This window comes from Bacillus sp. AF23 (assembly GCF_020861455.1).
Classification (GTDB): Bacteria; Bacillota; Bacilli; order Bacillales; family Bacillaceae; genus Bacillus; species Bacillus halotolerans.
On sequence record NZ_JAJHVY010000002.1, the window covers coordinates 1 to 115,343 of the forward strand.

Genomic DNA, 115,343 nt, shown 5'->3' on the forward strand with positions numbered 1-115,343 from the left:
TTAAGACACCGCCCTTTCACGGCGGTAACACGGGTTCGAATCCCGTACGGGTCATCCTGAAACCTTGCATATCCTGCAAGGTTTTTTTGTTTTCTAAAACTATATGATATGCATCTGATTTTGTTTTTTATTCTATATTAAATTTATAACAAAAAACGCCATATCTTTTGTTTTTCTTCAGAAAATGAAGTTTTATGTCAATAAATATAAGCGCTTTCTAGAAAGGGCTTTTTTTTATTTCTACGAATAAATAATATAAATGAAAACTATGATGTCAGAAAGGATGATTACATGGCCGCTGCCAGCCCAACAGCACATGACGTTTATCTTTTTCACGAAGGCAGTCTGTTTAAAAGCTATCAGCTGTTTGGCTCGCATTATCGCGAGCTGAATGGCCAAAGCGGGTATGAATTTTGTGTGTGGGCGCCTCATGCGTCAGAAGTTCGAGTGGTTGGAGATTTTAACAGCTGGTCAGGTGAGCTTCATGTTATGCAGAAAGTTAATGCTCATGGCATTTACACGTTATTTGTTCCAGGTTTGAAAGACAAGGAACGATATAAGTATGAAATCGTGACAAATAGCGGAGAGACCATGCTGAAGGCAGACCCGTATGCTTTTTATTCAGAAGTAAGACCGAATACGGCGTCTCTTACTTACGATCTTGCAGGGTACAGCTGGCATGATCAAAAGTGGCAGAAGAAGCAGAAAGCTAAAGCGATATATGAAAAGCCGGTTTTTATTTATGAGCTTCATCTTGGTTCATGGAAGAAGCATCCCGATGGCACGCTTTACTCCTATGAAGAATTAGGCCAGTCTCTTGTTCCTTATATCAAAGAGCAGGGATTTACCCATATCGAGCTGCTGCCCCTATATGAACATCCTTATGATCGCTCTTGGGGTTATCAAGCAACGGGGTATTACAGCCCGACAAGCCGATTTGGCACGCCACATGATTTGATGAGATTTGTTGATGAATGCCATCAGGCAAACATCGGCGTCATACTTGATTGGGTCCCCGGACATTTTTGTAAAGATTCGCATGGGCTTTATATGTTTGATGGAGCGCCGCTTTACGAATATCAAGAAGAGCGTGACAGGGAGAACTGGCTGTGGGGCACCGCTAACTTTGATTTAGGAAAACCGGAAGTTCATAGTTTTTTAATTTCTAATGCGTTGTACTGGGCGGAATTCTATCATATAGATGGCTTTAGGGTCGATGCCGTGGCTAATATGCTGCATTGGCCAAATCAGGATGAACGCCATACGAATCTCTATGCAGTTGAATTTTTAAAAAAGCTTAATCAAACAATGCGGGAGGCATATCCGCATGTCATGATGATAGCGGAAGATTCCACCGAATGGCCTCAAGTAACAGGTTCTGTTGAGGAAGGAGGACTCGGCTTTCATTTTAAATGGAATATGGGCTGGATGAATGATGTGCTGAAATACATGGAGACGCCTGCTGAACAAAGGCGGCACTGCCATCAGCTTGTGTCTTTTTCCTTGCTTTATGCGTTTAGTGAACATTTTGTATTGCCATTTTCTCATGATGAAGTCGTCTATGGAAAAAAATCACTTCTTCATAAAATGCCTGGCGACTATTGGCAGAAGTTTGCCCAATATCGGCTTTTACTGGGTTATATGACGGCTCATCCCGGAAAAAAACTCATTTTTATGGGATCGGAATTTGCCCAATTCGATGAATGGAAAGATACAGAACAGCTTGATTGGTTTTTGAACTCCTTCCCCATGCATCAAAAAGCAAGTGTTTTTACTCAAGATCTTCTCCGCTTTTATCAAAAAAGCAAAATCCTTTATGAAAATGACCATCGTAGTCAGTCATTTGAATGGATTGATGTCCACAATGAGGAGCAATCCATCTTTTCTTTTATTCGGTATGGCAGACGGCACGGTGAGGCGCTTATCATCTTATGTAATTTTACACCCTCTGTCTATCATCAATACGATGTTGGCGTTCCCTTTCTTACCCAATATATCGAAGTGTTGAACAGTGACAATGAAAAATATGGGGGCTCAGGTCAATTGAATAAAAAGCCGTTGGCAGCCAAACCTGGAGCTGTTCATCACAAACCGTACTATATCACAATGACAATCCCCCCTTATGGCATTTCGATTATGCGGGCGGTGAAAAAAAGAGGAGAGATAAATGAATGAAAAAACAATGTGTGGCTATGCTCCTTGCCGGCGGGAAGGGCAGCCGTCTCAGCGGATTAACAAAACATATGGCAAAACCGGCCGTATCTTTTGGGGGAAAATACAGGATTATTGATTTTACGCTCAGCAACTGCTCGAATTCAGGCATAGACACAGTAGGCATCTTAACGCAATATCAGCCGCTGGAGCTGAATTCCTATATTGGCATCGGGAGTGCATGGGACCTTGACAGGCACAATGGCGGCGTTACGGTATTGCCTCCTTATGCCGAGTCATCCGAAGTGAAATGGTATAAAGGGACGGCTAGCGCAATTTATGAAAATCTCAATTACCTGAACCAGTACGATCCTGAGTATGTGCTGATCTTATCAGGCGATCACATTTATAAAATGGACTACGGCAAAATGCTTGATTTTCATATTGAAAAGAAAGCGGATGTGACCATCTCCGTGATTGAAGTGGGATGGGAAGAAGCGAGCCGGTTCGGCATCATGAAGACAAATGAAGACGGGATCATCACACATTTTGATGAAAAGCCTAAATTTCCAAAGAGCAATTTGGCATCCATGGGTATTTATATTTTCAATTGGCCGCTCTTGAAGCAATACCTTGAAATGGATGACAGGAATCCGTATTCGAGCCATGACTTCGGCAAAGATATCATTCCTTTGCTTTTGGAGGAGAAAAAGAAGCTTTCCGCTTATCCGTTTAAAGGATATTGGAAGGATGTCGGCACGGTGCAGAGCTTATGGGAAGCCAATATGGATTTGCTGAAAGACCAGTCTGAGCTGAAGCTGTTTGAACGCAATTGGAAGATTTACTCTGTCAATCCAAATCAGCCTCCGCAATTTATTTCGCCTGAGGCGCAGGTTCTTGACTCACTTGTGAATGAGGGGTGTGTTGTTTATGGGAATGTGTCTCACTCCGTTCTTTTTCAAGGTGTCACCGTCGGTAAGCACGCAACGGTCAAGCGTTCAGTGATTATGCCGGATGTGACAATCGGTGAGCATGTCGTGATTGAGAATGCTATCGTGCCCAAGGGCTTAGTGCTTCCGGATGGCGCAGTGATTAAATCTGAAAAAGACATTCAGGAGGTGCTGCTTGTTTCGGAGGAATTTGTAGAGAAAGAATTGATTTAATTACTGAAGAGGAGGCAGAATCAGTTGATCAATAATCAAATGTTAGGTGTTATAGATGAAACCACATATAAGCATTCTCTTCAGGATTTAACCGCACAGCGGTCGCTTGGTGCGATTCCTTTTGCTGGCAGATACCGTTTGATAGATTTTATGCTGTCCAATATGGTGAATGCGGACATTAGGAGTGTGGCGATTTTTCCGAAATATCGCTACCGGTCTCTTATGGATCATCTTGGAGCAGGGAAGGAATGGGATTTGCACCGAAAAAAGGACGGCCTCTTTTTTTTTCCGTCACCGCATTTGCATGATGAGTATAATGAATTCGGTTCATTTCGCCAGTTTTCTGATCATCTTGATTACTTTCACAGAAGCACACAGCAATATGCCGTCATCACCAACAGCCATACTGTATGCAACATTCAATTTCAATACGTGCTGAAAAGACATCAGGAGGCGGGCTGTGACATTACCGAGGTCTTTCAGGACGGTCAGTCGCTGCAAATCTATATCATGTCTTCTAAACTCTTGAAGGATCTGATCTACGGACATATTGAAAAAGGATACAGAACCATTCAGGAGGTTGTTGAAAAGGAAGCCTCCGCATTGACCATTTGCCCATATGAATATTCGGGGTATGCAGCTGTTATTGATTCTGTAGAAAAGTATTATACCCACAGTATGGAGCTTATTCAGCCGCGTTTTTGGCAGCAGGTGTTTTTGCCTCAGCAGCCGGTTTATACAAAAGTGAAGGATGAGCCCCCAACGAAATACGGGAAGAACAGCACTGTTAGAAATTCTTTAGTGGCAAACGGCTGTGTGCTTGAGGGGGAGGTCGAAAACTGCATCTTATTCAGGGCGGTGTATGTTGGGAAAGGCACGAAGCTGAAAAACTGCATTATTATGCAAAAAACACAGATTGGTGAGGATTGTTTGCTGGAGCAGGTGATTGCTGATAAAGATGTCAAAATCGGCAATACGACTGAAGCTGCGGGAACGAAGGAGCAGCCGCTCGTGTTAAAAAAAGGTTTGGTGCAAGGAGAGCTGATGAATTCTTGAAGGTGTTATTTGCTGTCTCAGAATGTACCCCGTTTGCAAAATCAGGGGGCCTGGCCGATGTGGCCGGCGCGCTGCCTAAAATGCTTTCTCGTCTTGGGAACGACGTAGCGGTGATCATGCCGAAATACAGTCAAATTCCTGATCCCTGGAAAAAGCGTATGAAGAAAACAGCTGAATGTACGGTTGCTGTTGGCTGGCGTCAGCAATATTGCGGGATTGAACATTTGGCTGAAGATGGTGTGAATTATTATTTTATCGACAATAAATATTATTTTTCAAGGGATTCGCTGTACGGGCATTTTGATGATGGGGAGCGGTTTGCTTATTTTTCAAGAGCTGTGCTGGAAGCGGCAGAAGCAGTGAGTTTTCAAGCCGATATCATTCATACTCATGACTGGCATACAGCGATGGTCAATTACTTGTTGAAAGAGGAATACAGCAAGCGCCCTTTTTATAAACAGATGAAAAGTGTGCTCACGATCCATAACTTGCAGTTTCAAGGTATATTCCCGCCTGAGGTGACACATGACTTGCTCGGTCTGGACATGAGTCATTTTCATTATGAAAGATTAGAATGCAATGGATTTGTTAATTTTATGAAAGCAGGGATTCTCGCTGCTGATCATGTAACAACGGTGAGCCCGACTTATAGAAATGAAATTTTAACGCCGTATTACGGCGAGCAGCTTGAGCCAGTTTTGCAGCATAGGGAAAAAGATTTAACAGGGATCTTAAACGGTATTGATGACTCTTTCTATCAGACAGAGAGCGATCCGTATATTGAGATGCATTACGACCCTGAACGTCTTGATTTAAAGGAAGAAAATAAAACGAAGCTCCAGCGGCGGATGGGCCTTCCGGAACGAAAAGATATTCCGCTGATCAGTATGGTAACAAGGCTGACCAAACAGAAGGGGCTTGATCTTGTTAAGAGAATGATGCACGAGCTGCTGGAGGAGAGAGACATACAGCTGATTGTGCTCGGTACGGGTGAGCGGGAATTTGAGGACTACTTCCGTTACATTGAATTTGCATTTCACGATAAATGCAGGGCGTATATTGGGTTTGATGAGCCGCTTGCCCATCAGATTTATGCGGGCTCGGATTTGTTTCTGATGCCGTCGAAATTTGAGCCGTGCGGTCTGGGGCAGATGATCGCGCTTCAATATGGCGCTATTCCGATTGTCAGAGAAACAGGCGGGCTCTATGACACTGTCCGTTCCTACCGGGAGGAAGAGGGCACAGGCAACGGTTTTACGTTCTCAGCCTTTAATGCTCACGATCTGAAATTTACGATCGAGAGGGCGCTGTCGTTTTATCGCCAAAAGGATGTATGGAAGAGCATCATGAAGACCGCAATGAATGCAGATTACAGCTGGAAACAATCAGCCAAACAATATCAGCGCATTTTCGAGCATGTGACAAGGAGTGGACGGGATGTTCTCGAGTAAAGAACGCTTTGCAGCCTTATTTTTAAAGCGTCTGGAAATGACGTGCGGGAAAAGCTTTAAGGACTCTTCCAGGCTTGATCAATATAAAACCTTAGGCAATATGATCAGAGAGTACATCAGCGCTGATTGGATCCAGACAAATGAAAGAAGCAGGTCCAATTCCGGAAAGCAGACATATTATTTGTCGATTGAATTTCTTCACGGACAGCTCCTTGAACAAAATTTAATGAATCTCGGTATTCGGGATGTAGTGGAAGCGGGTCTGAAAGAGATCGGCATCAGTTTAGACGAGATCCTTTATATGGAGAGCGATGCAGGGCTAGGGAATGGCGGTCTGGGGCGATTGGCAGCTTGCTTCTTAGATTCCTTGGCTTCGTTAAACTTGCCTGGGCATGGGATGGGAATTCGCTATAAGCATGGCTTATTTGAACAAAAAATTGTTGAGGGGCATCAGGTTGAGCTGCCTGAGCAATGGCTGAAAAACGGGAATGTGTGGGAAGTAAGAAATGCTGATCAAGCGGTTGACGTGCCGTTTTGGGGCGAGGTGCATGTGACTGAAAAAAACGGCCGTCTGCATTTTCGTCATGAGCAAGCAACAATCATTACCGCCGTTCCTTATGATATCCCGATCATCGGATACGATACGGGCACAGTCAACACATTAAGACTTTGGAACGCCGAGCCTTATGCGCATTATCACGGCGGCAATATTTTGTCTTATAAACGGGAAACAGAAGCTGTATCTGAATTTTTATACCCTGATGACACGCATGACGAGGGTAAGATATTACGGCTGAAGCAGCAGTATTTTTTAGTATGTGCAAGTTTAAAAAGCATTGTGAACAATTACCGCAAAACGAATCAATCATTATATGGCCTGCATAAAAAAGTAAGCATTCATATTAATGACACCCACCCTGCACTTGCTGTGCCTGAACTGATGCGGATTTTGCTTGATGAAGAAAACATGAGCTGGGAAGATGCCTGGCATATCACGGTACATACAATTTCCTATACGAATCATACGACACTGTCAGAAGCGCTTGAAAAATGGCCGATTCATTTAATTAAGCCGTTGCTCCCGCGAATGTATATGATTATTGAAGAGATTAATGAGAGGTTTTGCAGGGCGGTTTGGGAGAAGTATCCCGGTGACTGGAAAAGGATAGAGGATATGGCGATTACGGCGCACGGTGTTGTCAAAATGGCTCATCTCGCAATAGTGGGAAGCTACAGTGTAAACGGAGTTGCCAAAATTCATTCCGACATTTTAAAGGAACGGGAGATGCGTCATTTTCATTTGATGTTTCCGAATCGGTTTAACAATAAAACAAATGGGATTGCCCATAGGCGCTGGCTGTTAAAAGCCAATCCCGGCTTGTCCGCGATGATAACGGATGCGATAGGCGATGAATGGATAAAACAGCCGGAATCCTTGATTCGGCTGGAACCGTACGCTGCTGATCCCGCTTTTATTGAGCAGTTCCAAAACAACAAAAGCAGAAAAAAGCAAGAGCTTGCTGATCTGATTTTTTGCACGGCCGGAGTGGCTGTAAATCCGGACAGCATATTTGATGTACAGGTGAAACGGCTTCATGCGTATAAACGGCAGCTGCTGAATGTTCTTCATATTATGTATTTGTATAACCGCCTGAAGGAGGATTCGGGATTTTCTATTTATCCGCATACCTTTATTTTCGGAGCAAAGGCTTCACCAAGCTATCATTACGCGAAGAAAATCATTAAACTGATTCATTCCGTTGCGGAGAAAGTAAATTATGACCCGGCGGTGAGGCAGCTGCTCAAGGTCGTTTTTTTAGAAAATTACAGGGTCTCTATGGCAGAGCAGATTTTTCCGGCATCAGATGTAAGTGAACAAATTTCGACTGCAAGCAAGGAAGCGTCCGGTACAGGAAATATGAAGTTTATGATGAATGGCGCGCTGACAATCGGCACGCATGACGGGGCGAATATTGAAATTCTGCAACGGGTCGGAGCTGATTGTGTTTACACATTTGGTTTGAAAGCGGATGACGTTCTTTCCTACCAGGAAAACGGAGGCTACAGATCAAGGGAGTATTATCAGCATGACCGCAGAATCAGGCAGGTAGCGGATCAGCTGATCAACGGTTTCTTTGAAGGTGAAGCCGATGAATTTGAATCCATCTATGATTCGCTGCTGCCGCATAATGACGAGTATTTTGTATTGAAGGATTTCAGTTCATACGCGGATGCCCAGGAGCGTATTCAAGCCGATTATCAAGATCGGCGTAAATGGTCAGAGCGTTCGATTTTAAACATTGCCCATTCAGGTTATTTTTCAAGCGACCGGACGATTCAAGAATATGCGAAACACATCTGGAGAATTAAGCCGATGATGTAAAAAAGCCGCTGTTTGAGCGGCTTTTTTTGTTCAAAGATTCATTGAATAGATCGTAAAGGATAAGACAGTTGCAAAGGCACTCCATAAAAAATAAGGCACTAGAAGCCAGCTTGAGGCCCTGCTGTATACTTTTGCAATGATGATTACAATCAGCGCTGTTATGGTGACAAGCAGGCAGTCAATGGATGCGGCAAGGAGATTCTTTTGCGTAAACTGAAAATAACTGAATGCCTGATTAAGCACATAATTGATCAAAAACGCCAGCCAAAAGCTTTTGGCTTTTTTAAATGAACATTTGGCAAAAACAATGGCAGCTGAAAGAGAAATCAGTGCAAACAGGACGGCCCAGATGATGCCGATCGTTGACCCGCTTGGCGTCCAGTCTGGCTTTTTCAGTGAATGATACCAATTTTGGTCGATCGGAAATAGATAGTCTGCGGCTGAAAACAGTGCGTATATAATGATAAAAACTACGATTGCGCCGAACATCTTTTTCATTATTTCCCTCCGGTATGTATTTATTTTACATGTAGCTTTACCCTTTAATTTGGATAGATCAAACTCCTGATATGCGGGGGAGATGATGTAGAGAGCTGCTGTAATACGGTCATTTATGAAAACACAAAAGAGAACCCCCTTTGCTTGGGGGTTCAATCTGCATGGAGATCGCCAAACGTCGTCATGATGCCTTCTTCATCCAGCTCTTCCTCATAACGTTCATGCGCCCTGCTTGGATACACTGTAATTTCTTTGCCGGTAATATCTGTGGCAATGAAATTCTCATATGATTCTGTATTGCCGATATTTTCTTCGGCATTCATCGTCATATCATCATAGCTGAGCGGCGGATTTTCCATGTCCTGCGGTGTTTCCGAGTTTCCGTATTTTTCAACGTCCTGGTAGGAATCTTCACTGTCGTAAGGCGCTCTGATTTCTTCATCATCGTCAAATTCAAATTGCCCGAAAGGTGTTTCTTCTTCGATCGGACGGTCTTTGGAAACAACATCCTGTGATGAATATTCCGCAAGCGTTGTAGCAGTCGGAAGCGCTTCTAGGCGTTCATAAGGAATTTCCTTTCCGCTGACCTCACAAATCCCGTACGTGCCGTTTTCTATCGCCTTCAATGAATGCTCAATGTCCCGGAGATGCTCCCGTTCATGCAAATCAAGAGCAATGTCTTTTTCGCGTTCATAAAGCTCTGTCGCCTGATCGCCTGGGTGATTGTCATAAGCAGAAAGCTCACCCCACGAATCATATGGAAAAGCGGAATTGAGCTGAAAATGGTCATTGTCTTTGAAGCGGTTCAATATATCTTCTTTCGTTTGTTCAAGTTCCTTTTTTAAATGCTGAAGCTGTTCGTTTGTAAGCAATATGATCGCCTCGTTTCTCTGTAATGCATACCTTTAGTATGGACAGATCGCCTGAGAACTTTCATAAATCCCTTGTGGAGGAATATAGGAGATTTTCCTTATATGGTAAGCGGATACAAGCTTTGCTATCAGTGGAGAAAGAAATTTAAGGTTTGTTTCTTTTTCATTTCTGCAATTAGGTTTATAATAGGTAAGGCAGGCCATTTGGACTGCATGATCTGTGTATTTGACACAATGTAGACACAGGTGTATGGTATTAAAAGCATTTTAAGAATTATGGAGGAATGTCTCATGGTGACAACGGTGCAGCGTACGTTCCGAAAGGAAGTTCTACATGCATTATATAAAGCCAAAGAAGTCAACCATGCTGTCTTAATAAGCTATTCGAGACAAATTGAGTCTCTTGACCCTCTATCATTTTTCAATTACGGAGCAAAAAAATATACAGGCAATCGATTTTTTTGGTCAGAACCTGAAAGTGAATTGACAATAGTCGGTCTTGGCAAAGAAGCTGTTTTCCAGACGAATCAAAAAAACGACGAACGGTATCGCGAGGTTTTTGAACAATGGGAGCGCTTTAAAAAGACGGCTTTTCATATTTATGAAGAAGAAAAGCTGCAGCATTCTGCAGTGGGACCTGTCTTATTCGGAGGCTTTTCCTTTGACCCTTACGAAGAAAGAGGTACTCAATGGGACCATTTCTCGGAAGGGGATTTCTTTGTGCCTTCGCTTATGCTGACAATGTCTGCTGACAGTTCGGTTTTAACAGTCAACAGATGGGTCAGCGGAGAAGATGATGCAGAAGCTGTGTTGGAAGGCTTAAAAGCTTTTGCAGCGGAATTTATGGTCCCCGATGTAAATCAAGAAGATCAGGCTGTGATGACAGCATCTCAGGAGCTGGATAAGTCTGATTGGCTGAAAGCAATCGAAACGGCAACAAGCCAGATTAAAGAGAATCAATATGATAAAGTGGTTCTTGCCAGAGAGCTGCTGCTCACGTTTGACGGCCCGGTCAAAATGGAACCGGTGCTTAAAACGCTTTTGACCGATCAGCAGACAAGCTATGTTTTTGCAATCGAACAAGAAGGCAAAACCTTTGTCGGCGCATCCCCGGAAAGACTGATCAAAAGAGACGGCAACACTGTCATGTCTACTTGTCTGGCAGGTTCCATAAAGCGCGGCTCCGATGAAGAAGAAGACTGCCGCATCGGCCTTGAATTATTAAACGATGAGAAAAATCTGCTGGAGCATGATATTGTTGTAGGCATGATTTATAACGCTTTTGTATCAAGCTGTTCTGACGTTGAAAAGCCTGACGAACCTGTATTGTACAAAACGAAAAGCGTCCAACACTTATTTACGCCGATTGTCGGACAGCTTCACGCGTCTGCTTCGCTTTTTGACTTAATTGAGAAACTGCATCCCACACCGGCGCTTGGGGGAGCACCTCAGAAAAAAGCTGTAGAAGTGATCAGAGAGATCGAACCGATGTCCCGCGGCTGGTATGCGGCTCCTGTCGGCTGGATTGACAGTCAGGATAACGGGGAATTTGCTGTTGCCATCCGTTCAGGGCTGATTGAAGGCAGCACAGCACGCCTGTTTGCCGGGTGCGGCATTGTGGAAGACTCTGAACCGCAATCGGAATACGAAGAAACAAAGATTAAGTTAAAGCCGATGATCTCTGCACTGGGAGGTGAGAGACGTTGACAGTGAACCCGATTACTCATTACATCGGAAGCTTTATTGATGAATTCGCCCTTTCCGGGATTACGGATGCTGTCGTTTGTCCGGGCTCAAGATCTACACCGCTGGCAATTCTTGCTGCCGCGCATCCGGATATCAACGTCCATATCCAAATTGATGAAAGATCTGCCGGATTTTTTGCATTAGGGCTGGCAAAAGCACAGCAGCGTCCCGTGCTTCTGATTTGCACATCAGGAACAGCCGCGGCCAACTTTTATCCGGCTGTGATTGAAGCCCATTATTCAAGAGTACCGATTATAGTGTTAACTGCTGATCGGCCGCACGAGCTGCGTGAAGTAGGCGCACCTCAGGCCATTAATCAGCACTTCTTATTCGGTAACTTTGTTAAGTTTTTCACAGACTCTGCTCTTCCCGAAGAGTCGCCGCATATGCTGAGATATATCCGAACGCTGGCAGGCCGTGCTGCCGGGGAAGCGCAAAAGCGTCCAATGGGACCTGTGCACGTGAATGTACCTCTTCGTGAGCCGCTGATGCCCGACCTTTCTGATCAGCCGTTTGAAAGAATGAGAACTGGGCGTCACGTGTCAGTGAAAACGGGTACGCAATCCGTGGACCGGGACTCTCTGTCTGACGTGGCTATGATGTTGAAAGAGGCCGAAAAAGGCATGATCGTCTGCGGGGAACTCCACAGTGATGCTGATCAGCAAAAAATTGTGGAGCTGTCAAAAGCGCTGCATTATCCAATTTTAGCTGACCCGCTGTCTAACCTGCGGAACGGCGTCCATGATAAAACCACCGTTATAGATGCGTATGACTCATTTTTAAAAGATGATGAGCTGAAGTCAGCACTGCGGCCTGATGTCGTGATCCGTTTCGGACCGATGCCTGTTTCAAAGCCGGTTTTTTTGTGGCTGAAGGATGACCCGGCCATTCAGCAGATTGTGATTGATGAGGATGGCGGCTGGAGAGACCCGACACAGGCAAGCACACTTATGATTCACTGCAGCCCGTCTAGTTTTGCCGAGGCGATCATGGCTGAACATACTGGAGTGGACCGAACTTTGGAATGGCTGGAAAAATGGCAGATTGTGAACCAGCGTTTCCGTGAGCATTTGCAAACGATCAGCAAAGAAGAGGTTTCATTTGAGGGCAACCTCTACCGAATCCTCCAGCATCTTGTGCCCGAAAATAGCTCGCTGTTTGTCGGAAACAGCATGCCAATCAGGGATGTTGATACGTTTTTCGAAAATCAGGACCGCAATTTCCGTATCTATTCAAACCGTGGCGCAAATGGGATTGATGGTGTCGTCTCTTCTGCCATGGGTGTTTGTGAAGGAACAAAAGCGCCTGTGACACTCGTGATCGGGGATTTGTCTTTTTATCATGATTTAAACGGGCTGCTGGCGGCTAAAAAATTGGACATTCCGCTTACTGTGATCCTCGTGAACAATGACGGCGGAGGGATTTTTTCATTTTTACCGCAAGCATCTGAAAAGACACACTTTGAAGATTTGTTCGGCACGCCGACCGGGCTCGATTTCAAGCATGCGGCTGAGCTTTACGGGGGCACGTATTCATGCCCGGCTTCGTGGGATGAATTTAAAGCATCATACGCACCGCAGGCTGATAAGCCCGGCCTTCACATTATAGAAATCAAAACTGATCGCCAATCAAGAGTTCAGCTTCATCGTGATATGCTGAATGAGGCTGTGCGGGAAGTGAAAAAACAATGGGAACTGTAAGCATAACTGTTGCAGACGGCGTCCGCTATGCTGTGACAGATGATCGGCCGAATGCTTCTGATGCCATAGTCTGTCTGCACGGGTTTACCGGCAGCAAACAATCCTGGGCCTTTCTGGACCAGTTGCTGCCTGATTCTCGTGTCATCAAAATTGATTGCTTAGGGCACGGAGAAAGTGATGCCCCGTTGAATGGAAAAAGATATAGCACGAGCCGGCAAGTTTCAGACCTTGCCGAAATATTTGATCATTTAAAACTTCACAAAGTGAAACTTATTGGTTATTCTATGGGGGGAAGGCTTGCATATTCCTTTGCCATGACATACCCTGAACGGATATCAGCGCTTGTGCTCGAAAGCACGACGCCCGGTCTTAAAACCCTCGGGGAACGGAAAGAACGAATCTTGCGGGATCGGAAGCTTGCCGATTTTATTTTGCGTGACGGGATCAAAGCCTTTGTCGACTATTGGGAAGGCATCCCTTTGTTTTCGACGCAGCAGCGGCTTGCTGAAGACGTTCGGCAAAGGATACGGTCGGGCCGTCTGAGAAACAATAACATTGGACTGGCCAACAGTTTAATCGGTATGGGCACCGGTTCACAGCCTTCCTGGTGGAGCCGGTTAAAAGATATTGCGGCGCCTGTGCTTCTCATCTGCGGAGAATGGGACGGGAAGTTTTGCGCCATTAATCAAGAGGTGCATAAGAAGCTTCCATCTAGTAGAATAGAGATTGTTCCTGAAGCAGGCCATACAGTGCATGTGGAACAGCCGCGTTTTTTTGGTAAAATAGTGAGTGAGTATTTAACAAACTTATAACTCGTTCATATGGAAAAATAGAGGAGGTCATATCATGGCTGTAGAATGGAAAACTGAACGTACATACGATGAAATACTGTATGAAACGTATAATGGTATTGCAAAAATAACTATCAACCGCCCTGAGGTACATAATGCGTTTACCCCTAAGACGGTTGCTGAAATGATTGATGCATTTGCTCGCGCGAGAGATGATCAAAACATCGGCGTTATCGTGCTTGCCGGTGCCGGAGACAAAGCGTTTTGTTCTGGAGGAGACCAAAAAGTGCGCGGGCACGGCGGTTATGTAGGCGACGATCAAATTCCGCGTTTAAACGTCCTGGATCTTCAGCGTTTAATTCGCGTCATTCCGAAACCTGTTGTTGCGATGGTATCCGGATATGCGATCGGCGGAGGACACGTGCTTCACATCGTATGTGACTTGACAATCGCTGCCGACAATGCGATTTTCGGACAAACCGGCCCTAAAGTGGGAAGCTTTGACGCAGGTTACGGTTCAGGCTACCTGGCTCGAATCGTAGGACATAAAAAAGCTCGTGAAATCTGGTACCTGTGCCGTCAGTACAACGCGCAGGAAGCGCTGGATATGGGACTTGTCAACACAGTTGTTCCTTTGGAACAGCTTGAAGAAGAAACGATTAAATGGTGTGAAGAAATGCTTGAGAAAAGCCCGACCGCACTTCGTTTTCTTAAAGCTGCGTTTAACGCGGACACAGACGGACTTGCTGGAATTCAGCAGTTTGCAGGGGATGCAACCCTTCTTTACTACACAACTGATGAAGCAAAAGAAGGCCGTGATTCCTTTAAGGAAAAACGCAAACCGGATTTCGGTCAATTCCCGCGTTTTCCGTGATCAGCAGATACGTATGAAACGAACAGCTTGAGCCATTGCGGTCCAAGCTGTTTTCTTTTCAATAAAGTAATTTTACCTCGGAGATGATGACATGCTGACAGAACAGCCCAACTGGCTCCTGCAACGGGCACAGCTAACACCTGAGAGAATCGCTCTCATTTATGGAGATCACACCGTGACATTTGCTGAATTATTTGCCGCATCCAAACGAATGGCGTCCCAGCTTTCCGCTCATTCTTTTCGAAAAGGGGACACCGCGGCTCTTCTGCTCGGAAACCGGGCGGAGATGGTATATGCCGTACACGCGTGCTTTTTGCTCGGCGTAAAAGCGGTGCTGCTGAATACAAAGCTGTCTAAACATGAAAGGCTGTTCCAGCTGGAGGATTCCGGCGCCCGCTTTTTATTGACGGATGAAAGTTTTGACATGCAGGATTATGAGCATATGATTGAAACCATTAATGTGGATGAACTGGTAAAAGAAGATGCACAGGATATTGAAATTGAGCCATACATGCAAATGGATGCAACGGCGACTCTTATGTATACCTCCGGGACAACCGGCAAGCCCAAGGGAGTTCAGCAAACGTTTGGAAATCATTATTTCAGTGCGGTGTCTTCTGCTCTTAATTTGGGTATAACAGAACAAGACCGCTGGCTTATCACGCTGCCGCTCTTTCATATCAGCGGACTCTCCGCATTATTTAAATCTGTGATTTACGGAATGACGGTCGTGCTTCACCAGCGTTTTTCCGTAAGTGATGTATTGGATTCTATCGACAGGCATCAAGTTACGATTATTTCTGCGGTGCAGACAATGCTGGCAAGTCTTTTGGCAGAAATAAGCTACTGCCCGTCATCCCTCAGATGCATCCTGCTCGGCGGAGGTCCTGCGCCGCTTCCTTTGCTGGAAGAATGCCGAGAGAAAGGCTTCCCCGTCTTTCAATCATACGGAATGACGGAGACATGCTCACAAATCGTTACTCTCTCGCCGGAATTCAGTATGGAAAAGCTCGGATCAGCAGGAAAACCGCTGTTTTCATGCGAAATCAAAATTGAGCGGGACGGAAAAGCGTGTGAGCCGTTTGAACACGGTGAAATTATGGTGAAAGGCCCGAATGTGATGAAAAGCTATTTCAACCGGGAAAGCGCAAATAAAGCATCCTTTCAAAATGGCTGGCTGAAAACAGGCGATCTCGGTTATTTGGACAGTGAAGGGTTTTTATATGTATTAGACAGGCGATCAGATCTTATCATTTCAGGCGGAGAAAATATTTATCCCGCTGAAGTGGAGTCTGTGCTGCTTTCTCATCCGGCTGTTGCAGAAGCCGGCGTTTCAGGCGCGGAGGACATAAAATGGGGAAAAGTGCCCCATGCTTATCTTGTGCTCCATCAGCCTGTCAGCGCTGAAGAACTGACCGTTTTTTGCAAAGAACGATTGGCGAAATATAAAGTTCCGGCAAAATTCTTTGTATTAGACCGCCTGCCGCGCAATGCGTCGAATAAGCTATTGCGAAATCAGCTGAAGGATGCGCGTAAAGGAGAACTGTTATGATCGAAATAGAAAAAATTACGCTTTATCATTTGAGCATGAATCTAAAAAAACCGTTCAAAAACAGTATTGAGACGCTTCAGGAGCGCAAATTTTTGATCGTGGAAGCCATCGATATATCCGGAGTTACAGGATGGGGAGAAGTGTCTGCATTCTCCTCACCGTGGTACACCGAGGAAACGATTGGCACTTGTCTGCATATGCTGAAGGATTTTTTTATTCCTAATGTCGTCGGACGTGAATTCAGCCACCCTTCCGAAGTGCCGGACAGCTTGGCGCGCTATAAAGGTAACAGGATGGCAAAAGCGGGGCTTGAATCGGCTGTTTGGGATATTTATGCAAAAAAGAAGGGGATTTCTCTTGCGGAGGCATTAGGAGGGACAAGAGACAAAGTCCCTGCCGGAGTCGTTGTCAGCCTAGCGCCTCTTGAGGATATGCTGAAAGAAATTGAGGCTTATCAAAAAGAAGGCTATCAAAGAATAAAAATTAAAATTCAGCCAGGACAAGATGTGGAATTGGTAAAAGCTATCCGCACCCGATTCCCTGGCATCCCGCTTATGGCTGATGCGAATTCCTCTTATGAACTCAAGGATATCAGCCGCTTAAAGGAGCTTGACGAATATCATTTAATGATGATTGAACAGCCGCTCCAAGCTGATGATATTGTTGATCACCGCCACTTGCAGAAGCATATGAAAACGGCGATTTGCCTTGACGAAAGCATTTGCTCAGCTGATGACGCGAGACGGGCGATTGAGCTGGGAAGCTGCAAAGTAATTAATATCAAGCCTTCTCGTGTCGGCGGATTGACGGAAGCTCTGAAAATCCATGATCTGTGCAAGGAGCACAATATGCCGGTTTGGTGCGGAGGAATGCTGGAGACTGGCATTTCAAGAGCGCAAAACGTGGCGCTGGCTTCCTTGCCCCAATTTACGATACCGGGCGATATTTCGTCATCTTCAAGGTATTGGGATGAGGATATCGTGACCCCTGATATCCGTATCGATAACGGATTTATTTCTGTGTCGAAACAGCCTGGTTTAGGGGTTGAAGTAAATCAGGAAATCATGCGAAAATATGTGACCAAAATGGATGTTTTCACACAGCATGGATGAGAAAAAGTCATTTTATCAATTTGAGAGAATGTGAGTGTGCTGTTAGAGTAAAAGCGTTGAATACATCCCTTCTCGTTTGACCGGCTGCTGAATCAGCCGGTTTTTTTATGCGAAAAATATCTTGACAGAAATGGACAAACGCGATAATTTTGCACTAAGGAAACTTTTTGTCCTATATAAACAAAACATGCTTTTGTCTAATTAAATGTCACATGTCTAAGAAAACACAACATAAGATAAAACAACAGGACATCGATGACAAAGAGGAGGGAACAAATGAAAAAAAGAGGACTGATAGCGGCATTGGTCCTTGCATGCCTTGCTTTAACGGGCTGTGGATCAGAGTCTTCCGGTAAAAGCTCTGATCAGCGGCTGCAAGTGACGGCAACGACATCCCAAATTGCGGACGCGGCTGAAAAAATCGGCGGAAAGCATGTGAAGGTCACTTCTTTAATGGGACCGGGAGTAGACCCGCACCTTTACAAAGCGTCACAAGGTGATACGAGAAAATTGACATCAGCAGACGTTGTGCTGTACAGCGGCTTGCATCTCGAAGGGAAGATGGAAGACATTCTCCGTAAAATCGGTGAACAAAAACAAGCGGCGGCGGTTGCCGAAGCGATTCCGAAAAGCAAGCTTATTTCTGCGGGAAAAGGGAAGATGTATGATCCTCACGTCTGGTTCAGCATCCCATTATGGATTTACGCAATTGATGAAATCGAAGAGCAATTCAGCAAAGCGATGCCTGAGCATGCGGATGACTTTAAGAAAAACGCACAAGAGTACAAAGATAATTTGCAATACTTAGATAAATGGGCTCGTCAGGAGGTTGCGAACATTCCGGAGAAAAGCCGTGTGCTTGTAACCGCTCATGATGCGTTTGCGTATTTTGGGAAAGAGTATGGATTTAAAGTAGAAGGCCTGCAGGGTCTCAGCACAGATTCAGATTATGGTTTAAAGGATGTACAGGACCTGGTTGAGCTTTTGGCAGAAAAACAAATTAAGGCTGTTTTTGTAGAAAGCAGCGTGTCTGAAAAATCAATTAATGCCGTGGTGGAAGGGGCTAAAGAAAAAGGCCATTCGGTGTCAATCGGCGGTCAGCTCTATTCGGATGCAATGGGTGAAAAGGGGACAAAAGAAGGCACATACGAAGGCATGTTCCGCCATAATATCAACACGATTACCGAAGCGCTTAAATAAGGAATAGAGGTGAAAGAAATGTTTCCTGTTGAGCTGGAAAATGTAACAGTCGCTTATGATAAAAAGCCCGTTCTGCAAGAGATTTCGCTGCAGGTGCCGGAGGGGAAATTAATCGGTATTATCGGCCCGAACGGCGCTGGAAAGTCCACTTTGATCAAAACGATTCTCGGTCTTGTGCCCCGTGCCTCAGGAGACATCTCCATTTACGGCGAAACTTATAAACAACAGCGGACAAGAATCGGATATGTGCCGCAGCGAGGTTCGGTTGATTGGGATTTTCCTACCAGCGCTCTGGATGTCGTGCTGATGGGAAGGTACGGCCGAATCGGCTTGCTGAAAAGACCGAAAAAGGCAGACGCGGAAATGGCTGAAGCGGCTTTGGAAAAAGTCGGCATGCTCGATTATGCGAACAGGCAGATCAGCCAGCTGTCAGGGGGCCAGCAGCAGCGGGTATTCCTTGCCCGGGCACTCTGTCAGGACGCCGACATTTACTTTATGGATGAACCGTTTGCCGGCGTGGATGCAGCAACGGAGCGGGCAATCATGACTCTTTTGGCGGAGCTTAAGGAGAAGGGCAAAACCGTACTTGTCGTCCACCATGACCTGCAAACCGCCGAAGACTATTTCGATTGGATATTGCTGCTTCATTTAAGGAAAATCGCCTTCGGACCGGCGGAGAAAGTATTTACGATTGAAAACCTTCAAAAAACGTATGGAGGAAGGCTGACATTTCTGAAAGATAAAGTGCTGGCAGAAGGTAATAAGGGGTGAGCGCATTGATAGAAAGTTTGTGGCTGCAGCTCCAGCATCCGAATACACAGTGGGTGTTGGCAGGGACGCTTTTGCTCGGTGCAGCAAGCGGCGTGTTAGGGAGCTTTGTGCTGCTTAGAAAACAAAGTTTAATCGGAGATGCGATGGCCCATTCTGCCCTGCCGGGTGTGTGTCTCGCTTTTCTGTTCACCGGAGAAAAATCACTCCCTTTCTTTTTGCTCGGCGCAGCGCTTGCAGGGCTTCTCGGAACATGGCTGATTCAGCTGATACCGCGGCTGTCAAAAACAAAAGAGGACTCGGCAATCGGGATCGTTCTCTCTGTGTTCTTTGGCGTCGGTATTATACTGCTGACATATATTCAGCAGCTGGGGTCGGGAAGCCAAAGCGGACTTGATTCCTTTCTGTTCGGCCAGGCTGCTTCATTAGTCAGACAGGATATCATTCTTATTGCGGGAGTATCCGCCGTTTTATTGCTGCTTTGTACTGTCTTTTTTAAGGAATTTAAAATCATCACCTTTGATATCGCATTTGCAAAGGGATTGGGATTGCCGATACATTTTTTAAACGGACTTTTGGCCTGTCTTATTGTCTGCGCTGTTGTGATAGGGCTTCAAACTGTAGGTGTCATCTTAATGGCAGCTATGCTCATTACACCCGCGATTGCCGCAAGATATTGGACCGAGCGTTTAACGGGCATGATCGTGATTGCCGGGATGACAGGCGGGATCAGCGGCGTGTCCGGAACATTGCTGAGTACAACAATGGAGGGCATGGCGACGGGGCCTTTAATGATTTTATCGGCAACGATCATTTTTCTTTTTTCGATGATTTGTGCACCTAAGCGGGGACTGGCTGCTAAAGGGATAAGATTAATAAGGCTGCGCAGAAAAACAAACCGGGAGCAGGTGCTTCTGACGATTTTTGAGCAGTATGAACATAAGGAAATATATGTAACGGAGGAAAGTATACGAAAGAAAAGGCGGCTTTCACCTTCATCATGTCATAAAGTTTTGAATGATTTGGAAAAAGAGAGGTACGTTGTACGGATTGAAAACGGAGTTTGGAAAGTGACACAGGCTGGGATAGAAAAAGGTTATCTTACGGCTTTAAAATATCGGATGTATGAAATGTACCTCATGCATGAAATGGATATAGAAAAAGCAGGTGCGGATCAGGATGATTTTGTGCCGGACCGATTGCCGGAGGCTACAAGAGATAGGCTTCTTTCACTTTTGAAGCTGCATGGCAGGATGCCTGAGCTCCGCCAGCCATACCCTGAAATCAAGAAGGGGAAGATTGCCAATGAGCTTTGAAGCGTGGATTATAGTGACGGGCATACTAGTCGGTGTCAGCTGTGCGTTGATCGGAACATTTCTTGTATTAAGGAGAATGGCAATGCTGGCCGATGCCATCAGCCATACTGTTTTGCTTGGAATTGTGGGTGCTTTTCTTGTGACAAAAAGCCTTGACGGGATTCCTATGTTCATCGGTGCAGCCGTGTCGGGACTGTTAACGGCATTTTTGGTACAGCTTCTTCACAGCAAAGGGGTTCAATCAGATGCCGCCATAGGCGTTGTTTTTACCTCCTTATTTGCAGTTGGTGTCATTTTGTTATCAGTATATGGAGCGAATGTCCATCTCGATATTGAACATTCATTAATGGGAGAAATCGCTTTTGTGCCATGGAATACGATCACGGTATTCGGAGTGGACATCGGGCCAAAAGCGTTTTGGATGCTGGTTGTTGTGCTGCTTTTCAATATAACGATGGTCAGTGTGTGTTATAAGGAGTTCAAAATTTCTTCGTTTGATCCGCAAATGGCTTTGGCCCTCGGAATACCGGTCATGCTGATTCATTACCTCCAGATGGGGATGCTGTCGCTTACGACCGTTGCCTCCTTTGATTCGGTCGGCGCCATATTGGTTGTGGCGATGCTGATTGTTCCGCCTGCTGCCGCCCATCTATTAACGGACCGGCTGCTTTATATGCTGATTATCAGCGCGGTGATCGGAGGGCTGTCAGCTCTATTGGGCTATATCTGCGCAACATGGCTCAATGTTTCCATCTCCGGAGCGATGGCGGCAATGACAGGAGTTTTTTATGCAGGTGCCTTTTTATTTTCGCCGTCAAACGGAGTGATGACGAAAAAGATAAGAATGCTCAAAACAGAAAAAGAAAGAGCTGTCTGATGCCAGCTCTTTCTTTTGATTTTTACAAATCTTGCGGTTTAAACGTTTTGCAGTCTGTTTCCCGGCTGTTTTCGGCAGTCTCGCCAGTATGGCTGACAACATAAATGGCATCGGCTGTGCATCTGTTGCCTTTGTCCCAATAAGAACAGTTGTTGACCTCGCATAGGATTTTCTGGTCCATGCCATCCCCTCCTTATAAAGGTTCAAGCTTAGTATAGCCGGAGGGCTTGGGCCCTATTCTTCCTGCTGGCGGATATACCGTTTATCCTTCATAAACAGCTTCCAGAAGAAGTAGAAGCCTGGGAACAGGATAATGAATGCAACGATATATGTCATAAACAGCGCTCTGAACGTGGCGGGCTCGGTGAAACCGGACATGATCGTCACGTCAGGATAAATCATATAAGGGAGGTGGGCGCGGCCGTACGCGTAGCTTGCCAGGAAATACTGTATCGCAATCGCGACAAGCGCCAGTCTGGGTTTCCCAATCTTTTTGCCGAAGCTTTTGTTAGGCAGAAAAAGAGCTATGCCTGCGATGATGAATGTAATAAACGACGCAATAATCCAGGAAAAATCATTCATCATTCCAGTATAAAGCCAGTTTGCTTCATTCCGCATCGTCAGCATAATGCATACGGCAAATAGGAGCGAAATCGGGCCGGTGATTAAGGCGCTTTTTCTGTACGCCGTGTAGGCGTCCTGTTCCTCAGCCACATTCGAAACATCCGCCAGCAGCAGGGAGGATAAAAATAAAGTGCTTAAAATCGCAAACCCTATAAATGAATAGGCGTTTGGGCTTGTCAAAATGGTAGACATATTCAAGCTGTATACGCCGTCTGTGTTTTCGATAAATCCACCGTGTGTCACCGGGAGAACCAATATCAGAACAGCGGGAATAATAAAACCGGAGATGCCGGAAATATATCTGAGCAATTTCCTTTCCTTCGCTGTGTTTGAAAAAACGAGAAAACCGCTTCGGATTGCTAAAAGCAATAAAATAATGCTGCCGGGAATTAATAAAACAGTTCCGAGCACAAACGTTGCACCTGGAAAAAAGCTGAAAAGCGCAACGACGATGGCCACGATAAAGACGTTAGTGACCTCCCAAGTCGGCGACAGAAAGCGATTTGCGATATCAGTCGCCTTCATATGCTCCTTGTTTAAGTAGATCATAGACCAAAATCCCGCTCCGAAATCCATTGTGGCCATGACGGCGTAAATAAACACAAAACCCCAAATAATTGAGATGGCGATCAGAGCGTCCGTTGAAATGTCCATTTGTCGATCTTCCTTCCATTTAGTTTCCTGCTTGCGAAGCTATTAAGACTCCGCCGTATTTAAATCCTCATCCACAGGGTGCTTTTTGAAATAGTAAAGCAGTACATAAACGACAGCTGCGCCCAACACGGCGTAAACGAAGGTGAAAAACAGGAAAAGCACTCCGATCGAGCCTGTCGTCGTGACAACATCTGATGTCTTCAGCAGATGATAGATGACCCACGGCTGTCTCCCTGTACAAGCGAAAATCCAGCCGAATTCAATACCAATCATGCTGAGAGGACCGGCTGTCATGAAAATCACCAGCAGCCAGGTTGGAAAACGATCTTTCTTTAATACTTTTCTCCAGACGACACCGATAATGGAATAAAGAATAAGCAGCATTCCGACACCGACCATCGCATTAAATAACGTGTGAATAAAAAGCGGCGGCCATTCGTCTCTCGGAAACGCATTTAATCCTTTTACAACAGTGTCAAAACTGTTGGCTGCCAAAAAGCTTAATGCCCACGGAATCTCGATTGCCCATTTCACTTTTTCCTCCTCCGGATCGGTAAATCCTCCGATTGCAAGCGGGGCATGGGATCTTGTTTCAAAAAGGCCCTCTGCTCCGGCGAGCTTTTCCGGCTGATATTCATGCAGCATTTGTGCTGATTCGTGCCCGTTTAAGGCTGTTATCAATGAAAAGATACCGCCGACCGTCAGCGCGAGCAGCAGGGCTTTACGGTGAAAGCGATAGACGTTTTCTTTTTTTCTGGACCGGATCATTTTGTATGCGGCAACAGAAGCAACGATAAAGGCTCCTGTCATGAACGCAGACAGAACGACATGGCCGGCGGTTACAAAAAAGCTTGGGTTAAAAAACGCGGCCCACGGATCAACATCAGTTATCTTTCCGTTTATAATTTTAAATCCGGCCGGGGTTCCTTCAAAGGCATGGACATTCGTGATCAGAATGGCAGACGCCGCGGCCCCGATCAGCACAAAGACAACAGCGATAATCCTCATGACCGGCGATAAGCGGTCTGCGGCATATACATAAATCGACATAAACAGGGCTTCGATAAAAAAAGCGTAGATTTCAATTTGGAATGGCAGGGACATGACCCGGCCGATGACTTCCATAAAACCCGGCCATAAAAGCGCGAGCTGAGTACCGGCAATGGTTCCGGTCGGAATGGCGACCCCCAGCAAAACAGCCTGTGCTTTTGTCCATCTCTTCGCCATGATGGCATAATGGTCATCCTTCGTTTTTTGATAGATCAATTCAGCTATTAAAATCATGAGCGGCAGACCGACTCCCAAGGTTGCGAAAATGATATGAAAGCCCATTGTCGTACCAAAAAGACTCCTAGCCAAAACTAAATCATCCACAATAATAAACCACCTTTCTCAAAACGATCTGTATGTAATATGGGTTTATTATTTGCTTCCTCGGTTAGATTATTCTTCCTGTTCTTAAAAGCATGAGGTTTATGAAGCGAAAGATCGGGAAACCTGTAAGAAGATTGACAAAATGTTTGTTAGGATATAAAATAAAACGTAATTATTACGATTTAATAAGGAGAGATAGACATGAAGGAAGGAATTCATCCGAAGAATCACAAAGTAATATTTCAGGATGTAAACAGCGGATACCGCTTTTTGAGCAGGTCTACCAAAACATCGGAAGAAACAGCGGAGTGGGAAGATGGAAACACATATCCGGTTATTAAAGTAGAGGTAAGCTCAGATACTCATCCGTTTTATACAGGCCGCCAGAAATTCAATGAAAAAGGCGGAAGAGTCGAGCAGTTCAACAAAAGATATAACATGGGAAAATGAGGCAGCCGCGGGGCTTGCCTTTTTTTCTGGCCTCAACATCTTGCCGATAGGATGACGAAAGGCAGAGGCTGTGATATATTGAAGAAAAAAGACCGGAAAGGAATACCGCTATGAGTCTTCTAAATGATATTCTTGACTTTAATAAAACTTTTATTGAACAAAAAGATTATGAAAAATATCAGACATCAAAATTCCCGGATAAAAAAATGGCGATTCTTTCTTGCATGGACACTCGTTTGGTTGAATTGCTGCCGCATGCGATGAATATGCGAAACGGTGACATCAAAATTATAAAGAGTGCCGGTGCGCTTGTTACACACCCGTTCGGAAGCATTATGAGAAGTTTACTGGTTGCAGTGTACGAGCTGAACGCAGATGAAGTCTGTGTAATCGGACACCACGATTGCGGTATGAGCAAAATCAGCAGTGAAAGTATGCTTAATAGAATAAAGGAAAGAGGAATTCCGGAAGAACGCATCGAAACATTGAAGTACTCCGGAGTTGACTTTGACCAATGGTTTAAAAGCTTCGATTCAGTGGAAGCGAGCGTAAAAGACAGCGTGGACGTCATTAAACATCATCCGCTGTTCCCGGAAACTGTGCCTGTCCATGGTTTAGTCATTGATCCTGAGACAGGAAAACTGGATGTTGTCGTAAACGGCTATAACGCTTAATCTTTGCGCTTTTTTTCAGGGACGGGGTCGACTCCGCCCGGATGAAATGGATGGCATTTCAAAATCCGTATGAGAGTCAGCCATCCGCCTTTAAGGGCGCCGTGCGTTTTAATGGCTTCGATTCCATATTGTGAACAAGTCGGATAAAAGCGGCATGTTGGCGGCGTCAGCGGCGAGATGAATTTTTGGTACCCTCTGATCAGAGCAATAAATATGGTTTTCATGTGTCTTCAGCAACCTTTCTGATGCAAGTATAAAAAAAATAACGCGGTTTGAAAAGTTATTCGATAATTCTTATCGGAAAGGTATGTTATAATAAAAATACATTTTTAAAAAAGGGAGAGTGCCATTATGCCTTCAGTAGAAAGTTTTGAACTTGACCATAATGCGGTTGTTGCCCCATACGTAAGACATTGCGGTGTGCATAAAGTAGGAACAGACGGTGTTGTAAATAAATTTGATATTCGTTTTTGCCAGCCGAATAAACAGGCGATGAAGCCTGATACGATCCATACACTTGAGCATTTGCTCGCATTTACGATTCGCACTCATGCTGAGAAATATGATCATTTTGATATTATTGATATTTCGCCAATGGGCTGCCAAACCGGCTACTATCTTGTTGTCAGCGGAGAGCCGACTCCTGCGGAAATCGTTGACTTGCTTGAAGACACAATGAAGGAAGCTGTAGAAATTACCGAAATTCCGGCTGCCAATGAAAAGCAGTGCGGCCAGGCGAAGCTTCATGACCTGGAAGGCGCAAAACGTTTGATGCGTTTCTGGCTGTCACAGGATAAAGAAGAATTGCTAAAAGTATTTGGCTAAATAGAAAAAAGACCTTTTTGCCCGAAAGCAAAAAGGTCTTTTTTGTGACGTTACAGATTTTGTATACCATTTGCTGTAAGCGTTTGCTACTATTGAGGTAAACGACGAAAAGGGTGATGGAATGAAAAAGATGGTCGCTGCAGTACTTTTTTCTGCTGTTTTTTTACTGAACGGGTGCGGATCTGAGGCGAATAAAGCACATACAGCAGCTGAGACGCCTGAGGTATTAGATGTAAAACTCACCGGACCGGAAAAAGTGAAGCCGGGAGAGAATGCTGCTTATGAAGCGGCGGTTTCTTACGGAGATGAAGCGGTGACAGATGCTGATGAAGTGGAGTTTGAGATATGGAAAGACGGAGAAAAAAACGACAGCAAGATGTTTAAAGCCAAACAGGAAGATGGCGTATATCGATTTGAGACAGAGTTTAAGGAAGATGGCGTATACACTGTCCAATCTCATGTAACTGCAAAAAAACAGCACAGCATGCCGACCTTAAAAGTCCAAGTCGGAGATGCCGATGCTGCCACCAAGCAACCTGAAGAAGAGCAATCACACCATCATTGACCTTTTGGGTCTGAACCGGGAGCATTTCCTTCTTGAGGAGGGTCAATCGTGTGTTTTACATTATAGGCTTTTACAGTCGTCCAAACACTTACGAGCAAAACAGCCAGCACAATCAAAATACTTATCGTGATGAGAAGCGTCATGATTCCACCTCCCGTTTTCAATAATTGTAACATAGTGGAAGACATTGTGACAGACGGGTAAAATAAAGGTTTTAGCGTACGATATGAAGGGTATACACCTAATATAAACAAGGAGGAAGATAATATGTCAGAACAATTGATTCAAGCCGTGAATAAACAAGTAGCCAACTGGACAGTCATGTATGTGAAACTACATAATTATCACTGGTATGTAAAAGGGAAAGATTTCTTTACACTGCATGAAAAATTTGAAGAGCTTTATAACGAGACAGCAACTTATATTGATGATTTGGCAGAGCGTCTTTTGGCTTTGAACGGAAAACCGATCGCGACAATGAAAGAATCTTTGGAAACAGCTTCTGTAAAAGAAGCGAACGGAAACGAAACAGCAGAACAAATGGTTCAGAGTGTGTATGATGATTTTACAGTTATCGCGGAAGAACTGAAAAGCGGCATGGACTTAGCTGATGAAGTCGGAGACGAAACAACAGGGGACATGCTTCTTGCCATTCACCAAAATATTGAAAAACATAACTGGATGCTGAAAGCTTACCTTGGATAATAGAAAAGAAAGACCGGATATCTTTGAAGATGTCCGGTTTTTATTTTGCCTCGCAAAAATAGGCGACAACTAGTCCATTTTTCTGAAAAATCCAATCCGTTCGGCGTGCTTTCCATAGAATATGGTAAGGCCGTTTCTGTGAAAGGATGTTGGGATAAATGGATAGAGACTTTGGCATCTTTTCGTTTTTTGCAGTCAGCGTTTCAGCAGCGGGGTTTTTCTTCGGAGGTTTTCAGTACTCACTCCTCATTCTGCTGTCTCTTATGGCAATTGAATTTATCAGTACGACCTTGAAGGAAACGATTATTCACAAACTGGCGTTCAAGAAGGTTTTTGCCCGTTTCGTCAAAAAATTAGTTACGTTGGCTCTGATCTCTGTCTGCCACTTTTTTGACCAGCTGCTGAATACACAGGGATCAATACGTGACTTGGCCATTATGTTTTATATTCTTTATGAATCTGTGCAAATTGTCGTGACAGCCAGCTCTCTCGGTATACCTGTTCCGGAAATGCTTGTGGATCTATTAGAAACGTTAAAAAATAAATTCAGGCGCAAACCGTAACTTTTATCTGTTCGCGGGTCATAATAAAGCCCAGAGCGTCAGTCATTTACATTTTGACAAGAGCTGCGGCCAAAAGCTGTACGAGCTGGTCTATCGTTTCAGATCCGGATGGCGTGCTGGGTTTCCCTTATTTTTTGATAAAAAGCTTCCGAAGAAACGTAACTGTGGTATGATGTATGGAAGATAGCTAGGAACGGATTTGAGGGATAAACATGTACGAGTTTAAAGATTATTATCAGAATACTGTTCAGCTCTCCTTTGACAATCAGCCCTTTTCGGACAGCCCGAAGCATGTCTGGGTCATCTGCCGTTTTGGTGACAAATGGCTTTTGACAGAACATGAGGACAGAGGCTTTGAGTTTCCGGGCGGGAAAGTGGAACCGATGGAGTGCGCGGAAGAGGCGGCGCTTCGAGAAGTAAAGGAAGAAACAGGGGCGAGAGTGAAAAGCCTCAAGTATCTCGGACAGTATAAAGTTCTCGGAAAAGAAAAGGTTATTGTGAAGAATATATATTTTGCAGATATAGAGAAACTTGAAAAGCAAAGCGATTACTTTGAAACGAAAGGGCCGGTTCTGTTTCATGAACTTCCGGAAAACTTGCCCCGTAATAAAAAATTCAGCTTTATTATGAAGGATTCTGTGCTTCCCATCAGTTTGAAAAAACTGAAAGAAGCGGGATGGATCAACTAAAAACCCGGCTATCCGCCGGGTTTTTATGTTCTGCCCTTCGTCCATTTCTTTTCTAACAGTTCTACGCCCTGATACATCAGGGTGGCAAATACAGCAATGATCAACAGGCTTAAGAAGACGAGTGTAAAATTGAAGACTTGGAATCCGTAAATAATCATGTATCCTAATCCGACCTTTGAAACAAGAAACTCGCCTACGATGACACCGACCCACGATAAACCGACGTTTACCTTCAGGGTTGAAATAATAGCGGGCGAAGATGCGGGAAGAATCGCTTCTTTAAAAATAACCCACTTGTTTGCGCCGAATGTTTTCATTACTTTAATATAGTTTTCATCCACCTCTTGAAAGGCGGTATAAACGACGATGGTTGTGATGATGACACTGATGACCGCTCCCATCGCGATGATGCTGACAAAGCCGGGACCGAGCGCAACAATCAGAATAGGTCCGAGCGCCACTTTCGGCATCGCATTTAAAATGACCAGATACGGATCTAATATCCTGGCAAGCCGATTGGACCACCATAACAACGCGGCAAGACACGTGCCAAGGAAAGTCCCCAGCAAAAAGCCAAGCACCGTCTCAAATAAAGTAACCCCGATATGCGACAGCAATGAGCCGTCAGCAACCTTTTCAATCAGTAAACGCCATACGGCTGACGGCGAGCTGAAGATCAGAGGATCAATCCAGCTCTGTCTGCTTGCGATTTCCCATCCGGAGAAAAAGAGGATAAATATCGCAAGCTGAAAAGAATGCACATTCCATTTCTCTTTTTTCTGTTTGAATTGAAATTGCTCATGAAGCAGATCAATTGTTTCTTTGCTGTTTCTCAAGAGAATTCAGCTCCTTCCATATCGTTTGAAACAGCGTCTGGAAGGATGGCTCCTGACGGGCGTCAAAAGGCATCATCGCAGCCAATTCTCTAGGGATGGTAAAAATTTGATGAATGGTGCCCGGCTGATTAGAAAATAAAAAGATGGTATCACTCATCGCAATCGCTTCCCCTATATCATGAGTGACAAGCACCGCTGTTTTTTGATACTCCTTTAATGTGCGGAAAACGAGGTTTTCCAAAGACAGCTTCGTTTGAAAATCAAGCGCGGAAAATGGCTCATCCAGCAAAAGCAGACTTGGGTTTGGGGCAAGAGTTCTTGCAAGCGCGGCCCGCTGCCTCATCCCGCCTGACAGCTCCTTAGGATATTTCTTTTCAACATCAACGAGACCCAGATCCGGCAAAAGACCAAGTGCTGCGGCCTTGTTTTCTTCAGTAAGCGTGTCGGCAATTTTTAAACCGAGGAGCACATTTTCCTCAATGGATTTCCAGGGAAATAAGTAATCCTGCTGAAGCATGTAGCCAATGTTATGTTCTTTTTGATTCGGCTCGCGGCCTTCAATCAGAACTCTGCCTTCCGAAGGTTCAATTAAGCCTGCAATTATGGAAAGCAGTGTTGTTTTTCCGCAGCCGCTCGGACCGAGAAATGAGATGAAATCGCCTTTTTCGGCATCGAAATGAATGTCCTGTACGGCGGTTGTTTTTTCTTTAATAGAAAAATAAGTATGAGTTACATGGTCGACATGTAAAAAAGACATAGATGGCGCCTCCTATTTTTCCGAGGTGACTTTTTCGGCGATGTGTTTGTTCACAAGCTGACTGTATGGTATATGCTTTGGCAGTTCACCCGACTGATCCATAATCGTTTGGAGCAGTTCCCATTCTTTTTCGTTGAGGAGCGGGTCTGGAGAATACGAATTTTGTTTTTTGTAGCGTTCAATGGACGTTTCGATGACATCGGGATCTGTATCGTCAAATTCATTTTTAATCGCTTCTGTGATGTCCTTCGCTGAGTGGTTTTCCACCCACTGCTGCGCTTTATAAATAGCTCTCGTGAATTTGACGGCTGTATCCTCGTTTTTCTTTAAATAGCTTTGTTTTGCCATAAATGTTGTATAAGGAACCTGGCCTGATTCTTCTCCGAACGAAGCAACGATGTGGCCGATGCCTTCTTTCTCAAAGAGTGAAGCAGTCGGTTCAAAAAGCTGGACATACTCACCGGTTCCAGAAGCAAAGGCATTGGATATATTGGCGAAGTCTATGTTTTGGATGAGTTCAATATCCTTATGCGGATCAATGTGATGTTGGTTCAGCACATACTCGCCGACCATTTGCGGCATACCGCCTTTTCTCTGGCCGAGAAAAGTCTTTCCTTTCAGCTGATCCCAGCTGAAATTTTCGGCATCTTCTCTTGCGACAAGGAACGTTCCGTCTGTCTGAGTCAGCTGTGCGAAGTTAATGACAGGGTCTTTAGCCCCTTGCGATTCGACATAAATGGATGTTTCTGAACCGACAAGAGCAATGTCCGAGCCGTTTGAAAGAAGCGAAGTCATCGTTTTATCGCCGCCCCAGGTCGTATTGACGTCGACATCAAGGCCTTCATCCTTGAAAAAGCCTTTAGATTCTGCAACATATAAAGGTGCATAAAAAATGGAATGGGTCACTTCGGCTACTTTTACTTTCGTGAGTGTTGCTTCCTGCTTGCAAGCGCTCAGGGCAATGATAAGAAACACACTGCAAACGCAGAAACAGCCCAGCCTTAACCATTTGTTCACATGACAACCTCCTTATTTAGCATCAAGTTAATATCCTTTTTTGCTTTACATATCGTATGATGGGTATAAAAATGTGTGAATGCCTAATCCGGGTTACAGGATTTATTTTTAAAGGCAGGAAAGAATAAAGAAAAAAGGAGGCGGGAGCATTGATTGTTGAGAAAAGAAGATTTCCGTCGCCGAGCCGGCATGTGCGTTTGTTTACCATCTGCTACCTTTCAAATGGCTTAAAAGTGAAAGGGCTGCTGGCGGAGCCGGCGGCACCTGGGCAATATGACGGATTTTTATATTTGCGCGGCGGTATTAAGAGTGTTGGAATGGTCAGACCGGGCCGAATTATCCAGTTTGCGTCTCAAGGATTTGTTGTATTTGCCCCCTTTTACAGAGGGAATCAGGGAGGGGAGGGCAACGAGGATTTTGCAGGAGAAGACAGAGAGGATGCTTTTTCCGCTTTTCGCCTGCTCCAGCAGCATCCGCAAGTGAAAAAGAACAGAATTCATATTTTCGGTTTCTCCAGAGGCGGCATAATGGGAATGCTTACTGCGATTGAAATGGGACGGCATGCGGCTTCATTCGTTTCGTGGGGAGGCGTCAGTGATATGATTCTTACATATGAAGAGCGGCAGGATTTACGAAGAATGATGAAAAGAGTGATTGGGGGAACGCCGAAAAAGGTGCCTGACGAATACAAATGGCGAACGCCTTTTGACGAAGTGAACAAAATTGAGGCACCCGTTTTATTAATTCACGGAGAAAAAGATCAAAACGTTTCCATTCAGCATTCGTATTTATTTGAGGAGAAATTAAAACAGCTGCACAAGCCTGTAGAGACGTGGTACTACAGTACATTCACACATTATTTTCCGCCGAAGGAAAACCGGCGTATTGTGCGGCAGCTCACGCAGTGGATGAAAAACCGCTGACGGTGAAATATGTTATGATATAGAAAAAAGAGAACGAAAGGGGATTTCAATTTGGGAATGCCTGTTGAATTTAATACATTGATTGTGACAAAAGGAAAAGAAGTTCGCATAGATGAAAATATATTCAGATTAGAGAAAGACGGGTATCGCATTTATCCAATGGAGATTCCGATGGATGTCAGCAAAACAAAGTTTGGTGAAAAGTCAGGCACAGCCGAAGTGCAGAAGCTTGAATGGACAGACGGGCGGACAATCATTACGTACAAGCTGACTTCTTTGCATACAGTCAATTAAAACAAGCCAAGAGCTTAATTGCTCTTGGCTTTTGCTTTTTTAAACGAGAGGCCCGCCCGCTTGTGCGATGGCATCTGTATTTGTGAACTTTTTGAAGTTTTCTTTGAATTCGTTTGCCAGATACACAGCCTTTTCTCTGTATTCCTCTTTGTTATTCCACGTGTTTTCCGGCTGAAGGATATGATCGGGAACACCCGGAACATGAACCGGGATGTGCAGGCCGAAAATATCGTCAGTGGTCATTTGCACATTTTCTAATTTGCCTTCAATCGCTGCTTTTACCATCGCCCGTGTGTATGAAAGCTTCATGCGTTCGCCTGTGCCGTAGCCGCCGCCGGTCCAGCCGGTGTTGACCAAGTAAACGTCTGCGCCGTGTTCGTCGATTTTCTTGCCGAGCATTTCCGCATATACATGAGCCGGGAGCGGAAGGAACGGTGAACCGAAGCATGTGGAGAATGTCGTCTCAGGAGACGTGACACCGCGTTCGGTGCCGGCTAGTTTACTCGTATAACCGCTTAAGAAGTGGTACATAGCCTGCTCCTTCGTCAGCTTGCTGATTGGCGGCAGAACACCGAATGCATCAGCCGTCAGAAATACAATTGCTGACGGGTGGCCCGCAATGCTTGGAGACACAATGTTGTCGATCATATGAATCGGGTAAGCGGCACGTGTGTTTTCTGTATAGAAGGAATCATCGTAATTGGCTTCACGCGTATCTTCATCTACAACAACATTTTCGAGAACGGATCCAAACCGAATCGCTTTAAAAATCTGCGGTTCCTTTTCTTCGCTTAAATGAATGCACTTGGCATAGCATCCGCCTTCGATATTGAAGACACCAGTATCCGACCAGCCGTGTTCATCATCACCGATCAGTTTCCGGTCAGCATCCGCCGAAAGGGTGGTCTTTCCTGTTCCCGACAGGCCGAAGAAAAGCGCGACATCGCCTTTTTCACCGACATTGGCGGAGCAATGCATGGATAAAATATCTCGCTCAGGCAGCAGGAAATTCATGATGGAGAAAATCGATTTTTTCATTTCTCCGGCATACTCCGTTCCGCCGATTAAAATCGTGCGCTTTTCGAAAGAAACAATAATAAAGGTTTCTGAATGTGTGCCGTCTGTTTTTGGGTCCGCTTTGAAATGCGGAGCGGAAAGAATGGTAAACGGCTGTTCGACTGTTTTTTTATCATTGTCTTCAGGACGGATAAACAGCTGTCTGGCAAATAAATTGTGCCATGCAAATTCATTAACGACCGTGATCGGCAGTCTGTATTTTTCATCAGCACCGGCAAATCCTTCGAAAACAAACAGCTCATCACGCTGTTTCAGATAGCTGACAACTTTCGTGTACAGCCGGTCAAATGCTTCCTCGGAAATAGGCTGATTCACCGGACCCCAATCAATCTTACTCTTTGTGCTTGCTTCTTCTACAATAAATTTATCCTTCGGCGAACGTCCCGTGTAAGCGCCTGTGGTCGCCCGGACGGCACCCGTGGATGTCAAAATGCCTTCGTTGCGGGAAAGTACTTTTTCTGTAAGCTGAGCTGCAGATAAATTATGCTGCACATTAGGACTTGTTAATAAGGCTTGCAAATCAGCGGTTAAATCAACTGAGTTCATAAGAAACCTTCCTTTATCATTTTATTTGTGTTTTGCTAATTGTGAATTAGTATAACATATATTTTCAAATAGTCTATACTATTTATCGTTTTTTGTGTGTGCATTTCCATTGTTTTCCGCAATAAAGGCGTCTATTTCTCCTGATTCATATTGACATTGCAAACCCTTTTACGATAAGATATTTCATTGAGCGGATACTCTTATCCCGAGCTGGCGGAGGGACAGGCCCTATGAAGCCCAGCAACCGGTTTCTCTATTATTCATTATGTTCAAATTGTGTGAGACAACCAAGGTGCTAACCTGATGCAAGGTTGAATGATTCCTTGAGCGATAAGAGTGAAAGGCACAAAGACCAAACCCTTTCCTCGAACGGAAAAGGTTTTTTTATTTCATAAATATGCCAATTAACATCTCTAATATAAACGTAACATTGTATAAGAGGGAGCGAGTTCCGTATCATATATATAAGGTCTTTCGGGAGGCCTTGTGCAGGAGGAAGCAAATCATGAGTAAAAATCGTCGTTTATTTACATCAGAATCTGTTACGGAGGGGCATCCGGATAAAATCTGTGACCAGATTTCTGACAGCATTTTAGATGAAATTTTAAAGAAAGACCCTAACGCGCGTGTTGCTTGTGAAACGTCTGTGACAACTGGTTTGGTTCTTGTCAGCGGAGAAATCACAACTTCTACGTATGTTGACATTCCAAAAACGGTTCGTGAAACGATTAAAGAAATCGGATACACACGTGCAAAATACGGATTTGATGCGGAAACTTGTGCAGTTTTAACATCAATTGACGAGCAGTCTGCTGATATTGCGATGGGTGTAGACCAAGCGCTTGAAGCCCGTGAAGGCACAATGAGCGACGAAGAAATTGAAGCAATCGGAGCGGGTGACCAAGGTTTAATGTTCGGTTATGCGTGCAACGAAACGAAAGAGCTCATGCCTCTTCCGATTTCACTTGCTCATAAATTAGCCCGCCGCTTGAGTGAAGTGCGTAAAGAAGATGTTCTTCCTTACCTTCGCCCTGACGGCAAAACACAGGTAACGGTTGAGTATGATGAAAATAACAAACCTGTCCGCATTGACGCGATTGTTATTTCAACTCAGCACCACCCTGAAATTACGCTTGAGCAAATTCAGCGCAACATTAAAGAACATGTCATCAATCCGGTTGTTCCTGAAGAATTAATTGATGAAGAAACAAAATACTTCATTAACCCTACAGGCCGTTTCGTCATCGGAGGACCTCAAGGGGATGCGGGGCTCACAGGACGTAAAATCATCGTTGATACGTACGGCGGCTACGCACGTCACGGCGGCGGCGCGTTCTCTGGTAAAGATGCGACGAAAGTAGACCGTTCAGCTGCTTATGCTGCAAGATACGTTGCGAAAAACATCGTTGCGGCTGAGCTTGCAGATTCTTGCGAAGTGCAGCTTGCTTACGCGATCGGTGTTGCACAGCCTGTGTCTATCTCAATCAACACATTCGGTTCCGGAAAAGCTTCGGAGGAAAAACTGATTGAAGTTGTGCGCAATAACTTTGATTTACGACCTGCCGGCATTATCAAAATGCTTGATTTACGCCGTCCGATCTACAAACAGACTGCTGCGTACGGCCACTTTGGACGCCACGATGTTGACCTTCCGTGGGAGCGTACAGACAAAGCGGAACAGCTGCGTAAAGAAGCGTTAGGAGAATAATTTTATAGCCGCTTACTGGTTAAGCGGCTTTCCCTTTTTTATCGATGTATCCATGTTTATTTTTTTACATAACTGTGAAACCAAACACTGTTCACAGCGTCTATAAATAGGGGTTCAATGATGACAATTTTAAATATGGAGGCAATACTATGTGTGGATTTGTCGGGGTTTTTAACAAGCATCCGTTAACTCAAACCGCTGATCAAGAAGAACTAATCAAACAAATGAACCAAATGATCGTTCACCGCGGTCCTGACAGTGATGGATATTACCATGATGAGCACGTTGGATTCGGATTCAGACGGCTCAGCATTATTGATGTGGAAAATGGCGGACAGCCTTTATCATATGAAGATGAAAAATATTGGATTATTTTTAACGGGGAAATCTATAACTATATCGAACTGAGAGAAGAGCTTGAAGCAAAGGGATATACTTTCAACACAGATTCTGACACAGAGGTTCTTCTTGCGACTTACCGTCACTATAAAGAAGAAGCGGCTTCCAAGCTGCGCGGCATGTTTGCCTTTCTGATTTGGAATAAAAACGATCATGTTCTTTATGGAGCAAGAGATCCATTCGGCATTAAGCCGTTGTATTACACAACGATCAATGATCAGGTTTATTTTGCCTCAGAGAGAAAAAGTTTAATGGCAGCCCAAAATGATATTGAAATAGATAAAGAAGCATTACAGCAGTATATGTCTTTCCAATTCGTTCCTGAGCCAAGTACGCTTGATATTGATGTGAAAAAAGTAGAGCCGGGTTCTCAGTTTACAATCCGTCCTGACGGTGATATCACATTCAAAACGTATTTCAAGGCGCGCTTCCAGCCTGTTCAGACGGAAGAAGATAAACTTGTCAAAGAAGTCAGAGACGCTATCTATGACTCTGTAAACGTTCATATGAGAAGTGATGTGCCTGTCGGTTCATTCCTATCAGGCGGAATCGATTCTTCGTTTATTGTATCCGTTGCGAAAGAATTTCATCCAAACCTGAAAACATTTTCTGTCGGATTTGAACAGCAGGGCTTCAGTGAAGTTGATGTAGCGAAAGAAACTGCCGCTGCACTGGGCATTGAAAATATCAGCAAAGTCATTTCACCTGAAGAATACATGAACGAGCTTCCTAAAATCGTATGGCACTTTGATGATCCGCTTGCAGATCCGGCTGCGATTCCATTGTATTTCGTGGCGAAAGAAGCGAAAAAACACGTAACGGTTGCGTTATCTGGCGAAGGTGCGGACGAGCTGTTCGGCGGATACAACATCTACCGTGAACCGCTTTCTCTTAAACCGTTTGAACGCATTCCGTCCGGCTTGAAAAAGATGCTTCTGCACGTAGCGGCCGTTATGCCTGAGGGAATGAGAGGAAAGAGCTTGCTTGAGCGCGGCTGCACTCCGCTTCCGGAGCGTTATATCGGCAACGCGAAGATCTTTGAAGAATCCGTGAAGAAACAGCTGCTGAAGCACTATGATTCGAGCCTTTCGTATCGCGATGTGACGAAGCCTTACTTTACAGAAAGCAGCTCATACAGCGATATTAACAAAATGCAGTATGTCGATATCCACACTTGGATGCGAGGCGACATTTTGCTAAAAGCGGATAAAATGACGATGGCGAATTCTTTGGAATTGCGTGTGCCGTTCCTTGATAAAGTTGTATTTGACGTTGCTTCTAAAATTCCTGATGAATTGAAAACAAAGAACGGTACGACTAAGTATCTCCTTCGCAAAGCTGCTGAAGGCATTGTGCCGGATCATGTATTAAACCGCAAAAAGCTCGGTTTCCCTGTACCGATCCGTCATTGGCTGAAAAACGAAATGAACGAATGGGTGCGCAGCATTATTCAGGAAAGCCAAACGGACGCTTATATCCATAAGGATTACGTTCTTCAGCTTCTTGAAGACCATTGTGCCGACAAGGCTGATAACAGCCGTAAAATTTGGACAGTGCTCATCTTTATGATCTGGCACAGCATCAATATCGAAAAACGGTATATGCCTGAAGAGCTGAGCCATCAGCCTAAAGAAGTCATCTTTGTCTAACAGATAAGGCTTTCGATTCGTCGAAAGCCTTGTTATTATACCAGTATTTCTCCATCATCATTGATTACCCTGCACATTCGTGTGAAATATTCAGAAAAATGATGTAATGATATTTTTTTCTAGGGGAGAAGGGAACATGCAAAAACAAAAACAAGAATTGCATCGCGGTCTGGAAGAAAGGCATATTTCTTTGATGTCTTTAGGGGCTGCCATAGGAGTGGGACTTTTCCTTGGCTCCGCATCAGCTATTCAATTAGCAGGGCCGGGTATTTTGGTGGCATATGCCTGCAGCGGCCTGGTTATGTTTTTTATAATGAGGGCGCTTGGGGAAATGGCGATTCAAAAGCCGGTCGCGGGCTCCTTCAGCAGGTATGCGCGTGACTACTTAGGTCCGCTTGCAGGCTACTTAACCGGGTGGAATTACTGGTTCTTATGGGTTGTAACCTGTATGGCGGAAATCACCGCTGTCGGAATTTATATGGGATACTGGTTTCCGGATGTGCCCAATTGGATTTGGGCATTGTCGGCGCTGGTGATTATGACTGGTGTCAATTTCCTGGCCGTAAAGGCGTACGGAGAGCTGGAGTTTTGGTTCGCATTGATTAAAATTGTCGCGATCCTTTCTATGATTGCTGTCGGTTTATTAATGATCATTACAGGAGTCGGCAATGGAGGCATTGGGACTGGCATCAGCAACTTGTGGAGCAACGGCGGATTTTTTCCTCATGGAATAAAAGGGGTTTTATTGTCACTTCAAATGGTGATGTTCGCGTATTTAGGCATTGAGATGATAGGGGTGACGGCCGGCGAAGTCAAAAATCCGCAAAAATCATTAGCAAAAGCGATTGATACGGTATTTTGGCGTATCCTGATTTTTTACGTCGGTGCTTTATTTGTTATCATGTCCATTTATCCATGGCAGGAAATCGGATCGCAAGGAAGCCCTTTTGTACTCACGTTTGAAAAAGTGGGGATTCCATATGCGGCAGGCATCATTAACTTTGTCGTTCTGACGGCGGCGCTGTCTTCTTGCAACAGCGGCATATTCAGCACCGGACGTATGCTCTTTAACTTAGCGGAGCAGAACGAGGCGCCAAAAGCGTACGGTAAGCTGACCAAAGGCGGCATTCCTGGTAAAGCCGTACTGGCTTCTGCGGGTGCGTTATTAGTCGGTGTGCTGTTAAACTATGTCGTGCCTGCAAAGGTATTTACTTGGGTCACAAGCATTGCGACGTTCGGAGCGATTTGGACGTGGGCGATCATCTTGCTTTCTCAGATCAAATATCGTAAAGGCATGCAGCCAAAGGATCAAAAGCAATTAAAATACAAAATGCCTTTTTACCCGTTCACGTCATATTTATCTTTGGCCTTTTTAGCATTTGTCATTATCCTGATGGCTTATAGCCCGGAAACAAGAGTTGCCGTAATTGTCGGTCCGATTTGGTTTCTGATTTTGATAGCCGTTTATTATGGCAAAGGCTTTCATAAGAAAAACGCAGCTGTGTCAACTGAACAACAGATCAGCTGACAAAAAGAGCTCCCGGAGGGCTCTTTTTTGTTTAAGTAAAGCTGCTCATAGAGAGCAGAGAATAGGAATATGTTTTTTGCAGAGACTGCTTACAGTGGCGTCTTGTTTTTTATGATAAGATAAAAGTCACATGTTCATTTTTACATGTGAACGTTTTATGGAAAATTAAAAACCCGAACTGCATTTGGTTCGGGTCAGCGATGGTTATCGCTTAAATAATATTTTGAAAAATGGTAAAGTAAAACGAAGCTGGTCTTACATTTGCTGAAGTGATTTATAATATTGACCCTTTGCTACATATTCAGACCGTATTCTCTGCATGTCTTTTCGGTCTTCATCCGTCAAAGGACGGATGACTTTTGCCGGGCGGCCGAAGGCTAGATGGCCTGGCGGAATGATTTTTCCCGGCGGAACAAGGCTGCCGGCACCGATAAATGCGCCTTCACCGATTTCGGCTCCGTCTAAAATGATTGAACCCATGCCGATTAAGGCGTTCTTGCGGATCACGGCGCTATGGAGTGTAACCTGGTGGCCTATCGTGGCGTCATCTTCAATGAGAAGCGTCCGATTCGGGCTTTGATGGAGGCAGCTTAAATCCTGGATATTGACTCTGTTACCAATTCTGGTCGGGGCTACATCGCCTCTTATGACAACCGAGAACCAAATGCTGGATTGTTCCCCGATGACCACATCACCGGTAATTGTTGCATTATCGGCTACAAAAGCCGTTGGGTGGATTTCCGGCGTGTATTCCTTATAAGGGTAAATCATATATCTTTCATCCTTCTTTCTCTATTTAATTTTTGTATGAGGTGAACCGCATGTGGACCTGGAAAGCAGACAGACCTGTGGCAGTGATTGTTATGATCCACGGGGCAAGTGAACATCATGGACGTTATAAATGGCTGAGTGAAATGTGGAGATCTTCGGGTTATCACGTTGTAATGGGTGATCTGCCGGGACAAGGGACAACCACCCGGGCCAGAGGTCATATTCGCTCATTTCAAGAATACATTGATGAAGTAGATACTTGGATAGATAAAGCGCGAACCTTTGAGCTGCCTGTTTTTCTTCTCGGCCACAGCATGGGCGGCCTGATTGCGATTGAATGGTTTAAACAGCAGAGAAACCCCCGCATTACGGGAATTATTTTATCATCACCGTGTCTCGGGCTGCAAATTAAAGTCAATAAAGTGCTTGATCTTGCATCAAAGGGGCTGAATGTCATTGCCCCGTCGCTTAAAGTTGATTCAGGATTATCAATTGATATGGCGACACGCAACGAAGATGTCATCGAAGCAGGCCAGAACGATCCCCTTTTTGTGACGAAGGTTTCTGTCAGATGGTACAGAGAGCTGTTAAAAACTCTTGAGTCTGCCATGGTGCCGACAGAGGCTTTTCTGAGGGTGCCGCTTTTGGTCATGCAGGCCGGAGATGACAAGCTGGTCGATAAAACGAAGGTCATCAAGTGGTTTTCAGGGGTTGCTTCCCACAATAAGTCGTATAGGGAATGGGAAGGGCTTTATCATGAAATATTTAATGAACCGGAAAGAGAAGACGTTTTTAAAGCCGCAAGAGCATTTACTGATCAATATATTTGAACTAGGGGGGTGCATGTGTTGACAGTACCGGAACATCCTTTTGGACTGATGGCAAAAGTATATCGTGATATTTTTCCGCTCGTTCATCAAGAGCTGAACATATGGAAGCAAAAATCAGAAGCAATTAAAAACAGTGAATTAAAAGCACAGGCAACCGCAAGTATTCGAGATAAAACGTTTCACTGCGAAGGCGGCGGCATATTGGCTTTATTGTCAGGAAATCATAAGCAGAAATGTGTTGAGTTCATCATCGCATACCAAACGATCAGCGATTACCTGGACAATTTGTGCGACCGCAGCACATCACTTGACCCGGAAGATTTTCGAATGCTTCATACCTCTATGCAGGACGCATTGACAGTGGGAGCTGAACCGCAAAATTATTATCAATTCAGGGACGAGCAGGATGACAGCGGATATTTGCAGGAATTGGTGAAAACGTGCCAGCGAGTTCTCGGATCTATTGAACACTACGACATGATTAAACCTTATTTGCTTGAGTTGTGCGGCTATTATTGCGATTTGCAGGTGCATAAGCACGTTGTTGAGCATGAGCGTGTCCTGCGCCTTGAAAAGTGGTTTACCCAATATGAATCAGAGCTTCCCGAGATGGAATGGTATGAATTCTCAGCTTGTGCAGGCTCCACGCTAGGCATTTTCTGTCTTGTCGCATATTCGTTTCAGCCCGATTTTACTGAAAGCACCGCAAAAAAAATCCGCCACAGTTATTTTCCTTACATACAAGGTCTTCATATTCTGCTTGATTATTTGATTGACCAGGAGGAGGACTTGCTTGAAGGGGACTTGAATTTCTGCTCGTATTATCAGTCACATGAAGAAATGATGAATCGGCTGCAGCACTTTATTCAGAAAGCCGATGAACATCTGCACGGCATTCCGCACGAAAACTTCCACCGCTTAATCAACCGCGGCTTGCTGGGTGTCTATTTGTCTGATGATAAAGTGGCGGGCCAAAAGGAAATGGGCCGGCTCGCGAAAAAGCTGATCAAAGCAAGCGGAAAAACCTCCTTTTTCTTTTATATCAACGGCAGAGCCTACAGAAAGTTTCAAAAAATGGCCTGGATGAAAAACTCAAAGAAAAAAGCTCAAATCATTTGCTGATTTGAGCTTTTTTTTCGATAGCAATAATAAACGGCGGGTCATTTTGCTGATTGATAAATCCGTATGTCAAGACACGGGCTGTTTGCTGATCCAAGTCCCGGCAAAAGTCGAGCACGTCGTTTTTTTCAGCTTTACCTTCCGGATGGCCGTGATAGACGACCAAAACAATCAGGCCTTCATCTTTCATAATGCCGAGAAGCTGTTCAATTGCTTGAATCGTTGAATTGCCGTTTGTCGTAATCGATTTGTCTCCGCCTGGCAGATAGCCGAGGTTAAACACAGCGGCCGCCACTTTCCCGTGTGTTTCCTGCGGAAGTGATTCAGCAATTTTGTCATGGCTTTTATGAAATAAAGTTGTCCGGTTTTGATAGGTGTCACCGAGCCGCTCCTTCGTATTGGCCACTGCTGATTGTTGTATATCAAATGCGTATACATGGCCGTTTTCACCGACAAGCTCAGCTAAAAACAGGGTGTCGTGCCCGTTCCCCATTGTGGCGTCAACAACGATGTCTCCGTCCCCTGCGGCCATTTTCAGCAGCTCTTTACTGTAGGGAAGAATTTTTTTCAGGATCATAAGGCTGATTCCTCCTGAAGACGCTGAAAGAACTTACCTTGGTAGCTGCCGCGGTTTTCAAGTTCTTTATTGATAGCGCCAAGCACTTCCCATTTGTTCACACTCCACATCGGCCCAATCATCAATTCAATCGGCCCGTCACCAGTGATACGGTGTACAATCATTTCTGGCGGGATGATTTCAAGCTGGTCACAGACGAGCTGCACATAATCGTCTTGAGAGAGAAATTCCAGCTTTCCTTTTTCGTATTGCTTCACCATCGGCGTGCCCTTTAGCAGGTGAAGCAAATGGATTTTAATACCCTGGACGTCCAAATCTGCCACTGCTTTTGCCGTTTCCATCATCATATCGCGGTCTTCCAGAGGAAGTCCGTTTATTATATGCGAGCAGACGCGTATGCCGTGTTTTCTTAGCTTATTCACACCTTCAATGTAGCAGTCAAAGTCATGTGCCCGGTTGATCAGAAGAGCTGTGCGTTCGTGAACTGTCTGAAGCCCAAGCTCTACCCAAAGATATGTGCGTTCATTCAGTTCTGCCAAATACTCAACTACATCATCCGGCAGGCAGTCCGGACGTGTGGCGATTGAAAGGCCGACCACATCGTCGAGCGCGAGAACAGACTCAAATTTCTCTCGCAGCACGTCAACAGGAGCATGCGTATTGGTGAAAGCCTGGAAATAAGCGATATATTTCCCGTCCTTCCATTTTTCGTGCATGCGGTTTTTAATGTCGTGGAATTGCGTCATTAAATCATCGGCCCGGTTTCCTGCAAAATCACCGGATCCCGCAGCGCTGCAAAAGGTACAGCCGCCGTGAGCGACAGTGCCGTCCCGGTTCGGGCAGTCGAAGCCGCCGTCAAGCGCTACTTTAAATACCTTATGCCCGAAATGATCTCTGAGATGATAATTTAATGTATGATAGCGTTTTTCCGTATTTGAATAAGGAAAAGGATTGTTCTGAATCACGATTAATGTGCCTCCTTGCGTACAATTGCATCCTAAAATTGTAGCACGCATTTCATATGAGAACAAATGAATATCGACCATAAATTTCTTTATTGAATCGTGTCGGATGAGGCTACACTATGGATGATGGATTGTTTCCATTACCAAGAGGAGGGGTTACTGTGGCAACAAGACAATCAGTAGATGAACATCTCCAACAATGTATGCAGGCGTATGATTATGCCGAAGAACAGCTGAAAATCGCTTCTAAACAAGAGCATTATAACGACCAAGAATACAGTGATGCGCAAATGCAGATTGAAAATGCGGTAAATGCCTTGAATAAACTATGGCTGTCATCAAATGATCAGCAGAGAGAACAGCTGTACAGAATGAGACTTCAGCTTCAAGCTTTGCAAAATAATATGATCTTGCAGCACCCTCTTGATGTGTAAGAAACGGACCCTTTTGATAAGGGTCTGTTTTTTTGTAAAAAAAGGATTGACTTTGCACAGTAAAGTATTTATTGTATTAAGTGTACTAATTGAAGTAATACACTATAGACACTGATGAAAAGTCATTTATATATTGAAATTAAGGGAGGCAGTTATGAAACATAAAAAACAAAACAAACGTAACGTGCCAATGCTGGTCGCGGCATCTGTGATCGCTTGTTCTTTTTTTCTTGTTCTTGTAATGATCGGTTTTGAATGTCAAAAAAGTATAATTGATCAGTTTTATCTATAAAAGGTTCAGATCGTATAGAAAGTAGGGAAGTAAATGATTCAAATCGATCCAAGAAGCTCAACGCCCATTTACGAACAAATTATTCAGCAAATGAAAGAGCTTTGTTTGAAAGGGATCATGAAGCCTGGTGATAAGCTTCCTTCTGTCAGAGAATTGGCGACGATCATTATTGCGAATCCGAATACTGTCAGCAAAGCGTACAAAGAGCTTGAGCGAGAGGGTATTATTGAAACGCTGCGTGGCAGAGGGACCTATATATCGGAAAATGCAAAAACGACACTGGTTGAAGGGAAGATGACGATGATTAAAGAGCAACTCAAACAGCTCATCATCGATGCACATTATGCGGGGGTTGAGCTGGATAAACTGCAAGAATGGATAAAGGAAATCAGCGCTGATGTGAAAGGGGGCAAGAGCGATGATTGAATTAAGACAGCTGTCAAAAACGATTGACGGAAATCAAGTATTAAAAGATGTTTCATTAACAATTGAAAAAGGAGAAATCTTCGGGCTGCTCGGCCGCAATGGGTCAGGCAAAACGACAATGCTTCGCTTAATCCAGCAAATCATTTTCGCCGACAGCGGGACGATTTTATTTGATGGCGTAGAAATCAAAAAGCATCCGAAGGTCAAACAGAATATCATCTACATGTCTGTTCAAAATCCTTTTTATGATAAGTATACATACAAGCAGCTTGTTGACATCCTGAGAAGGATTTATCCGAAATTTGATGTCACGTACGCGAATGAGCTGATGAACAGATATGAAATTCCAGAAACGAAAAAATACCGCGAGCTGTCGACAGGTTTGAAAAAACAGCTGTCGCTCGTTCTGTCGTTTGCAGCGAGACCGGCACTGATTCTCCTTGATGAACCGACGGACGGTATTGACGCGGTAACAAGACATGATGTGCTGCAGCTGATGGTTGATGAAGTGGCTGAGCGTGATACGAGCATCCTGATCACCTCCCATCGCCTTGAGGACATTGAACGGATGTGCAACCGAATTGGTTTTCTCGAAGATAACAGACTGACAAATGTAATGGATCTTGATGAATTAAAAGAAGAATACATCAAAATTCAAATGGCGTTTGATGAAGATGTCAATCTGGCGATCAGAGAGCAAAACATTCCGATGCTTGATCAGGCCGGTGTGTTTTACACTGTACTGATTCCGAAAAGCGATGAGAAGAACAAGAGCTTTTTGAGAGAGCTGAAGCCAAAAGTGTGGAACGAGCTTCCTGTCAACTTGGAAGAAGTATTCATTGCGAAGTTTGGAGGGAAGCGGAGATGGTAGACCGAGGTCTCCTCTATCGAGAGTGGAAGCAGAATCAAGTGGTGATTTTGTTAAGTATTGTGTTTTTGGTGCTGGCAAATCCGCTCTCTATTGTGAATACGTATTTGTCTTATCAAGGGTGTCTTGATCACCAAGACCCGCAATATTGTGATTTCATTGTGAATTATTCCATAAGCAATCTGATAGATATCAACTGGGTGCCGGGTGTCATTTTGGCGGTCTGCTTCCTGGGAATGGAACGTTCGAGAGGCACGATGGATTTTATATTAAGCCTTCCGTATAACAGAAGCCGAATTTTCCAGACGAAATTTTGGTTAGGCGGTTTTGTGATTGTGCTATCTCAATTGATTGGCTTTTTACTTGCATGGCTGCTAATTCTTGTTTATAGCCCTGAACACGTCTACTATTTTGAGCATAGCAGCGTTGGAGTAATCGTGATTAGTTTTATGGCTTTTTCACTGGTGATGGCCTCCGGAGCGTTGACTGGAAATGCTTTTGCCCAACTGTTAACGGCGTTTTCTGCAGCTATATTGCCGTATTTAATGATTGCATTGCCGGTTGGAAACCTTGAAGTTGTTTTTGATGTGAATATATGGGAAATGTTCCCTTCCCCTGAGAGTTATTTCTCTCTGGCAAGCAATTTATCGAACCTAGTACCGATTAGTTACGTTGTAAATGAATGGCTGACTAACAGTAAATATCTTTTATTGATTCCAGCCGTAATGAGCATGCTATTTTACTTGATTGGCTTTATAAGCTTCAAAAAGCTTCCAAGTGAACGGAACGGACACTTTTTCTTATGGAACAAATTAGATCGTCCGGTGCAAATTTTAGTTATGTCTTTCGGCATCCTTGGATTTGGTTTATTTGGATACTATACCGGACATTCCATTATTGGTTATATTTTGGGGATGATCATTGGGGCAGTGGCTGGATTCTTTGTGAGCTACTTCTCTATTTATAAGAAAACAAAAGTGTAAGAAATGCCTTAGGTTTGGAGTGAGTGAGTTGCCGGATTCCGGACTGCTATACAAAGAGTGGCGGCAGAATAAAGTCGCCTTAGTTATCACCATTTTGGTTTTTATATTGGGTAATCCTTTATCAATTTTAAATATGTATCTCATCTATCAAGGCTGTGTCACTGGAAAAGAAAATTGGGTCGGCCCCTGCGTATTCAGCGTTGATTATTTAAACAGTACATTTATCTCAGTATTTTGGATTTGGGGTGTGGTTTTGGCGGTCAGCCAGCTTGGGATTGAACGAAGCAAGGGCTACTTTGACTTTACATTAAGCCTTCCTTATACACGAGGGCAGATATTTAACGCGAAGTTCTTGACTGGCGGAATGGTGATTGTGATACCGCAACTCATAGGTTATGTTTTATCTGTTTTGCAGATTTTGTTTTTGAAGCCTGATCAGGCCGTTTATTTTCACAACTACAGCTTGGGAATGATCATTGTTAGCATGCTGGCTTATTCTTTGGTTATGGCTGGAGGAACTTTGACGGGCAATATTTTCGCACAGCTTTTAGTCTCATTTACCGTGGCCATTTCGCCGTTTTTACTCATCAGCCTGCCTGCGATCAACATCGAGATCCTTTTAGGAGTGTCAATCGATTTTATCCATGGTCCAGTACTCAAATGGGCACAGTATTTGGTCCCGATAATCTATATAGACTCGAAATGGGTTGAGGATTCTCCGTTTTATTTAGTGATTCCGGCCATCATGACGATCATCTTTTACATCATCGGCTACATCAGTTTTGTCAAACTATCTAATGAACGGAACGGATATTTCTTTTTGTGGAAAACGCTTGACCGCCCGGTACAGGTCATTGTCATTATCATTGGAATCATGGGTTTCGGGTATTTTGGATTTGCCGCAACGGAAAGCTTCATCGGCTACATATTTGGCATGGCTGCTGGCGCCGTGATTGGTTTTCTTATCAGCTATTTTGCGATTTATAAAAAAACAAAACATTTATAAGGGAGAGAGAAAAGATGATTGATGTTCAGCATATTAACCATTCTTTCACGATCGGAAAAAAGGGCCGTGAGAATGAAGTGCCTGTCTTAAAAGATGTCTCGTTGACTGTTGCGAAAGGAGAAATCGCCTGTATCGTCGGACGAAGCGGGTCGGGGAAGTCAACGCTTCTGAATTTGATTTCAGGCTACATCTCACCGACAAAAGGGCGTATTGTGATTAACGGAACTGATGTCACGGGCTTTAATGAAAAGGAATGGGCGCAGTTCCGCCTTGAACACTTTGGGTTTATTTTTCAAAGCTTTCAGCTCATCCCGGGCTTAACGACGTATGAGAATGTGGAAATGCCGCTGGCGTTAAAAGGGATCAAGCCGTCAGAGCGCAAGAAAAAGGTACAGGATATGCTGAAACGCGTCGGTCTTGAAAACCATGCTGCTCACTATCCTAACGAACTGTCGGGCGGACAGCAGCAGCGTGTCAGCATTGCGAGAGCGCTGATTTTAAATCCGTCGATTATTTTAGCGGATGAGCCAACGGGAAGCCTTGATTCAGAAACGGAACAGGAAGTGCTGGAATTGATTCAGCAGCTGAACCGTGAGCGGGGCATTACATTTGTGATTATTACCCATGACGATGAAGTAGCTTCAATCGGACACTCAAAATTCCAGCTGCATGACGGTGTGTTAAAAGGAGGTATTACCGTTGAGATTTAAGGATCAGGTTCATTTTATCAGAAGAAATATGAAGAAAAACAGGCTCCGCGTCTTTATGACAATTCTTGCGACAACAATGGCGTGTGCGTTTTTGGTTGTGCTATCGTCTGTAGGATTTGGGATTCAAAAGACAATCACAGATATGACGATGAGCCAGCAAATTGTGACTAAAGTCAGTGTAATGGGCAAGGAAGGGGATAAGCCTATTAAAAAAGCTGATTTAGAGAAGTATGATCATGTAAGGTCAGTTGTAGAAAGAACGCAAGTGTATGAGCCAAACAAAGCAACTTTAGGCAATCGCACAAATGAAAGCTCTAATCTTATCTTTACCAATATGAACGATGAATTAAAGGCCAATATGGAATTAGAAAAAGGAAGAGTCGCAAAGTCGGAAAATGAAATCGTAGTAGGATACGACTTTGCAAAGAGATTATTGACGAAAAAAGAATCTGAAGCATATAACAAAAAAATCGAAGAAGCAAAAGGAAACCCCGAAGATATAGAAGAACCAAAGGGCTACACGAAAGACATCCTGAACAAAACGATTGAATTAAGTGTATCAAAAACAGATCCTAAAACAGGGGATGTTACGAAAACAAAAACATATGACTTTAAAATTGTCGGTATTACAAAAAAACCATCTCAAGATTGGATGGAGGATTCAGACATTTTCATCAGTGATCAATTCAAAAAAGATTTTTCGGAATTCTTAGATTTTAAAGGCGGAAACGTTGAAAATAAAATTGGCGTTTTTGCTGATAAATTTGAGAACGTGGAACAGCTGACAAATGATCTGACAGATGACGGATACTATGTCACATCAGTTACTACCGAGCTTGAAGGAGCCAACACCTTCTTCATGGTCTTCAAAATCGGCCTGATCTTTGTCGGGTGTATTGCGGTTATCATTTCAGCCATTGGGATATTTAACACGATGACGATGGCGGTTACAGAAAGAACGCAGGAGATCGGCATTATGAAAGCGATTGGGGCGAGTCCGTCTATCATTCGCCGAATGTTCTTGATGGAAAGCGCGTATATCGGAATTTTAGGCTGTGTGATTGGAATTATCATTTCTTACGGCGTGAGCTACCTTGTCAACCTGGCCGTTCCGATGATTCTCGCGGCGACAAGCGGAGGCGAAGCGGGCGATCTGAATTATACGTTTTCTTATATTCCGCTCAGCCTTGTCATCATTGCGGTTGTGATTTGCGGCGGTGTCGCTGTGATATCGGGTATGAACCCAGCCCGAAAAGCAACAAAAACCAACGTGCTGACAGCTTTAAGAAGAGAGTTGTAATCAGAAAAAGCCGGCTGAACCAGCCGGCTTTTCTGTATAGCGCATCAACAAGATTTGCTATACACTTGATAAAAAAGGAAAAAGTGCGGTGAGTCCATTGTTTAAACTTTTGCTGATAGAAGATGATAAATCGCTGTTTCATGAAATCAAGGAGCGCTTAACGGGATGGTCCTATGATGTATACGGCATACAGGATTTCAGCCAAGTAATGCAGGAATTTGCGTCAATCAAACCCGATTGCGTCATTATTGATGTTCAGCTCCCTAAATTTGACGGGTTTCATTGGTGCCGGCTGATCCGTTCCCGGTCAAATGTTCCGATTCTCTTTTTATCCTCTCGTGACCACCCTGCTGATATGGTCATGTCGATGCAGCTGGGAGCGGATGACTTTATTCAAAAGCCGTTTCATTTTGATGTGCTGATTGCGAAAATCCAAGCGATTTTCCGGCGCGTGCATCATTATAATACGGAGCCGAGCACGATCAAAACATGGTGCGGGGCTGCCATAGACGCGGAGCAGAACCTCGTCAGCAATGACGAAGGCTCTGTTGAACTGACTAAAAATGAAATGTTTATTCTAAAACAGCTAATAGTACAAAAAAACAAGATCGTCAGCCGGGAAGAGCTGATCAGAAGCTTGTGGAATGACGAGCGTTTTGTCAGCGATAATACGCTGACCGTCAATGTCAACCGCCTGCGGAAAAAACTGGACGAACTGCAGCTTGGAACATATATCGAGACGAAAGTCGGCCAAGGCTACATGGCGAAGGAACAGGATCATTTCTATGATTAAAGCATTCCTCATCGAAAGACGAAGCTGGATTGCCGCATTTTTGCTGCAGCAAATTCTGATTTTGCTGATTGCTTTTGTCGATCCGTCTATTCCATTTAAAAATGTTCTTTATATTGTTTATTTGTGTGTCCTGATCTTTGTTGTGTTTGTTATTATCCGTTTTCGGAAAGAAACCGCATTCTATAAAAGCCTCGAAGAATGGGAAAATAATCTTGATGTCACAGCCATAAGTGAACCGGAGACGCCGTTTGAAGTGATGATTGAAAATAGCCTCACCGGACAAACGGAACAATTGAAGCAATCTGCATTGCAGAATCGCTTGGCATTAGAAAATGAAAAAGATGAACTGATGGCGTGGATACATGAGGTCAAAACGCCATTAACAGCGCTGCATTTAATCATCGATCGGATGGAAGACCCATCATTAAAATCCCAGCTATCGTATGAGTGGCTGCGCATCCATCTGCTTCTTGATCAGCAGCTTCATCAAAAGCGCATGTCCTTTATCGAAAATGATCTGTCTTTAGAGATGATCAAGCTTAAGCCCTTGATTATCAAAGAGATCAGAGACTTGCAATCGTGGTGTATACAGAAAGGAATCGGTTTTGACATTCAGCTGGAGGCAGAGGAAGTCTTAAGCGATGCGAAATGGCTGGCCTTTATCATCAGGCAGCTGCTGACCAACGCCGTAAAATACAGTGAAGCCGCTGATATTGTGATCAACAGCTATGAAAAAGACGAACGGAAGGTTCTTGAGGTGAAAGATTTTGGACGGGGCATTGACAGGAAAGATGTCTCACGAATTTTTGATAAAGGGTTTACATCTACAACCGATCATCATAATCAGTCTTCTACAGGCATGGGGCTGTATCTGGCGAAGAGAGCTGCAGGACCGTTGCTGATCGATATCGATGTGCATTCAGAGCTTGGGGATGGAACAACCTTTACTTTAACCTTTCCGAAACGAAATCAATTCGAACGTGTCATTAGCGTGTGACGAAAATGTCACATGCTTTTCTTTTTTGTTCGCCTAATCGAAGGAAAAGCCCGGCAATCCTTTTTATAATAACAGTATCCAATATAAAGGAGACTACGGAAATGATGATTTTAGAAGCGAATAAAATTCGAAAAAGCTATGGTAACAAGCTAAATAAACAGGAAGTGCTGAAGGGCATCGATATTCACATTGAAAAGGGCGAATTCGTCAGTATTATGGGTGCTTCAGGGTCAGGCAAAACGACTTTGCTTAACGTTCTGTCCTCGATTGATAAGGTCAGCCAAGGAACGATCAATATTAACGGAAACGAAATGACGTCCTTGAAGGAAAAGCAGCTGGCTGAATTTAGAAAACAGCACTTAGGCTTTATCTTTCAAGATTACAATTTGTTAGACACATTAACAGTGAAAGAAAATATTCTTCTGCCGTTATCGATCACGAAAATATCAAAAAAAGAAGCAAACCGCAAGTTTGAGGAAGTGGCCAAGGAATTGGGAATTTATGAATTGCGGGATAAGTATCCGAATGAAATTTCCGGCGGCCAGAAGCAGAGAACATCCGCCGGGAGAGCGTTTATTCATGACCCGAGCATTATATTCGCTGATGAACCGACAGGCGCGCTTGATTCGAAATCAGCCTCTGATCTATTAAACAAGCTGAGCCAGCTCAATCAAAAACGCAGCGCCACCATTATTATGGTTACCCATGATCCCGTTGCAGCGAGCTACTGCGGCAGAGTCATTTTTATTAAGGATGGCCTGATGTATACCCAGCTGAATAAAGGGGGCCAAGACAGGCAGACGTTTTTCCAGGATATCATGAAAACACAAGGCGTGTTAGGCGGGGTGCAGCATGAACATTAATCAGCTCATTCTGCGAAATCTGAAAAAGAATATCAGGAATTATTATCTCTATGTGTTTGCTTTAATCTTTAGTGTGGCGCTTTATTTCGCATTTGTCACACTCCAATATGACCCGGCCATTAATGAAGTAAAAGCTTCCATTAAAGGCGCGGCGGCTATTAAAACCGCTTCAATTTTGCTTGTGGCTGTTGTATCAATCTTTATTTTGTACGCCAATACCATTTTTATTAAAAGGCGGAGTAAAGAGATCGGGCTGTTTCAATTAATCGGAATGACAAAGCACAAAATCTTTCGTATCTTAAGTGCGGAAAATATCATGCTGTATTTCGGCTCGTTAGCCATCGGGGTTTTTGCCGGATTTTCAATCTCAAAGCTTGTGCTCATGATCTTGTTCAAAATCGTCGATGTCAAAGCTGATGCGAAACTGCATTTTTCTGGGCAAGCTTTGGTTCAAACAATCATTGTGTTCTGCGGCATTTACCTTTTGATTATGATCATGAATTATACGTTTATCAAAAAACAAAGCATTTTATCTTTGTTTAAAGTAACATCTTCCACTGAGGATAAAGTGAAGAGAATCTCTTTTTTTCAGATGCTGATCGGGGCGCTGGGCATCGTGTTGATTTTAACGGGATACTACGTGTCTTCCGAGCTGTTTAGCGGAAAATTCAAGACCATAAATGAACTGTTTTTCGCAATGAGTTTGATCTTAGGGTCCGTCATTATCGGGACGTTTCTCTTTTATAAAGGATCGGTTACGTTTATCTCGAACATCATTCGGAAAAGCAAGGGCGGGTACTTGAATATCTCAGAGGTTCTGTCACTGTCATCGATTATGTTCAGGATGAAATCGAACGCTTTGCTGCTGACAATTATCACAACCGTTTCAGCGCTCGCCATCGGGCTGTTATCCCTTGCCTATATTTCGTATTACTCGGCAGAAAAGACTGCTGAACAAAATGTAGCGGCCGATTTTTCATTCATGAATGAGAAAGATGCCAAACAGTTTGAAAGCAGTTTGAGTGAAAATGACATCTCGTACGTCAGAAAAGAAATGCCTGTCCTGCAATCGTCTTTTGATCTCACAAATATCATGGATGGAACTCCGAAAGAGATGCAGGGCGATCCCAGCAATATGCAGCTTGCTGTTGTTAGCGACAAAGATGTAAAAGGAGTCGATGTGGCGGCTGGGGAGGCGGTTTTCTCAGGATACACTGATTTGCTGCAAAAAATAATGGTTTTAAAAGACTCCGGCAGCATTAAAGTCAAAAGCAAGAATGAGACACAATCATTACACTATAAAGGATTAAGAGAAGAGTTTCTTGTATCCTACACGTTTACAGCCGGGGGAATGCCCGCAGTCATAGTGGATGACAACCTGTTTAAACAGCTGAATAAAGATAAAGACCCTCGCATTCAGCTGCCGCAATCTGAATTTATCGGCATCAATATGAAACATGGAGATCAGCTTGAAAAAGCAAATGAGCTTTTTCAAAAGGTCAACAAGAAAGATCTGCATTTATCAAGGCTGGATACAAGTATTGCGCAAAAATCTCTTTTTGGTATGGTCATGTTCATCGTTGGTTTCTTAGGATTAACATTTCTCATCACCTCGGGGTGTATCCTTTACTTTAAACAAATGGGTGAAAGTGAAGAAGAAAAACCGAATTATACCATCCTAAGAAAACTCGGTTTTACACAGGGAGACCTGCTGAAGGGGATACGCATCAAGCAAATGTATAACTTCGGCATTCCATTGGTGATCGGCCTCTTTCACAGTTATTTTGCCGTTCAATCCGGCTGGTTCTTATTCGGATCAGAGGTATGGTCGCCGATGATTATAGTGATGGTGTTATATACTGCACTCTATTCTATTTTCGGTATTCTGTCGGTTCTTTATTATAAAAAGGTGATTAAGTCGGCATTGTAAAATAGTAAAAGCTCCAGAGAAACTGGAGCTTTTTTGTTTATCGTTTCGGCGCCCGATACCCGGCTGCCTCAGCCTCTTTAACTGAACAAAACATTTCAGCAGGGTCTGTCGTCCGGTCATAGTATGTACTGCCCGGCGTATGATAAATGCCGTTTTTGCTGCCTTTGATAAGACAGCCTTCTGCTGTATCAGCTGAGCTGGTTTCGTTGCTTTTATTTGTGCTGGTTGAAGAATGTTCACTGTTTTCTTTTGTGCTGGCTGTTCGGTTTTGTGCCTCTTTTAATTGCTTTTCAAGTTTTGTTTTATCTTGTTGAAGGGTTTCATTTTCAGCCTTTGCTGTTTTGGTATCATCTTTGAGCTGTTTTTGTTTTTCTTGAAGTTCTTTATTTTCTGCTTTTAATGATTTCTGAGTCTTTTTTAGTTCACTATTTTCTTTCTCCAGCTGCTTGAGCTTGTCTTGATCTTTTGTGTCGTCTTTCAGTTTCTTTGCTTCAGAGCTGATGGCTTCATACTCTTTCTCAAGTGCTTCATGCTCTTGTTTAAGACTTTTATATTCAGTGTTTAGTGCTGAATATTTTTTATCGGCATTTGCTGCGGCAGCGTCAGGTTCTGACAAAGCTGCTCCGGTGAAGAGCAGAATGAGACCTCCAATAAAAAGCGGCCAAAAGAGTTTTTTAGAGAATCGTTTTTCTTTTTTCAGCACATATCTGACGAGATGGTACACTCCATAGCCAAGCGAAAAGAGAAATACAAAAAAACCGAGTAATGCGAATGCCATTTCCATGAAAATTACCCCTTTTTCTATTTATTTTACAATTTTCGAACAATATTTGTTAGATTTTTTCACACTCATCTGTTGAAAAATATGAGATAGACAGATAGAATGAATGTGCTATGATTACTGGATTCGTACGGAGCCTGTTGAGGTTTCCGTTTTTTCATGAGCTTTTATAGATAAGAAAGGGGGATCAGTATGCCGCGCGCATTGAAAATTTTAGTGATAGGGATGTTTATTAATGTGACAGGGGCATCCTTTTTATGGCCGCTTAACACGATCTATATTCATAATCATTTAGGAAAGTCGTTAACGGTCGCGGGGATTGTCCTTATGCTGAATTCCGGCGCCAGTGTGGCAGGGAATTTATGCGGCGGGTTTTTGTTTGATAAAATCGGCGGGTTCAAATCCATCATGCTCGGAATTGCGATTACGTTAGCAAGTCTGGTGGGTCTCGTCTTTTTTCATGATTGGCCGTTTTATATAGTGCTGCTTACGATTGTCGGGTTTGGTTCGGGTGTTGTTTTTCCGGCCAGTTACGCAATGGCTGGATCAGTGTGGCCTGAAGGGGGAAGAAGGGCATTTAATGCGATTTATGTCGCGCAAAACGCAGGTGTTGCCGTCGGTTCTGCGCTTGGCGGCGTGGTGGCATCTTTCTCGTTTTCATACGTATTTTTGGCGAACGCCGCGCTGTATGTGGTCTTTTTCTTTATCGTATATTTCGGATTTCGAAACATTCAGACGAAGGATGTGTCTCAAACGTCTGTGCTTGATTATGACGCTGTAAGCAGCAAAGCGAAATTTACGGCTCTGGTCATACTGAGCAGCGGGTATGTGCTCGGATGGCTCGCATATTCTCAATGGTCTACCACCATTGCATCGTACACGCAAAGCATCGGAATGTCTCTTTCTTTATATAGTGTGCTGTGGACAATTAACGGAATTTTAATTGTGGTTGGACAGCCGCTTGTCAGCTTTTTTGTGAAAAAATGGGCTGAGTCGCTGAAAGCGCAAATGATCATTGGTTTTGTCATTTTTATTGTGTCTTACAGCATGCTGCTGACTGCGAAGCAATTTCCAATGTTTCTGGCTGCCATGGTGATCTTGACCATCGGGGAAATGCTTGTTTGGCCTGCCGTGCCGACGATTGCCAATCAGCTTGCGCCTAAAGGGAAAGAAGGGTTTTATCAAGGGTTTGTGAACAGCGCTGCGACAGGTGGCAGAATGATAGGGCCTTTGTTCGGAGGAGTGCTCGTCGATCATTCCGGCATTCACGCTCTTGTTTTATCACTTTTGGTTTTGCTTATGATCAGCATAGCCACGACGATTTTATACGACAAACGGTTAAAATCAGCTGATAAAGCGAATAAGCAAGCTTCAGTTTCTTCATAAGAAAGATCCCGCCGGATGAGCGGGATCTTTTTACATAATCGGAAGCACGTTCACGGCATCCTTTACATTAGAATATGTTTTCAGCGATGAGAAATTGGCATCCAGTTTATTCATCTTCATGGCCAATTCGGGCTTAATGCCGGTAATGACTAATTCGGTACCGGTCAATTTCAGCAAATGGCTCAGCTTGAAAATCTGGTCGGCGGTTTGTTCATTTACTTGTGCCAATCCTGATAAATCAATGATCAAATAATCATCTTTGGATGTTGATAAGATATTCGTCAATGTGCTGACGATGGAATTAAATCGCTCCTCTGTCAGGTTGCCGACTAGCGGAAGAGCCGAAATGCCGTTGCGAATCGGCACAATAGGAGTTGAAAGTGCAGTAATTTCTGTGAGGGAATCCTCGAGAAGCTTTTCATACTCTTTTTGCTTGGTGATGTCTTTTTGAATTCCGACAAAATAGGTTTTGTCTTCTATTTCCAGCGGATCAATATTTAACTCATTCCAGAACATCGTTCCGTCTTTTTTGTAGTTTTGAATCTGAACTGTAACCGGTTCTTTATTTTGTAAACCGGCTCTGATGCTGTCCACTTCACCAGCGTCTGTATCTTTTCCCTGTAAGAAGCGGCAGTTCTTCCCTAAAATTTCCTCGGCCTCATAGCCGGTCATTTGAACAAAGCCTTGGTTTACGTAGACAATCGGATTATCTTCAAGTGAAGGATCTGTAATCACTACGCCGACTCGCGCGTGATCAAGCGCTTTTTTGATGACGTCCAGCTGTCCTTTTATTCCGAATGATTGAAAACTAGCCATATAATTCCCCCTTAGGCCGCCAGCTTGCTATGCGAAAGCCTGATATTCCCCTTTTTTTAATGAATTCTACAGTAACCGTAGCACAACACATGTTCTGATTCAAGCAAGCGCAGTTTGCTGTTTGTCATTAGGGCTTGTCCTCGTATACACTAAAAATAAGAACAGACTTTGAACATATGAACGGAAAGGTTTCTATATGCTAACTAGGTGACTAGGTCAATGTCACTGGGTGAAAAATGAATCTAATGCATCAAGCTTACCGATCATGTGTTCACATATAATGGAAGAAACAAGCTTTTTTCAGATTTGCCAGTATGTAGATATCGAAAATCATCGGAATCGTTTAAGGGGGCTGGATGGCCTGAAGTCGCTTTACGAAATAAGGGCTTTAGGAAGGTGATGATGAAGATGCTGCATCAGGTACTTATTGCTTGTGTAATTGGAGGAATCATGGGGATTCTCGGTCATGTGAAAAAGAGAGGCAGGCTGGAGAAGCCCAGAATGACGAAGCGGTTTATCTACCTTGGATTTTTGGAAGATTGGTTTATCGGCATGACAGCTTCCATTTTACTTGTATTATCCGCTGACCCCGATTCAGGAATTCAACTTGTCATCTTATCCATTATCTCAGGCTACGGCGGTGAAGCTGTTCTCAGAAGCTTTGATTTTGTAAGAGAAATGAACAGCGGCGGCGAACCGGCCGAGTCGAAACGTCAAACCAAAACTCCACCAGAATAATTGTCCTCAATCTTCGCCCGTTCAGGGTACATTCCCATTGTATACAAACCTGCTTGCACTTATGAACAGAATTCTATAAAATACAGTTAAGATTACGGTTGCGATAAGAACAATGAAGAGGAGCAGTAAGAAGCAGATATTGTCTCAGAGAGTTGACGGCTGGTGAAAGTCAATCAAGTTTGTTTCCGAACTCACCTCAGAGTTGCAGCGGTGAAAAGCCGCTGACGCATAACTGCGTTAAAAGTATCAAGTGAGTGCGGCGTCTGCCGCGCTAACGAGGGTGGTACCGCGGGAAAACGAAAGTCTCTCGTCCCTTTTAGGGATGAGGGAGTTTTTTTTAGTTTGGGAATATTCTGAATATAATTGTCCCTTTCCCGTCAATACTTGAACCATAAAACGCCGTATTCAATCAGAAGGAGGTTTTTACTTTGAGTTTTCAGCACAAAGAGATAGAAAAGAAATGGCAAAATTATTGGCTGGAAAACAAAACATTTGCCACTCTTGATCATAATGAGAAACAAAAATTTTACGCGCTGGACATGTTTCCTTATCCGTCTGGAGCGGGTCTGCACGTCGGACACCCTGAAGGCTATACAGCGACGGATATCCTCTCCCGCATGAAGCGCATGCAGGGGTATGACGTTCTTCATCCGATGGGCTGGGACGCATTCGGTCTGCCGGCTGAGCAATACGCTCTCGACACCGGGAATGACCCGGCAGTGTTTACGAAGCAGAATATTGATAATTTCCGCCGCCAAATTCAGGCGCTCGGTTTTTCATATGATTGGGATCGCGAAATCAACACGACAGATCCTGAATACTATAAATGGACACAATGGATTTTCTTAAAGCTTTATGAAAAGGGCCTTGCTTACGTTGATGAGGTGCCGGTAAACTGGTGCCCTGCACTCGGTACGGTTCTTGCCAACGAAGAAGTCATCGACGGAAAGAGTGAACGCGGCGGCCATCCGGTCGAAAGACGCCCGATGAAGCAGTGGATGCTGAAAATCACAGCTTATGCGGACAGGCTTCTTGATGACTTGGAAGAGCTTGATTGGCCGGAGAGCATTAAAGACATGCAGCGCAACTGGATCGGCCGTTCTGAAGGTGCGCACGTTCATTTTGGCATAGACGGACATGATGAATCATTTACGGTGTTTACAACAAGACCTGATACATTGTTTGGCGCTACATACACTGTACTTGCTCCGGAGCATGCATTGGTAGAAAAAATCACAGCTGCTGAGCAAAAAGAAGCTGTTGAAGCTTATATCAAAGAAATTCAATCAAAGAGTGACCTTGAGCGCACGGATCTCGCGAAAACAAAGACAGGCGTCTTCACGGGAGCTTATGCGATCAATCCTGTAAACGGTGAAAAACTGCCGATCTGGATCGCAGATTATGTTCTTGCTTCATACGGAACAGGTGCAGTCATGGCTGTTCCCGGTCACGATGAGCGTGATTTTGAATTCGCCAACACATTTGGCCTTCCAGTCAAGGAAGTCGTGAAAGGCGGAAATGTTGAGGAAGAAGCGTACACAGGCGACGGAGAGCACGTAAACTCTGACTTCCTTAACGGACTTAATAAACAGGAAGCGATTGAAAAAATCATCGCTTGGCTGGAAGAAACGAAAAACGGTGAAAAGAAAGTCACTTACCGTCTGCGCGACTGGCTCTTCAGCCGCCAGCGTTACTGGGGCGAGCCGATTCCGATCATTCATTGGGAGGACGGAACGTCAACAGCAGTGCCGGAGGAAGAACTGCCGCTGATTCTGCCGAAAACAAACGAAATCAAACCGAGCGGCACCGGCGAATCACCGCTTGCGAACATTAAAGAGTGGGTTGAAGTAACAGACCCTGAAACAGGGAAAAAAGGAAGAAGAGAAACGAATACAATGCCGCAATGGGCGGGAAGCTGCTGGTATTTCTTGCGCTACATTGATCCGCACAATTCGGATCAGCTGGCATCACCTGAGAAAATGGAAAAATGGCTTCCGGTTGATATGTATATCGGCGGCGCGGAGCATGCTGTGCTTCACCTTCTGTATGCCCGTTTCTGGCACAAGTTCCTTTATGATATCGGTGTAGTGCCGACGAAAGAACCGTTCCAAAAGCTGTATAACCAAGGAATGATTCTCGGTGAAAACAACGAGAAAATGAGTAAGTCAAAAGGGAACGTTGTCAACCCTGATGAAATCGTTGCATCTCACGGCGCTGATACACTGAGATTGTACGAAATGTTCATGGGACCGCTTGATGCTTCAATTGCCTGGTCTGAATCAGGCTTAGACGGCGCACGCCGCTTCCTTGACCGCGTATGGCGCCTGTTTGTTGAAGACAGCGGTGAGCTTAATGGCAAAATCGTTGAAGGCGCCGGTGAAACATTGGAGCGCGTCTATCATGAAACAGTCATGAAAGTGACAGACCACTATGAGGGCCTGCGTTTTAACACAGGTATTTCTCAGCTGATGGTCTTTATCAACGAAGCCTATAAAGCGTCAGAGCTGCCGAAGGAATATATGGAAGGCTTTGTGAAGCTTCTTTCTCCTATCGCGCCTCACCTCGCGGAAGAGCTGTGGGAGAAATTGGGCCATAGCGGTACAATTGCATATGAGGCTTGGCCTGTATATGATGAAGCAAAACTTGTTGACGACGAAGTTGAAATCGTTGTTCAGCTGAATGGAAAAGTGAAAGCGAAACTACAGGTTCCTGCAGATGCGACGAAGGAACAGCTCGAACAGCTTGCTCAAGCAGATGAAAAGGTCAAAGAGCAGCTTGAAGGCAAAACCATTCGTAAAATCATCGCGGTGCCTGGCAAGCTTGTCAATATTGTGGCAAACTAATCCTGGAAAAATCCCCTTTTTCAAAAAGGGGATTTTTTTCATCAGTCTCTGAATAGCAATCGTCCAGCTGACTTTGATATACTGAACATGATTATTGGTGAATAGGAGTGTTTTCTTTGGAAATAAAAGAAATCAGCACAGCTGCTTTGAAAGAAAAAATCGAGGCGGATGAAGAATTGTATTTGATTGATGTCAGAGAAGATGAAGAGGTTGCGGAAGGCATGATCCCGCAAGCGGTTCATATTCGCATGGGGGATATTCCTGAAAAAATGGACACCCTCGATAAAGACAAAGAGTACACTTTTATCTGCCGATCAGGGATGCGCAGCATGAATGTCTGCAGGTATTTGGATGAGCAAGGCTTTAAAACAGTCAACGTAGAAGGCGGTATGATGGCCTGGGAAGGTGAAACGAAACCGAAAAACTAGGGGAGAGATCACCCCTAGTTTTTTTATTTGTATGCTGGAAGCCAATCGCCGTGCGCTTCAAATAAATCATCACACATAGAAATAATGTCATTGATGGACAGCTCCGCACTTGTATGCGGGTCAAGCATGGCTGCCTGGTAGACAGCTTCTTTTTTTCGTGTAACAGCAGCTTCAATGGTCATCAGCTGTGTGTTGATATTCGTTCTGTTTAATGCTGCGAGCTGCTCAGGCAGTTCTCCGGCAAAGCACGGGGTTATTTTTTTTCTGTCGGCGACGCATGTCACTTCGACTACCGCTTTGGAAGGAAGGTTTGTGATGAGTCCGGTATTTAAGACGTTTCCTCCGAAGGTGAACGGCTGATTCGTTTCCATTGCTTCTATTATTCTTGAGCCATATTCCTTTGAGCGTTTATGGGGGAGGTTTTTATTGTTAACAATGTCATCCCTCATTTTCTCCCAATCTGCTATCTGTTTTACGCATCTTCTTGGATATTCGTCCAGCGGGATCTGCAGCTCGTTGATCAATTCAGGATAATTCCGCTTAATAAAATAAGGATGGTATTCTGCGTTGTGCTCTGATGATTCCGTGACGTAATAACCGAACTTATCCATCAATTCAAATCGCACCATGTCATGATGCTTTGTTTTTTGCTTTTCTCTCGCTCTCTTTTTGATTTCGGGATATAAATCAGCGCCGTCCTTTTTCACTTCCAACAGCCATGCCATATGATTGATGCCTGCGATTCGTTCTTCAATCCCGTCGTGCTCCATACCGAGAGATCTAAATAAATCTCTTGTGCACACTTGGACGCTGTGGCAGAGCCCGATCGTTTTCACATCCGTATAGCGAAGCATAGCGCCAGTCAGGGAGGCCATTGGGTTTGTATAGTTTAAAAACCAGGCGTCGGGACACATTTCCTCAATATCTCTTGCGATATCAAATAACACGGGGATTGTCCTGAGTGATCTGAATATCCCGCCGATGCCCACTGTGTCGGCAATCGTCTGCCGCAATCCGTATCGTTTAGGAATCTCAAAATCGATGACTGTGCTTGGTTTATAGCCTCCGACCTGAATGGCATTAATCACATAGCCCGCTTGCTGCAAAGCCAGTTTTCTGTCGTCATAGCTGTTGATAACCACGCTCGGATTATAGCGGTCTCTCAAATTTTCGAGCATAAGCTGAGATTCCTGCAAGCGTTTTGGGTCAATGTCGTAAAGCGCAAATTCAAATCCATTTAACGCCTCCGTTAACAAGCAGTCTCCTAAAACATTTTTTGCGAAAATTGTGCTCCCTGCACCGATAAATGTGATTTTTTTCATGTCGCTTCCTCCTTTAATTCATTACCCTTTTACCGCTCCTGATGACAGTCCGGCAATAAAGTATTTTTGCAGCGCCAGAAACAGAATGACCATCGGCAGCATCGCCATGATGGCAGCTGCGGCGACCAAATGCAGATTGTTGGCGTTTTCTCCGAAAAACCCGGCCATTGCAACAGTAAGTGTCTGCACCTTCTGATCCTGTAAAAAGAAAATCGCAAATTGATAGTCATTCCATATAAAGACACAGGAAATAATACAGATGGTGGCAGTGATCGGCTTCAGCAAAGGAAACACGATCATAAAAAAGATTTTCAGCATTCCCGCTCCATCCATTCTTGCTGCTTCTTCAAGCTCTTTTGGAATGGTCGAACGGATAAAGCCGGAATACAAAAACACGGTTAATGGCATATACGCCGCTGTATTGATCAAAATGGCGACTGCGTGTGTATTGACCATACCGGCGTCCACGACCATTCTGTATAAAGGCACCATGGACGTTAACGGAGGGATGATCATAATTGAAATCAGCAGCGCGAAAACGGCTTTATTCAGTTTGGTTTCCCGCCGGGCAAGAGGGTAGGCGGCCAGTGAGCCGAATATGATTAATAACAATGCCGAAACACCTGTGATGATGATTGTGTTGATAAACGAGTTGCCAAGTGAAGCACGCTCCCATGCCTCAGAAAAATTTTGAAAGGAAATGTCAGATGGAAACAGCCATTTGGAACTGTAATCTCCTTTTGCTTTCAATGAAGTGGTCAGCAGAATGTAAAAAGGAATGAAATGCGCACAGGCTACAATGGCAGCAAGAAGTGTAATAAACCGCAGTTTGTTTGAGCGGGCGGCTCTCATGACATTTCCGTCTCCTTTCTTTTAAAGTACGCAAGCGCGCAAAAGCTGATGATCAAAATGACAAATGCCATAAATATGCCTTGTGTCGCAGCATAGCCGGCATCCTGCCGTTTAAAATACAGGTCATACATAAACGTTGACATCGATTGCGACGCGTTTCCGGGTCCGCCTGCAGTGAGCGCAATTATCACGTCAAACAGCTTTAAGCCTCCGATGATGTTGATGACCATATTGATCGTGATCGAAGGCATTAACAGCGGCAGGGTGATGCCGAAAAACTGCTGGCCCCGTGTCGCGCCATCCATTTCCGCTGCTTCATAGTAATCTTTCGGAATGCTTTGCAGGCCTGCCAAATAGACAATCATGGCGATGCCGACATATTGGTACGTGTTAATCATGACGATGATCCATGGGTTCGAAGACGGACTGGCGAGCGCGTTGATCGGGGTGATGCCGAAAACGCCAAGCAGGTCATTAAGCGCGCCTCCGTCATAAGAAAAGAAAAAGTACCAAATGTAGCCCATAATGAGCGGACTGATCATAACCGGCAAATACACAATGGTCCTTGTTATCGCTTTCATTTTTATGCTTTGATTTAATAGCAGGGCGTACAGAAGCCCAATGCCGTTTTGAAAAAAGGTGCTGCCGAGTCCGTATAGCAGCGTGTTTTTTAAGATATGCCATGTGTCGGGATCCGCAAACAGCCTTTCATACTGAGCGAAACCGACCCACTGATAAACCTGAGAAAATCCGTTCCAATTTGTGAAGGTGATAAAAGCGCCTTTTACAAACGGATAAATCATGAAGATCAAAACGGAGAGCAGAGCCGGAACATACATCCACCAAAGTGAGGATTGTTTTTTCGGCTTGACCTGTTTCACATGAACATCTCTTGCGATCTCACTCATTGTTTTCAGCTCCCTGTGTTCCAGATTGCTCCCGGAGTCGTTTATATTCTCTTCCCAGCTTTTTAGAAATCTCGTTGGGTGTCAAAATGTCTGCCGCAAGCTCCTGGCCGACCGTTCCCATTACATCCCACATCCCGTTCGGCAGGTACAATCGGTCGAAATAGGGCTCAACTTTCATGTTCTGATAATGCTGATAGTCTTTGGCATAGAAAATATCAGCTTTTACATTGGTCAGCCCTGAAGGAAGCGATGTGGCTTCAGCCATTTCTTTCGCATGGGCGGGACGAGCCATAAATGCGATAAATTGCTTTGCTTCCTTTAAATGAGGCGAGTCTTTCCATGCTGCCAGGGTATAGCGCTCGCCTCCAATCCATATCGGGTCATCACCGGAGTGAATAGCTGGTGTCGGGATAATCCCAATCTTTACATTCGGGTTAATTTGGGCGACGTCTTGACCGAGGGTGCCGCCCTGCATGGTAAAAGCAATTTTGTTTTGAGCCATTAACTCAATGAGCTGTGATTTTTTTGCTGTTACGGCATCGATATTGATGAGTTTTTCTTTCTGCATTTGTTTGAGGGTATCTGAAAGATAAGTAAATTTGCTCCAATTGAAGGTGCCGTCAATGAGCTGTTTCTTTTCATTATGGGCAGGATCTGTGATGAGAAGAGGTGTTGCGAATTGGTCATAATATTGGGCGAAAGAGCTTTTATCATATCCGGCGAACCAGAAAGGAACGATTTCTCCATTGCTTTTTTCTTTAATCGTTCTCAGTGCTTTTATAAAGTCATCCATCGTTTCCGGCGGATCAATGCCGAAACGGTCTAACATATTGCGGTTGTACGCCAGACCGTCCTTTGCCTGGTTGATCGGATATGCGTATACCTTTCCGCTCTTGTTTTTAAGGATGCTGTTTAAATTTGGATCAAGATTCTGAGTCCAGTCCATATCCCGGAGATCGGCTGTATACTCCCCGTACCTGATTTTCCCCCAGCCATGAGTATCAAAGAGATCAGGCAGATCATTGGCGGCCATTCTGACACGCATCATATTTTCATAGTCATTGCCTGGGAAATGAATGCTGACGCGAATGCCGCTTTCCTTTTCGAACGCTGCGGCTAGTTTTCTGAATGTGTTTCTTTCACTGTCCGTTGACATCGTAGAATAAATGGTTAACGTCTTTTTGCCCGTATCTGCAGCGCTTTCTTCAGATGAGCAACCCGGCAGAATCAGCAGAATAAGAGAGAGAAATAAAACAAATATGTGTTTCATCTTTTCCTCCTTATGATCTTGATGAACGTTTGTCTTGCGTCACCTCCTTAGCTGTATATCCGCAGCTTTGCCTGATGATCAGTGTTGTCGGCAGGGTGACTTGATGAGGAATTGTTCGGCCGTTAAAGCGGTCGAGAAGCTGTTTTACGCCTGTTCGGCCCATTTCCTCTGTATGCACTTTCACGGTGGTTAAAGGTGTGCTTGCAAACTCGGCCTCTTCAATGCCGTTAAAGCTGACAATGGCTGTATCCCGCGGCACATGCAGATCGGCTTCCTGAAGTGCTTTCAATGCGCCGATGGCCATAGAATCACTTGCGATAAAAAAGGCTTCAGGCAGCTTGCCTTGAGTGATGGCTTTTTTCATCAGGCGATAGCCCTCGCGCATGCTGTAATCGCCGACCAGGACGTGTTCAGGCTGAGGATGGGCGGACTGCAAAAAGGCAGTCTGGCGTTTGTCCTCAATTGTTCTGCGAATGCTTTGGCCGTCCCTCAGTGTATGCTCCTTCTCCTGCCCGCCGATATAGCCTAATCGTTGGTAACCTAAATCGAAAAGGTGATCAATTGCCTGGCGTGCGGCGGCTTCAAAATCAATCCCAATCGAGTCGTATATCTGCGGATCGGGAGAATGATTGATAAATACGGCATGCTCCAATCGGCCGCTGATATGTTGAACGGCTTCGTCATGGACACGGCCGATAACAATGATACCGTCTAATTCCCGAAAAATATGCTCCTGGAAGGAACCGAGATGGATGGAGTTTGTAATGAAAATTTCCTGTTCAAAGCATTCTTTTTCAATTCCTTTGCGAATAGAAGAAAAATAAGGATCCTGCCGTTCTTCATCGGGAGATAAGCAGCTCAGCACCCCGATAAGCGGCTGGGCGCGCTGTTTTTGTCCGCGGGCTTTTCGGCGTTTAGCGACAGTTTGATAGCCTAGCTCTTCAGCGATACTGATCACTCTTTGTCTCGTTTCACCAGCCACAGAAAGCGAATGATCTTCATTTAAAATTCTCGAAACAGTAGCATTTGAAACGTTCGCTTTTAAGGCGATATCTTTTAGACGAACCATGGTTACTCCCTTTCATTTGAATGAGATTTACTAAAACAAAAGAAATATTTTACTCATACGTTTTTGATAAATTGATACTATCATATGAAAGTAAGCGGTTACAATAATGAATTTCAGAATATTTTGTTGTATTTAGTGAAAGTTTAGTAAACTACGATTTTTGTTTCTATATACTGTGTGAAAAATAAAGGGAATAACAAATCCGTCTCGTACATTGAAGATAAGCGAAGAAGGAAGGGTGATGGGATGAGTAACGAAAAAAGAGAGCTGCTGTTTCGATTGCTTGGTGATTTGCCTGATCGGAAGCATACGGGGGCGGAAACGCTGCGTATTGAGGAAAAAGAGGGATATATAATTGAAACGCTGCTGCTTGATATAAATGGGCTTGAAAAGGTGCCTGCATATTTTGTGAAGCCGAAAGCCGCAATAGGACGGTGCCCGGTTATATTATTTCAGCATTCGCATGGCGGGCAGTATGAACGGGGAAAAAGTGAACTGCTTGAGGGAGCGGATTATTTGAAAGCGCCTTCTTTTGCTCGGGAGCTGACTTCTCTCGGATATGGCATATTGGCAATCGACCATTGGGGATTTGGAGACAGACGGGGAAAATCAGAAAGCGAGATTTTTAAAGAGATGCTTCTGACGGGCAGGGTGATGTGGGGCATGATGATTTACGACAGTATAAGAGCCATTGATTATGTGCAGAGCCGCCCTGATATTCAGCCTGACAGAATCGGAACGATCGGCATGTCTATGGGGGGCTTGATGGCTTGGTGGACAGCGGCGCTTGATGAACGGATAAAGGCATGTGCGGATTTATGCAGTCAGGTTGACCATCATGTACTGATTGAAACACAGAACCTTGACCGGCATGGCTTTTATTATTACGTTCCGTCTCTTGCCAAGCACTTTTCTGCATCAGATATCCAAAGCCTGATCGCACCGCGACCGCATCTTAGTCTTGCCGGCATACATGATCGGCTAACACCCGCTGAGGGAGTGAACAAAATCGAAAAAGAATTAACAGCTTTGTATGCTGAAAAAGGGGCTTCTGATTGTTACCGTATGGTGCGCTCCGCTTCAGGGCATTTTGAAACAGCTATGATGAGGCATGAAGCTCTGCAGTTTTTGAAAAAGTGGCTGTGACATGAAAAAGGGCAGGCTTTACGTGTTTTTCTGAAATGGTTCTAAACAGGTAAGGAGGCGAGCATCTGCCCGTCTCTTCTTTTTCTAGTGGATCAATACAGTTATCAGGAATATACATGATAAATAGATTTTGTTTATGAGGAAATGGCGTTCTGATATTGACAGAATTGTGTATACATAATAGTATTCTAATTGTTAACCTGAATTTATAAATGGTTAACAAATAGAATACTTTCTTCTGTAATCAAAGCTGAAAGGGCGAGAAGGTATGCAAGAAGAAACATTTTACAGTGTCAGAATGAGAGCTTCTATGAATGGGTCTCACGAAGATGGAGGAAAGCATATATCCGGCGGAGAACGGCTCATCACGTTCGATAATATGAAACGTACGGTGAATGCTTTATTAGAAAAAGGGTTATCTCACTCTAGAGGAAAACCGGATTTTATGCAAATTCAATTTGAAGAGGTTCATGAGCCGGTTAAGAAGATTCATCCATTACCAATGAAGACAAATGAAGTAGAATCCCCGGAAGAGGGACAAAGTCTTGCCCGATTCTTATTGGGGAAAGCGGGTGTTCCAAGAAAAGTGATTGAAAAAGCATATCAACAAATGTCTGAATGGTCAGGTATCAGGGGAGCAGTGGTGTTTGATATTCACACTGGCGAACGAATTGATCAAACACACGATAAAGGTGTACGGGTGTCCAGAATGGATTGGCCGGACGCCAATTTTGAAAATTGGGCGTTCCGCAATAACATGTCGTCCAATTCAAGAATAAAAGAGGCCCTTGCACTTGCTTCGAAGGTGAGTGAGCATCCGGCAACCGTTGCAGAATTATGCTGGTCAGATGACCCTGATTACATAACAGGCTACGTCGCGGGTAAAAAATTGGGCTATCAGCGCATTACAGCAATGAAAGAATACGGGACTGAAGAGGGCTGCCGAATCTTTTTTGCTGACGGCTCTGTAAATGTAAACACATACATAAATGATCTCAAGAAGAATCCTATTTTAATAGAGTGGGAGGAAGATGATGACTCAAGATTTGATAGAAAAAAGTAAAAAACATCTTTGGCTGCCTTTTACTCAAATGAAAGACTATGATGAACATCCCTTGATCATCGAAAGCGGCAACGGAATCAAAGTAAAAGACATTAACGGCAAGGAATATTATGACGGCTTTTCTTCCGTTTGGCTTAATGTGCACGGGCACCGCAAAAAGGAATTAGATGAGGCCATCATAAAACAGCTTGGCAAAATTGCTCACTCCACATTATTGGGCATGACCAACGTCCCGGCGACTGAACTTGCCGAGACATTAACCGAGATCAGTCCGGAGAAGCTGACGCGTGTTTTTTATTCGGACAGCGGTGCAGAAGCGATGGAAATTGCTCTAAAAATGGCGTTTCAATATTGGAAGAACATCGGAAAGCCTGAGAAACAAAAATTTATCGCAATGAAAAATGGGTATCACGGCGATACGATCGGTGCCGTCAGTGTCGGTTCAATTGAACTGTTCCACCACGTCTATGGCCCGTTAATGTTTGATAGTTATAAAGCTCCGATCCCTTATGTATACCGCTCTGAAAGCGGCGATCCTGTGCAGAGCCGTGATGAGTGTCTCTATGCGCTTGAACAGCTGCTGAAGGAACACCATCACGAAATTGCAGCACTTTCGATTGAATCAATGGTTCAAGGAGCATCCGGCATGATTGTGATGCCGGCAGGATACTTGGCAGGTGTGCGCGAGCTTTGTACAGCTTACGATGTCTTAATGATTGTTGATGAAGTTGCCACTGGTTTTGGGCGTACGGGGAAAATGTTTGCATGTGAGCACGAAAATGTTCAGCCTGATCTAATGGCTGCCGGCAAAGGCATTACAGGAGGCTATTTGCCGATAGCCGTCACTTTTGCCACCGAAGACATCTACCATGCATTCTACGATGATTACAAAGAACAAAAAACCTTTTTCCACGGTCACTCCTATACAGGAAATCAGCTTGGCTGTGCGGTTGCTCTTGAAAATCTGAGATTATTTGAATCTGAAAACATCGTTGAACAAGTCGCGCAAAAAAGTAAAAAGCTCCATTTACTTCTTCAAGACCTGCATGCACTTCCTCACGTTGGGGATATTCGGCAGCTCGGCTTTATGTGCGGCGCAGAGCTTGTTCAGTCAAAGGAAACCAAACGGCCTTATCCTGCTGATCGGCGAGTGGGGTACAAAGTTTCTTTGAAAATGAGAGAGCTCGGGATGCTGACGAGACCGCTCGGCGATGTAATTGCATTTCTGCCTCCGCTTGCCAGCACAGCTGAAGAGCTCGAAGCAATGGTGTCTATTATGAAAGAAGCGATCCAAGAGGTAACCAGCCTTGAGCATTGACAGCTGGTTAAGCCGCCGGTTAGACAAAGCGAAGGGAGCCGGCGTATACCGTACACTGCGAACAATGAATGGGCTTCCAATTCCGGAGGTGACGATTGATGGCAAAAATCAAACGGTCTGGTCGTCAAACAATTATTTAGGTCTCGCAAACCATAACCGCTTAATCTCTGCAGCTCAAGAAGCACTGCAGCAATTTGGAGCAGGAAGCACCGGCTCGCGTTTAACGACGGGCAATTCGATCTGGCATGAAAAACTCGAAAAAAAGATTGCCGGCTTTAAACGGACAGAAGCGGCTTTACTGTTTTCAAGCGGCTATTTAGCCAATGTCGGTGTCCTTTCTTCGTTACCTGAAAAAGGGGACGTCATTTTAAGTGATCAATTAAATCATGCAAGTATCATCGATGGCTGCCGCCTGTCTAAGGCTGATACGGTCATTTATCGCCATATCGAAATGGCTGATCTTGAAGAAAAACTGAAAGAAACACAGCGGTACCAGCGCCGTTTTATCGTAACAGACGGGGTATTTAGCATGGATGGCACGATTGCCCCTCTTGATCAGATCATCTCTCTTGCTAAAAGCTGCAATGCTTACGTGATCGTTGATGATGCGCATGCAACAGGTGTTTTGGGAGAATCAGGAGGAGGGACGAGTGAACATTTCGGTGTTTGTCCTGACATTGTCATCGGCACGTTAAGCAAAGCTGCCGGAGCGGAAGGGGGATTCGCTGCAGGTTCAGCGGTATTCATCGACTTTCTGCTGAACCATGCCAGAACGTTTATCTTTCAAACCGCTATTCCGCCGGCAAGCTGTGCAGCTGCCCATGAGGCGTTAGACATCATGGAGGCCAGCAAGGAAAAACGACAGCTTTTATATTCTTATATCCAGATGATCAAAACGAATCTGAAGCACATGGGCTATGTGGTGAAGGGGCATCATACACCGATTATTCCGGTGGTCATCGGCGATACCCGAAAAACGGTCACGTTTGCTGAAAAACTGCAGGACAAAGGAATCTATGCCCCTGCCATTCGTCCGCCGACCGTTGCGCCAGGAGAAAGCCGTATCCGATTAACCATCACTGCTGGGCACAGTATGAGGGATATTGATCATTTGCTGGAAGCATTTCGTTCAATCGGAAAGGAGCTGAACATCATTCCATGAGAGGTTTTTTTGTAACCGGAACAGATACAGAAGTGGGGAAAACGGTGATATCCTGCGGTCTTGCAGCCTTATTGCGGGAAAATAAGATGGATGTCGGAGTATTTAAACCATTTCTAAGCGGAATCTCCCCTCATCATCCAGAGAGCGATACAAGCCTGCTGAAAGAGATGTCGCAAACGAGTCTTTCACATGAAGAGATTACGCCTTTTGCATTTAAAGAGCCGCTAGCTCCATATGTTGCAGGAAAGCTGGAGGGAAAGGCTGTCAAAATGGAAGAGGTCTTACGCCATTGGGAGCGGATAAGAGAAAAACATGAATGCTTCATCGTAGAAGGTGCGGGCGGGATTTCTGTGCCATTGGGAGAGGATTTTTTAGTCAGTCATGTTATAAAAGCGTTACAGCTTCCAGTGATTATTGTGGCACGCCCTCATCTTGGAACGATTAATCACACCTTTTTAACTGTTCAATATGCCAAAAGCATGGGCCTTCCAATCGCCGGAATCGTCATCAATGGAATCAGTGATTCTCCAGATCATGATGAAAAAACCAATCCTGAAATGATTGAGAGCCTATGCGGTGTGCCGCTATTAGGAGTGACGCCAAAGCTGATAAACACAACAAAAGAAACGATTCAGAATATGGTGAAGGACCATATAGATTTATCATTACTGATCAATCGAGTGGGGGCATGAAAATGAATCAATGGATGGAACTTGCAGACCGGGTGCTGGGCGGAGCAGAGGTGACCAACGAAGAGGCGCTTTCGATTTTAAACTGTCCAGATGAAGACATCTTGCTTTTGATGCATGGAGCTTTTCACATCAGAAAACGGTTTTATGGAAAAAAAGTAAAGCTCAATATGATTATGAATGCAAAATCAGGGCTCTGTCCGGAAAATTGCGGCTATTGTTCCCAGTCTGCCATTTCAAAAGCGCCGATTGAGAGTTACCGGATGGTGAATAAGGAAACCCTTCTGGAAGGCGCAAAGCGGGCGCATGATTTGAACATAGGTACATATTGTATCGTGGCAAGCGGCAGGGGGCCGTCCAACAGAGAAGTGGATCAGGTCGCAGAAGCGGTACAGGAAATAAAAGATACGTATGGACTGAAAGTTTGTGCGTGTCTCGGATTGCTAAAGCCGGAGCAGGCGAAGCGGCTGAAAGAAGCCGGAGTAGACCGCTATAATCATAATGTCAATACATCACAGAGAAATCATTCAAACATTACCACGTCACATACGTATGAGGACAGGGTCAATACGGTTCAGATTGCAAAAACCTCCGGCATGTCTCCATGTTCAGGCGCCATTATCGGGATGAAGGAAACGAAACAGGATGTCATCGATATCGCACAAAGCTTGAAGGCCCTTGACGCTGATTCCATTCCGGTGAATTTTTTGCATGCGATTGACGGCACACCATTAGAAGGCGTAAATGAATTAAACCCGCTGTATTGCTTAAAAGTGCTGGCGCTGTTCCGTTATATCAATCCGTCAAAAGAAATCCGCATTTCTGGTGGAAGAGAGGTCAATCTCCGTTCATTGCAGCCATTGGGGCTGTACGCCGCCAACTCCATCTTTGTCGGAGATTATTTAACGACTTCCGGACAGGAGGAGACGGAGGATCATAAAATGCTGAGTGATTTAGGATTTGAAGTAGAATCGGTCGAAGAAATGAAAGCCAGTTTAAGTGCAAATAGCTGAAAGCAAGAATAGAAGCAATCGGTGTCATGTTGATTGCTTTTATTTTTATGGAGTCAAAATGATGATGTCAGAATCATGAGAGGGAGCATATGACAAATTCAATTTCACTTACACCTTCTGCATTTTTTAAAAACCCTTATCCTTTTTACGATACATTACGTTCTGCACACCCTTTATATAAAGGGAATGTTTTGAAGTATCCAGGCTGGTATGTCACGGGATATGAGGAAGCGGCAGCAATTCTGAAAGATACCAGATTCAGAACACGTGTCCCGCTGCCTGAGACCTCTATAAAATATAAGGATTTGAATCATGTCCAGAAGCAGATGATGCTGTTTCAGAATCAGCCTGATCACAGGCGCCTGCGTATGCCGGTCAGCGGGGTATTTACTCCGAGAATGACAGAGTGCTATCGCCCATTTATAAATGAAACTGTCCATCATTTGCTTGATCAAGTGCAAGGTGAAAAAAAGATGGAGCTGATTTCTGACTTTGCTTTTCCTTTGGCAAGCTGCATTATAGCTAAGATCATAGGTGTGCCGGCAGAAGAAAGGGATCAATGTAAAGAGTGGGCGTCAAGCCTCGTTCAAACAATTGATTTAACCCGATCAAGAAGGGTGTTAACAGACGGCAATCAGATCACAGTAAAGATGAAGGAGTATTTTAGAGAGCTCATTCAAAAACGGAAACAAAATCCGCAGCATGATGTGATCAGCATGCTGCTGAAGGAAGAGCAGGCTGATAAGCTGACGGAAGAGGAAGTGGCATCAACGTGTATATTGCTGGCAATCGCCGGACATGAAACAACAGTGAATCTCATCAGCAACTCAATTCTTTGTCTGCTGCAGCATCGAGAACAGCTTTTGCAGCTCAAAGAAAACCCAGCTCTGATTCATACCGCAGTTGAGGAATGCTTACGCTATGAAAGCCCCACACAAATGACAGCCCGTGTTGCGTCAGAAGAGATTGAAATGAATGGCGTAACGATTCGTCAAGGGGAGCAAGTCTATGTTCTGCTGGGGGCTGCCAATCGAGATCCAAAAGTATTCGCGCATGCCAATGAGTTCGATATCACCAGAAGCCCTAATCCCCATCTTTCATTCGGGCAGGGCCACCATATTTGTATAGGTTCTTCGCTGGCACGGTTAGAAACACAAATTGCAATCAACACTCTTCTGCAGCGCATGCCAAGCCTGCAGCTCGCTGTTTCTGAAGTGCGATACCGGAAGCTAATTGGTTTTAGAGCGCTTATGGAGCTGCCAGTTACTTTTTAATGAAGGCTAAAGGAAGCCATGTGAATGCTGAAAAAGTGTCATCCCCTGGGAAAATGGGCAATCTATAAAAAAGGGGGAGTGAACATATGAGAAAAGTGCTGATCGCTGGCGGAAATGGTATGATTGGGCGGATATTGGCTGAAGGGCTTAAGTCTGAGTACGAGGTGACGGTGCTGGATAAAGACCGCTACGAAGGCTTAGGACCCGCCATTCAGGCAGACGCGTCAAACTATGAGGATCTATTGAAAAAGATTCCGAGAGATACAGACGTGATCGTGAACTTACTCGCTGTCAAAATCAAATACGATGTCATGGACACAGCTGAATTTGAAAAAATGACGGATATTTTTTATAGAGCAAGCTACTATTTGTGCCGTGCGGCAGCAGAGCTCGGCATCCCAAAGGTTGTTTTCGCCAGCAGCAATCATGTGACAGATGTGTACGAAAAAGACGGACGTTCGCTCTTAGGGCGGGAAATCACAACCGACGATTATCCGCTGTCAAAAAATCTATACGGCGTCCTAAAGCTGACCTCGGAACATATCGGTCACCTGTTTTATCTGGAAAATAAGCTCTCTGTCATCAACCTTCGAATCGGAACGGTCGTCACAGATGAAATGGATACACTGCATGAGAACGACCGGACGAAAAAAACGCTTCTTTCCCATCCGGACTTGCTGTCGATTTTTAAAGCGGCCATTGAAACGAATATCCGTTACGGCACTTATTACGCCGTCTCTGACAATCCCGGCAAGCCGTGGTCGATAGAATCCGCGGTTCAGGAGCTTGGGTTTGCGCCTCAAATGAATACTGCTGAGCTTCTGAAAGAGGAAGAGAACGGCAATAACAGAGCATAATCATTTTCTAAGATTATGCTCTTTTTCTTTTATGATCGGTTTCAAGCCAGTTCCGATGCCGCCGGGCAAGGGACAGTGTTCAAATGATTATAGACATGGCAATCGCACATTTGCTACATTTTAGACACGATATCGTCACAAGCTGCAGCTCGTTTATTAAAAAATGATAACGCTTACAAAAAGGGAGGTGGGAACGATCGCACATTCACTGAAAAATCGCCTGTTTGATATGTTGATTTACGGATTTTTGCTGATGTTCGCTTTAATATGCGTACTTCCGTTTATTCATGTCATTGCGGCATCCTTTGCCACAGTAGAGGAAGTGGTTTCGAAAACATTCATCTTAATACCGACCACTTTTTCGCTCGATGCCTATCGTTACATTTTTTCGACAGATATCATTTATAAAAGCTTGCTCGTTTCTGTGTTTGTGACAGTTGTAGGCACGGCGGTCAGCATGTTTCTTTCTTCATTGATGGCTTACGGTTTATCCCGCCGCGACTTAATTGGGCGGCAGCCGCTCATGTTTCTCGTCGTATTTACGATGCTCTTCAGCGGCGGAATGATTCCGACTTTCCTGGTAGTCAAATCCCTTGGATTGCTCGATTCTTACTGGGCCCTTATTTTGCCGACAGCGATTAATGCCTTTAACTTGATCATTCTGAAAAACTTCTTTCAAAACATCCCGGCGAGCCTGGAAGAGTCCGCAAAAATTGACGGCTGCAATGACTTGGGGATTTTCTTCAAAATTGTGCTGCCTCTGTCTCTTCCAGCGATCGCAACGATTTCACTGTTTTATGCGGTGACGTACTGGAATACGTATATGACGGCGATCTTGTACTTAAATGATTCAGCTAAGTGGCCGATTCAGGTGCTTTTGCGCCAAATCGTGATTGTATCAAGCGGGGTGCAAGGGGATATGTCGGAAATGGGCTCGGGCAGCCCGCCGCCTGAGCAAACGATCAAAATGGCAGTAATAGTCGTAGCAACCATTCCGGTTCTGCTGGTCTATCCATTTATTCAAAAGCATTTTGCAAAAGGGGCTTTGCTGGGGTCTGTCAAAGGATAAAGAATATGAAACGGAGGGATATCATGGGAAACAAATGGAGGGTGCTTCTGATTGTGCTTGTATTTGCTCTCGGAGGAGTGATGGCGGGCTGTAAAGGGGCTGATCAATCATCAGGCAAGGCGGACTCGGATTCAAAGGTAAAGCTGTCTATGATGGCGATTTTGTATCACCAGCAGCCGCCGAAAGACAGGGCGATCAAAGAAATTGAGAAGCTGACAAATACAGAACTGGACATCACGTGGGTTCCTGATGCGGTAAAAGAAGACAGACTGAATGCGGCGCTTGCAGCCGGCAATCTCCCGCAAATCGTGACGATTCAAGACATTAAAAATTCGTCTGTCATGAATGCCTTCAGATCGGGAATGTTCTGGGAAATCGGCGATTATATCAAAGATTATCCGAATTTAAACAAGATGAATAAACTCATTAATAAAAATGTCACAATCGATGGCAAGCTTTACGGGATATACAGAGAGCGTCCCCTCTCGAGACAAGGCATCGTCATTCGGAAGGACTGGCTGGACAATTTGAATTTGAAAACGCCGGAAACGCTGGATGATCTTTATGAGGTTGCCAAAGCGTTTACAGAGAACGACCCGGACAAGGATGGAAAAGATGATACATTCGGATTGACTGACCGAAATGATCTGATTTACGGCGCTTTTAAGACGCTTGGCTCATATGAAGGCATGCCGACAGACTGGAAGGAATCAAACGGCACATTTACGCCTGATTTCATGACGAAAGAATACAAAGACACGATGGATTACATGAAAAAACTGCGTGATAACGGCTACATGAATAAAGACTTTCCGGTCACAAGCAAAACCCAGCAGCAGGAGCTGTTTTCTCAAGGAAAAGCCGGCATCTATATCGGGAATATGGTGGACGCTGTCAATTTGCGTGACAATGCCTCCGATAAATCAATGGAGCTGGAGATCATCAACCGCATAAAAGGCCCTGACGGAAAAGAGCGTGTATGGGCGTCAGGTGGGCATAACGGTGTATTTGCTTTCTCGAAAACGAGTGTGAAATCAGAAGCCGAGCTGAAACGGATCTTGGCGTTCTTTGACCGAATAGCCGAAGAGGACGTCTACAGCCTGATGACATACGGCATTGACGGGGTTCATTATAATAAAGGCAAAGGCAAAACATTCACAAGAAAAGAAAGCCAGGTAAAAGATTGGCAGATGGATATTCAGCCGCTGTCCGCCTTAATCGCTATCGATAAAGCCTACTTAAAAAACACCGGTGATCCGCTGCGGACAGCGTACGAGGAGCTCACGGAAGACAATGAAAACATCATCGTCTCCAATCCGGCAGAGAGTTTGTATTCCGCCGCGGAGTCTGAACGCGGAGATGAACTGAAAAAAATGATAGACGATGCCACCTATAAATATATGATCGGAGAAATTACAGAAAGCCAGTTTGATAAAGAAGTTGAAAAATGGGAAACAAGCGGAGGAAAGCAGATTATTCAGGAATACGAGGAAGCGTTTAAAAAAACAAAGTAATATTGAAAAAACCCAAAACGTGCAAGCGGTTTTGGGTTTTTATATGCTTCTTTTTTGCTGGCGGTAGCTGCCCGGTGTGATGCCTTCCAGCTTTTTAAAGGATCTGATAAAGTTTTGCGAGTTTTTGTATTTGAGCTTTTCAGCTATGTCTTTCACTGCCATGTCGGATTCAGCCAGCCAGCTTTTTGCCATATGGTGGCGGTAATTTGAGACATACTCGCTGAATGAAATGCCCATTTCTTTTTTGAAAATACTGCTTAAGTAGTTCGGGTTGTAATGCAGCCTGCGGGCAATTTCGTCCAGCGTTAAATCGGATTCAAACTCATGGTGGATGATATGGATTATGTTGTCGGAAATATTTTTGTACTGTGCATCGGCCCGGGCATTTACTTTGTCTGTCATCGGATCAATGAATTCTTGCTTCAGCCAGTTTTCAGTATCCTCGAATGTCTTCAGCTCAAAAATTTGGTCATACAGCATTTTGTTTTCTTCAAGCTCAAATAGTTCTATTCCGAGTACATGCATCAGTTCAATGACATGATTCAGAAAACGGGCGATTGCGATCTGAAATTGGTACGGGTTGGTGTTGTGTGTAAACATCGACTGTAAAATCGCGTGCAGGCATTTGTCTGCTTTCTCCTTGTCACCGGCTTTTACAGCATCGAACAGTTCATGCTGAAGCTGCTTCGGAAAATGGGTTTTGAACGTTTTTTTCTGATCCAGATCTTCATAAAAGATAATCGATTTGTTTTCTGCTTTCAGCCGGTATTTTAACGCTTCTAAGCCTTCCGCATAGGCGTTTTTCGCCATTGCTAATGCATCAAACGGCTGGCTGACGCCGATGCTGACAGACAGGTGCAGCTCAGCTTCAACTGTATCCTGAATCATCCGGGCAGTATCATTCAGCTCGGCCATAAATGCCTCTTTTGTTCCGCTCTCATTCATCAATATGGTTGCCTGCTGTTTATCAACTACCGCTGGTGCGAGGCGTTTTTCCGCGGGGATGTTCCGCTCAATCAGGCTGTTGACGGCAAACAACAGCAGGTCCATATCTTTTTTCTCATACGGTGTCTGATTCAGCGTGTCAATTTGGAGCACCAGCAGGGCGAGGTGACGCCAATTTTGTTTTAAGCCGAGGCTTTCAAAGCGGTTATTGACCTCCTCTTCCGTCAGCTTTCCAAGCATAAGCCTGACCATAAAATATTGCTGAAGATGAGTGGCCTGCTGCCTCATTGTTTCTTCAAGGTCGTCGTTTCTGTTTTTGAGCTGCTTGAAGCTTTGCTCGATTAATTCAAACTCGTTTTGATGAGGCTGTTTTTCTGGAAAGGCTCCGTGCCGCGCAAATGATTCATAAAGCAGCCGGATCGGCTTATAAAAATGGCGGGAACCCAGCCAAGAAAATAATAATGAAAGCGTTAACAAAACGAAGCATACCGTAAAGGCGATCCAGCCGATCGACTTGGCTTCTTTTTTTAGTTCGGGCAGGGAAACGAGAGAAAAATAAGTCCACGTGTTATAGTCTGATTTTTGATAGGTCACTTTATAATGAATGCGGTCAATGACTGTTTCAAACTGGCCGCTTTTGGAGCTTTGCGTCAGCATTTTTTTGACAAAATCGTCGTTCTGAAGAGAATCGCCTATATCAGACATGTTGTTGTGAAGGATGATACGGCCTTTTTCATCAATGATAAACACGCTGTTTGCGCTTGAATAATCAGGCATATTTTTAACGAGTGAACAGCTTGGGATGCTTGCGGCTGCCAGTCCCTTCGTGTTTGTGCTGTTCAGCGGGAGCTGCTTAATCAAATTGATATTATACCGGCAGCTTTCTGAAGTGCCTTCCTTTGTGGAGATCAAACGGTTGTTTTTTTCCAGCGTCCAATAGGACCGGCTGGCTTGTTTTTTCGAATACGCCTCGGCTGCTTTATGAAGGGAGTCCGTATTCATGCGGTACAAACCGGAATTGTTCATGTACCAATTTTTCATATAGCTGACAAGTGTCATGTTGGACAAATCGGTATCAAAGCTTTGCAAATAGTTGAGCTCTTGGTTCACTTGGTCATAGATTTGAAATTGGTCAGAGTGCAAAGGCTCGGACAGTGTGCGGAGGAGAGGCGGCGAACTCACATAGTGGGTTAAAGAATGATCGACGGTTTTTAGGATGTGCTCGATGCTTAGCTGGGTCTGCTGGAGCGTGTCGAGTTTTTCCTCCGAAACGTTGGAGATGGCCGTTTTCTGAGAGTGCTCGTACGAAAACAAACCGACCAAAATGACGGGAATGGTGCTGAGTAAACAAAAAAACGTGATGAGTTTGTAATAAAACTTGTATTGGCTTCTTTTCATAAAACCCCCCATTTCATAACACCTTAATACAATTAATCCAAAGATTGATAGATACTGTCAATAATCATTTTCTAATATCGGTGTCTTTTTTTCAGATAGAGGCGCGAAATCCTTGATGACAAAGGGCTCAGGCAGAATGTGATCATATGATTGTAGACGGACTTTTGCACGCTGCGCTACAGTGAAAACAAGAACCCGTGAAAGGAGGCTTTGAAAAAGATGAAAACAGCAGAAGCGCAAGCGCCGGCTGTAGACGCAGTCATTTTAAAAAAAGAAAAAAGAAAGCGCTTACTAAATAAGCTGCTGCAGCAAAAGTTTTTGTACTTTATGATTTTGCCGGGATGTATTTATTTTTTGCTATTTAAATACGTTCCAATGTGGGGAATCGTGATTGCGTTTCAGGATTATCAGCCGTTTCTCGGTATTTGGGGCAGCGAGTGGGTCGGGCTGAAGCATTTTATCAGGCTGTTTACAGAGCCTACATTTTTTGTCCTGTTAAAAAATACGCTCGTGCTCTTTGCCTTGAATCTGGCCATTTTTTTTCCGGTGCCGATTTTATTAGCGCTTCTTCTAAACGAAGTGCGGATCGCACTCTTTAAAAAATTCGTTCAGACGCTGATTTATATTCCGCACTTTATGTCCTGGGTCATTGTTGTATCGCTGTCATTTGTGCTTTTGACAGTAGACGGGGGCCTGATTAATGAACTGATTACGTTTTTTGGCGGTGAAAAAATCAATTTTCTGCTGAATGAAGAATGGTTCCGTCCGCTGTATATTCTGCAGGTCATCTGGAGAGAAGCGGGCTGGTCAACGATCATCTATCTGGCCGCAATGACGGCGGTTGATCCTCAGCTTTATGAAGCGGCGAAAATGGACGGAGCGGGGCGGCTGCGGCAAATGTGGCATATTACGCTGCCGGCTATCAAAAGCGTCATCGTCGTTTTGCTGATTTTAAAAATCGGGGACACGCTGGAGCTTGGCTTTGAGCATGTATATTTGCTGTTAAACGCCACAAACAGGGAAGTCGCGGAAATTTTTGATACGTACGTTTATACTGCAGGGCTGAAACAGGGCCAATTCAGCTACAGTACAGCGGTCGGCGTATTTAAAGCGGCGGTCGGGCTGATTTTGGTCATGCTTGCGAATCGTTTGGCGAAGAAATTTGGCGAGGAAGGAATCTATTAAGAAAGGGATGGTATCAATGGATCAATCAATCGCTGTAAAGTCGCCTCTTACGTATGCGGAGGCATTGGCAGAAACGATTATGAACACGTATACAGTTGAAGAGCTGCCGCCTGCAAACCGCTGGCACTATCATCAGGGCGTTTTCTTATGCGGGGTTTTGCGTCTTTGGGAAGCAACCGGACAGGAACGGTACTTTGATTATGCGAAAGCTTATGCGGATCTCCTAATTGATGATTATGGCAATCTATTATTTAAAAGAGACGAACTCGACGCGATTCTGGCAGGCCTTATTCTTTTTCCTTTATACGACAAGACGAAGGATGAACGCTATGTAAAAGCGGCAAAAAGGCTGCGGGGCTTATACGGAACGCTGAACCGAACGTCAGAGCAGGGGTTCTGGCATAAGGACGGCTATCCATATCAAATGTGGCTTGACGGTTTATATATGGGCGGGCCGTTTGCACTGAAATATGCCAATTTGAAGCACGAGCCGGAGCTGTTTGACATGGTTGTGCTTCAGGAAGGCCTGATGAGAAAGCATACGAAGGATCCAAAGACCGGGCTCTTCTATCATGCGTGGGATGAAGCGAAAAAAATGCCTTGGGCCAGTCAAGAGACAGGCTGCTCTCCGGAGTTTTGGGCGCGTTCAATCGGCTGGTACGTCATGTCACTCGCAGACATGATTGAAGAGCTGCCTGAGAAGCACCCAACCCGTCATGTCTGGAAAAAAACACTGCAGGACATGCTCGAAAGCATCTGCCGCTGCCAAGACAAGGAAACAGGATTATGGTATCAGATCGTTGACAAGGGCGGCAGATCTGACAACTGGCTGGAAAGCTCGGGATCGTGCTTGTATATGTATGCCATCGCTAAAGGAATCAATAAGGGATATCTCGACAGATCCTATAAAACGTCTTTGTTAAAAGCGTATCAAGGGCTGATTCAGCATAAAACTGAAACAACAAAAGACGGTGCGTTTCTCGTCAAAGATATATGTGTCGGAACGTCGGCAGGATTTTATGATTATTATGTCAGCCGGGAACGGAGCACAAACGACCTTCACGGGGCGGGAGCGTTTATTTTGGCGATGACAGAATTGGAAGCGCTTCTCGGGTCAGACGAAAAATGAAAAGATCTCTATGTGCGGCTGTATGTGTGATCGTCTCGGTGCTGTTTTTGGCTTCGTGCTCAAGCAGACCGTACGGCATTCATGTCATCCTGTTTTCAGATATGCAGACAGGCGTACAGGATAACATAAAAGAGGCCGCTGAAAAGAAGGCAGGCAGGGCAGAAATCTTTCCCGCTTTGCCGGAAAAGCTGCTGACTGAAATTACGGCTCGCGAGGGTGACGTCTTTATCGTGCCTGAAGACTTGTTTGCAGCATACGATGATCCGGGAAATTTTCAGCCGTTAGACGGATTGTCACTGAAACATTCATCGCCTTATACAGCCGTAAATCAAAAAACGGGAGAAAAAACAGTCTATGCCGTTCTGATTGAGAAAGGGGATAAACAGCTGAACGGCTATTCTTTTCGGCTGAATCGAAATATGGCAGCGTTTATCCCTGTATACTCCGAAAAAACAGAGGAAGCGCTGCAGCTGATTTCCCAATTAACAGAAGTCCGATAGGGGTGGGAACCATTGAAAAGCATCGTCATTTGCGGATTAAGCAGCAGAGCCCTCAGCATGTTTATCAAACCACTGCTCAAACAGTTTACATCCACTTATCAAATTACGGGATTGCTGGATGCCGATCCGAAACGATTCGCCGTCTGCAAAGAGGCATTTCCGGAGCTTGCACAAGTACCGGAGTATAAAGAAGAAGATTTTGATAATATGATGAGCGTTTCGAAGCCAGACATTGTGATTGTGACGGGAAGGGATGACACCCATATCACCTATATATTGAGAAGCCTTCAGTGGGATACGGATGTCATAACGGAAAAACCGATGGTGACGACGGTGCAGGATGCAAAGCGGGTTCTTGAGGCAGAAGCGAAAAGCAAAGGGAAGGTTACTGTCGCGTTTAATTACCGCTACAGCCCGTATCATCGGAAAATCAAAGAAATGATTTTAGAAGGAAAAATAGGAAGGGTCACCTCTGTTGATTTGAATTGGTATATTGATACCTATCACGGCGCCAGCTATTTTAAACGCTGGAACCGATCCAGGCAATTTTCCGGCGGCCTTTCTGTCCATAAATCCACACATCATTTCGATCTGGTGAATTGGTGGCTCGGCCAAAACCCGGCGGAGGTATTTGCTTACGGCGAGTTGAATTACTACGGGCCGGACAGTGAGTGGAATCCGCTGCCGGAAGAAGACGGGCGTTTTTGCGGCACATGCCGGGTCAAAGAGAAATGCCATTACTATGCGAGATGGCACCCCCGTGCCTCTAAAGCTTCTGTAAAGGATGATCATCTCAAGGCGGATGCAGACCAGTCAAGCTTATATACCGCATATCGCCCTGACGCGTGCATTTTTGACGAGGAGATCGACATTGAGGATACGTATGTGGCGGCTGTCAAATATGACGGCGGTGCGCTTTTAAGCTACTCGATCACATTTTCCGCTCCGTACGAAGGCTACCGCCTTACGATAAACGGCACAAAAGGACGCATTGAATCAAATGAATTCCATGAGCCTTCCAGAATTCCGTTTGCTTTTCCCGAGCAGACGATTGAGTATTATCCGCTTTTTGAATCGAAGCAAACCATTCAAGTCGTCAAAAACGAGGGAGGACACGGCGGAGGTGATCCGCTTTTGCTTGCTGATCTATTTATAGGCAAAGATCCGCTGCGCCAGTATGACATTTTGGCCGGAGCCGAAGCCGGAGCCTATTCTATCGCGGTCGGTGAGGGAATATGGCGCTCCGTTGTTGAAAAGAAACCAATTGATATTAAACAGCTTTTTCATATGCAAAATGTATAAAGCGAAGAGGAGGGGCTTTCGTGGAACATGACGGATCAATGGGACGGGTGCTGCGTTTTTGCGAGTGGATCATGAGGTTTGCGTATACCAATTTGCTTTGGCTGCTTTTTACGATCATCGGTTTCGGAGTGCTCGGTGTCATGCCCGCGACTGCCGCTTTATTCGCTGTTATGCGAAAATGGATTCAGGGTCAGGATCACGTTCCGGTGCTGCCGACATTTTGGCGGGAATACAAAGCTGAATTTCTCCGTTCCAATCTGATCGGTGCTGTACTGGTGTTAATCGGTTTGATCATTTATATCGATTTGGCCTTTATTTACCCAAGCCACTTTTTATTGCATATCCTGCGCTTTGCTATTATGATATTTGGCTTTCTGTTTGTATCAATGCTTTTTTATGTGTTTCCGCTGCTCGTCCACTTTGATTGGAAAAAACGTCTGTATTTTAAGTTTTCCCTCTTGCTGAGTGTGGCGTACTTACAATATACCCTCGTCATGCTTGCGCTGACGGTCGCGCTCTTTTTCCTGCTGGCTTATCTGCCGGGAATTGTCCCTTTTTTCAGCGTCAGTCTCATCAGCTACTGCCACATGAGGATCGCTTATGCCGTCTTGGTGAAGCTGGAGCAGCAGGACCATGAACCGGCAAAGAAACATCCTGCACCAGAAGCTTTTTATCCGGAGACGAGGTAAACATTTCTCTATCATATATTGATTCCAAACGGAATAGATTGATAGAGAAAGGAGAGCGGATAAATGCTGAAGGTAGCAGTGTTTGATGAAGAGCATGAAAAAGATTTGCAAACGGAGATCAATTCATTTTTAAAAGGAATATCGGAAGAGCAGCTGGTTGATATCAAATATACGGTTTCAGCGGCATGTGACCCTGAAGGCGAGCAGCTCTACTGTTTTTCCGCACTCATTCTATATCGAAAATAAAAAAAGATCTTCCCGCGGACTGCGGAAAGATCTTTTTTATGGTTAAGCCTTTTTCACTCTTGGGCTTCTCGGTTTCTGGAATTTCTCTGCTGCTCTGATTTCTCTTCGTTCTCTTGCCAATGCTTTATAAAGAGCAGCAATCATGAGCAGGATAACAATTGAAAACGGCAGTGCCGCCAGAATCGCTGTGTTTTGCAAAGCGGCAAGTCCGCCGGAATACAAGAGCGCAGCTGCCATAGCAGACTGAATGATACCCCAGCTGAATTTGACTGAGTTAGCCGGGTTTAATGAACCGTATGTCGTCTGCATACCAAGGACAAATGTCGCTGAATCAGCTGATGTGATAAAGAACACGGCGATCAGGATCAATGCCAGGATAGACGTGATCATCGTCAGCGGATAGTGATCCAGTGTTCCGAACAGCATCGTTTCGGAAGACTGCTTTGCCACATTAAAGATACCTTTTTGCTGAAGGTCCATTGCTGAAACACCGAAAATGGAGAACCATAGGAAAGCCAAAATACATGGTGCCACCAGGACGCCGATCAAAAATTCACGGATTGTCCGGCCTCGGGATACACGGGCGATGAAAATGCCGACAAATGGAGACCAGGAAATCCACCATGCCCAATAGAAAATCGTCCAGCCGTTGATCCATTCACGTTTGCCTGGATCGTTCGGCGCCAGTCTGAAGCTCATTTGAACAATGTTTTGAATATACTGCCCAATTGAATCTGTAAGTGAGTTCATGATCAAAACGGTAGGTCCGACAACCAGCATAAACAGCATTAGCAATCCGGCTAGTACCATATTGGTGTTGCTTAAATACTTAATGCCTTTTCCGAGTCCGCTCCAAGCCGATAGTAAAAAGAGCACTGTTACAATGATAATCAAAATCAATTGAACGATAAAATGATTCGGAATTCCGAATAGGTAATTCAATCCGCCGTTAATTTGAGTTGCGCCGATCCCCAGACTCGTTGCAACGCCGACAACTGTAGCGAAAACAGCAATACAGTCAATCAGTTTACCGATCGGGCCGTTTACTTTATCGCCGAGAATCGGAGTCAGTGTGCTGCTGATTAATCCAGGCGCGTCTTTGCGGAATTGAAAATATGCGATACATAATGCCACGACGGCATAAATGGCCCAAGCGTGCAGTCCCCAGTGGAAAAACGTGTACCGGAGCGCATCTCTGAAGGCTTGGGGGGTTTCTGTTTCACCTGATGGAGAGCTAATTGCGTAATGGCTGATCGGTTCAGCCGCACCATAGAATACTAAGCCGATTCCCATGCCTGCACTGAACAGCATGGCAAACCAAGATAATAACCCGAATTCCGGTTTTTCATCCGGTTTCCCCAGTTTGATTTTTCCGATCGGGCTGACAATTAAAAAGAGACAGAACCCGACAAACAAAGAGACAACTAATAGATAATACCAACCAAATGAATCTGTTATAAACGATTGTGCCGATTGAGACACGTTTTGCAGGCTGTCAGGAGAAATAACGCCCCACAAAACGGCTGCGGCTGTGATGACAATCACAATCCAAAATACACTAGATATATTCTTCAAACATTCTCACCCTCTGATTTTTTTGTGTACGCCTATATCTTCCTCGCAGGCTTAGTATGGTCGTACGATGGCAGATCATTCCTTCCTGTAAATTACCCCGCAATCAGGTGAAACAAAACAAATCTCACCCTAACATTTTTGCGGGAATTTTTCAAATGCCCGGCATGCTGTAAGAATTTGAAAAGTCTAATGTTTACATACGGGAAAAGCGTCCGGCATTCAGTCCGGCGAGTCTGCCTGTGACGAGCGCAGATGTGATATTGTATCCGCCTGTATAACCGTGAATATCTAAGATTTCTCCGCAAAAATACAGGCCGTCCATTTTTTTAGACGCCATCTTTTTCGGGTCAACCTCCTTCACCGATACACCGCCTCCTGTGACAAACGCTTTGTCTAGAGACAGCGTGCCGTTTGCGAGAACGGTAAATTGCTTGCAGTCTTTGACAAATTGTCTGAAAGGCTCCTTCGGCAGCTCAGAAAATGACATGTTCGGTGAAATGCCGTTTTTTTCGAGCAGGAAAAGAAGGTAGCGCTCCTGCATCCAAGGCTTCAGCACATTTTTTAACGCTTTTTTCGGCGCGTCTTTCAGCTCCTTATGCATCTTTTGGAATAGCGTTTCTTCATTGATATCCGGAAACAAATCAATTCTGACTGGCACTTCCGGCTGTTTTTTCAGCTCTTTCACGATAAACTGGCTGCACCTGAGTATGGCGGGGCCTGAGAGGCCGAAATGAGTAAACAGCATGTCCATCTTATGTGTGATAATGGCTTTGCCTTTTTTGTTTAATACACTGACGGCGACATCTCTGAGCGATAAACCCTGCAGTGTTTTTTTCTTAATAAACGGCTCGGCAGATGTGACGGGCACCTCTGTCGGGAACAGCTCTGTTATGGTGTGGCCTGCGGCTTCGGCCCATTCATAGCCATCACCCGTGCTGCCGGTATGGGGAACGCTTTTTCCGCCAACCGCGATAATGACTGCCTGACTTTGAATCATTTCGCCATTATTCGTCACAATGCCTGCCGTATGACCATCTTCGTATGTAACAGATTTGATTTTTTCGTTCGTTCTGATCGTCACACGCAGCTGTTTCAGCCTGTTTAACAGCGCGTCGACAACACTTTGCGCTTTGTCTGTCACCGGAAACATCCGGCCGTGATCCTCTTCCTTCAATTTGATCCCGAGATTTTCAAAAAACTTGATAATATCTTCGTTATTAAATTCAGAAAACGCACTGTATAAAAAACGGCCGTTGCCGGGGATGTGCTTAATAATTTCTTCGACAGGAAGGCGGTTTGTCACATTGCAGCGGCCGCCTCCGGATATGGCAAGTTTACGGCCTAACTTATTTCCTTTATCTATTAACAAAACATCAGCACCCTGTTCTCCGGCTGCAATGGCAGCCATCAGACCTGAAGGGCCTCCGCCGATTACAATTACGTCATACTGCTTCATTTTTATCATCAACTTTCTTTTTACATTTCGTGTGCGGAACGCTGTCCGCAGTACTATTATAGCGAAAGACAGGTTCTGCTTAAACGTATTTTGCCGCAAACTTGCATTGTTCCTGAGATTGCTTTTGTATTTATTACCGTCTATATGCCCAGTTGTGTTAAAATAGAAAAGTTGAATCTTCGTAGAAAATGGTGATGAAGAAACATGTCAAGCAAACTGTTAAGAGGCACGTTTGTGTTAACGCTCGGTACATATATTTCACGGATACTGGGAATGGTTTATTTAATTCCTTTCAGCATCATGGTCGGAGCGACAGGCGGTGCGTTATTTCAATACGGATACAATCAATATACTTTATTTTTGAACATTGCCACAATGGGCTTTCCGGCCGCCGTTTCTAAATTTGTTTCCAAATATAATTCCAAAGGGGATTATGAAACAAGCAGAAAAATGCTGAAGGCGGGCATGTCGGTTATGCTTGTAACGGGAATGATTGCCTTTTTCATACTATATTTATCTGCTCCGTTTTTTGCGGAAATATCGCTTGGGGGCAAAGATAATAACGGTTTGACGATTGATCATGTCGTATATGTCATCCGCATGGTCAGCTTAGCGCTTTTAGTCGTGCCGATTATGAGTCTTGTGCGCGGATTTTTCCAAGGTCATCAAATGATGGGGCCTACGGCTGTCTCACAAGTTGTTGAGCAGATTGTCCGCATCATCTTTTTATTGAGTGCGACCTTCTTGATTTTGAAAGTCTTAAACGGCGGCCTTGTGATCGCTGTCGGTTATGCAACCTTTGCAGCGCTGATCGGTGCCTTCGGCGGGCTGATCGTATTGTATATTTATTGGAACAAACGAAAAGGCAATCTGCTGGCGATGATGCCTAATACGGGGCCGACAGCAGATTTAAGCTACAAGAAAATGTTTTTCGAGCTCTTCAGCTATGCCGCTCCCTACGTGTTTGTCGGACTAGCCATCCCTTTGTATAACTATATTGATACAAATACGTTTAACAAAGCCATGATTGAAGCGGGGCATCAAGCTATCAGTCAGGATATGATGGCCATTCTGACACTTTACGTGCAGAAGCTCGTAATGATCCCGGTTTCTCTTGCGACGGCATTCGGACTGACCTTAATTCCGACGATTACAGAATCGTTTACAAGCAGAAACTACAAACTGTTAAATCAGCAGATCAACCAGTCGATGCAGACGATCCTGTTTTTAATTATTCCGGCTGTTGTCGGTATATCGGTATTAGCAGGCCCTGTGTATACGTTCTTTTACGGATCAGAGAGCCTTCATCCTGAATTGGGGAAAGACATCCTGTTTTGGTATTCGCCAGTTGCGATCTTGTTCTCTTTGTTTACTGTCAACGCCGCCATATTGCAGGGCATCAATAAGCAAAAATTTGCGGTTGCCAGTCTTGTGATCGGTGTCGTGATCAAACTTGTGCTGAATGTCCCGCTGATTAAGCTGATGCAGGCTGACGGCGCTATTTTAGCTACGGCACTCGGGTATACTGCTTCACTTATATACGGATTTATCATGATCAAACGGCATGCCGGCTATTCGTATAAAATATTAGTGAAACGGGGCGTTCTGATGCTGCTCTTGTCAGCAGTGATGGCGATAGCCGTTAAAATCGTCCAGTGGGTGTTAAGCTTTTTCATCTCCTACGAGGATGGCCAGCTGCATGCTGCGATCGTCGTGCTGATTGCTGCTGTGGTCGGCGGAGCTGTCTACCTGTATTGCGCTTATCGTTTAGGATTTTTACAGAAAATATTCGGCCGCCGTTTACCGGGGTTCTTAAAGAAAGGCAGACATGCCGCTGATTAACAGAATATGTTGAAACAGAGGGCTCGCTTGATGCGGGCTTTCTTTTATAGGAAGGAGAGATTGGCATGAGACTTGATAAGCTGCTTGCCAACAGCGGGTATGGTTCGAGAAAAGAGGTCAAATCGATTGTGAAAGCGGGAGCCGTCATGGTCGACGGAAAGCCGGCAAAAGATGTCAAGGCGCACGTGGACCCTGATGCGCAGGAGGTGACCGTTTATGGCGAGCCGATTGATTACCGCGAGTTTATTTATATCATGATGAATAAGCCGCAGGGCGTGCTGTCAGCGACTGAGGACAGCCGGCAAAAGACAGTGGTCGATTTGCTGACGCCGGATGAACTTAGATTCGAGCCGTTTCCTGCCGGCCGGCTTGATAAGGATACAGAAGGATTTCTGCTGCTGACAAATGACGGTCAGCTCGCTCACCGGCTGCTATCGCCGAAAAAGCATGTTCCGAAAACGTATGAGGTCCACTTAAAGTCGCAAATTTCGCCAGAAGACATCACCAGCTTAGAGACTGGGGTATTTATTGAAAGCGGCTACAAAACAAAGCCGGCACAAGCAGAAATAAAGGCAAACGATAAAGGGCATACAGTGATATACCTGACGATAACAGAAGGAAAATATCATCAAGTCAAACAGATGGCAAATGCTGTCGGCAATGAAGTCATTTATCTGAAGCGGCTCTCAATGGGACGCGTATCCTTGGATCCTGCTCTGGAGCCGGGAGAATACCGTGAGCTTACAGAAGAAGAACTTGAAAGGCTGAACGAGCCGCAAGCATGAAAAAACCCCGCATTACACATGCGGGATTTTTTATGATATATAAGCACACAAAAACAAGGCTAAGAACGTTCCTCGCCCTGTATCTATCAGGCCGCTCACAGGGCGGCCCTATGTAATTTTTAATGTTATGAGGTAATCTTTACTTTTTTTCTCGTTGTCTCCCATTTGCCACGGCTTGGACTATGAACAAGATCATTATATGCTAACACATTTAAGTCTCTTTGAATCGTTCTAGGTGTAATGCCGAATTCGTCAACCAGTTCCTGTGTTGTCACAAGGCCTTTCTCTTGAATAAACATGTAAACTGATTTGATTCGAGTTAGCATACGGTTTGTTGAAGGTTTCAAAAAACCACTCCCTATCATAAGATCGGATGGACTTGACTAACCACAACTCACGACTATCAACTGCGTACGAAATAGCAACTAAGGCAGACATCTGTAATATTTAAATAATTCGCCTTCATTATACACGATTTCGCCGCGGTGAATCTAGGAATAAGTATTATAAATTTTTTCCAATTTGAGTTTGGCCGCCATCCTTGTTGGATTACTATGTATTTCAGCACAATATTATTATGGATAAAGAAACTTTTTTTATTCTGTTTCGTATGTGATTAAGGGGGTGAGTGAGATTGAGAATGTTGTTGGAAGCATCGATAGAGCAAGCAGGGTATACAAGCCGAAAAAAAGTGCTCACCGATGTTTTATTGGAAGTCAGAGAAGGGGAGCTTGTCGGGTTGATTGGAGCGAACGGCGCTGGAAAAAGTACAGCCATCAAGGCGATACTTGGCCTCTCGCAAGACTTTAAAGGGACTATCGCTTGGAATGATTGTTCGTTTGCTTATATTCCGGAGCACCCGTCCTTTTATGAGGAATTAACGCTGTGGGAGCATCTCGATCTGATCAGCACTTTGCACGGCATTGATCAGAGTGAATTTGAATACCGTGCCCAAAGTCTTCTTGAAACATTTTCGCTTGATCATGTCATGCATGAGCTGCCGGTGACGTTTTCGAAGGGCATGCAGCAAAAGCTGATGCTGATTCAGGCTTTTCTTTCTAAGCCTGATATGTATGTGATTGATGAACCGTTTATCGGCCTTGACCCGATATCGACAAAACGCTTTGTGGACATGCTGAAGGCCGAGAAAGATAGAGGAGCCGGCATTCTCATGTGCACACACGTACTTGATACCGCGGAAAAAATCTGCGACCGGTTTTACATGATTGATAAAGGTTCTTTGTTTCTTCAGGGAACGTTAAAGGATATTCAAGAGCAAACAGGGTTAGAAGGGCAGTCATTGCTTGACTGCTTTTATACGGCGATTCAAGGAGGAAAGGCATGAACGGACGGTCTCTCTTTTTTCGAAGGTGGCTGGATTTTTACCGATATCAGTTTAAGGTGCTGCATGCTGTCATTGATTGGACGGTTGCGCTCTACATTGTCCTGCCGGCGCTTGCTTTTGTGATTTATCAGTATGTGGAGTGGACAAACGGAAGCGGCCTTCTTTACGAGTGGTCTGAGAGGGTCGAATGGAGATGGTTATACGCTGTCGGTATAATGATTGTTTGCACAGGCTCCATACATACTTTTTTACTGGAAGCGGACCAGGTGTTTTTGCTGCAAAAGAAAGCGATCATTCGCCAGATGAAACAATACGCATTGGTGTATTCTATATTGTTCACGTTCGCCAAATGGCTGTTGCTCTTTTTTCTTTTTCTTCCCTTTATCATTGATTCTGTTCGCGTCACTATTCCAGAAAGCGCTGCTCTATTGATCTATGCATTCGGTCTTCATACGCTCTTTTTATCCTTGAAGCAGGACAGGGTCAGAAAACCAAGATCTATTTGGAGACAGATTGCGGACTTTTTTCTCAAGACTGTGCTTTTGGCGTGTTCTTTTCTCATGATTACCTTTACCGAGTGGCACTTGCTCTCGCTTGCCGGTGTTTTGTTTTTTATTTTTGCTTTCATACGCAGTTTGAAAAAGACGGCTTCATTTTCGGCTTTTGAGGCAGAGGTGCTTGAGGAGAAAAAAATCAGGCTCACTCTTGCAGGTCTTGTAATGATGATGAGCCAAGATGTGAGAATGCCGAGAGTAAAGGACAGGATGAGGAGAAAACCACTATTATTCCGGAATTCAAAAAGGATATTTAAGAAACGGACAATGTATACAATTTATAAAGAATTGTTTTTTAAAGTCATGCTGAGGAATGGGGAGTATGCGAGGCATCTGTATATGCTTTTGTCGGCTTTTACGGTTTTAACAGTCGTTTCCCCTATCGTTCTTAAGGTGATTGCGTTGCTGGTTTATACAGGGGTTTGCCGTTATGTGCTTTCGCTTATTTTTGACAAAGTGATGGATGCGCCGATCTTAATTGGGGCTGATAAGCAAAGTGATGAATATTACCGGGCCAGAAAAAGCTGTGTGAACACGCTGCACTATGCTTGTGTTGCCTGCTGCTTTTTGGCGGCCGCTATCTCTTTTTTGGTGAAATAAAAACCCAAACGGATGCCGTTTGGGTTTTCTGTATGTTATAGAATAAATAGCTGGATGAAAAACAGAACGGCAAATACGAGGACGAGCGGATGAATGTCTCTCCATTTTCCCCGTGCTGCTTTCACAATCGGATACGAAATAAAGCCAAGCGCAATTCCTGTGGAAATGCTTGATGTAAGAGGCATGGTCAGAACAACGAGAAATGCCGGAAATGCCTCGTCCATCTCCTTCCAGTTAATATTCGACACCGAGCCCATCATCAGGCTGCCGACAATAATCAAAGCCGGTGAGGTGATGGCGGATATGCCGGATAAGGCGCTGACAAGCGGACTGAAAAACATCGAAGCTGCAAACAATACCGCGACAGTTAAAGACGTAAGACCTGTTCTTCCCCCGGCTGCGACGCCAGCTGAAGACTCGACAAACGCGGTTGTCGGACTTGTTCCGAATACAGCACCGACTGTGGTCGCTGTTGAATCAGCAAGCAGCGCTTTTCGCACGTTCGGGAGCTTGTTGTTTTTCATCAATCCGGCTTGCTCGGCCACACCGATCATCGTACCGGTCGTATCAAAAATCGTTACCAGCAGAAATGAAAAGACGACAGCGTACAGGCCGTGATGGATTACATCGCCAAAAGCGGAGAACGGATTTGAAATAATCAATCCCTCAGGCAAATGGGGAAAAGACATAAAGCCTTTAGGGAAATGCAGCTGGCCGGTAAAAAACGCGATCAAAGCGGTAGCTGCCATTCCGATAAATAACGCTCCGTTTACATTCAGCACCATCAGGATCACACTGATCAATAAGCCGATCAGCGTTAAAATAACCGCTGGCGAATGAAGGTTGCCGAGTGTGACCAGATTTGATTGATCAGCCGTAATCATTCCCGCCTGCCGTAAACCGATAAACGCAATAAAAAGCCCGATCCCTGTGGTGATCCCGTATTTTAAATTGTTTGGAATCGCTTCTATCAGTTGTTTTCTTAAAGGCGTTAACGATAGAATAATGAAGAGAACCCCTGCTGTGAATACTGCGCTGAAAGCTGTTGCGTACGTGATGCCGCCGCCGCTTGCGCCTACAACGTGATAGGCTAAGTAAGCGTTTAAGCCCATGCCGGGCGCAATGGCAATCGGATAATTTGCAGCCAGGGCCATCCACAGCGTTCCAACAATGGAGGCGATAATCGTTGCGGTAAAGACCTGGTCAAAAGGAACTCCGGCATTAGCTAAAATGACCGGATTCACCACTACAATATAGACCATTGTGAAAAAGGTCGTCAATCCAGCTATGATTTCTTGTTTAATCGATGTTTGCTGCTCTTTTAGATGAAACATAGTAACCTCCAATTACGAACGTTTTAACAAAACACCATTAATATTATTCGTTTTATTTAGTTTTTGCAAGTGATTTATTGCAGAAAGGGGATCATTATGAACTGGGAAGTCGAAGTGATCAGAAAAAAAGATGATTTGATTCGCGATACGCAGGAATTCTTGAGAATCAACAGTGTAATGGACGAAACCACAGCCGGGCCCGGCAAACCATTCGGAGAAGGGGTAAATGCCAGCTTGACCTCTTTGCTTGAGCTTGGAGAAAAAGAAGGATTTTCCGTAAAAAATCTTGACGGATTCGCCGGTCATATCGAATGGGGCGAGGGTGAAGACATTGTCGGCGTTCTTTGCCATGTTGATGTTGTACCGCCCGGAGACGGCTGGACAAGTGATCCGTTTTCAGCGGACATCCGAAACGGGCGGATTTATGCAAGGGGCGCCATTGACGACAAAGGCCCGACGATGGCGGCGTTCTACGCGCTGAAAATCGTCAAAGACATGAATCTGCCGCTTTCTAAGCGCGTCAGAATCATTATAGGAACAGATGAAGAAAGTGATTGGAGATGTGTGGAGCATTATTTCAAGCACGAAGAAATGCCGACTCTCGGTTTTGCGCCAGATGCTGATTTCCCGATTATTAACGCGGAAAAAGGGATTATTGATGCTTCACTGCTCATCTCGCACCGCGCAAACGAAGCCGCTTCAGAGACAGTTCTTGCCTCGTTTACATCAGGTCTCCGTTTAAACATGGTGCCAGACGCTGCGGAAGCTGTTCTCGAAGGATCAAATATAGAAGAGGTTCTTGCCTCATTTAAAGACATGCTCCGCGCGACAGATCAAAAAGGTGAAGCTGAGATTGAGAATGGGCAGCTGATCTTGCGCATGCACGGACTTTCCTGCCATGCGATGGAACCGAACAATGGAGTGAATGCCGGCATCAAACTGGCAGAATTTTTGTGCCAGACTGAGCTGGATGCAGCAGGACAGCGTTTTGTTCAAGTCGTGACAGACAAATTTTCAGATGATACGAGAGGAAAGAAACTGAATATTGACTGTGAGGATGACATTAGCGGAGAGCTGACATTAAATGTCGGAACACTGCGCTATACAGAAGGGCAAGGAGGCGAGCTCGGAATCAATATCCGCTATCCGGTAACGGCGGAAAGTAAAATGATTCGCGATGCGTTTGAAAGCGCCGCTGAATTTGAGCTTGGAGAATGTAAAGACAGCAAGCCGCATCATGTATCAGCAGACCATCCGCTAGTCAAAACACTGCAAAAGGTATATGAAGGCCAATTGGGCAAAAAAGCTGATTTAATTTCAATCGGCGGGGGAACGTACGCAAGATCTTTGAAAGCGGGCGTCGCATTCGGACCTCTGTTCCCCGGACGTCCCGACAGTGCGCACCAAAAGGACGAATATATTGAAATTGATGATCTCCTCAGAGCGACTGCTTTATATGCGCAGGCCATCTACGAACTTGCAAAATAAAAGGACCGGCTTCTTCTGAAGCCAGTCCTTTTTTTACACAAATGACCATAAATCAGTTGATAAATAGCGTTCTCCGGTATCAGCTGTCATACAGACAACGACTTGATCAGGAGAGAGACGTTTGGCTGCTTCAATCGCCGCGAAGCAGGCAGCGCCTGAAGAAGGCCCGACGAGAATTCCTTCCTCCGCAGCAAGGCGTCTGGTTGTCGTATAAGCATCCTCATCAGTGATTTTGATAATTTCATCATATACATCTTGATTTAAAACTGGAGGAATGAAACCTGGGCTTGTTCCAACCAGCTTATGCGCACCCGGTTTTCCGCCTGATAATACTGGAGACCCTGCAGGCTCAACAACATGAACCAAAATATCCGGGAAAAGTTCTTTTAGCGCTTCACCGGTGCCTGTAATGGTCCCGCCAGTACCGGAAGAAGCCACAAAAGCGCCTAGCGGTTTTCCGATTTCTTTTATTGCCCGGGCAATTTCAAGAGCAGTTGTTTTTCGATGCGCGTCAGGATTTGCGGTATTATCAAACTGCATCGGAATGAAGCTGTTCGGAATTTGTTCGGCGAGCTCTTTTGCTTTTTTAATGCTGCCCGGCATTCTTTCCGATCCGGGAGTTAACACAACCTCTGCACCATAGGCTTTGAGGAGGTTGATCCGCTCCTTCGTCATTGTATCCGGCATGACTAAAATCGCTTTATAGCCGCGGGCCGCCGCATTCATAGCGAGTCCGATTCCGGTATTTCCGCTGGTCGGCTCAATGATAACTGAGCCAGGCTTGAGTAAGCCGTTTTGTTCTGCTTCTATGATCATATTGTAAGCGGCTCTGTCTTTCACACTGCCGCTTGGATTGAAAAATTCAAGTTTTAAATAGACTTGTGCTGCGTTTTCCGGCTGAAGCCGATTCAATCTCACAAGCGGTGTATCTCCTATAAGATCAGAAGTGTTTTCAACGATTTTCAACATTGTCATTCCTTTCTGAATAAAACAAGTGTCATATAATATCCTAACATAATAAACGTTTGCGCGAGAGTGTTTTCATATGCGGTTCCTCTATTCGCGCAGCGTCTTTATTGATAAAATAATAGCAGTCAAAGAAGGGAGTGTCAGACGGATGTCAGATATCCGGCCTCATTATTTCATCGGCGTGCCTATTCCGCCGAAAATTGCAAATCCGATTTACCAGGCTGCGAAAAGCGAGCCGGCGCTCACGTTTCAAAAATGGGTGCACCCGCTTGACTACCATATCACGTTAATTTTTCTCGGTGCGGCGGATGAAGCGCAAATCAAGCAGCTTGAAGGCTCGCTTGCCGAGATAGCTGTAGATGCCAATCCGTTTACAATTGAGTTTGACAAAATAGATGTGTTCGGAGACCGCAGGCAGCCGCGCGTGTTACATGTGGAGCCGAAGAAGAATACGGCGCTCGAAACACTGCGGGAGCATACAAAACAAGCTGTTCTTCAAGCAGGCTTTAAAGTGGAAAAGAGAGCGTATCACCCCCATATGACGCTGGCAAGAAAATGGACAGGCCAAAAGGGATTTCCGGCGCATGTCCCGTTTAAAAGCGGTGAGGTTTCAACGGCTATTGAACGATTTTCACTTTTTCAGACACACTTAAATCAATCACCAAAATATGAGGAAAAATACAAATTTCATTTAACTTAATTCATGCGGAGTGGAGAAACAAAATGGCACAAATCATCAAAATACATGATTATATATCGAGATATGAACTTGATCCGTACCATTATATGAATCAGTTTATACGGCTGAAAAAAGAGCGCTGGCTTTCACTATTAGAAGCAGCGGAGCGCCAGCATGAAGAAAGACAAGACAGTGCTGAACAGCCGGAACCGGTGCAGAAACGGAAAAAATTTTCATTGAAAAGAAGAAAAGAAGAGATAGAAGCCGATATACAAGAAGAGAGACACCAATGGTTTGAGGAAGAAGACGATCTGAACGTAAGGCTGCCGAAGAGCAGGATGGCGCTTGCTTCCTTTTATAAAAGACATTTATATGAATTTCAGCTCAAATGGGCAAGCTCTACTCTTTCCGAGATGTCAAATCTGTCAAACCAGGTGAAGCAGGACCGCATTTTGCGTTTTCTGGCCCAGCAGCTTCCTGATTCTTATTTTATTATGTATAAGCCTGTGCTCAAAATTCAGCAGGCGGCAGTAGAGTTAAGCATAGTGATCATTTCACCTCTTGACATTTTTTGCGTTTCTTTTATAGAGGCAGAGGAAGACAGTGTGTACATAGGATCTAAACATCGTTTTTGGGAGAAGAAAACAGGCTCTCAGACTGAATCGGTATTAAATCCGGCGTTGAGTCTGTTTCGGACGGGATCTGTTGTGTCGAAGATCGTAAAGCAAAAAGGCGCTGATATTCCAGTATCGAAACTACTCCTGAGCAGAACGTCATACATCGATTACCCCGAGCCGCCGTACGGTCTAGAATTAGTGGACAAACGGGGCTTGGCGGAATGGATGGAGAGGCAGAAGAAAAACACTGCTCCGATAAAACATCATCAATTAAAGGCTGCAAAGGCTTTGTTGTCTTATTGCCTGTCAGACTCCTATCGCAGACAAGAGTGGCTGGAGTAAAGCAGAACGATTTGAGCGGTTTTCTCATAACATAAGCAGGTGAGAAAGATGAGCCAATGGTTTTTTATTATTAATCCGGCAGCAGGGCATCGAAAAGGCCTGCGTGTTTGGAAGTCGATACAAAAGGAATTACTGAAACGAAAGATTGAGCACCGCTCATTTTTAACTGAACATCCGGGACACGCCGAGGTTCTCGCCCGGCAGATTTCAACGATTCAGGAACATAAGCTGAAACGCCTGATCGTTATCGGCGGAGACGGAACGATGCACGAAGTCGTCAACGGGCTGAAAGATGTCGACGATATCGAACTGAGTTTTGTGCCGGCTGGCGCGTACAACGATTTTTCCAGAGGATTCTCCATTAAGAAAATAGATCTGATTCAGGAAATCAGAAAGCTGAAGCGTCCGTTAACGCGAACGTTTCATTTAGGAAGCGTTAATTTGCTTCAGGATAAATCGCAGGTTCTTTATTTTTTGAATCATATCGGAATCGGCTTTGACGCATATGTCAATAAGAAGGCGATGGAATTTCCATTAAAACGGGCGGTCCAGTTTCTGCGCCTCCGCTTTGTTGTCTATCCGCTTTCCCATTTGTACGCGTCGGCTACCTTTAAGCCGTTTTCGTTGGCTTGTACAATTGAAGGAGAGACACAGGAATTTCATCATGTCTGGTTTGCGGTCGTCTCCAATCATCCGTTTTACGGAGGCGGCATGAAGGCGGCCCCGCTTGCGAATCCGCGCGAACAGGCATTTGATATCATCATTGTTGAGAATCTGCCGTTTTTGAAAAAGTATTGGTTTTTATGCTTGATGACATTTGGAAAACACACCAAAATGGACGGCGTGACGATGTTTAAAGCGAAAGACATTACGTTTTACACGAAGGACAAAATTCTATTCCATGCTGACGGAGAAATCATGGGTACAACCCCATTCCGTCTGGCATCGAGTCCCTCACCCTTACGGATCAAAACATAAACGTTTTTGGAGGAGAGAGATTCTGATGGTCAGTATCCAACGCAGCTTTGAAGCGTATGCCGATGAAATGAATATTATTACGGTTCTGATTCCTGCTGATCAAAAAGATACCTTTACGCCGCCTTTTCAGCTTGAGACAGATACAGCGGAAATTCCTCTGACAGTCAGTCAGGAATGGCAAATAGAAGGGAAATGCAAGTATGTATGTGTAGCTGAACAGCCGGTGACTTTCGGAAAAACGCATCATGTCAAAGCATCCGGCGGCGGAAAAACGGATCTCCAAATCGGGGCGGTTGTCAGGACGGATGCGTTTGATGCTGCATTTTATTATGACGGAGAGCTCGGAGCTGTTTACACTTCGGATTATACTGAATTTAAGGTATGGGCGCCTGCTGCGACGTCAGCTGCCGTCAAGCTGTCACATCCCGAGAAAAGCGGGCACACGCTTCAAATGACACGAATGGAAAATGGAGTATACGCTGTTACAGTGGCTGGAGATCTGCACGGTTATGAGTATGTGTACCGGATTTGCAACAATTTAGAATGGACAGAAACGGTTGATCCGTATGCAAAAGCTGTGACGGTCAACGGAGAGAAGGGTGTTGTGCTGCGCCCCGATCAAGCAAATTCGGCTCCTTCGCTTGCACCATTTTCAGATCCCGTTGATGCCATTATTTATGAGATGCACATCCGAGACTTCTCCATTCATGAAAACAGCGGTATGAAGAACAAGGGGAAATATTCTGCGCTTGCTGAAACGGACACCAAAACGAAAAATGGCAGTTCTACAGGACTTTCTTATTTAAAAGAGCTTGGCGTTACACATATAGAACTTTTGCCGTTAAACGATTATGCCGGAGTTGATGAAGAAAACCCACTTGCCGCCTACAATTGGGGCTATAATCCGCTTCATTTTTTCGCCCCGGAGGGAAGCTATGCCTCCAATCCTCACGACCCTCAGACAAGAAACACAGAAGTAAAACAAATGATTCACACCCTGCATCAGCATGGCCTGCGTGTCATTCTGGATGTTGTTTATAACCATGTATACCAAAGAGAGCACTCGCCCTTTGAAAAAACGGTGCCCGGTTATTTCTTCCGGCATGATCAATTCGGGATGCCTTCAAATGGCACCGGCGTAGGGAATGACATCGCCTCAGAAAGGCGGATGGCAAGAAAATTCATTACGGATTGCGTCATGTATTGGGTGAAGGAATACGATGTCGACGGCTTCCGCTTTGATCTGCTCGGCATTTTAGATATTGAAACGGTTCTTCATATGAAAGAAAAAGCATCTGAGGTAAAGCCCGGAATCCTCCTCTTTGGGGAAGGCTGGGATTTGGCAACACCGCTGCCGCCTGAACAGAAAGCGACATTGGCGAATGCATCGAAAATGCCGGGCGTCGGTTTTTTTAATGATTCGTTTCGTGACGCTGTTAAAGGGAATACCTTTCATATCGCGGCGGCGGGTTTTGCCCTTGGGAACGGCGAACAAACGGAAACAGTCATGCGCGGGATTGCCGGATCTTCCGGATGGAAAGAGACAGCCCCGCTTGTGTCTGCGCCGAGCCAGTCCATCAATTATGTCGAGTCGCATGACAACCACACATTTTGGGATAAAATGAGCCTCGCGCTTCCTCAAGAAAGTGAGAGCCGAAAAAGAAGCAGGCAAAAGCTGGCGTCTGCAATCATTCTGCTGGCCCAGGGAGTGCCGTTTATTCACAGCGGACAGGAATTTTTCCGGACGAAGCAGGGGGTGGAAAACAGCTATCAATCCAGTGACAGCATCAACCAGCTGGACTGGTCGCGGCGTGAAACATTCAAGCAGGATGTTAACTATGTCCGCAGGCTGATTTCGCTCAGAAAAGCGCATCCGGCATTCCGGCTTACGTCATCAGCCGATATTCAGCGCTGCCTTGAATGTCTGGCTCTCAAAGAGCACCTTATTGTATACCGGCTGTTTAACCTCGGCGCAATCGACGAATGGGAAGAAATCATTGTCATCCATCATGCCAGCCCTGATTCTGTTACATGGCAGCTGCCGAAAGATAAGGCTTACCGCCTTCTATGTGATACTGACGGGTTTCATGCTGATCCTGGAGAAATCAAGAAAGCGGTTGCTGTAAACGGCATCGGAACGGTTATCTTATATTTAGCACGAGATCTTACGAGTTTTGCTTGACGAAGTTTGTGCTATAGCGCTAAAATTTAAAAGACGGCTATTGATTAGCATATGAGACTCTCAATAGCTGTCTTTTTTATTTTTCATACGATTCGTACGAAAAAGGCATTCGCTGGATAGACTGAAGACGAATAGGCCTTTATTCTAAAATATTTTAAGAAATGATGGGTTGAACATTGATATGAACTGGTTGGGACAATTACTAGGTAGCGATTGGGAGATCTTCCCCGCCGGAGGAGCTACAGGAGATGCATATTATGCGAAACATAACGGGCAGCAGCTTTTTTTAAAACGTAATAGCTCACCTTTTTTAGCTGTTTTATCCGCCGAAGGCATTGTTCCTAAGCTGGTTTGGACAAAACGGATGGAGAATGGGGACGTCATAACGGCCCAGCATTGGATGACCGGCAGAGAGCTGAAGCCGAAGGACATGAGCGGACGGTCCGTTGCTGAATTGCTTCGTAAAATACACACATCAAAAGCCTTGCTGGACATGCTGAAGAGACTTGGAAAGGAACCGCTGAATCCAGGGACTCTGCTGTCTCAGCTTAAACAGGCTGTATTTGCTGTGCAGCAATCTTCGCCGCTGATTCAAGAAGGGATTAAGTATTTAGAAGATCATCTGCATGAGGTGCATTTCGGTGAGAAAGTCGTTTGCCATTGTGATGTCAATCATAATAACTGGTTATTGTCTGAAGACAACCAGCTGTATTTAATTGACTGGGACGGCGCCATGATCGCTGATCCGGCGATGGATTTGGGGCCATTGCTGTACCACTACGTCGAAAAGCCAGCTTGGGAGAGCTGGCTGGGCATGTACGGTATTGAGTTAACGGACGGCCTTCGGTTAAGAATGGCATGGTATGTGCTATCTGAAACAATCACTTTCATTGCCTGGCATAAATCCAAAGGAAACGATAAAGAATTCCATGATGCAATGGAAGAACTGCATATGCTGATGAAGCGGATTGTTCAATAATCAGGAATACGAATCCATTTCCTCTACCCATTGAGACAAGCTGCTCTGATGCTCTTGTATGTGTGAGTCGATGGATTTGGATGATATTCCTGATTGGCTGTATCGGTACACATCTTCCAGCACGTTTTTTAAGTGTGAATCGAGCTCGGTGTTTGCCATCAGCGATTTAATCACACGTTCAAGCTGTTCGTACTCTGCGACGGTTCCGCAGCAGTCCAATTGATGGTCAGTCAAAATGTCCTTCAATAGATCAACTTGATTCTCGTAATTTAAACCCATAAAACGGTACACATCCCTTCAGTATCTTACGGGTTAAATTGTTCAAAACAGGATGGTTTTATGCATGAGACACGAGTGTTCCGACAGACGGGAACCTCTTTTTTTATGTGAAGGCACACCTTTAAAAACAAGCTTGCGGGTCTTTTTAATTCATGGTATGTTGTTAGTCGAAATAATAGATAGAGGTGTCAATCATATGAGAATGCGCCACAAGCCTTGGGCAGATGACTTTTTGGCTGAAAACGCAGATATTGCCATCAGCAATCCTGCTGATTATAAAGGAAAATGGAATACAGTGTTTGGCAACAGCAATCCGATCCATATCGAGGTCGGTACAGGAAAAGGGCAATTTATTTCCGGGATGGCCAAACAAAATCCTGACATTAATTATATTGGTATTGAGTTATTTAAAAGCGTCATTGTGACAGCTGTCCAAAAAGTAAAAGATAGCGAAGTGCCGAATGTAAAGCTTTTGAATATAGACGCGGACACGCTGACAGACGTGTTTGAGCCGGGTGAAGTCAAACGGGTGTACTTGAACTTTTCTGATCCTTGGCCGAAAAACCGCCACGAAAAACGCCGTCTGACGTATTCCCATTTTCTTAAGAAATATGAAGAAGTAATGGGGAAAGACGGAGCAATTCATTTTAAAACAGACAATCGCGGCCTGTTTGAGTACTCGCTGAAAAGCTTCTCGGAATACGGTCTGCTGCTGACATATGTCAGTCTTGATCTGCATAACAGCGATATGGAAGATAACATCATGACAGAATATGAAGAAAAATTCTCAGCACTCGGCCAGCCGATCTATCGGGCTGAAGTTGAATGGAGAGCGTAAAACAGACTCTGACACAGGAGTCTGTTTTTTTTATGCGCTGTTTGCTACGATGATGACAGGGGGGATGAAAATGGAAACGATGAAAATTGGAAACACGACGTTAACTTGGCTTGACGGAGGGGTGACTCACATGGACGGAGGAGCCATGTTCGGCGTTGTTCCAAAGCCGTTATGGTCAAAAAAATATCCAGTCAATGAAAAAAACCAGATTGAATTAAGGACAGATCCGATTCTTATTCAAAAGGACGGGCAAAACGTGATTGTCGATGCCGGTATCGGGTCCGGAAAGCTGACTGAGAAACAAAAAAGAAACTACGGTGTGACCCAAGAATCCAATGTGAAAACATCATTAGCAGCGCTCGGGTTAACAGTTGAAGATATCCACGTGATCGCCATGACACACCTTCATTTTGACCATGCGTGCGGATTGACGGAATACTCAGGAGATAAACTGGTGCCAGTTTTTCCAAATGCCGTTATTTATACTTCATCTGTGGAATGGAATGAAATGCGCCATCCGAATATCAGATCGAAAAATACCTACTGGAAAGAAAACTGGGAGGCGGTTGCCGGCCAAGTGAAAACCTTTGACGACACTTGCACGATAACAGAGGGGGTTACAATGCATCATACCGGGGGCCACAGTGACGGCCACTGTGTTCTTGTATGTGAGGATGCGGGTGAAACCGCGGTACATATGGCGGATTTGATGCCGACACACGCCCACCGCAATCCATTATGGGTGCTGGCTTATGATGATTATCCGATGACCTCTATACCGCAAAAGCAAAAGTGGCAGGCGTATGCAGCGGAAAAAGACGCATGGTTTATTTTTTATCATGATGCCGAATATCGCGCACTGAAATGGGACGGGGACGAAAGAATGATAGAATCACTCAAACGAAAGAAACAATAGCATATTTTCATGTTTACCCTGCATGATTTCCGGCTAATAAAGCAAACCTAGTACTAATTATGCTCAGAAAGGAAGAGGCAGGGTGAAACAATTTGAAGTAACGAACGAAGGAGACATTCAGACAACATTAAGAGGCCTTGAAGTACTCTCTGTTCCTTTTTTGAACAAAGGAGTGGCTTTTACAAACGAGGAAAGAAAAGCGCTCGGATTGAATGGCTTTTTGCCGCCGAAGGTCTTGACCATTGATGAACAGGCAAAAAGAGCGTACGAACAGTTTTCCTCACAGCCTGATGATTTAAGTAAAAACGTTTATTTGACAGCGCTGCACGATCGAAATGAAACGCTGTTTTACCGTTTGTTAAATGACCACTTAGGGGAAATGCTCCCGATTGTATACACGCCGACAGTAGGTACGGCCATTCAGAGATACAGCCATGAATACAGGAAGCCGAGAGGGCTCTATCTGTCCATCGATGACCCGGAAGGCATGAGAGAGGCATTTAAACAGTTTAAAGACAAAAGTGATGCCATCGATTTAATTGTCGCAACCGATGCTGAAGGAATTTTAGGAATCGGAGACTGGGGAGTCGGCGGTATCGCGATATCAATTGGCAAGCTTGCGGTATACACGGCCGCTGCGGGAATTGATCCGAGCAGAGTGCTGGCTGTCGTTTTAGATGCGGGCACAAATCAAGAGAGCCTCTTGAACGATCCGCTTTATGTCGGCAACCAGCATTCCAGAGTGCGGGGTGAACGCTATGACCAATTTATTGATGAATATGTCTCACTTGCGAGAGAGACATTCCCGAATGCATTGCTCCACTGGGAGGACTTCGGAGCGAAAAATGCGCGCAGCATCTTGAAACGCTATAAAGATAAAGTATGTACGTTTAATGATGATATCCAAGGTACAGGCGCTGTTTCACTGGCGGCAGTCTTATCCTGTGCAAAAGCATCAAAAGTCCCGCTGAAGGATCACAGAGTCGTGATATTCGGAGCGGGGACAGCCGGAATCGGAATTGCTGAACAGCTGCGGGAAGCATTGGTGCGCGAAGGGCTGAGTGAGGAAGAATCATACCAGCGATTCTGGTGCATAGACCGAAACGGGCTGTTAACAGATGATATGGATCAGCTTCTCGATTTCCAAAAGCCTTATGCCCGTTCGGCTGATGAAGTGAAGGATTATCAGCGTAACGGAGAAGGCGGGGGCATTGATCTCCTTGAAGTGGTCCGGCAGGCGAAACCGACGATCCTGATCGGGACATCTACGGTTTCCGGTGCCTTTACTGAAGAAATTGTCAAAGAAATGGCGTCACACGTAAAACGTCCGGCGATTTTGCCAATGTCGAATCCGACGACTCTTTCTGAAGCAAAGCCGCAAGATTTAATTGAATGGACGGAAGGCCGTGCGCTGATTACGACAGGAAGCCCGTTCCCGCCAGTGGAATATAACGGCGTAACATATCATATCGGACAGGCCAACAACGCACTTGTCTTCCCAGGGCTTGGGCTTGGAACGATTGTCACCAAATCAAAATTAATCACCGATGGCATGTTTGAAGCATGTGCCCGCGCGATCGCAAGTATGGTCAATGTCGGCATGCCTGGCGCGCCGATGCTTCCGAAGGTGGAGGATTTACGGACTGTATCGGCAACGGTTGCAGTTGAAGTCGCTAAAACCGCCATTAAGGAAGGCGTGGCCACTGAAGAGCCTGAGGACATCATTCAGGCTGTGCAGGACGCGATGTGGTATCCGGTATACAAACCAATTCGCGCGATATAATATAAAAAAGAGCCGCTGCATGGGCAGCGGCTCCTATTTTACGCTTGTCCGGTGTTAAGACGCGATTGTATCGATCACATCTACAATTCTCCCCGTTTTCGCATCCACCATCACTTCATATTGCTCTAGTTCTCCAAAAGCTGACCGTGTAACACCGGTCTTATACACCTGCACGGTTTCTCCATTCACATTGTAGGGCTCCGGCTGGGTGTAGATCCATGATCCATCAATCGGCCCCCGCTGTTTAAAAGCGGATTTTACGATACGAAGCGCTCTTTCTGAAGAAATATAAGGCTTCATCACATATTGATTCACAACAACAGCCGTACAAATTCCAAGTCCTGCTCCTAAAAGAAGATGACGCAATTTCAAAATAAAGCACCTCCTGATTGATCGTACTTTCATTATACAGAAACCGCCAAATCCTGTTAAGTGATACGCGGCTCATTGAGCAGATTCAATCAGAGTGCTTGGAAAACAGAATTTTTTCTAATAAAATAAAAGAACTACATAGAAATGAGGGGAAAACATGAATCAAGAAACGAAAGCGCTTTTCCAAACACTGACGCAGCTTCCCGGAGCGCCGGGCAATGAGCATCAGGTCCGTGCGTTTATGAAGCAGGAGCTTGCCAAATATGCCGATGATATCGTTCAGGACAGACTGGGAAGTGTTTTCGGAGTCAGAAAAGGCGGAGAGGACGCGCCGAAAATTATGGTGGCTGGACATATGGATGAAGTCGGATTTATGGTGACATCCATTACAGATAACGGATTACTGAGGTTCCAAACGCTCGGCGGCTGGTGGAGTCAGGTGCTGCTGGCGCAAAGAGTGGAAATTCAAACAGATAACGGCCCGGTTCCGGGGGTTATTTCAAGCATACCGCCGCATCTGTTAACAGATGCTCAGCGAAACCGTCCGATGGATATCAAAAACATGATGATTGATATCGGAGCGGATGATAAGGAAGACGCCATCAAAATCGGCATTAAACCGGGCCAGCAAATTGTCCCTGTATGCCCGTTTACCGTTATGGCGAATGAAAAGAAAATATTATCAAAAGCGTGGGATAACCGGTATGGCTGCGGATTGAGCATTGAATTGCTGAAGGAATTGCAAGGAAAAGAACTGCCGAATACGCTTTACGCTGGCGCAACCGTTCAGGAAGAAGTTGGCTTAAGAGGCGCGCAGACAGCGTCTCATATGATCAAACCGGATTTGTTCTTCGCGCTTGACGCCAGTCCGGCTAACGATATGAGCGGTGACAAAAATGAATTTGGCCAGCTTGGAAAAGGCTTTTTGCTCCGCATTCTTGACAGAACGACAGTCATGCATCGAGGAATGAGAGAATTTGTTCTGGATATGGCTGAAACGCATCAGATTCCATATCAATACTTTGTTTCCGGCGGCGGAACAGATGCAGGCAGAGTGCATATTTCAAACAGCGGCGTTCCGTCAGCAGTTATCGGAATCTGCTCCCGCTACATTCATACAAATGCGTCTATTATCCATATTGATGATTACGCTGCGGCTAAAGAAATGCTGATAAAGCTCGTAACTGCCTGTGACAAGCAGACAGTTGAAGCAATTAAAGAAAATATGTAAAATCTGGAGAAAAAGCTTGTTGAGCAAGGCTTGTAAGCCATGTCGACAAGCTTTTTTCTTATTTTGTTTCAAATACATAGGAAAGTGCTTTAATGGCTTGGTTCACTGTTTCAACAGTCATATTCGCTTTGTTTGAAAGCTCTTTTAATGGATGGTGGAGCGATTCAGGACGAATGATGATCAGGGGTTTGCCTTTTGCGATGGCATAGGAAGCATCCATCGCTGTGTTCCATTGTTTATACTTTTCGCCAAACAAGGCGATTACAAAGTCGGCTTTATTCATCAAGACGGCAGTTCTGAAGTTATTGATATCAGAGGCCTTGTCGTCCTTATAAACTGCGTTTGGCTGAGCGCCCATGATTTCTTCTCCGATATTGTCTGAACGGTCGTGATGCTCCATCGGACCGACAAACGTAATCGGCAGTTTCAGTGACTTCGTTTTCTCCTTTATTTCCTCCCGCCAATTGCTGTGGATTTCTCCGGCTAAATAGACGATAAACTCCAAACTGGATCCCTCCTTATGTATGACCATTTGTCAATTTTACCCTCATGTAAAAGATGTTAAACGAAACGTGCTTGATAATGCAAATAAAATATGATAATGATAATGGGAAAGCTTATCTTACATATTCATTCGTTGCATATAAGTGGTTTTGCCGCAAGCAGTTTGGTATGATCCAAATGGACGAGTATCGATAAACTAACATGTAAGAACATAAACAACTGGAGGGATATCCGATGAAAAAAATCGAGACAACGCAAGAATTGGAAAAAGCGGTAAAGGATGATTGGGCAGTATTTATGTTTTCTGCCGACTGGTGCCCGGACTGCCGTTTTGTAGAGCCTTTTCTTCCGGAATTGGAAGCAGACTTTCCTGAATTCACTTACTACTATGTAGACCGCGACAAATTTATTGATACATGCGCAGAGTGGGAGATTTACGGCATTCCAAGCTTTGTTGTGTTTAATGAAGGAAAAGAAGTGAATCGTTTTGTGAGCAAAGACCGCAAAACAAAAGAAGAAATTGAACAGTTTTTAACTGACTCTCTCGCAAAAGCGTAAAGGAGGATATCCGGTTTGAAAATGACCTCAAGGAAGCTGTCAGACATATTGAAACAGCGCCTTCAGCACGAGAATCGCTCCTTTTTATTTGACAGAGAAAAAGACACCCTCCGTGTTGAGGATGAAACAACTAAAAAAGGAATTACGCTCGACCTGCCGCCGATTATTGCAAAATGGGAACTGAAAAAAGACGAAGCCATTGATGAGATCGTTTACTATGTATCAGAAGCCATGACAGCTATGGAAGGGAAGTCGCAGGAAATAACCGGGAAGGAAAGCCGCATTTATCCGGTCATCCGCTCAACCTCTTTTCCGGACAAGTCCAGCGAAGAGATTCCGCTTATTTATGACGATCATACCGCAGAAACAAGAATTTACTATGCGCTTGATCTGGGCAAAACCTATCGTTTAATTGATCAGCGCATGCTGGAGAAAGAAAACTGGACAAGGGAGCGGATCAGAGAAACGGCTGCGTTTAACCTCCGCTCTCTGCCGACGGTTGTCAAAGAGGATACAGTTGCCGGCAATCTCTTTTACTTCTTCAGAGCAAACGACGGTTACGACGCCAGCCGGATTCTGAACGAAGCGATTTTAAATGAGTATAAACAAAATGCTAAAGGTGAGCTTGCGATCTCTGTTCCGCATCAGGACGTTTTGATACTTGCTGACATTCGGAATGAATCAGGGTATGATATTTTAGGACAAATGTCGATGAGCTTCTTTGCAGGCGGCACCGTTCCGATTACGGCGCTTTCTTTCCTGTACAATGAAGGAAAGCTGGAGCCGGTGTTTATCTTGGCAAAAAGCCGTCCGAAAAAGGATTAGAAAGGATTTTTTACTTATGAACGCTTTTTATAATAAAGAAGGTGTGGGAGATACACTTCTGATCTCTCTAAAAGACGTAACGCGCGAGCAAGTAGGCTATGAAAAACACGGCGACGTCGTCAAAATTTTCAATAGCGAAACAAATGAAACGACGGGTTTTAACATCTTTAACGCGTCTTCATACTTAACCATTGATGAAAACGGCCCTGTTGCCCTTTCAGAAACATTCGTTCAAGATGTGAATGAAATGCTAAACAGAAACGGCATTGAAGAAACATTAGTCGTTGATTTATCGCCAAAGTTTGTTGTCGGATATGTTGAATCAAAAGAAAAACATCCGAATGCGGATAAATTAAGCGTATGTAAAGTCAACGTAGGAGATGAAACGCTTCAGATCGTTTGCGGCGCGCCTAATGTTGATCAAGGTCAAAACGTTGTCGTTGCCAAAGTCGGCGCTGTAATGCCGAGCGGACTCGTCATTAAGGATGCTGAGCTTCGGGGCGTACCGTCGAGCGGAATGATCTGCTCCGCAAAAGAGCTTGCATTGCCTGACGCTCCGGCTGAAAAAGGAATCCTTGTATTAGAAGGAGACCATGAGGCTGGAGACGCATTTCAGTTTTAGACTCCCATAAACGCGCCGAAAAAATCGAATCATGTAAAAAAAGCCGCTAAGCCCTTGTTTAGCGGCTTTGTTTTGCTGAAAGCTTAATCTTTTCTGGGCCGACAAGCAGTGGTATACTAAAAATCGTCCCAGAAAACTATAAGGGAGTTAGAGATGAATTATGAGTTGGCTTCATAAATTTTTTGATTTGTTTTTAGGAGAGAGTGAAGAGGACGCTGAACGGGAGACAAAACCTGCTCAAATTCCGAAACAGTCAGAATCGCATCACTCCGAAGGACAATTAAAACGAATGGAAGATCCTAAAATATATTACGAATATCCTAAAGGCAAGTTCCGTTTTCCGGTTGTGCCTGACGGATACCAAAAAAATGATTTGAGAAGGCGCCGCCCGCCATCGGAGGAACCGCAAGCGGAGCCTCGTTCGAGCGCTGCTCAGCACAGAGACCGTACAAATAATGAAAAAGAGCATCATACATATGAAAAATCAGAGCCGGCCAAGAAACCTTTTAAACCGACAAATATACCTTCGCCTGTATATGGATTTAATCAAAAACCATCTGTGAAAAAGGACGTGCCGAAACAATCTGCGGGAAAAAAAGGTGTGCAAAAAAAGCCGGAACCTGCAGAAGAGAAGGTAACGCTGCTTTCAGAAGAAATCGAACGCGAACGCAGCTATCCGATGCCGGACCGGCCGCCGCAGCAACAGAAGAAGGAGCCTCTCTTTTCATATGACCGATTCGAAGAACAGCCTTCTGGCGTCCTAAAAAGCACGAATGAAACAATGGCAAAGCACTCCGCAGAGGAGCTGTCAGACAAAATGGCACCAAAAGCTGCTGAGATGCGGTCAGAAGAAACAAAACAAATGAATATGCAGCAGGAAGAATCCTTCTTGCGCGAAGAAAAATCTTGGGAAGAGACTGTGACAGGTGCCGAAATGGAAGCAGAAAAGCTGTCAGGTAACGAAGGATATGCCCGCGAAGAAGCTGTTCCAGAAACTGCTGACACCGCCTCAACTCAAGCAGAACAAACGGAAAACCAAGAGCATTTCTTACCCGATGAGCGATATGGGGAAGAGGCTGTGACAGGTGCTGAAACTGAGGCAGAAGAGCCGTCAGCCAACGAAGGAAACGTTCGTGAAATTCCAGAAACTGCTGACACTATGTCAGCCCCAGCAGAAAAAATGGAATTCCATGAGCTTGAAAAGCCTTTTTTGCATAATGAACGATACGAGGAAGGGACTGTGGCAGATGCCGGGCAAGAAGCAGAGGAACTGTCAGACAGCCATACAGCTGCTCACGAAGAAATCATTCCGGAAGCTGCATCAGCTCAAGTGATAGAGGAAAACAGCCAGCCTGAAGCAACCGCGGCCCAGATAAATGACTATCCAGAACCAGAACATAGCACAGAAGAGGATTCTCAATCCCATTCTGCGGCGGATGAAAGCCGGGAGGAAGAAGTTTCTGCGGGTGAAAGACGCACGGCCCCAGCAGAACAGCAGAACAGAACCGAGAAGTCGGGTAACAATCCTGAACGAAGTCCAGCACTTCAGAAGGGACCGTCTGTTCCTTTTAATGTTATGATGCTGAAAAGCGATGCGCATAAACAGCAAAAAGCAGGGGAGCGCCGCGGAAGCTATGTGTTCCCAAATGTCGCACTGCTCGATGTGCCGCCAGCACAAGTTCAGGACGATTCTGCGTGGATAGAAAACCAGTGTCAGCTGCTTGATTTAACTTTGAAAAACTTTAACGTTCGGGCCAATGTGGTACATGTAACGCAAGGGCCGTCAGTCACAAGATTTGAAGTACACCCTGAACCGGGTGTAAAGGTGAATAAAATCACCAACCTGTCTGATGACATTAAACTCAGCCTGTCCGCCAGAGATATTCGAATAGAAGCGCCGATTCCGGGGAAAAACACGATCGGAATTGAAGTGCCGAACCGCACGAGCAAGGTGGTTGATTTGCGCCAAATGATTCGCAGCTCTGCTTTCAGGACGAGCACGTCACCGCTTACGGCAGCACTTGGATTGGATATTTCGGGGAATCCTGTTGTCATTGATCTGAAGAAAATGCCGCACGGTCTTATTGCCGGAGCTACAGGATCGGGAAAAAGCGTGTGCATCAATACGATTTTAGTGAGTCTGCTTTATAAAGCTGATCCGAGCGAAGTGAAGGTGCTGCTGATTGATCCGAAAATGGTAGAGCTTGCGCCTTACAACAAAATTCCTCATCTCGTCAGCCCTGTCATTACCGACGCCAAAGCGGCTACAGCTGCTTTAAAATGGGTCGTTGAGGAAATGGAGCGCCGCTATGAACTGTTTGCCCATTCCGGTGTTCGCGATATTGACCGTTTTAATCAATTAACCTCTGATCACCAAACGGGCGAAAAATTGCCGTATTTAGTTGTGGTCATTGACGAGCTTGCCGACTTGATGATGGTAGCTCCAAATGATGTAGAAGAAAGCATTGCCCGGATTGCTCAAAAAGCAAGAGCCTGCGGAATCCATTTGCTAGTCGCGACTCAGCGTCCGTCAGTCGATGTCATTACCGGTCTGATTAAAGCGAATATCCCGACGAGAATTGCGTTTTCTGTCTCCAGCCAGGTTGATTCCCGAACAATCATTGACATGGCTGGTGCGGAAAAACTTCTCGGCAAAGGAGATATGCTCTTTTTAGAGAACGGTTCTGGAAAACCGGTGCGTCTTCAAGGCAACTTTGTATCGGACCGGGAAATTGACCGTGTCGTTTCCCATGTCAGAAACCAGCTGCCGCCAGCTTATTTATTCGAACAGGAAGAATTGGTCAGACAAGGCTCTGCCTTAAAGGAAGAGGATGAGCTGTTTTATGAGGCGTGCGAATTTGTTGTTGAGCAAAACAGTGCAAGCACGTCAAGCCTGCAAAGAAGATTCAGAATCGGATATAATCGGGCTGCAAGGCTGATTGATATGATGGAAGCGGAAGGTATGATCTCTGAGGCAAAAGGAAGCAAGCCTCGAGAGGTGCTGATCACTGCAAGTGATTTAATAAACGAATAATATAGGTTCATTTTCACAGCAAACATGGTATGATAATGGATAGAGCATTTAACAGCTATGCCGCTTTACAGCAAATGGGCATAGAAATCGTGATATTCAGGTTTAATCGGAAAGAAATAACCGGATACTGAACATAACAAAAAATATAAGGATACGCCGTCAGGCGGCTTTTCAGCCGCCGCGGTCGCAAATTGAAATGAACGTCATATACTGGGGAACAGATAGACGTTTGTTGGAGGTACAATTATGACTGTTTATCATTTTGTTGGAATAAAAGGGACGGGTATGAGTCCGCTTGCCCAAATACTTCATGATAATGGATATACTGTCCAAGGATCGGATATCGAAAAATTCATTTTTACACAAACGGCGCTTGAAAAAAGAAACATCACTGTTCTTCCTTTTAGCGCGGATAACATCAAACCCGGCATGACAGTTATCGCTGGAAACGCATTCCCAGACACGCACCCTGAGATTGAAAAAGCGATGTCTGACGGAATTCCGGTGATTCGTTATCATAAGTTTTTAGGTGACTACATGAAAAAATTCACCAGTGTCGCGGTTACTGGTGCGCACGGTAAAACGTCGACTACGGGGCTGCTGGCTCACGTCATCCAAAACGCAAAACCGACGTCTTTCTTAATCGGGGACGGAACAGGCCAAGGAAATGAAAACAGCGAATACTTCGTATTTGAAGCGTGCGAATACCGCCGCCATTTCTTAAGCTATCAGCCTGACTACGCGATTATGACGAATATTGATTTTGATCATCCTGATTACTTCTCAAATATTGACGATGTGTTTGACGCTTTTCAGGAAATGGCTCTTCAAGTTAACAAAGGCATTATTGCCTGCGGGGATGATGAGTATCTGCCGAAAATCCATGCAAATGTGCCTGTCGTTTATTACGGCACAGGAGAAGAAAATGATTTTCAAGCGAGAAACATCGTAAAAAGCACAGAAGGGACAACTTTCGATGTCTTTGTCCGCAATACATTCTATGACACATTTTATATTCCTGCGTACGGCCATCATAATGTATTGAACTCATTGGCGGTCATCGCGTTGTGCCATTATGAAGAAATTGACGCCAGCGTTATTAAACATGGCCTCAAATCATTCGGCGGCGTCAAACGCAGATTCAATGAGAAACAGCTCGGAAACCAAGTGTTAATTGATGACTACGCTCATCACCCGACAGAAATAAAAGTGACGATTGAGGCGGCAAGACAGAAATACCCTGATCGTGAAATCGTTGCGGTATTCCAGCCACATACATTTACGCGGACACAGCAATTCCTTGATGAATTTGCTGAAAGCCTGAGCGGGGCAGACTGTGTGTATTTATGCGACATCTTCGGGTCAGCCCGGGAAAACGCAGGAAAGCTGACGATCGGCGACCTGCAGGGAAAAATTCATAATGCCAGGCTGATTGCAGAAGAAGATACATCTGTTTTAAAAGCCCATGATAAAGCCGTTCTCATCTTTATGGGAGCAGGAGATATCCAAAAAT

111 protein-coding genes, 1 riboswitch and 1 other annotated feature (1 of these 113 running past the window's edge) are annotated in these 115,343 nt (G+C 44.7%); of the genes, 81 read left to right on the forward strand and 30 right to left on the reverse strand.

Going from position 1 to position 115,343, the window contains the following annotated elements:
- The first annotated feature begins 291 nt into the window (after positions 1–291).
- From glgB to glgP, 5 genes are read left to right on the forward strand one after another with little or no spacing between them, the layout of a single operon-like run.
- Positions 292–2,175, forward strand: coding sequence for a 1,4-alpha-glucan branching enzyme (gene glgB / locus LNN34_RS00010; RefSeq protein ID WP_229042443.1), 1,884 nt, complete (start codon positions 292–294; stop codon positions 2,173–2,175).
- Positions 2,172–3,314, forward strand: a complete 1,143-nt coding sequence (locus LNN34_RS00015) for a glucose-1-phosphate adenylyltransferase (RefSeq protein ID WP_229042444.1) — start codon at positions 2,172–2,174, stop codon at positions 3,312–3,314. The genes glgB and LNN34_RS00015 overlap by 4 nt, the downstream gene beginning before the upstream one ends.
- 24 nt (positions 3,315–3,338) lie before the next feature.
- Positions 3,339–4,370 (forward strand): glucose-1-phosphate adenylyltransferase subunit GlgD, encoded by a 1,032-nt coding sequence (glgD, locus tag LNN34_RS00020; RefSeq protein ID WP_106293374.1) that lies wholly within the window; start codon positions 3,339–3,341, stop codon positions 4,368–4,370.
- Entirely contained in the window at positions 4,367–5,821 is a 1,455-nt protein-coding gene (gene glgA / locus LNN34_RS00025) for a glycogen synthase GlgA (RefSeq protein ID WP_229042445.1), read from the forward strand. The genes glgD and glgA overlap by 4 nt, the downstream gene beginning before the upstream one ends.
- Complete coding sequence (glgP, locus tag LNN34_RS00030) at positions 5,808–8,204, forward strand: glycogen phosphorylase GlgP (RefSeq protein WP_229042447.1); 2,397 nt, start codon at positions 5,808–5,810, stop codon at positions 8,202–8,204. The genes glgA and glgP overlap by 14 nt, the downstream gene beginning before the upstream one ends.
- A gap of 30 nt (positions 8,205–8,234) precedes the next feature.
- Here the strand turns inward: glgP and LNN34_RS00035 are convergent, their stop codons facing one another.
- Positions 8,235–8,702 (reverse strand): TspO/MBR family protein, encoded by a 468-nt coding sequence (locus LNN34_RS00035; protein WP_229042449.1) that lies wholly within the window; start codon positions 8,700–8,702, stop codon positions 8,235–8,237.
- A 152-nt stretch (positions 8,703–8,854) separates the two neighbouring features.
- Entirely contained in the window at positions 8,855–9,574 is a 720-nt protein-coding gene (locus tag LNN34_RS00040; RefSeq protein ID WP_024122606.1) for a yteA family sporulation protein, read from the reverse strand.
- Between the two features lie 291 nt (positions 9,575–9,865).
- Here LNN34_RS00040 and LNN34_RS00045 point away from each other — a divergent pair, with 291 nt between their 5' ends.
- The 10 genes from LNN34_RS00045 to LNN34_RS00090 all read left to right on the forward strand — a co-directional run bounded on the left by LNN34_RS00045 (position 9,866) and on the right by LNN34_RS00090 (position 21,510).
- Positions 9,866–11,281, forward strand: coding sequence for an isochorismate synthase (locus LNN34_RS00045; protein ID WP_229042451.1), 1,416 nt, complete (start codon positions 9,866–9,868; stop codon positions 11,279–11,281).
- Positions 11,278–13,020 carry a 2-succinyl-5-enolpyruvyl-6-hydroxy-3-cyclohexene-1-carboxylic-acid synthase gene (gene menD / locus LNN34_RS00050; protein WP_229042453.1) on the forward strand — a complete coding sequence of 581 codons (1,743 nt, stop codon included), beginning with the start codon at positions 11,278–11,280 and terminating at the stop codon, positions 13,018–13,020. The genes LNN34_RS00045 and menD overlap by 4 nt, the downstream gene beginning before the upstream one ends.
- Positions 13,008–13,832, forward strand: coding sequence for a 2-succinyl-6-hydroxy-2,4-cyclohexadiene-1-carboxylate synthase (gene menH, locus LNN34_RS00055; RefSeq protein ID WP_044153662.1), 825 nt, complete (start codon positions 13,008–13,010; stop codon positions 13,830–13,832). Before menD ends, menH begins: the two co-directional genes overlap by 13 nt.
- A 34-nt stretch (positions 13,833–13,866) precedes the next feature.
- On the forward strand, positions 13,867–14,685 hold the full coding sequence (gene menB, locus LNN34_RS00060; protein WP_010331603.1) for a 1,4-dihydroxy-2-naphthoyl-CoA synthase: 819 nt from the start codon (positions 13,867–13,869) through the stop codon (positions 14,683–14,685).
- 91 nt (positions 14,686–14,776) lie between these two features.
- Complete coding sequence (locus LNN34_RS00065; protein WP_229042456.1) at positions 14,777–16,237, forward strand: o-succinylbenzoate--CoA ligase; 1,461 nt, start codon at positions 14,777–14,779, stop codon at positions 16,235–16,237.
- On the forward strand, positions 16,234–17,349 hold the full coding sequence (menC, locus tag LNN34_RS00070; RefSeq protein ID WP_202663808.1) for an o-succinylbenzoate synthase: 1,116 nt from the start codon (positions 16,234–16,236) through the stop codon (positions 17,347–17,349). The genes LNN34_RS00065 and menC overlap by 4 nt, the downstream gene beginning before the upstream one ends.
- A 276-nt stretch (positions 17,350–17,625) precedes the next feature.
- Positions 17,626–18,549, forward strand: coding sequence for a metal ABC transporter solute-binding protein, Zn/Mn family (locus tag LNN34_RS00075; RefSeq protein ID WP_229042457.1), 924 nt, complete (start codon positions 17,626–17,628; stop codon positions 18,547–18,549).
- An 18-nt stretch (positions 18,550–18,567) separates the two neighbouring features.
- Positions 18,568–19,320: a metal ABC transporter ATP-binding protein gene (locus tag LNN34_RS00080; protein ID WP_044153670.1), complete on the forward strand. Its 753-nt coding sequence runs from the start codon at positions 18,568–18,570 to the stop codon at positions 19,318–19,320.
- Between the two features lie 5 nt (positions 19,321–19,325).
- On the forward strand, positions 19,326–20,633 hold the full coding sequence (locus tag LNN34_RS00085; protein ID WP_229042461.1) for a metal ABC transporter permease: 1,308 nt from the start codon (positions 19,326–19,328) through the stop codon (positions 20,631–20,633).
- Positions 20,623–21,510 carry a metal ABC transporter permease gene (locus LNN34_RS00090; protein WP_095714580.1) on the forward strand — a complete coding sequence of 296 codons (888 nt, stop codon included), beginning with the start codon at positions 20,623–20,625 and terminating at the stop codon, positions 21,508–21,510. The genes LNN34_RS00085 and LNN34_RS00090 overlap by 11 nt, the downstream gene beginning before the upstream one ends.
- A gap of 22 nt (positions 21,511–21,532) precedes the next feature.
- Here the strand turns inward: LNN34_RS00090 and LNN34_RS00095 are convergent, their stop codons facing one another.
- Genes LNN34_RS00095 through LNN34_RS00105 form a run of 3 tightly spaced genes read right to left on the reverse strand, consistent with a single transcriptional unit; the run spans position 21,533 to position 24,162 of the window.
- Positions 21,533–21,691: a DUF1540 domain-containing protein gene (locus LNN34_RS00095; RefSeq protein WP_010331596.1), complete on the reverse strand. Its 159-nt coding sequence runs from the start codon at positions 21,689–21,691 to the stop codon at positions 21,533–21,535.
- A gap of 53 nt (positions 21,692–21,744) precedes the next feature.
- Positions 21,745–22,788 (reverse strand): cytochrome d ubiquinol oxidase subunit II, encoded by a 1,044-nt coding sequence (locus tag LNN34_RS00100; RefSeq protein ID WP_024122596.1) that lies wholly within the window; start codon positions 22,786–22,788, stop codon positions 21,745–21,747.
- A 42-nt stretch (positions 22,789–22,830) separates the two neighbouring features.
- Positions 22,831–24,162: a cytochrome ubiquinol oxidase subunit I gene (locus tag LNN34_RS00105; protein ID WP_229042463.1), complete on the reverse strand. Its 1,332-nt coding sequence runs from the start codon at positions 24,160–24,162 to the stop codon at positions 22,831–22,833.
- A 201-nt stretch (positions 24,163–24,363) separates the two neighbouring features.
- On the opposite strand from LNN34_RS00105, the gene LNN34_RS00110 reads away from it, so the two are divergent.
- Both LNN34_RS00110 and LNN34_RS00115 read left to right on the forward strand, forming a co-directional pair.
- Positions 24,364–24,612, forward strand: coding sequence for a type B 50S ribosomal protein L31 (locus LNN34_RS00110; protein WP_010331593.1), 249 nt, complete (start codon positions 24,364–24,366; stop codon positions 24,610–24,612).
- Positions 24,613–24,722: 110 nt separating this feature from the next.
- A complete protein-coding gene (locus tag LNN34_RS00115; RefSeq protein ID WP_024122594.1) occupies positions 24,723–25,286 on the forward strand; it encodes a beta-class carbonic anhydrase in 564 nt (187 codons plus the stop codon).
- On the opposite strand, the gene yidD is transcribed toward LNN34_RS00115, so the two are convergent.
- Positions 25,283–25,510, reverse strand: coding sequence for a membrane protein insertion efficiency factor YidD (yidD, locus tag LNN34_RS00120; RefSeq protein ID WP_010331591.1), 228 nt, complete (start codon positions 25,508–25,510; stop codon positions 25,283–25,285). The two genes, LNN34_RS00115 and yidD, sit on opposite strands and share 4 nt — an antisense overlap.
- Before the next feature lie 127 nt (positions 25,511–25,637).
- Between yidD and LNN34_RS00125 the strand changes: the two genes are divergently transcribed.
- Both LNN34_RS00125 and LNN34_RS00130 read left to right on the forward strand, forming a co-directional pair.
- Complete coding sequence (locus tag LNN34_RS00125) at positions 25,638–26,111, forward strand: S-ribosylhomocysteine lyase (protein WP_010331590.1); 474 nt, start codon at positions 25,638–25,640, stop codon at positions 26,109–26,111.
- Positions 26,112–26,232: 121 nt separating this feature from the next.
- On the forward strand, positions 26,233–26,676 hold the full coding sequence (locus LNN34_RS00130) for a FixH family protein (RefSeq protein WP_106020309.1): 444 nt from the start codon (positions 26,233–26,235) through the stop codon (positions 26,674–26,676).
- Here LNN34_RS00130 and ytzI read toward each other — a convergent pair.
- Positions 26,670–26,819: a YtzI protein gene (gene ytzI, locus LNN34_RS00135; RefSeq protein ID WP_044153683.1), complete on the reverse strand. Its 150-nt coding sequence runs from the start codon at positions 26,817–26,819 to the stop codon at positions 26,670–26,672. The genes LNN34_RS00130 and ytzI overlap by 7 nt on opposite strands.
- Positions 26,820–26,943: 124 nt before the next feature.
- On the opposite strand from ytzI, the gene LNN34_RS00140 reads away from it, so the two are divergent.
- The 3 genes from LNN34_RS00140 (at position 26,944) to ytkD (ending at position 28,633) form a co-directional block, all read left to right on the forward strand.
- Complete coding sequence (locus LNN34_RS00140) at positions 26,944–27,381, forward strand: Dps family protein (RefSeq protein ID WP_010331587.1); 438 nt, start codon at positions 26,944–26,946, stop codon at positions 27,379–27,381.
- Positions 27,382–27,539: 158 nt separating this feature from the next.
- On the forward strand, positions 27,540–27,944 hold the full coding sequence (locus LNN34_RS00145; protein ID WP_024122591.1) for a phage holin family protein: 405 nt from the start codon (positions 27,540–27,542) through the stop codon (positions 27,942–27,944).
- 212 nt (positions 27,945–28,156) lie between these two features.
- Positions 28,157–28,633, forward strand: coding sequence for an RNA deprotection pyrophosphohydrolase (ytkD, locus tag LNN34_RS00150; RefSeq protein ID WP_024122590.1), 477 nt, complete (start codon positions 28,157–28,159; stop codon positions 28,631–28,633).
- A gap of 23 nt (positions 28,634–28,656) precedes the next feature.
- Here the strand turns inward: ytkD and LNN34_RS00155 are convergent, their stop codons facing one another.
- Genes LNN34_RS00155 through LNN34_RS00165 form a run of 3 tightly spaced genes read right to left on the reverse strand, consistent with a single transcriptional unit; the run spans position 28,657 to position 31,243 of the window.
- Complete coding sequence (locus tag LNN34_RS00155; RefSeq protein ID WP_024122589.1) at positions 28,657–29,469, reverse strand: ABC transporter permease; 813 nt, start codon at positions 29,467–29,469, stop codon at positions 28,657–28,659.
- Positions 29,444–30,226 carry an ABC transporter ATP-binding protein gene (locus LNN34_RS00160; protein ID WP_024122588.1) on the reverse strand — a complete coding sequence of 261 codons (783 nt, stop codon included), beginning with the start codon at positions 30,224–30,226 and terminating at the stop codon, positions 29,444–29,446. The genes LNN34_RS00155 and LNN34_RS00160 overlap by 26 nt, the downstream gene beginning before the upstream one ends.
- A gap of 12 nt (positions 30,227–30,238) precedes the next feature.
- Positions 30,239–31,243, reverse strand: a complete 1,005-nt coding sequence (locus LNN34_RS00165) for an ABC transporter substrate-binding protein (RefSeq protein WP_101860079.1) — start codon at positions 31,241–31,243, stop codon at positions 30,239–30,241.
- 149 nt (positions 31,244–31,392) lie between these two features.
- Here LNN34_RS00165 and LNN34_RS00170 point away from each other — a divergent pair, with 149 nt between their 5' ends.
- Both LNN34_RS00170 and LNN34_RS00175 read left to right on the forward strand, forming a co-directional pair.
- Complete coding sequence (locus tag LNN34_RS00170) at positions 31,393–32,166, forward strand: alpha/beta hydrolase family protein (protein ID WP_095714577.1); 774 nt, start codon at positions 31,393–31,395, stop codon at positions 32,164–32,166.
- Positions 32,167–32,217: 51 nt separating this feature from the next.
- Entirely contained in the window at positions 32,218–32,460 is a 243-nt protein-coding gene (locus LNN34_RS00175; RefSeq protein WP_024122585.1) for a DUF2584 domain-containing protein, read from the forward strand.
- Positions 32,461–32,499: 39 nt separating this feature from the next.
- Here LNN34_RS00175 and pckA read toward each other — a convergent pair whose 3' ends face one another.
- Positions 32,500–34,083, reverse strand: a complete 1,584-nt coding sequence (pckA, locus tag LNN34_RS00180; RefSeq protein WP_095714576.1) for a phosphoenolpyruvate carboxykinase (ATP) — start codon at positions 34,081–34,083, stop codon at positions 32,500–32,502.
- A gap of 197 nt (positions 34,084–34,280) precedes the next feature.
- Positions 34,281–34,420: riboswitch (SAM riboswitch) on the forward strand.
- A gap of 168 nt (positions 34,421–34,588) precedes the next feature.
- Here pckA and metK point away from each other — a divergent pair.
- From metK to alaP, 3 genes are all read left to right on the forward strand, one after another.
- Entirely contained in the window at positions 34,589–35,791 is a 1,203-nt protein-coding gene (gene metK / locus LNN34_RS00185) for a methionine adenosyltransferase (protein ID WP_010331578.1), read from the forward strand.
- A gap of 149 nt (positions 35,792–35,940) precedes the next feature.
- Positions 35,941–37,839 (forward strand): asparagine synthase (glutamine-hydrolyzing), encoded by a 1,899-nt coding sequence (gene asnB, locus LNN34_RS00190; protein WP_101860080.1) that lies wholly within the window; start codon positions 35,941–35,943, stop codon positions 37,837–37,839.
- Positions 37,840–37,975: 136 nt separating this feature from the next.
- Positions 37,976–39,367: an alanine permease AlaP gene (gene alaP, locus LNN34_RS00195; RefSeq protein WP_198097396.1), complete on the forward strand. Its 1,392-nt coding sequence runs from the start codon at positions 37,976–37,978 to the stop codon at positions 39,365–39,367.
- A gap of 255 nt (positions 39,368–39,622) precedes the next feature.
- Here alaP and LNN34_RS00200 read toward each other — a convergent pair whose 3' ends face one another.
- Complete coding sequence (locus LNN34_RS00200) at positions 39,623–40,138, reverse strand: gamma carbonic anhydrase family protein (RefSeq protein WP_095714573.1); 516 nt, start codon at positions 40,136–40,138, stop codon at positions 39,623–39,625.
- Between the two features lie 50 nt (positions 40,139–40,188).
- On the opposite strand from LNN34_RS00200, the gene LNN34_RS00205 reads away from it, so the two are divergent.
- The gene (locus LNN34_RS00205) at positions 40,189–40,968 is read left to right on the forward strand and encodes an alpha/beta hydrolase (RefSeq protein ID WP_101860081.1); all 780 of its coding nucleotides are present in this window, start codon (positions 40,189–40,191) and stop codon (positions 40,966–40,968) included.
- Positions 40,969–40,986: 18 nt separating this feature from the next.
- Positions 40,987–42,090 (forward strand): tetraprenyl-beta-curcumene synthase, encoded by a 1,104-nt coding sequence (gene tbcS, locus LNN34_RS00210; RefSeq protein WP_198098558.1) that lies wholly within the window; start codon positions 40,987–40,989, stop codon positions 42,088–42,090.
- Here the strand turns inward: tbcS and LNN34_RS00215 are convergent.
- Both LNN34_RS00215 and LNN34_RS00220 read right to left on the reverse strand, forming a co-directional pair.
- Entirely contained in the window at positions 42,080–42,664 is a 585-nt protein-coding gene (locus LNN34_RS00215) for a class I SAM-dependent methyltransferase (protein WP_198097395.1), read from the reverse strand. The genes tbcS and LNN34_RS00215 overlap by 11 nt on opposite strands.
- Complete coding sequence (locus LNN34_RS00220; protein ID WP_106020302.1) at positions 42,661–43,629, reverse strand: TIGR01212 family radical SAM protein; 969 nt, start codon at positions 43,627–43,629, stop codon at positions 42,661–42,663. Before LNN34_RS00220 ends, LNN34_RS00215 begins: the two co-directional genes overlap by 4 nt.
- A gap of 161 nt (positions 43,630–43,790) precedes the next feature.
- On the opposite strand from LNN34_RS00220, the gene LNN34_RS00225 reads away from it, so the two are divergent.
- The 12 genes from LNN34_RS00225 (at position 43,791) to LNN34_RS00280 (ending at position 54,231) form a co-directional block, all read left to right on the forward strand.
- The gene (locus tag LNN34_RS00225; RefSeq protein WP_010331570.1) at positions 43,791–44,063 is read left to right on the forward strand and encodes a YtzC family protein; all 273 of its coding nucleotides are present in this window, start codon (positions 43,791–43,793) and stop codon (positions 44,061–44,063) included.
- A gap of 154 nt (positions 44,064–44,217) precedes the next feature.
- Positions 44,218–44,355, forward strand: coding sequence for a hypothetical protein (locus tag LNN34_RS00230; RefSeq protein WP_198097394.1), 138 nt, complete (start codon positions 44,218–44,220; stop codon positions 44,353–44,355).
- Positions 44,356–44,388: 33 nt separating this feature from the next.
- Positions 44,389–44,781 carry a GntR family transcriptional regulator YtrA gene (gene ytrA / locus LNN34_RS00235; protein WP_024122575.1) on the forward strand — a complete coding sequence of 131 codons (393 nt, stop codon included), beginning with the start codon at positions 44,389–44,391 and terminating at the stop codon, positions 44,779–44,781.
- On the forward strand, positions 44,774–45,652 hold the full coding sequence (ytrB, locus tag LNN34_RS00240) for an ABC transporter ATP-binding protein YtrB (protein ID WP_198097393.1): 879 nt from the start codon (positions 44,774–44,776) through the stop codon (positions 45,650–45,652). The genes ytrA and ytrB overlap by 8 nt, the downstream gene beginning before the upstream one ends.
- Positions 45,646–46,632, forward strand: coding sequence for an ABC transporter permease YtrC (gene ytrC, locus LNN34_RS00245; protein WP_095714568.1), 987 nt, complete (start codon positions 45,646–45,648; stop codon positions 46,630–46,632). Before ytrB ends, ytrC begins: the two co-directional genes overlap by 7 nt.
- 28 nt (positions 46,633–46,660) lie before the next feature.
- Positions 46,661–47,638, forward strand: a complete 978-nt coding sequence (gene ytrD / locus LNN34_RS00250; protein WP_229042465.1) for an ABC transporter permease YtrD — start codon at positions 46,661–46,663, stop codon at positions 47,636–47,638.
- A 14-nt stretch (positions 47,639–47,652) separates the two neighbouring features.
- The gene (gene ytrE, locus LNN34_RS00255; protein ID WP_095714566.1) at positions 47,653–48,348 is read left to right on the forward strand and encodes an ABC transporter ATP-binding protein YtrE; all 696 of its coding nucleotides are present in this window, start codon (positions 47,653–47,655) and stop codon (positions 48,346–48,348) included.
- Positions 48,338–49,648, forward strand: a complete 1,311-nt coding sequence (gene ytrF / locus LNN34_RS00260) for an ABC transporter permease YtrF (RefSeq protein WP_229042467.1) — start codon at positions 48,338–48,340, stop codon at positions 49,646–49,648. The genes ytrE and ytrF overlap by 11 nt, the downstream gene beginning before the upstream one ends.
- A gap of 97 nt (positions 49,649–49,745) precedes the next feature.
- Complete coding sequence (locus LNN34_RS00265) at positions 49,746–50,441, forward strand: response regulator transcription factor (RefSeq protein WP_059335666.1); 696 nt, start codon at positions 49,746–49,748, stop codon at positions 50,439–50,441.
- A complete protein-coding gene (locus LNN34_RS00270; protein WP_059352159.1) occupies positions 50,434–51,438 on the forward strand; it encodes a sensor histidine kinase in 1,005 nt (334 codons plus the stop codon). The genes LNN34_RS00265 and LNN34_RS00270 overlap by 8 nt, the downstream gene beginning before the upstream one ends.
- A gap of 101 nt (positions 51,439–51,539) precedes the next feature.
- Complete coding sequence (bceA, locus tag LNN34_RS00275; RefSeq protein WP_044153733.1) at positions 51,540–52,301, forward strand: bacitracin ABC transporter ATP-binding protein BceA; 762 nt, start codon at positions 51,540–51,542, stop codon at positions 52,299–52,301.
- Positions 52,291–54,231, forward strand: a complete 1,941-nt coding sequence (locus tag LNN34_RS00280; protein ID WP_229042468.1) for an FtsX-like permease family protein — start codon at positions 52,291–52,293, stop codon at positions 54,229–54,231. Before bceA ends, LNN34_RS00280 begins: the two co-directional genes overlap by 11 nt.
- 37 nt (positions 54,232–54,268) lie before the next feature.
- On the opposite strand, the gene LNN34_RS00285 is transcribed toward LNN34_RS00280, so the two are convergent.
- Positions 54,269–55,015: an LMBR1 domain-containing protein gene (locus tag LNN34_RS00285; RefSeq protein ID WP_229042469.1), complete on the reverse strand. Its 747-nt coding sequence runs from the start codon at positions 55,013–55,015 to the stop codon at positions 54,269–54,271.
- Positions 55,016–55,204: 189 nt separating this feature from the next.
- Here LNN34_RS00285 and LNN34_RS00290 point away from each other — a divergent pair, with 189 nt between their 5' ends.
- Positions 55,205–56,398 (forward strand): MDR family MFS transporter, encoded by a 1,194-nt coding sequence (locus LNN34_RS00290; protein WP_044153739.1) that lies wholly within the window; start codon positions 55,205–55,207, stop codon positions 56,396–56,398.
- A gap of 30 nt (positions 56,399–56,428) precedes the next feature.
- On the opposite strand, the gene LNN34_RS00295 is transcribed toward LNN34_RS00290, so the two are convergent.
- A complete protein-coding gene (locus LNN34_RS00295) occupies positions 56,429–57,214 on the reverse strand; it encodes a blue-light photoreceptor (RefSeq protein ID WP_202663803.1) in 786 nt (261 codons plus the stop codon).
- Positions 57,215–57,616: 402 nt separating this feature from the next.
- Here LNN34_RS00295 and LNN34_RS00300 point away from each other — a divergent pair, with 402 nt between their 5' ends.
- The 3 genes from LNN34_RS00300 to LNN34_RS00310 all read left to right on the forward strand — a co-directional run bounded on the left by LNN34_RS00300 (position 57,617) and on the right by LNN34_RS00310 (position 61,223).
- Positions 57,617–57,952, forward strand: coding sequence for a DUF4257 domain-containing protein (locus tag LNN34_RS00300; RefSeq protein ID WP_003223352.1), 336 nt, complete (start codon positions 57,617–57,619; stop codon positions 57,950–57,952).
- 103 nt (positions 57,953–58,055) lie between these two features.
- Positions 58,056–58,270 (forward strand) — a binding site (T-box leader).
- Between the two features lie 110 nt (positions 58,271–58,380).
- Complete coding sequence (gene leuS, locus LNN34_RS00305; RefSeq protein WP_059335626.1) at positions 58,381–60,795, forward strand: leucine--tRNA ligase; 2,415 nt, start codon at positions 58,381–58,383, stop codon at positions 60,793–60,795.
- Between the two features lie 116 nt (positions 60,796–60,911).
- On the forward strand, positions 60,912–61,223 hold the full coding sequence (locus LNN34_RS00310) for a rhodanese-like domain-containing protein (protein WP_044153745.1): 312 nt from the start codon (positions 60,912–60,914) through the stop codon (positions 61,221–61,223).
- 23 nt (positions 61,224–61,246) lie between these two features.
- On the opposite strand, the gene melA is transcribed toward LNN34_RS00310, so the two are convergent.
- Genes melA through LNN34_RS00335 form a run of 5 tightly spaced genes read right to left on the reverse strand, consistent with a single transcriptional unit; the run spans position 61,247 to position 66,644 of the window.
- Positions 61,247–62,545 (reverse strand): alpha-galactosidase MelA, encoded by a 1,299-nt coding sequence (melA, locus tag LNN34_RS00315; protein ID WP_044153748.1) that lies wholly within the window; start codon positions 62,543–62,545, stop codon positions 61,247–61,249.
- Between the two features lie 21 nt (positions 62,546–62,566).
- Complete coding sequence (locus LNN34_RS00320; protein WP_216394424.1) at positions 62,567–63,397, reverse strand: carbohydrate ABC transporter permease; 831 nt, start codon at positions 63,395–63,397, stop codon at positions 62,567–62,569.
- Positions 63,394–64,305, reverse strand: a complete 912-nt coding sequence (locus tag LNN34_RS00325) for a carbohydrate ABC transporter permease (RefSeq protein WP_216394423.1) — start codon at positions 64,303–64,305, stop codon at positions 63,394–63,396. Before LNN34_RS00325 ends, LNN34_RS00320 begins: the two co-directional genes overlap by 4 nt.
- Entirely contained in the window at positions 64,298–65,575 is a 1,278-nt protein-coding gene (locus tag LNN34_RS00330) for an ABC transporter substrate-binding protein (RefSeq protein ID WP_229042470.1), read from the reverse strand. The genes LNN34_RS00325 and LNN34_RS00330 overlap by 8 nt, the downstream gene beginning before the upstream one ends.
- Before the next feature lie 10 nt (positions 65,576–65,585).
- On the reverse strand, positions 65,586–66,644 hold the full coding sequence (locus LNN34_RS00335; protein WP_216394421.1) for a LacI family DNA-binding transcriptional regulator: 1,059 nt from the start codon (positions 66,642–66,644) through the stop codon (positions 65,586–65,588).
- A 246-nt stretch (positions 66,645–66,890) separates the two neighbouring features.
- Here LNN34_RS00335 and LNN34_RS00340 point away from each other — a divergent pair, with 246 nt between their 5' ends.
- The 10 genes from LNN34_RS00340 to LNN34_RS00385 all read left to right on the forward strand — a co-directional run bounded on the left by LNN34_RS00340 (position 66,891) and on the right by LNN34_RS00385 (position 77,749).
- Positions 66,891–67,790: a dienelactone hydrolase family protein gene (locus LNN34_RS00340; RefSeq protein ID WP_229042471.1), complete on the forward strand. Its 900-nt coding sequence runs from the start codon at positions 66,891–66,893 to the stop codon at positions 67,788–67,790.
- A gap of 268 nt (positions 67,791–68,058) precedes the next feature.
- On the forward strand, positions 68,059–68,853 hold the full coding sequence (gene bioW, locus LNN34_RS00345; protein WP_229042472.1) for a 6-carboxyhexanoate--CoA ligase: 795 nt from the start codon (positions 68,059–68,061) through the stop codon (positions 68,851–68,853).
- Positions 68,825–70,171 (forward strand): adenosylmethionine--8-amino-7-oxononanoate transaminase, encoded by a 1,347-nt coding sequence (gene bioA, locus LNN34_RS00350; RefSeq protein WP_216394418.1) that lies wholly within the window; start codon positions 68,825–68,827, stop codon positions 70,169–70,171. Before bioW ends, bioA begins: the two co-directional genes overlap by 29 nt.
- Positions 70,161–71,333: an 8-amino-7-oxononanoate synthase gene (gene bioF / locus LNN34_RS00355; RefSeq protein WP_216394417.1), complete on the forward strand. Its 1,173-nt coding sequence runs from the start codon at positions 70,161–70,163 to the stop codon at positions 71,331–71,333. The genes bioA and bioF overlap by 11 nt, the downstream gene beginning before the upstream one ends.
- Complete coding sequence (bioD, locus tag LNN34_RS00360) at positions 71,330–72,025, forward strand: dethiobiotin synthase (RefSeq protein WP_229042474.1); 696 nt, start codon at positions 71,330–71,332, stop codon at positions 72,023–72,025. The genes bioF and bioD overlap by 4 nt, the downstream gene beginning before the upstream one ends.
- A gap of 2 nt (positions 72,026–72,027) precedes the next feature.
- Positions 72,028–73,035 (forward strand): biotin synthase BioB, encoded by a 1,008-nt coding sequence (bioB, locus tag LNN34_RS00365; protein WP_229042476.1) that lies wholly within the window; start codon positions 72,028–72,030, stop codon positions 73,033–73,035.
- Between the two features lie 89 nt (positions 73,036–73,124).
- Positions 73,125–74,309, forward strand: a complete 1,185-nt coding sequence (locus tag LNN34_RS00370; RefSeq protein ID WP_229042477.1) for a cytochrome P450 — start codon at positions 73,125–73,127, stop codon at positions 74,307–74,309.
- 86 nt (positions 74,310–74,395) lie between these two features.
- Positions 74,396–75,166 (forward strand): NAD-dependent epimerase/dehydratase family protein, encoded by a 771-nt coding sequence (locus LNN34_RS00375; RefSeq protein WP_229042478.1) that lies wholly within the window; start codon positions 74,396–74,398, stop codon positions 75,164–75,166.
- Between the two features lie 208 nt (positions 75,167–75,374).
- Complete coding sequence (locus tag LNN34_RS00380) at positions 75,375–76,235, forward strand: carbohydrate ABC transporter permease (protein ID WP_083244538.1); 861 nt, start codon at positions 75,375–75,377, stop codon at positions 76,233–76,235.
- A 23-nt stretch (positions 76,236–76,258) separates the two neighbouring features.
- The gene (locus LNN34_RS00385) at positions 76,259–77,749 is read left to right on the forward strand and encodes an extracellular solute-binding protein (protein ID WP_229042479.1); all 1,491 of its coding nucleotides are present in this window, start codon (positions 76,259–76,261) and stop codon (positions 77,747–77,749) included.
- Between the two features lie 39 nt (positions 77,750–77,788).
- Here LNN34_RS00385 and LNN34_RS00390 read toward each other — a convergent pair whose 3' ends face one another.
- Complete coding sequence (locus LNN34_RS00390; protein WP_229042485.1) at positions 77,789–80,104, reverse strand: helix-turn-helix domain-containing protein; 2,316 nt, start codon at positions 80,102–80,104, stop codon at positions 77,789–77,791.
- A 207-nt stretch (positions 80,105–80,311) separates the two neighbouring features.
- On the opposite strand from LNN34_RS00390, the gene rmgP reads away from it, so the two are divergent.
- The 6 genes from rmgP to LNN34_RS00420 all read left to right on the forward strand — a co-directional run bounded on the left by rmgP (position 80,312) and on the right by LNN34_RS00420 (position 85,143).
- Positions 80,312–81,277, forward strand: a complete 966-nt coding sequence (gene rmgP, locus LNN34_RS00395) for a polygalacturonan/rhamnogalacturonan ABC transporter permease (protein ID WP_106293410.1) — start codon at positions 80,312–80,314, stop codon at positions 81,275–81,277.
- A gap of 7 nt (positions 81,278–81,284) precedes the next feature.
- Positions 81,285–82,406 (forward strand): glycoside hydrolase family 88 protein, encoded by a 1,122-nt coding sequence (locus LNN34_RS00400; RefSeq protein WP_229042525.1) that lies wholly within the window; start codon positions 81,285–81,287, stop codon positions 82,404–82,406.
- Entirely contained in the window at positions 82,403–82,906 is a 504-nt protein-coding gene (locus tag LNN34_RS00405) for a lipoprotein YteS (RefSeq protein WP_217827857.1), read from the forward strand. Before LNN34_RS00400 ends, LNN34_RS00405 begins: the two co-directional genes overlap by 4 nt.
- Before the next feature lie 12 nt (positions 82,907–82,918).
- Complete coding sequence (locus LNN34_RS00410; protein ID WP_059291811.1) at positions 82,919–84,208, forward strand: Gfo/Idh/MocA family protein; 1,290 nt, start codon at positions 82,919–82,921, stop codon at positions 84,206–84,208.
- Positions 84,209–84,228: 20 nt separating this feature from the next.
- Entirely contained in the window at positions 84,229–84,897 is a 669-nt protein-coding gene (locus LNN34_RS00415) for a YesL family protein (protein ID WP_059291812.1), read from the forward strand.
- A gap of 63 nt (positions 84,898–84,960) precedes the next feature.
- Entirely contained in the window at positions 84,961–85,143 is a 183-nt protein-coding gene (locus LNN34_RS00420) for a sporulation protein Cse60 (protein ID WP_003325003.1), read from the forward strand.
- Positions 85,144–85,185: 42 nt separating this feature from the next.
- On the opposite strand, the gene opuD is transcribed toward LNN34_RS00420, so the two are convergent.
- The gene (opuD, locus tag LNN34_RS00425; RefSeq protein WP_059335613.1) at positions 85,186–86,718 is read right to left on the reverse strand and encodes a glycine betaine transporter OpuD; all 1,533 of its coding nucleotides are present in this window, start codon (positions 86,716–86,718) and stop codon (positions 85,186–85,188) included.
- Between the two features lie 193 nt (positions 86,719–86,911).
- The gene (locus LNN34_RS00430) at positions 86,912–88,174 is read right to left on the reverse strand and encodes an NAD(P)/FAD-dependent oxidoreductase (RefSeq protein ID WP_229042487.1); all 1,263 of its coding nucleotides are present in this window, start codon (positions 88,172–88,174) and stop codon (positions 86,912–86,914) included.
- A 204-nt stretch (positions 88,175–88,378) separates the two neighbouring features.
- On the opposite strand from LNN34_RS00430, the gene murJ reads away from it, so the two are divergent.
- Together murJ and LNN34_RS00440 are read left to right on the forward strand one after the other, a co-directional pair.
- Entirely contained in the window at positions 88,379–90,016 is a 1,638-nt protein-coding gene (murJ, locus tag LNN34_RS00435; RefSeq protein ID WP_024122540.1) for a lipid II flippase MurJ, read from the forward strand.
- Positions 90,017–90,081: 65 nt separating this feature from the next.
- Positions 90,082–90,801 carry a pseudouridine synthase gene (locus tag LNN34_RS00440; RefSeq protein ID WP_229042488.1) on the forward strand — a complete coding sequence of 240 codons (720 nt, stop codon included), beginning with the start codon at positions 90,082–90,084 and terminating at the stop codon, positions 90,799–90,801.
- Between the two features lie 125 nt (positions 90,802–90,926).
- Here the strand turns inward: LNN34_RS00440 and LNN34_RS00445 are convergent, their stop codons facing one another.
- Positions 90,927–91,148, reverse strand: a complete 222-nt coding sequence (locus LNN34_RS00445; RefSeq protein WP_003152337.1) for a DeoR family transcriptional regulator — start codon at positions 91,146–91,148, stop codon at positions 90,927–90,929.
- 287 nt (positions 91,149–91,435) lie between these two features.
- Here LNN34_RS00445 and LNN34_RS00450 point away from each other — a divergent pair, with 287 nt between their 5' ends.
- Both LNN34_RS00450 and LNN34_RS00455 read left to right on the forward strand, forming a co-directional pair.
- A complete protein-coding gene (locus LNN34_RS00450) occupies positions 91,436–92,146 on the forward strand; it encodes an ABC transporter ATP-binding protein (protein WP_229042490.1) in 711 nt (236 codons plus the stop codon).
- Positions 92,143–93,300, forward strand: a complete 1,158-nt coding sequence (locus LNN34_RS00455) for an ABC transporter permease (RefSeq protein ID WP_229042492.1) — start codon at positions 92,143–92,145, stop codon at positions 93,298–93,300. The genes LNN34_RS00450 and LNN34_RS00455 overlap by 4 nt, the downstream gene beginning before the upstream one ends.
- Before the next feature lie 35 nt (positions 93,301–93,335).
- On the opposite strand, the gene pbuO is transcribed toward LNN34_RS00455, so the two are convergent.
- Positions 93,336–94,634 carry a hypoxanthine/guanine permease PbuO gene (gene pbuO, locus LNN34_RS00460; protein ID WP_044153814.1) on the reverse strand — a complete coding sequence of 433 codons (1,299 nt, stop codon included), beginning with the start codon at positions 94,632–94,634 and terminating at the stop codon, positions 93,336–93,338.
- Between the two features lie 96 nt (positions 94,635–94,730).
- On the opposite strand from pbuO, the gene pepV reads away from it, so the two are divergent.
- Positions 94,731–96,122, forward strand: a complete 1,392-nt coding sequence (gene pepV, locus LNN34_RS00465) for a dipeptidase PepV (protein WP_059335609.1) — start codon at positions 94,731–94,733, stop codon at positions 96,120–96,122.
- Between the two features lie 33 nt (positions 96,123–96,155).
- Here pepV and cysK read toward each other — a convergent pair whose 3' ends face one another.
- The gene (gene cysK / locus LNN34_RS00470) at positions 96,156–97,091 is read right to left on the reverse strand and encodes a cysteine synthase A (protein ID WP_029441392.1); all 936 of its coding nucleotides are present in this window, start codon (positions 97,089–97,091) and stop codon (positions 96,156–96,158) included.
- A gap of 148 nt (positions 97,092–97,239) precedes the next feature.
- Between cysK and thpR the strand changes: the two genes are divergently transcribed.
- The 5 genes from thpR (at position 97,240) to LNN34_RS00495 (ending at position 102,868) form a co-directional block, all read left to right on the forward strand.
- Complete coding sequence (gene thpR / locus LNN34_RS00475; RefSeq protein ID WP_059352180.1) at positions 97,240–97,791, forward strand: RNA 2',3'-cyclic phosphodiesterase; 552 nt, start codon at positions 97,240–97,242, stop codon at positions 97,789–97,791.
- 23 nt (positions 97,792–97,814) lie between these two features.
- Positions 97,815–98,729: a hypothetical protein gene (locus LNN34_RS00480; protein ID WP_059352181.1), complete on the forward strand. Its 915-nt coding sequence runs from the start codon at positions 97,815–97,817 to the stop codon at positions 98,727–98,729.
- Positions 98,730–98,777: 48 nt separating this feature from the next.
- Positions 98,778–99,707: a YegS/Rv2252/BmrU family lipid kinase gene (locus tag LNN34_RS00485; protein ID WP_229042494.1), complete on the forward strand. Its 930-nt coding sequence runs from the start codon at positions 98,778–98,780 to the stop codon at positions 99,705–99,707.
- 25 nt (positions 99,708–99,732) lie between these two features.
- The gene (pulA, locus tag LNN34_RS00490) at positions 99,733–101,889 is read left to right on the forward strand and encodes a type I pullulanase (RefSeq protein WP_229042496.1); all 2,157 of its coding nucleotides are present in this window, start codon (positions 99,733–99,735) and stop codon (positions 101,887–101,889) included.
- A gap of 181 nt (positions 101,890–102,070) precedes the next feature.
- Entirely contained in the window at positions 102,071–102,868 is a 798-nt protein-coding gene (locus tag LNN34_RS00495) for a phosphotransferase family protein (protein WP_044156691.1), read from the forward strand.
- Here the strand turns inward: LNN34_RS00495 and LNN34_RS00500 are convergent, their stop codons facing one another.
- Positions 102,869–103,147 (reverse strand): YtzH-like family protein, encoded by a 279-nt coding sequence (locus tag LNN34_RS00500; RefSeq protein ID WP_024122528.1) that lies wholly within the window; start codon positions 103,145–103,147, stop codon positions 102,869–102,871.
- Positions 103,148–103,343: 196 nt separating this feature from the next.
- Here LNN34_RS00500 and trmB point away from each other — a divergent pair, with 196 nt between their 5' ends.
- The 3 genes from trmB (at position 103,344) to LNN34_RS00515 (ending at position 106,684) form a co-directional block, all read left to right on the forward strand.
- Positions 103,344–103,985, forward strand: coding sequence for a tRNA (guanosine(46)-N7)-methyltransferase TrmB (gene trmB, locus LNN34_RS00505; RefSeq protein WP_044153822.1), 642 nt, complete (start codon positions 103,344–103,346; stop codon positions 103,983–103,985).
- A gap of 70 nt (positions 103,986–104,055) precedes the next feature.
- Complete coding sequence (locus LNN34_RS00510; RefSeq protein WP_059291822.1) at positions 104,056–104,901, forward strand: YtnP family quorum-quenching lactonase; 846 nt, start codon at positions 104,056–104,058, stop codon at positions 104,899–104,901.
- 82 nt (positions 104,902–104,983) lie between these two features.
- Complete coding sequence (locus LNN34_RS00515; RefSeq protein WP_044153824.1) at positions 104,984–106,684, forward strand: NAD-dependent malic enzyme; 1,701 nt, start codon at positions 104,984–104,986, stop codon at positions 106,682–106,684.
- 54 nt (positions 106,685–106,738) lie between these two features.
- On the opposite strand, the gene LNN34_RS00520 is transcribed toward LNN34_RS00515, so the two are convergent.
- Positions 106,739–107,056 carry a PepSY domain-containing protein gene (locus LNN34_RS00520; RefSeq protein WP_229042497.1) on the reverse strand — a complete coding sequence of 106 codons (318 nt, stop codon included), beginning with the start codon at positions 107,054–107,056 and terminating at the stop codon, positions 106,739–106,741.
- A gap of 157 nt (positions 107,057–107,213) precedes the next feature.
- Here LNN34_RS00520 and LNN34_RS00525 point away from each other — a divergent pair, with 157 nt between their 5' ends.
- Positions 107,214–108,287 carry a M42 family metallopeptidase gene (locus tag LNN34_RS00525; RefSeq protein WP_059291824.1) on the forward strand — a complete coding sequence of 358 codons (1,074 nt, stop codon included), beginning with the start codon at positions 107,214–107,216 and terminating at the stop codon, positions 108,285–108,287.
- 58 nt (positions 108,288–108,345) lie between these two features.
- Here LNN34_RS00525 and LNN34_RS00530 read toward each other — a convergent pair whose 3' ends face one another.
- Entirely contained in the window at positions 108,346–108,792 is a 447-nt protein-coding gene (locus LNN34_RS00530; protein ID WP_024122523.1) for a YtoQ family protein, read from the reverse strand.
- Positions 108,793–108,869: 77 nt separating this feature from the next.
- Between LNN34_RS00530 and LNN34_RS00535 the strand changes: the two genes are divergently transcribed.
- The 6 genes from LNN34_RS00535 to murC form a co-directional block, all read left to right on the forward strand.
- Positions 108,870–108,986 (forward strand): hypothetical protein, encoded by a 117-nt coding sequence (locus LNN34_RS00535; RefSeq protein WP_125825412.1) that lies wholly within the window; start codon positions 108,870–108,872, stop codon positions 108,984–108,986.
- A gap of 39 nt (positions 108,987–109,025) precedes the next feature.
- The gene (locus tag LNN34_RS00540) at positions 109,026–109,349 is read left to right on the forward strand and encodes a thioredoxin family protein (RefSeq protein WP_010331513.1); all 324 of its coding nucleotides are present in this window, start codon (positions 109,026–109,028) and stop codon (positions 109,347–109,349) included.
- Between the two features lie 15 nt (positions 109,350–109,364).
- Complete coding sequence (locus LNN34_RS00545; protein WP_024122522.1) at positions 109,365–110,174, forward strand: DUF1444 domain-containing protein; 810 nt, start codon at positions 109,365–109,367, stop codon at positions 110,172–110,174.
- Positions 110,175–110,190: 16 nt separating this feature from the next.
- A complete protein-coding gene (ytpR, locus tag LNN34_RS00550; RefSeq protein ID WP_044153826.1) occupies positions 110,191–110,796 on the forward strand; it encodes a YtpR family tRNA-binding protein in 606 nt (201 codons plus the stop codon).
- Between the two features lie 160 nt (positions 110,797–110,956).
- The gene (locus LNN34_RS00555) at positions 110,957–113,830 is read left to right on the forward strand and encodes a DNA translocase FtsK (RefSeq protein WP_229042498.1); all 2,874 of its coding nucleotides are present in this window, start codon (positions 110,957–110,959) and stop codon (positions 113,828–113,830) included.
- 246 nt (positions 113,831–114,076) lie between these two features.
- Positions 114,077–115,343: the 5' portion of a UDP-N-acetylmuramate--L-alanine ligase gene (gene murC / locus LNN34_RS00560; protein WP_199398264.1), read on the forward strand. 32 nt of this gene lie beyond the right edge of the window; the window shows 1,267 of its 1,299 coding nt (coding positions 1–1,267); it begins with the start codon at positions 114,077–114,079; the stop codon falls past the right edge of the window.

Excerpts from the sequence above, each read along its gene's own strand:
- LNN34_RS00385 (WP_229042479.1), top strand. The coding sequence starts at position 76,259 with ATGGGAAACAAATGGAGGGTGCTTCTGATTGTGCTTGTATTTGCTCTC.
- LNN34_RS00045 (WP_229042451.1), top strand. The coding sequence starts at position 9,866 with ATGGTGACAACGGTGCAGCGTACGTTCCGAAAGGAAGTTCTACATGCA.
- trmB (WP_044153822.1), top strand. The coding sequence starts at position 103,344 with ATGAGAATGCGCCACAAGCCTTGGGCAGATGACTTTTTGGCTGAAAAC.
- ytrB (WP_198097393.1), top strand. The coding sequence starts at position 44,774 with ATGATTGAATTAAGACAGCTGTCAAAAACGATTGACGGAAATCAAGTA.
- thpR (WP_059352180.1), top strand. The coding sequence starts at position 97,240 with ATGTCAGATATCCGGCCTCATTATTTCATCGGCGTGCCTATTCCGCCG.
- LNN34_RS00510 (WP_059291822.1), top strand. The coding sequence starts at position 104,056 with ATGGAAACGATGAAAATTGGAAACACGACGTTAACTTGGCTTGACGGA.
- glgB (WP_229042443.1), top strand. The coding sequence starts at position 292 with ATGGCCGCTGCCAGCCCAACAGCACATGACGTTTATCTTTTTCACGAA.
- glgP (WP_229042447.1), top strand. The coding sequence starts at position 5,808 with ATGTTCTCGAGTAAAGAACGCTTTGCAGCCTTATTTTTAAAGCGTCTG.
- LNN34_RS00115 (WP_024122594.1), top strand. The coding sequence starts at position 24,723 with ATGAGTCTTCTAAATGATATTCTTGACTTTAATAAAACTTTTATTGAA.
- LNN34_RS00215 (WP_198097395.1), bottom strand. The coding sequence starts at position 42,664 with ATGATCCTGAAAAAAATTCTTCCCTACAGTAAAGAGCTGCTGAAAATG.
- LNN34_RS00480 (WP_059352181.1), top strand. The coding sequence starts at position 97,815 with ATGGCACAAATCATCAAAATACATGATTATATATCGAGATATGAACTT.
- LNN34_RS00330 (WP_229042470.1), bottom strand. The coding sequence starts at position 65,575 with ATGAAACACATATTTGTTTTATTTCTCTCTCTTATTCTGCTGATTCTG.
- LNN34_RS00420 (WP_003325003.1), top strand. The coding sequence starts at position 84,961 with ATGCTGAAGGTAGCAGTGTTTGATGAAGAGCATGAAAAAGATTTGCAA.
- pbuO (WP_044153814.1), bottom strand. The coding sequence starts at position 94,634 with ATGTTTCATCTAAAAGAGCAGCAAACATCGATTAAACAAGAAATCATA.
- melA (WP_044153748.1), bottom strand. The coding sequence starts at position 62,545 with ATGAAAAAAATCACATTTATCGGTGCAGGGAGCACAATTTTCGCAAAA.
- LNN34_RS00090 (WP_095714580.1), top strand. The coding sequence starts at position 20,623 with ATGAGCTTTGAAGCGTGGATTATAGTGACGGGCATACTAGTCGGTGTC.
- LNN34_RS00130 (WP_106020309.1), top strand. The coding sequence starts at position 26,233 with ATGAAAAAGATGGTCGCTGCAGTACTTTTTTCTGCTGTTTTTTTACTG.
- LNN34_RS00335 (WP_216394421.1), bottom strand. The coding sequence starts at position 66,644 with ATGGTTCGTCTAAAAGATATCGCCTTAAAAGCGAACGTTTCAAATGCT.
- LNN34_RS00535 (WP_125825412.1), top strand. The coding sequence starts at position 108,870 with ATGCAAATAAAATATGATAATGATAATGGGAAAGCTTATCTTACATAT.
- LNN34_RS00035 (WP_229042449.1), bottom strand. The coding sequence starts at position 8,702 with ATGAAAAAGATGTTCGGCGCAATCGTAGTTTTTATCATTATATACGCA.
- LNN34_RS00300 (WP_003223352.1), top strand. The coding sequence starts at position 57,617 with ATGAAGATGCTGCATCAGGTACTTATTGCTTGTGTAATTGGAGGAATC.
- LNN34_RS00270 (WP_059352159.1), top strand. The coding sequence starts at position 50,434 with ATGATTAAAGCATTCCTCATCGAAAGACGAAGCTGGATTGCCGCATTT.
- LNN34_RS00080 (WP_044153670.1), top strand. The coding sequence starts at position 18,568 with ATGTTTCCTGTTGAGCTGGAAAATGTAACAGTCGCTTATGATAAAAAG.
- LNN34_RS00110 (WP_010331593.1), top strand. The coding sequence starts at position 24,364 with ATGAAGGAAGGAATTCATCCGAAGAATCACAAAGTAATATTTCAGGAT.
- menC (WP_202663808.1), top strand. The coding sequence starts at position 16,234 with ATGATCGAAATAGAAAAAATTACGCTTTATCATTTGAGCATGAATCTA.
- LNN34_RS00525 (WP_059291824.1), top strand. The coding sequence starts at position 107,214 with ATGAATCAAGAAACGAAAGCGCTTTTCCAAACACTGACGCAGCTTCCC.
- metK (WP_010331578.1), top strand. The coding sequence starts at position 34,589 with ATGAGTAAAAATCGTCGTTTATTTACATCAGAATCTGTTACGGAGGGG.
- LNN34_RS00555 (WP_229042498.1), top strand. The coding sequence starts at position 110,957 with ATGAGTTGGCTTCATAAATTTTTTGATTTGTTTTTAGGAGAGAGTGAA.
- LNN34_RS00015 (WP_229042444.1), top strand. The coding sequence starts at position 2,172 with ATGAAAAAACAATGTGTGGCTATGCTCCTTGCCGGCGGGAAGGGCAGC.
- LNN34_RS00075 (WP_229042457.1), top strand. The coding sequence starts at position 17,626 with ATGAAAAAAAGAGGACTGATAGCGGCATTGGTCCTTGCATGCCTTGCT.
- menH (WP_044153662.1), top strand. The coding sequence starts at position 13,008 with ATGGGAACTGTAAGCATAACTGTTGCAGACGGCGTCCGCTATGCTGTG.
- LNN34_RS00280 (WP_229042468.1), top strand. The coding sequence starts at position 52,291 with ATGAACATTAATCAGCTCATTCTGCGAAATCTGAAAAAGAATATCAGG.
- bioB (WP_229042476.1), top strand. The coding sequence starts at position 72,028 with ATGAATCAATGGATGGAACTTGCAGACCGGGTGCTGGGCGGAGCAGAG.
- LNN34_RS00205 (WP_101860081.1), top strand. The coding sequence starts at position 40,189 with ATGTGGACCTGGAAAGCAGACAGACCTGTGGCAGTGATTGTTATGATC.
- LNN34_RS00295 (WP_202663803.1), bottom strand. The coding sequence starts at position 57,214 with ATGGCTAGTTTTCAATCATTCGGAATAAAAGGACAGCTGGACGTCATC.
- asnB (WP_101860080.1), top strand. The coding sequence starts at position 35,941 with ATGTGTGGATTTGTCGGGGTTTTTAACAAGCATCCGTTAACTCAAACC.
- LNN34_RS00485 (WP_229042494.1), top strand. The coding sequence starts at position 98,778 with ATGAGCCAATGGTTTTTTATTATTAATCCGGCAGCAGGGCATCGAAAA.
- bioW (WP_229042472.1), top strand. The coding sequence starts at position 68,059 with ATGCAAGAAGAAACATTTTACAGTGTCAGAATGAGAGCTTCTATGAAT.
- LNN34_RS00100 (WP_024122596.1), bottom strand. The coding sequence starts at position 22,788 with ATGGACATTTCAACGGACGCTCTGATCGCCATCTCAATTATTTGGGGT.
- LNN34_RS00495 (WP_044156691.1), top strand. The coding sequence starts at position 102,071 with ATGAACTGGTTGGGACAATTACTAGGTAGCGATTGGGAGATCTTCCCC.
- LNN34_RS00375 (WP_229042478.1), top strand. The coding sequence starts at position 74,396 with ATGAGAAAAGTGCTGATCGCTGGCGGAAATGGTATGATTGGGCGGATA.
- LNN34_RS00125 (WP_010331590.1), top strand. The coding sequence starts at position 25,638 with ATGCCTTCAGTAGAAAGTTTTGAACTTGACCATAATGCGGTTGTTGCC.
- LNN34_RS00140 (WP_010331587.1), top strand. The coding sequence starts at position 26,944 with ATGTCAGAACAATTGATTCAAGCCGTGAATAAACAAGTAGCCAACTGG.
- yidD (WP_010331591.1), bottom strand. The coding sequence starts at position 25,510 with ATGAAAACCATATTTATTGCTCTGATCAGAGGGTACCAAAAATTCATC.
- LNN34_RS00370 (WP_229042477.1), top strand. The coding sequence starts at position 73,125 with ATGACAAATTCAATTTCACTTACACCTTCTGCATTTTTTAAAAACCCT.
- LNN34_RS00540 (WP_010331513.1), top strand. The coding sequence starts at position 109,026 with ATGAAAAAAATCGAGACAACGCAAGAATTGGAAAAAGCGGTAAAGGAT.
- ytkD (WP_024122590.1), top strand. The coding sequence starts at position 28,157 with ATGTACGAGTTTAAAGATTATTATCAGAATACTGTTCAGCTCTCCTTT.
- menB (WP_010331603.1), top strand. The coding sequence starts at position 13,867 with ATGGCTGTAGAATGGAAAACTGAACGTACATACGATGAAATACTGTAT.
- LNN34_RS00455 (WP_229042492.1), top strand. The coding sequence starts at position 92,143 with ATGAACGGACGGTCTCTCTTTTTTCGAAGGTGGCTGGATTTTTACCGA.
- LNN34_RS00095 (WP_010331596.1), bottom strand. The coding sequence starts at position 21,691 with ATGGACCAGAAAATCCTATGCGAGGTCAACAACTGTTCTTATTGGGAC.
- pepV (WP_059335609.1), top strand. The coding sequence starts at position 94,731 with ATGAACTGGGAAGTCGAAGTGATCAGAAAAAAAGATGATTTGATTCGC.
- LNN34_RS00230 (WP_198097394.1), top strand. The coding sequence starts at position 44,218 with ATGAAACATAAAAAACAAAACAAACGTAACGTGCCAATGCTGGTCGCG.
- bceA (WP_044153733.1), top strand. The coding sequence starts at position 51,540 with ATGATGATTTTAGAAGCGAATAAAATTCGAAAAAGCTATGGTAACAAG.
- pulA (WP_229042496.1), top strand. The coding sequence starts at position 99,733 with ATGGTCAGTATCCAACGCAGCTTTGAAGCGTATGCCGATGAAATGAAT.
- ytrE (WP_095714566.1), top strand. The coding sequence starts at position 47,653 with ATGATTGATGTTCAGCATATTAACCATTCTTTCACGATCGGAAAAAAG.
- pckA (WP_095714576.1), bottom strand. The coding sequence starts at position 34,083 with ATGAACTCAGTTGATTTAACCGCTGATTTGCAAGCCTTATTAACAAGT.
- LNN34_RS00285 (WP_229042469.1), bottom strand. The coding sequence starts at position 55,015 with ATGGAAATGGCATTCGCATTACTCGGTTTTTTTGTATTTCTCTTTTCG.
- cysK (WP_029441392.1), bottom strand. The coding sequence starts at position 97,091 with ATGTTGAAAATCGTTGAAAACACTTCTGATCTTATAGGAGATACACCG.
- alaP (WP_198097396.1), top strand. The coding sequence starts at position 37,976 with ATGCAAAAACAAAAACAAGAATTGCATCGCGGTCTGGAAGAAAGGCAT.
- ytzI (WP_044153683.1), bottom strand. The coding sequence starts at position 26,819 with ATGACGCTTCTCATCACGATAAGTATTTTGATTGTGCTGGCTGTTTTG.
- ytrC (WP_095714568.1), top strand. The coding sequence starts at position 45,646 with ATGGTAGACCGAGGTCTCCTCTATCGAGAGTGGAAGCAGAATCAAGTG.
- LNN34_RS00320 (WP_216394424.1), bottom strand. The coding sequence starts at position 63,397 with ATGAGAGCCGCCCGCTCAAACAAACTGCGGTTTATTACACTTCTTGCT.
- LNN34_RS00500 (WP_024122528.1), bottom strand. The coding sequence starts at position 103,147 with ATGGGTTTAAATTACGAGAATCAAGTTGATCTATTGAAGGACATTTTG.
- LNN34_RS00160 (WP_024122588.1), bottom strand. The coding sequence starts at position 30,226 with ATGTCTTTTTTACATGTCGACCATGTAACTCATACTTATTTTTCTATT.
- bioD (WP_229042474.1), top strand. The coding sequence starts at position 71,330 with ATGAGAGGTTTTTTTGTAACCGGAACAGATACAGAAGTGGGGAAAACG.
- LNN34_RS00400 (WP_229042525.1), top strand. The coding sequence starts at position 81,285 with ATGGTATCAATGGATCAATCAATCGCTGTAAAGTCGCCTCTTACGTAT.
- ytrA (WP_024122575.1), top strand. The coding sequence starts at position 44,389 with ATGATTCAAATCGATCCAAGAAGCTCAACGCCCATTTACGAACAAATT.
- bioA (WP_216394418.1), top strand. The coding sequence starts at position 68,825 with ATGACTCAAGATTTGATAGAAAAAAGTAAAAAACATCTTTGGCTGCCT.
- LNN34_RS00290 (WP_044153739.1), top strand. The coding sequence starts at position 55,205 with ATGCCGCGCGCATTGAAAATTTTAGTGATAGGGATGTTTATTAATGTG.
- LNN34_RS00325 (WP_216394423.1), bottom strand. The coding sequence starts at position 64,305 with ATGAGTGAGATCGCAAGAGATGTTCATGTGAAACAGGTCAAGCCGAAA.
- rmgP (WP_106293410.1), top strand. The coding sequence starts at position 80,312 with ATGAAAACAGCAGAAGCGCAAGCGCCGGCTGTAGACGCAGTCATTTTA.
- ytpR (WP_044153826.1), top strand. The coding sequence starts at position 110,191 with ATGAACGCTTTTTATAATAAAGAAGGTGTGGGAGATACACTTCTGATC.
- LNN34_RS00390 (WP_229042485.1), bottom strand. The coding sequence starts at position 80,104 with ATGGGGGGTTTTATGAAAAGAAGCCAATACAAGTTTTATTACAAACTC.
- LNN34_RS00440 (WP_229042488.1), top strand. The coding sequence starts at position 90,082 with ATGAGACTTGATAAGCTGCTTGCCAACAGCGGGTATGGTTCGAGAAAA.
- LNN34_RS00405 (WP_217827857.1), top strand. The coding sequence starts at position 82,403 with ATGAAAAGATCTCTATGTGCGGCTGTATGTGTGATCGTCTCGGTGCTG.
- LNN34_RS00200 (WP_095714573.1), bottom strand. The coding sequence starts at position 40,138 with ATGATTTACCCTTATAAGGAATACACGCCGGAAATCCACCCAACGGCT.
- LNN34_RS00145 (WP_024122591.1), top strand. The coding sequence starts at position 27,540 with ATGGATAGAGACTTTGGCATCTTTTCGTTTTTTGCAGTCAGCGTTTCA.
- LNN34_RS00065 (WP_229042456.1), top strand. The coding sequence starts at position 14,777 with ATGCTGACAGAACAGCCCAACTGGCTCCTGCAACGGGCACAGCTAACA.
- murJ (WP_024122540.1), top strand. The coding sequence starts at position 88,379 with ATGTCAAGCAAACTGTTAAGAGGCACGTTTGTGTTAACGCTCGGTACA.
- LNN34_RS00340 (WP_229042471.1), top strand. The coding sequence starts at position 66,891 with ATGAGTAACGAAAAAAGAGAGCTGCTGTTTCGATTGCTTGGTGATTTG.
- LNN34_RS00430 (WP_229042487.1), bottom strand. The coding sequence starts at position 88,174 with ATGAAGCAGTATGACGTAATTGTAATCGGCGGAGGCCCTTCAGGTCTG.